The sequence below is a fragment of the Streptomyces sp. NPDC049954 genome, from assembly GCF_040656295.1.
In the GTDB taxonomy this organism is placed as follows: domain Bacteria; phylum Actinomycetota; class Actinomycetes; order Streptomycetales; family Streptomycetaceae; genus Streptomyces.
Window position 1 is genome coordinate 1 of record NZ_JBFALS010000003.1, and the last position, 114,847, is coordinate 114,847.

General features: G+C 73.1%; 96 protein-coding genes, 2 tRNA genes and 5 pseudogenes (1 of these 103 cut by a window edge). 37 read left to right on the plus strand and 66 right to left on the minus strand.

The features are described 5' to 3' along the window. Positions 1-93 precede the first annotated feature (93 nt). Positions 94-489, minus strand: a pseudogene (locus AB0J21_RS06525) (Uma2 family endonuclease); the annotation flags it as partial. Between the two features lie 196 nt (positions 490-685). On the opposite strand from AB0J21_RS06525, the gene AB0J21_RS06530 reads away from it, so the two are divergent. Beyond that, positions 686-2,815, plus strand: coding sequence for a thioredoxin domain-containing protein (locus tag AB0J21_RS06530; protein ID WP_363144726.1), 2,130 nt, complete (start codon positions 686-688; stop codon positions 2,813-2,815). Between the two features lie 1,014 nt (positions 2,816-3,829). Here AB0J21_RS06530 and AB0J21_RS06535 read toward each other — a convergent pair. From AB0J21_RS06535 to AB0J21_RS06545, 3 genes and pseudogenes are all read right to left on the minus strand, one after another. Further along, positions 3,830-4,381 (minus strand): annotated as a pseudogene (locus AB0J21_RS06535) (Mut7-C RNAse domain-containing protein); the annotation flags it as partial. A gap of 271 nt (positions 4,382-4,652) precedes the next feature. Further along, positions 4,653-5,273: a TetR family transcriptional regulator gene (locus AB0J21_RS06540; protein WP_363144727.1), complete on the minus strand. Its 621-nt coding sequence runs from the start codon at positions 5,271-5,273 to the stop codon at positions 4,653-4,655. A 633-nt stretch (positions 5,274-5,906) separates the two neighbouring features. Then, positions 5,907-6,620, minus strand: a complete 714-nt coding sequence (locus AB0J21_RS06545) for a hemolysin III family protein (protein WP_363144728.1) — start codon at positions 6,618-6,620, stop codon at positions 5,907-5,909. Positions 6,621-7,139: 519 nt separating this feature from the next. Here AB0J21_RS06545 and AB0J21_RS06550 point away from each other — a divergent pair. Next, positions 7,140-8,972, plus strand: a complete 1,833-nt coding sequence (locus AB0J21_RS06550) for a phosphoenolpyruvate carboxykinase (GTP) (protein WP_363144729.1) — start codon at positions 7,140-7,142, stop codon at positions 8,970-8,972. A gap of 114 nt (positions 8,973-9,086) precedes the next feature. Here the strand turns inward: AB0J21_RS06550 and AB0J21_RS06555 are convergent, their stop codons facing one another. The 3 genes from AB0J21_RS06555 to AB0J21_RS06565 all read right to left on the minus strand — a co-directional run bounded on the left by AB0J21_RS06555 (position 9,087) and on the right by AB0J21_RS06565 (position 13,116). Beyond that, positions 9,087-9,590 (minus strand): hypothetical protein, encoded by a 504-nt coding sequence (locus tag AB0J21_RS06555; protein WP_363144730.1) that lies wholly within the window; start codon positions 9,588-9,590, stop codon positions 9,087-9,089. Positions 9,591-9,712: 122 nt separating this feature from the next. Continuing rightward, positions 9,713-10,924, minus strand: a complete 1,212-nt coding sequence (locus AB0J21_RS06560; protein WP_363144731.1) for a pyridoxal phosphate-dependent aminotransferase — start codon at positions 10,922-10,924, stop codon at positions 9,713-9,715. Positions 10,925-11,298: 374 nt separating this feature from the next. After that, a complete protein-coding gene (locus AB0J21_RS06565) occupies positions 11,299-13,116 on the minus strand; it encodes a bifunctional diguanylate cyclase/phosphodiesterase (RefSeq protein ID WP_363145199.1) in 1,818 nt (605 codons plus the stop codon). An 819-nt stretch (positions 13,117-13,935) separates the two neighbouring features. Here AB0J21_RS06565 and AB0J21_RS06570 point away from each other — a divergent pair. After that, complete coding sequence (locus AB0J21_RS06570; protein WP_363145200.1) at positions 13,936-15,150, plus strand: M6 family metalloprotease domain-containing protein; 1,215 nt, start codon at positions 13,936-13,938, stop codon at positions 15,148-15,150. A 65-nt stretch (positions 15,151-15,215) separates the two neighbouring features. Here the strand turns inward: AB0J21_RS06570 and AB0J21_RS06575 are convergent. The 7 genes from AB0J21_RS06575 to AB0J21_RS06605 all read right to left on the minus strand — a co-directional run bounded on the left by AB0J21_RS06575 (position 15,216) and on the right by AB0J21_RS06605 (position 21,701). Further along, positions 15,216-15,289: transfer RNA gene (locus tag AB0J21_RS06575), tRNA-Lys, on the minus strand. Beyond that, a complete protein-coding gene (locus tag AB0J21_RS06580) occupies positions 15,280-15,825 on the minus strand; it encodes a hypothetical protein (RefSeq protein ID WP_363145201.1) in 546 nt (181 codons plus the stop codon). Before AB0J21_RS06580 ends, AB0J21_RS06575 begins: the two co-directional genes overlap by 10 nt. A gap of 284 nt (positions 15,826-16,109) precedes the next feature. Further along, positions 16,110-16,448, minus strand: coding sequence for a hypothetical protein (locus AB0J21_RS06585; RefSeq protein ID WP_363144732.1), 339 nt, complete (start codon positions 16,446-16,448; stop codon positions 16,110-16,112). A gap of 164 nt (positions 16,449-16,612) precedes the next feature. Next, on the minus strand, positions 16,613-17,983 hold the full coding sequence (locus AB0J21_RS06590) for an AAA domain-containing protein (protein ID WP_363144733.1): 1,371 nt from the start codon (positions 17,981-17,983) through the stop codon (positions 16,613-16,615). Next, positions 17,980-19,581 carry a hypothetical protein gene (locus AB0J21_RS06595; RefSeq protein WP_363144734.1) on the minus strand — a complete coding sequence of 534 codons (1,602 nt, stop codon included), beginning with the start codon at positions 19,579-19,581 and terminating at the stop codon, positions 17,980-17,982. Before AB0J21_RS06595 ends, AB0J21_RS06590 begins: the two co-directional genes overlap by 4 nt. Position 19,582: 1 nt before the next feature. Continuing rightward, entirely contained in the window at positions 19,583-20,731 is a 1,149-nt protein-coding gene (locus tag AB0J21_RS06600; RefSeq protein ID WP_363145202.1) for a hypothetical protein, read from the minus strand. After that, positions 20,685-21,701: a phosphatase PAP2 family protein gene (locus AB0J21_RS06605; protein WP_363144735.1), complete on the minus strand. Its 1,017-nt coding sequence runs from the start codon at positions 21,699-21,701 to the stop codon at positions 20,685-20,687. The genes AB0J21_RS06600 and AB0J21_RS06605 overlap by 47 nt, the downstream gene beginning before the upstream one ends. A 340-nt stretch (positions 21,702-22,041) precedes the next feature. Here AB0J21_RS06605 and AB0J21_RS06610 point away from each other — a divergent pair, with 340 nt between their 5' ends. After that, on the plus strand, positions 22,042-22,653 hold the full coding sequence (locus AB0J21_RS06610) for a histidine phosphatase family protein (protein WP_363144736.1): 612 nt from the start codon (positions 22,042-22,044) through the stop codon (positions 22,651-22,653). A gap of 307 nt (positions 22,654-22,960) precedes the next feature. Here the strand turns inward: AB0J21_RS06610 and AB0J21_RS06615 are convergent, their stop codons facing one another. Next, a complete protein-coding gene (locus tag AB0J21_RS06615) occupies positions 22,961-24,442 on the minus strand; it encodes a tetratricopeptide repeat protein (RefSeq protein ID WP_363144737.1) in 1,482 nt (493 codons plus the stop codon). Between the two features lie 265 nt (positions 24,443-24,707). On the opposite strand from AB0J21_RS06615, the gene AB0J21_RS06620 reads away from it, so the two are divergent. From AB0J21_RS06620 to AB0J21_RS06640, 5 genes are all read left to right on the plus strand, one after another. Next, a complete protein-coding gene (locus AB0J21_RS06620) occupies positions 24,708-25,226 on the plus strand; it encodes a hypothetical protein (protein ID WP_363144738.1) in 519 nt (172 codons plus the stop codon). A gap of 75 nt (positions 25,227-25,301) precedes the next feature. Beyond that, positions 25,302-26,153: a fused MFS/spermidine synthase gene (locus tag AB0J21_RS06625; protein ID WP_363144739.1), complete on the plus strand. Its 852-nt coding sequence runs from the start codon at positions 25,302-25,304 to the stop codon at positions 26,151-26,153. A 182-nt stretch (positions 26,154-26,335) separates the two neighbouring features. After that, positions 26,336-27,061 (plus strand): response regulator transcription factor, encoded by a 726-nt coding sequence (locus AB0J21_RS06630; RefSeq protein WP_363144740.1) that lies wholly within the window; start codon positions 26,336-26,338, stop codon positions 27,059-27,061. Positions 27,062-27,081: 20 nt separating this feature from the next. Then, positions 27,082-28,512, plus strand: coding sequence for a HAMP domain-containing sensor histidine kinase (locus tag AB0J21_RS06635; protein ID WP_363144741.1), 1,431 nt, complete (start codon positions 27,082-27,084; stop codon positions 28,510-28,512). Positions 28,513-29,313: 801 nt separating this feature from the next. After that, positions 29,314-30,366, plus strand: a complete 1,053-nt coding sequence (locus tag AB0J21_RS06640; RefSeq protein WP_363144742.1) for a LacI family DNA-binding transcriptional regulator — start codon at positions 29,314-29,316, stop codon at positions 30,364-30,366. A 56-nt stretch (positions 30,367-30,422) separates the two neighbouring features. On the opposite strand, the gene AB0J21_RS06645 is transcribed toward AB0J21_RS06640, so the two are convergent. Beyond that, positions 30,423-31,148 carry a hypothetical protein gene (locus AB0J21_RS06645; protein ID WP_363144743.1) on the minus strand — a complete coding sequence of 242 codons (726 nt, stop codon included), beginning with the start codon at positions 31,146-31,148 and terminating at the stop codon, positions 30,423-30,425. A gap of 72 nt (positions 31,149-31,220) precedes the next feature. Between AB0J21_RS06645 and AB0J21_RS06650 the strand changes: the two genes are divergently transcribed. Continuing rightward, a complete protein-coding gene (locus AB0J21_RS06650) occupies positions 31,221-31,757 on the plus strand; it encodes a MarR family winged helix-turn-helix transcriptional regulator (RefSeq protein WP_363144744.1) in 537 nt (178 codons plus the stop codon). A gap of 190 nt (positions 31,758-31,947) precedes the next feature. Here the strand turns inward: AB0J21_RS06650 and AB0J21_RS06655 are convergent, their stop codons facing one another. The 8 genes from AB0J21_RS06655 to AB0J21_RS06690 form a co-directional block, all read right to left on the minus strand. Continuing rightward, on the minus strand, positions 31,948-32,718 hold the full coding sequence (locus tag AB0J21_RS06655) for an SDR family oxidoreductase (protein ID WP_363144745.1): 771 nt from the start codon (positions 32,716-32,718) through the stop codon (positions 31,948-31,950). 63 nt (positions 32,719-32,781) lie between these two features. Further along, positions 32,782-33,432 (minus strand): endonuclease, encoded by a 651-nt coding sequence (locus AB0J21_RS06660; protein WP_363144746.1) that lies wholly within the window; start codon positions 33,430-33,432, stop codon positions 32,782-32,784. A 95-nt stretch (positions 33,433-33,527) separates the two neighbouring features. Beyond that, positions 33,528-34,163, minus strand: coding sequence for a DNA polymerase ligase N-terminal domain-containing protein (locus AB0J21_RS06665; protein WP_363144747.1), 636 nt, complete (start codon positions 34,161-34,163; stop codon positions 33,528-33,530). Positions 34,164-34,314: 151 nt separating this feature from the next. Continuing rightward, a complete protein-coding gene (locus tag AB0J21_RS06670) occupies positions 34,315-35,439 on the minus strand; it encodes a hypothetical protein (RefSeq protein ID WP_363144748.1) in 1,125 nt (374 codons plus the stop codon). A 4-nt stretch (positions 35,440-35,443) separates the two neighbouring features. Continuing rightward, positions 35,444-36,664: an FtsX-like permease family protein gene (locus tag AB0J21_RS06675; protein ID WP_363144749.1), complete on the minus strand. Its 1,221-nt coding sequence runs from the start codon at positions 36,662-36,664 to the stop codon at positions 35,444-35,446. Further along, positions 36,661-37,365 carry an ABC transporter ATP-binding protein gene (locus tag AB0J21_RS06680; RefSeq protein ID WP_363144750.1) on the minus strand — a complete coding sequence of 235 codons (705 nt, stop codon included), beginning with the start codon at positions 37,363-37,365 and terminating at the stop codon, positions 36,661-36,663. Before AB0J21_RS06680 ends, AB0J21_RS06675 begins: the two co-directional genes overlap by 4 nt. Before the next feature lie 38 nt (positions 37,366-37,403). Next, positions 37,404-39,002 carry a hypothetical protein gene (locus AB0J21_RS06685; protein WP_363144751.1) on the minus strand — a complete coding sequence of 533 codons (1,599 nt, stop codon included), beginning with the start codon at positions 39,000-39,002 and terminating at the stop codon, positions 37,404-37,406. Positions 39,003-39,107: 105 nt separating this feature from the next. Next, positions 39,108-39,611 carry a hypothetical protein gene (locus AB0J21_RS06690; RefSeq protein ID WP_363144752.1) on the minus strand — a complete coding sequence of 168 codons (504 nt, stop codon included), beginning with the start codon at positions 39,609-39,611 and terminating at the stop codon, positions 39,108-39,110. 339 nt (positions 39,612-39,950) lie between these two features. On the opposite strand from AB0J21_RS06690, the gene AB0J21_RS06695 reads away from it, so the two are divergent. After that, positions 39,951-40,766: an NAD-dependent protein deacetylase gene (locus AB0J21_RS06695; RefSeq protein WP_363145203.1), complete on the plus strand. Its 816-nt coding sequence runs from the start codon at positions 39,951-39,953 to the stop codon at positions 40,764-40,766. A 22-nt stretch (positions 40,767-40,788) separates the two neighbouring features. Here the strand turns inward: AB0J21_RS06695 and AB0J21_RS06700 are convergent, their stop codons facing one another. Together AB0J21_RS06700 and AB0J21_RS06705 are read right to left on the minus strand one after the other, a co-directional pair. Beyond that, positions 40,789-43,260 carry a sigma-70 family RNA polymerase sigma factor gene (locus tag AB0J21_RS06700; protein WP_363144753.1) on the minus strand — a complete coding sequence of 824 codons (2,472 nt, stop codon included), beginning with the start codon at positions 43,258-43,260 and terminating at the stop codon, positions 40,789-40,791. 472 nt (positions 43,261-43,732) lie between these two features. Beyond that, positions 43,733-43,921, minus strand: a pseudogene (locus AB0J21_RS06705) (LysR family transcriptional regulator); the annotation flags it as partial. 577 nt (positions 43,922-44,498) lie between these two features. Here AB0J21_RS06705 and AB0J21_RS06710 point away from each other — a divergent pair. Both AB0J21_RS06710 and AB0J21_RS06715 read left to right on the plus strand, forming a co-directional pair. Beyond that, positions 44,499-46,154, plus strand: coding sequence for a DUF1565 domain-containing protein (locus AB0J21_RS06710; protein ID WP_363144754.1), 1,656 nt, complete (start codon positions 44,499-44,501; stop codon positions 46,152-46,154). 86 nt (positions 46,155-46,240) lie between these two features. Next, positions 46,241-47,230 carry an NAD-dependent epimerase/dehydratase family protein gene (locus tag AB0J21_RS06715; protein WP_363144755.1) on the plus strand — a complete coding sequence of 330 codons (990 nt, stop codon included), beginning with the start codon at positions 46,241-46,243 and terminating at the stop codon, positions 47,228-47,230. 34 nt (positions 47,231-47,264) lie between these two features. Here the strand turns inward: AB0J21_RS06715 and AB0J21_RS06720 are convergent, their stop codons facing one another. Together AB0J21_RS06720 and AB0J21_RS06725 are read right to left on the minus strand one after the other, a co-directional pair. Further along, positions 47,265-48,371, minus strand: coding sequence for a HAMP domain-containing sensor histidine kinase (locus tag AB0J21_RS06720; protein ID WP_363144756.1), 1,107 nt, complete (start codon positions 48,369-48,371; stop codon positions 47,265-47,267). Positions 48,372-48,407: 36 nt separating this feature from the next. After that, a complete protein-coding gene (locus AB0J21_RS06725; protein WP_363144757.1) occupies positions 48,408-49,145 on the minus strand; it encodes a response regulator transcription factor in 738 nt (245 codons plus the stop codon). 115 nt (positions 49,146-49,260) lie between these two features. Between AB0J21_RS06725 and AB0J21_RS06730 the strand changes: the two genes are divergently transcribed. The 3 genes from AB0J21_RS06730 to AB0J21_RS06740 are packed head-to-tail and all read left to right on the plus strand — an operon-like array spanning position 49,261 to position 51,454. Beyond that, positions 49,261-50,061 carry a glycosyltransferase family 2 protein gene (locus tag AB0J21_RS06730; RefSeq protein WP_363144758.1) on the plus strand — a complete coding sequence of 267 codons (801 nt, stop codon included), beginning with the start codon at positions 49,261-49,263 and terminating at the stop codon, positions 50,059-50,061. Then, entirely contained in the window at positions 50,058-50,675 is a 618-nt protein-coding gene (locus AB0J21_RS06735) for a DUF2064 domain-containing protein (protein WP_363144759.1), read from the plus strand. Before AB0J21_RS06730 ends, AB0J21_RS06735 begins: the two co-directional genes overlap by 4 nt. Beyond that, entirely contained in the window at positions 50,672-51,454 is a 783-nt protein-coding gene (locus AB0J21_RS06740; protein ID WP_363144760.1) for a class I SAM-dependent methyltransferase, read from the plus strand. Before AB0J21_RS06735 ends, AB0J21_RS06740 begins: the two co-directional genes overlap by 4 nt. 343 nt (positions 51,455-51,797) lie before the next feature. On the opposite strand, the gene AB0J21_RS06745 is transcribed toward AB0J21_RS06740, so the two are convergent. Beyond that, a complete protein-coding gene (locus tag AB0J21_RS06745) occupies positions 51,798-53,039 on the minus strand; it encodes a molybdopterin-dependent oxidoreductase (RefSeq protein ID WP_363144761.1) in 1,242 nt (413 codons plus the stop codon). A gap of 217 nt (positions 53,040-53,256) precedes the next feature. Between AB0J21_RS06745 and AB0J21_RS06750 the strand changes: the two genes are divergently transcribed. Further along, positions 53,257-54,567: a hypothetical protein gene (locus AB0J21_RS06750; RefSeq protein ID WP_363145204.1), complete on the plus strand. Its 1,311-nt coding sequence runs from the start codon at positions 53,257-53,259 to the stop codon at positions 54,565-54,567. 4 nt (positions 54,568-54,571) lie between these two features. Here the strand turns inward: AB0J21_RS06750 and AB0J21_RS06755 are convergent. Next, positions 54,572-54,760: pseudogene (locus AB0J21_RS06755) on the minus strand (beta-galactosidase); the annotation flags it as partial. A gap of 26 nt (positions 54,761-54,786) precedes the next feature. Here AB0J21_RS06755 and AB0J21_RS06760 point away from each other — a divergent pair. Continuing rightward, the gene (locus AB0J21_RS06760; RefSeq protein WP_363144762.1) at positions 54,787-55,209 is read left to right on the plus strand and encodes a DUF5110 domain-containing protein; all 423 of its coding nucleotides are present in this window, start codon (positions 54,787-54,789) and stop codon (positions 55,207-55,209) included. A gap of 336 nt (positions 55,210-55,545) precedes the next feature. Here the strand turns inward: AB0J21_RS06760 and AB0J21_RS06765 are convergent, their stop codons facing one another. The 4 genes from AB0J21_RS06765 to AB0J21_RS06780 form a co-directional block, all read right to left on the minus strand. After that, on the minus strand, positions 55,546-56,016 hold the full coding sequence (locus AB0J21_RS06765; RefSeq protein WP_363144763.1) for a hypothetical protein: 471 nt from the start codon (positions 56,014-56,016) through the stop codon (positions 55,546-55,548). Between the two features lie 63 nt (positions 56,017-56,079). After that, positions 56,080-56,152: transfer RNA gene (locus AB0J21_RS06770), tRNA-His, on the minus strand. A 115-nt stretch (positions 56,153-56,267) separates the two neighbouring features. Next, complete coding sequence (orn, locus tag AB0J21_RS06775; RefSeq protein ID WP_363144764.1) at positions 56,268-56,870, minus strand: oligoribonuclease; 603 nt, start codon at positions 56,868-56,870, stop codon at positions 56,268-56,270. Between the two features lie 5 nt (positions 56,871-56,875). Next, positions 56,876-58,117: a helix-turn-helix domain-containing protein gene (locus AB0J21_RS06780; protein WP_363144765.1), complete on the minus strand. Its 1,242-nt coding sequence runs from the start codon at positions 58,115-58,117 to the stop codon at positions 56,876-56,878. A 1,254-nt stretch (positions 58,118-59,371) separates the two neighbouring features. Here AB0J21_RS06780 and AB0J21_RS06785 point away from each other — a divergent pair. Then, a complete protein-coding gene (locus AB0J21_RS06785; RefSeq protein WP_363144766.1) occupies positions 59,372-59,896 on the plus strand; it encodes a universal stress protein in 525 nt (174 codons plus the stop codon). A gap of 110 nt (positions 59,897-60,006) precedes the next feature. Here AB0J21_RS06785 and glmS read toward each other — a convergent pair whose 3' ends face one another. From glmS to AB0J21_RS06830, 9 genes are all read right to left on the minus strand, one after another. Beyond that, positions 60,007-61,830 (minus strand): glutamine--fructose-6-phosphate transaminase (isomerizing), encoded by a 1,824-nt coding sequence (gene glmS / locus AB0J21_RS06790; RefSeq protein WP_363144767.1) that lies wholly within the window; start codon positions 61,828-61,830, stop codon positions 60,007-60,009. A gap of 72 nt (positions 61,831-61,902) precedes the next feature. Beyond that, on the minus strand, positions 61,903-62,187 hold the full coding sequence (locus AB0J21_RS06795; protein WP_363144768.1) for a hypothetical protein: 285 nt from the start codon (positions 62,185-62,187) through the stop codon (positions 61,903-61,905). Positions 62,188-62,318: 131 nt separating this feature from the next. Beyond that, positions 62,319-63,188, minus strand: a complete 870-nt coding sequence (locus tag AB0J21_RS06800; RefSeq protein WP_363144769.1) for a DUF4429 domain-containing protein — start codon at positions 63,186-63,188, stop codon at positions 62,319-62,321. Positions 63,189-63,339: 151 nt separating this feature from the next. Next, positions 63,340-65,118: an IucA/IucC family siderophore biosynthesis protein gene (locus AB0J21_RS06805; protein ID WP_363144770.1), complete on the minus strand. Its 1,779-nt coding sequence runs from the start codon at positions 65,116-65,118 to the stop codon at positions 63,340-63,342. After that, on the minus strand, positions 65,115-65,690 hold the full coding sequence (locus tag AB0J21_RS06810) for a GNAT family N-acetyltransferase (protein ID WP_363144771.1): 576 nt from the start codon (positions 65,688-65,690) through the stop codon (positions 65,115-65,117). Before AB0J21_RS06810 ends, AB0J21_RS06805 begins: the two co-directional genes overlap by 4 nt. Then, a complete protein-coding gene (locus tag AB0J21_RS06815; protein WP_363145205.1) occupies positions 65,687-66,952 on the minus strand; it encodes a SidA/IucD/PvdA family monooxygenase in 1,266 nt (421 codons plus the stop codon). The genes AB0J21_RS06810 and AB0J21_RS06815 overlap by 4 nt, the downstream gene beginning before the upstream one ends. A 61-nt stretch (positions 66,953-67,013) precedes the next feature. Then, positions 67,014-68,468, minus strand: coding sequence for an aspartate aminotransferase family protein (locus tag AB0J21_RS06820; protein WP_363144772.1), 1,455 nt, complete (start codon positions 68,466-68,468; stop codon positions 67,014-67,016). A gap of 224 nt (positions 68,469-68,692) precedes the next feature. Next, positions 68,693-69,523: a siderophore-interacting protein gene (locus AB0J21_RS06825; RefSeq protein ID WP_363145207.1), complete on the minus strand. Its 831-nt coding sequence runs from the start codon at positions 69,521-69,523 to the stop codon at positions 68,693-68,695. Between the two features lie 295 nt (positions 69,524-69,818). Then, a complete protein-coding gene (locus AB0J21_RS06830; protein ID WP_363144773.1) occupies positions 69,819-70,184 on the minus strand; it encodes a hypothetical protein in 366 nt (121 codons plus the stop codon). A gap of 148 nt (positions 70,185-70,332) precedes the next feature. Here AB0J21_RS06830 and AB0J21_RS06835 point away from each other — a divergent pair, with 148 nt between their 5' ends. Next, positions 70,333-71,226, plus strand: a complete 894-nt coding sequence (locus AB0J21_RS06835; RefSeq protein WP_363144774.1) for a sugar phosphate nucleotidyltransferase — start codon at positions 70,333-70,335, stop codon at positions 71,224-71,226. 36 nt (positions 71,227-71,262) lie between these two features. Here AB0J21_RS06835 and AB0J21_RS06840 read toward each other — a convergent pair. The 5 genes and pseudogenes from AB0J21_RS06840 to AB0J21_RS06860 all read right to left on the minus strand — a co-directional run. Then, positions 71,263-71,511, minus strand: a pseudogene (locus AB0J21_RS06840) (helix-turn-helix transcriptional regulator); the annotation flags it as partial. A 336-nt stretch (positions 71,512-71,847) separates the two neighbouring features. Next, positions 71,848-73,020, minus strand: a complete 1,173-nt coding sequence (locus AB0J21_RS06845; RefSeq protein ID WP_363144775.1) for an acyl-CoA dehydrogenase family protein — start codon at positions 73,018-73,020, stop codon at positions 71,848-71,850. 29 nt (positions 73,021-73,049) lie between these two features. Next, on the minus strand, positions 73,050-73,994 hold the full coding sequence (locus tag AB0J21_RS06850; protein ID WP_363144776.1) for a hydroxymethylglutaryl-CoA lyase: 945 nt from the start codon (positions 73,992-73,994) through the stop codon (positions 73,050-73,052). Beyond that, positions 73,991-75,970 (minus strand): biotin carboxylase N-terminal domain-containing protein, encoded by a 1,980-nt coding sequence (locus AB0J21_RS06855; protein WP_363144777.1) that lies wholly within the window; start codon positions 75,968-75,970, stop codon positions 73,991-73,993. Before AB0J21_RS06855 ends, AB0J21_RS06850 begins: the two co-directional genes overlap by 4 nt. A 74-nt stretch (positions 75,971-76,044) precedes the next feature. Further along, on the minus strand, positions 76,045-77,715 hold the full coding sequence (locus tag AB0J21_RS06860; RefSeq protein ID WP_363144778.1) for a carboxyl transferase domain-containing protein: 1,671 nt from the start codon (positions 77,713-77,715) through the stop codon (positions 76,045-76,047). A 109-nt stretch (positions 77,716-77,824) separates the two neighbouring features. Between AB0J21_RS06860 and AB0J21_RS06865 the strand changes: the two genes are divergently transcribed. Continuing rightward, positions 77,825-78,415 carry a TetR/AcrR family transcriptional regulator gene (locus AB0J21_RS06865; protein WP_363144779.1) on the plus strand — a complete coding sequence of 197 codons (591 nt, stop codon included), beginning with the start codon at positions 77,825-77,827 and terminating at the stop codon, positions 78,413-78,415. Between the two features lie 52 nt (positions 78,416-78,467). Here AB0J21_RS06865 and AB0J21_RS06870 read toward each other — a convergent pair whose 3' ends face one another. After that, on the minus strand, positions 78,468-79,106 hold the full coding sequence (locus AB0J21_RS06870; RefSeq protein ID WP_363144780.1) for a nucleoside/nucleotide kinase family protein: 639 nt from the start codon (positions 79,104-79,106) through the stop codon (positions 78,468-78,470). A 22-nt stretch (positions 79,107-79,128) separates the two neighbouring features. After that, positions 79,129-79,692: a Uma2 family endonuclease gene (locus AB0J21_RS06875; RefSeq protein WP_363144781.1), complete on the minus strand. Its 564-nt coding sequence runs from the start codon at positions 79,690-79,692 to the stop codon at positions 79,129-79,131. A gap of 182 nt (positions 79,693-79,874) precedes the next feature. On the opposite strand from AB0J21_RS06875, the gene AB0J21_RS06880 reads away from it, so the two are divergent. From AB0J21_RS06880 to tesB, 3 genes are all read left to right on the plus strand, one after another. Then, positions 79,875-80,060 (plus strand): hypothetical protein, encoded by a 186-nt coding sequence (locus tag AB0J21_RS06880; RefSeq protein ID WP_363144782.1) that lies wholly within the window; start codon positions 79,875-79,877, stop codon positions 80,058-80,060. 187 nt (positions 80,061-80,247) lie between these two features. After that, positions 80,248-81,405, plus strand: a complete 1,158-nt coding sequence (locus AB0J21_RS06885) for an acyl-CoA dehydrogenase family protein (RefSeq protein ID WP_363144783.1) — start codon at positions 80,248-80,250, stop codon at positions 81,403-81,405. Between the two features lie 5 nt (positions 81,406-81,410). Beyond that, positions 81,411-82,289, plus strand: coding sequence for an acyl-CoA thioesterase II (tesB, locus tag AB0J21_RS06890; protein WP_363144784.1), 879 nt, complete (start codon positions 81,411-81,413; stop codon positions 82,287-82,289). 51 nt (positions 82,290-82,340) lie between these two features. Here the strand turns inward: tesB and AB0J21_RS06895 are convergent, their stop codons facing one another. After that, complete coding sequence (locus AB0J21_RS06895; RefSeq protein WP_363144785.1) at positions 82,341-82,889, minus strand: hypothetical protein; 549 nt, start codon at positions 82,887-82,889, stop codon at positions 82,341-82,343. After that, positions 82,886-83,980: a helix-turn-helix domain-containing protein gene (locus AB0J21_RS06900; protein WP_363144786.1), complete on the minus strand. Its 1,095-nt coding sequence runs from the start codon at positions 83,978-83,980 to the stop codon at positions 82,886-82,888. The genes AB0J21_RS06895 and AB0J21_RS06900 overlap by 4 nt, the downstream gene beginning before the upstream one ends. 177 nt (positions 83,981-84,157) lie before the next feature. Here AB0J21_RS06900 and AB0J21_RS06905 point away from each other — a divergent pair, with 177 nt between their 5' ends. Beyond that, on the plus strand, positions 84,158-85,219 hold the full coding sequence (locus AB0J21_RS06905; protein WP_363144787.1) for a cation diffusion facilitator family transporter: 1,062 nt from the start codon (positions 84,158-84,160) through the stop codon (positions 85,217-85,219). 52 nt (positions 85,220-85,271) lie between these two features. Here the strand turns inward: AB0J21_RS06905 and AB0J21_RS06910 are convergent, their stop codons facing one another. Then, the gene (locus tag AB0J21_RS06910; RefSeq protein ID WP_363144788.1) at positions 85,272-88,430 is read right to left on the minus strand and encodes a glycoside hydrolase family 2 TIM barrel-domain containing protein; all 3,159 of its coding nucleotides are present in this window, start codon (positions 88,428-88,430) and stop codon (positions 85,272-85,274) included. Between the two features lie 160 nt (positions 88,431-88,590). Then, positions 88,591-89,388 (minus strand): phosphatase, encoded by a 798-nt coding sequence (locus tag AB0J21_RS06915; RefSeq protein ID WP_363144789.1) that lies wholly within the window; start codon positions 89,386-89,388, stop codon positions 88,591-88,593. A 184-nt stretch (positions 89,389-89,572) separates the two neighbouring features. Between AB0J21_RS06915 and AB0J21_RS06920 the strand changes: the two genes are divergently transcribed. From AB0J21_RS06920 to AB0J21_RS06945, 6 genes are all read left to right on the plus strand, one after another. Continuing rightward, the gene (locus AB0J21_RS06920) at positions 89,573-90,826 is read left to right on the plus strand and encodes an ROK family protein (RefSeq protein WP_363144790.1); all 1,254 of its coding nucleotides are present in this window, start codon (positions 89,573-89,575) and stop codon (positions 90,824-90,826) included. Positions 90,827-91,047: 221 nt separating this feature from the next. Beyond that, positions 91,048-91,899, plus strand: coding sequence for an NAD(P)-dependent oxidoreductase (locus tag AB0J21_RS06925; RefSeq protein ID WP_363144791.1), 852 nt, complete (start codon positions 91,048-91,050; stop codon positions 91,897-91,899). A gap of 543 nt (positions 91,900-92,442) precedes the next feature. Beyond that, positions 92,443-93,471 carry an agmatinase gene (speB, locus tag AB0J21_RS06930; protein WP_363144792.1) on the plus strand — a complete coding sequence of 343 codons (1,029 nt, stop codon included), beginning with the start codon at positions 92,443-92,445 and terminating at the stop codon, positions 93,469-93,471. Beyond that, the gene (locus AB0J21_RS06935; RefSeq protein WP_363144793.1) at positions 93,468-95,144 is read left to right on the plus strand and encodes a thiamine pyrophosphate-binding protein; all 1,677 of its coding nucleotides are present in this window, start codon (positions 93,468-93,470) and stop codon (positions 95,142-95,144) included. The genes speB and AB0J21_RS06935 overlap by 4 nt, the downstream gene beginning before the upstream one ends. A 230-nt stretch (positions 95,145-95,374) precedes the next feature. After that, entirely contained in the window at positions 95,375-96,730 is a 1,356-nt protein-coding gene (locus AB0J21_RS06940; RefSeq protein ID WP_363144794.1) for a S53 family peptidase, read from the plus strand. Between the two features lie 344 nt (positions 96,731-97,074). Then, positions 97,075-100,890: an ABC transporter ATP-binding protein gene (locus AB0J21_RS06945; protein WP_363145208.1), complete on the plus strand. Its 3,816-nt coding sequence runs from the start codon at positions 97,075-97,077 to the stop codon at positions 100,888-100,890. Positions 100,891-100,953: 63 nt separating this feature from the next. Here the strand turns inward: AB0J21_RS06945 and AB0J21_RS06950 are convergent, their stop codons facing one another. Next, entirely contained in the window at positions 100,954-101,469 is a 516-nt protein-coding gene (locus AB0J21_RS06950; RefSeq protein ID WP_363144795.1) for a GNAT family N-acetyltransferase, read from the minus strand. 127 nt (positions 101,470-101,596) lie between these two features. On the opposite strand from AB0J21_RS06950, the gene AB0J21_RS06955 reads away from it, so the two are divergent. Continuing rightward, positions 101,597-102,331 carry a dienelactone hydrolase family protein gene (locus AB0J21_RS06955; RefSeq protein WP_363144796.1) on the plus strand — a complete coding sequence of 245 codons (735 nt, stop codon included), beginning with the start codon at positions 101,597-101,599 and terminating at the stop codon, positions 102,329-102,331. Between the two features lie 114 nt (positions 102,332-102,445). On the opposite strand, the gene AB0J21_RS06960 is transcribed toward AB0J21_RS06955, so the two are convergent. The 4 genes from AB0J21_RS06960 to AB0J21_RS06975 form a co-directional block, all read right to left on the minus strand. After that, the gene (locus tag AB0J21_RS06960) at positions 102,446-102,655 is read right to left on the minus strand and encodes a DUF397 domain-containing protein (protein WP_363144797.1); all 210 of its coding nucleotides are present in this window, start codon (positions 102,653-102,655) and stop codon (positions 102,446-102,448) included. 80 nt (positions 102,656-102,735) lie between these two features. After that, positions 102,736-102,945: a DUF397 domain-containing protein gene (locus AB0J21_RS06965; RefSeq protein ID WP_363144798.1), complete on the minus strand. Its 210-nt coding sequence runs from the start codon at positions 102,943-102,945 to the stop codon at positions 102,736-102,738. 84 nt (positions 102,946-103,029) lie between these two features. Then, the gene (locus tag AB0J21_RS06970; RefSeq protein WP_363144799.1) at positions 103,030-103,239 is read right to left on the minus strand and encodes a DUF397 domain-containing protein; all 210 of its coding nucleotides are present in this window, start codon (positions 103,237-103,239) and stop codon (positions 103,030-103,032) included. After that, a complete protein-coding gene (locus tag AB0J21_RS06975) occupies positions 103,236-104,066 on the minus strand; it encodes a helix-turn-helix transcriptional regulator (RefSeq protein ID WP_363144800.1) in 831 nt (276 codons plus the stop codon). The genes AB0J21_RS06970 and AB0J21_RS06975 overlap by 4 nt, the downstream gene beginning before the upstream one ends. A gap of 690 nt (positions 104,067-104,756) precedes the next feature. Between AB0J21_RS06975 and AB0J21_RS06980 the strand changes: the two genes are divergently transcribed. The 3 genes from AB0J21_RS06980 (at position 104,757) to AB0J21_RS06990 (ending at position 107,033) form a co-directional block, all read left to right on the plus strand. Then, entirely contained in the window at positions 104,757-105,158 is a 402-nt protein-coding gene (locus tag AB0J21_RS06980) for a hypothetical protein (protein WP_363144801.1), read from the plus strand. A 68-nt stretch (positions 105,159-105,226) separates the two neighbouring features. Continuing rightward, entirely contained in the window at positions 105,227-106,201 is a 975-nt protein-coding gene (locus AB0J21_RS06985) for a DMT family transporter (protein WP_363144802.1), read from the plus strand. Positions 106,202-106,286: 85 nt separating this feature from the next. After that, positions 106,287-107,033 carry a phosphotransferase gene (locus AB0J21_RS06990; RefSeq protein ID WP_363144803.1) on the plus strand — a complete coding sequence of 249 codons (747 nt, stop codon included), beginning with the start codon at positions 106,287-106,289 and terminating at the stop codon, positions 107,031-107,033. Between the two features lie 194 nt (positions 107,034-107,227). Here the strand turns inward: AB0J21_RS06990 and AB0J21_RS06995 are convergent, their stop codons facing one another. The 4 genes from AB0J21_RS06995 to AB0J21_RS07010 all read right to left on the minus strand — a co-directional run bounded on the left by AB0J21_RS06995 (position 107,228) and on the right by AB0J21_RS07010 (position 110,167). Continuing rightward, entirely contained in the window at positions 107,228-108,070 is an 843-nt protein-coding gene (locus AB0J21_RS06995; RefSeq protein WP_363144804.1) for a phosphotransferase, read from the minus strand. A 91-nt stretch (positions 108,071-108,161) separates the two neighbouring features. After that, on the minus strand, positions 108,162-108,656 hold the full coding sequence (locus tag AB0J21_RS07000) for a GNAT family N-acetyltransferase (RefSeq protein WP_363144805.1): 495 nt from the start codon (positions 108,654-108,656) through the stop codon (positions 108,162-108,164). 201 nt (positions 108,657-108,857) lie between these two features. Then, on the minus strand, positions 108,858-109,700 hold the full coding sequence (locus tag AB0J21_RS07005) for a DUF6461 domain-containing protein (protein WP_363144806.1): 843 nt from the start codon (positions 109,698-109,700) through the stop codon (positions 108,858-108,860). An 83-nt stretch (positions 109,701-109,783) separates the two neighbouring features. Further along, positions 109,784-110,167: a VOC family protein gene (locus AB0J21_RS07010; protein WP_363144807.1), complete on the minus strand. Its 384-nt coding sequence runs from the start codon at positions 110,165-110,167 to the stop codon at positions 109,784-109,786. 228 nt (positions 110,168-110,395) lie between these two features. Here AB0J21_RS07010 and AB0J21_RS07015 point away from each other — a divergent pair, with 228 nt between their 5' ends. Beyond that, positions 110,396-110,758 carry a hypothetical protein gene (locus AB0J21_RS07015; RefSeq protein ID WP_363144808.1) on the plus strand — a complete coding sequence of 121 codons (363 nt, stop codon included), beginning with the start codon at positions 110,396-110,398 and terminating at the stop codon, positions 110,756-110,758. 64 nt (positions 110,759-110,822) lie between these two features. Continuing rightward, positions 110,823-111,203: an ankyrin repeat domain-containing protein gene (locus AB0J21_RS07020; protein WP_363144809.1), complete on the plus strand. Its 381-nt coding sequence runs from the start codon at positions 110,823-110,825 to the stop codon at positions 111,201-111,203. Positions 111,204-111,580: 377 nt separating this feature from the next. Here the strand turns inward: AB0J21_RS07020 and AB0J21_RS07025 are convergent, their stop codons facing one another. The 3 genes from AB0J21_RS07025 to AB0J21_RS07035 all read right to left on the minus strand — a co-directional run. Beyond that, a complete protein-coding gene (locus AB0J21_RS07025; protein ID WP_363144810.1) occupies positions 111,581-112,957 on the minus strand; it encodes an IS1380 family transposase in 1,377 nt (458 codons plus the stop codon). 672 nt (positions 112,958-113,629) lie between these two features. Then, positions 113,630-114,469 carry a GNAT family N-acetyltransferase gene (locus AB0J21_RS07030; protein WP_363144811.1) on the minus strand — a complete coding sequence of 280 codons (840 nt, stop codon included), beginning with the start codon at positions 114,467-114,469 and terminating at the stop codon, positions 113,630-113,632. 245 nt (positions 114,470-114,714) lie between these two features. Next, positions 114,715-114,847 carry the end of a transposase gene (locus AB0J21_RS07035; protein ID WP_363144812.1) on the minus strand. Its footprint extends 155 nt past the window's final position, so only the last 133 of its 288 coding nucleotides appear in the window; the start codon falls outside the window, past its right edge; the stop codon is at positions 114,715-114,717.

Genomic DNA, 114,847 nt, shown 5'->3' on the forward strand with positions numbered 1-114,847 from the left:
CTCAACAAACCGGATCATCGCAGGTCACGGGGCACCTTTTGCATGCGATGACAGAACGTCACAGTTCCTGGAATTCATGGTGAAACGCCGAGGCTTGGCGTACTGGTCCACCTTCACGATCCGGTCGGTGGTCTCCGAGCCGGGCGACACCACCTCGACGACCAGCAGTACGTGCTCGGGGCGGGTGGGCGTGAGGTCGATGGTCTCCGACCGGTAGACGATGACGTCCGGACGGCGGTTGGTGAGGGGAACATCCTGCAGGCGGACGTCGAAGTCCGTGTCGGCGTTCCAGTCCGGGCCTGCGGCTGCGTCCAGGGCGTTGGCCAGGATGCGGGCCAGCCGGTTGTGGCGCTTGGAGGCGCTCGGGCCCACGACGACCATCCCGTCCACGATCTCGATGCCGGCGCACTGCTCCTCGGACCAGGAGTCGTACTGCTCCGCGCTGATCTGCGTACGCATCCACGCGGGCGCCACCATCTCGGCGGTCATGGTGTACCTCCTTCGAGAGGCCTCGGCAGGTCCGGCGCTGCTGCGCCAAGCCTACTGTTCCGAGGTGCCGGGCTGCCTGACTCGGAGGGGAAGGAGCCGCCCACCATGTCATGGCGCATAAGCGCAATTCGGCCAAGCGAGGCGGGCTCGTCAGTGTTTCACCGGTCGCGGAAGACGCTGTGAGAGGCTGGGGCGCATGAACCGGTTGGCTGGTGTGACCTCGCCTTACCTGCTTCAGCATGCCGACAATCCGGTCGACTGGTGGCCGTGGGGACCCGAGGCGTTCGAGGAAGCGAAACGGCGTGATGTACCCGTTCTGCTGTCGGTCGGCTACTCCGCGTGCCACTGGTGCCACGTCATGGCGCACGAGTCCTTCGAGGACGAGGCCACCGCCGCCGCCATGAACGCCGGATTCGTCAACATCAAGGTCGACCGCGAGGAACGGCCCGACGTCGACGCCGTCTACATGGAGGCCGTGCAGGCGGCCACCGGGCACGGCGGCTGGCCCATGACCGTCTTCCTCACCCCCGAGGCCGAACCCTTCTACTTCGGCACCTACTTCCCGCCCGAACCGCGGCACGGCTCGCCCGGCTTCCGGCAGGTCCTCGACGGAGTGCGCTCCGCGTGGAACGACCGACGCGACGAGGTCGACGACGTGGCCTCCCGCGTCACCGCCGACCTCGCCGAACGCCGCCTGAACGTCCCCGGGAACAGCACACTGCCCGGCGAGGACGTCCTCGGCGCCGCCCTCCTCGGGCTCACCCGCGACTACGACTCCACCCACGGCGGATTCGGCGCCGCCCCCAAGTTCCCGCCGTCCATGACCCTGGAGTTCCTGCTGCGCCACCACGCGCGCACCGGCTCCGAGGGCGCCCTCCAGATGGCCGTCGACACCGCCGAACACATGGCCCGCGGCGGCATCTACGACCAGCTCGGCGGAGGCTTCGCCCGCTACTCCGTCGACCGCGAATGGATCGTGCCGCACTTCGAGAAGATGCTGTACGACAACGCGCTCCTCACCCGCGCCTACACCCACCTGTGGCGCACCACCGGCTCCGCGCTCGCCCGCCGCGTCGCTCTGGAGACCGCCGACTTCATGGTCCGCGAACTGCGCACCCCCGAAGGCGGCTTCGCCTCCGCCCTCGACGCCGACAGCGACGACGGCACCGGCAAGAACGTCGAGGGCGCCTACTACGTGTGGACCCCCGCACAACTGCGCGCCGTCCTCGGCGAACAGGACGCCCGGCTCGCCGCCGCCCACTACGGAGTGACCGAGGAAGGAACCTTCGAGCACGGCAGCTCCGTACTGCGGCTCCCGGCCGGCGACCACCACGAGTACGGCGGCCCCGACCTGGAGGCCCTGGACCCGGACGGCCCCGGCCCCGACACACCCGGCACCGGTGACGACCGCAGGCGAGGCCCGCTCCTGGACGCCGAGAAGCTCCACTCCGTACGCTCCCGCCTCCTCGAAGCCCGCGCCGAACGCCCCGCCCCCGGACGGGACGACAAGGTCGTCGCTGCCTGGAACGGGCTCGCCGTCGCCGCGCTCGCCGAGACCGGAGCCGCCTTCGACCGGCCCGACCTCGTCCAGGCCGCCGTCGACGCCGCCGACCTCCTCGTCCGCCTCCACCTCGACCCGCACGCCCGGCTCACCCGCACCTCACGCGACGGACGCGGCGGCACCAACGCCGGAGTCCTGGAGGACTACGCGAACGTCGCCGAAGGCTTCCTCGCGCTGGCGTCCGTCACCGGGGAAGGCGTCTGGGTCGAGTTCGCCGGCTTCCTCCTCGACATCGTCCTCGACCAGTTCCGCGACGACTCCGGCGCCCTCTACGACACCGCCGCCGACGCCGAACGGCTCATCCGCCGCCCCCAGGACCCCACCGACAACGCCACCCCCTCGGGCTGGAACGCCGCCGCCGGAGCCCTCCTCTCCTATGCCGCGCACACCGGCTCGGACGCCCACCGCACCGCCGCCGAACAGGCCCTCGGCGTCGTCAGCGCACTCGGCCCCCGCGTACCCCGGTTCATCAGCCAGGGACTCGCCGTCGCCGAAGCCCTGCTGGCAGGCCCCTACGAGATCGCCGTCGTCGGCGACCGCGAGGACCCGCGCACCCGCGCCCTGCACCGTACGGCGCTGCTCGCCACGTCCCCCGGAGCGGTCGTCGCTGTCGGCGCCCCCGGCGAGGAGCCCGAGTTCCCGCTGCTCGCCGACCGCCCGCTCGTCGACGGCGCCCCGGCCGCGTATCTGTGCAAGGGCTTCGTGTGCGAACGCCCCGAGACCGACCCGGAGGCCGTCGCCGAACGCCTCGGCAGCCGAAGCTGAGACGGGCGGGTGGGGTGCCTGCCCGGGCGTGCACCCCTGTGCGGGGCCGGGGGGCACCACGTCCGGTGCCGGTCAGTCGCGGAGCCAGACGCGGAGATCGCCGAGCGGGTGGAAACCCGCCGCGAGCGCCCCGGCCAGCGCTTCGCCGGACTCGTAGCCGACAAGCGGGGAACCGGGAAACAGCAGGGCGGCGGCACCGACGACCGCTTCCAGCACCTGCGGCTCCTCGCCCTCCCGTACGGCGAAGAGATTCGACAGACCGATCGCACCCGCCGCCTCGTTGAGGACCGCCCCGCCACACAAGGAGCCGTCCTCGTCCCGCACCTCCAGGACCCGTACTGAAGGCTCGTCGAGCAGAGCGGCCCGAAACACGTCGACGGGCTCCTCGCTCCACACCCGCTGCCACCGCTCCAGGATTTCGGTCTCCCGCACGGCAACGGCCCGCAGACGAGGGGACGGGGACCGACGCTCGGCCTCCGGCAGGTGTATCCAGGTCGCCGAGAACAACTCGGAGAACCCGTACGGCGACAGGTCCAGGCACGCGTAACTGTCCTTGACCGTGGTTCCGGAGCCCGCGCCGTCGAGCAGGCGGGCGACCTCCTGCGCACGGGCGGCGTGGCTCAACGTCACCGCGTCCGGGTAGTACGGGGGAGTCGGACGCCCACTCCACCACACCCCGGAACCGAACGTGCCCGGCCCCTCATGGGTCGCGCACACAGTGGAACACCAGGCCGCATTGTTGAGGACGGCGGCGTCCAAGGGCGAAAGGGGAGGAGAGGGGGGAGAGGGAAGAGTCCCCGGGATGGTGGGGACTGGCGGCTGACTGGGGGAAGTCGACTGCTCGGGGCTGGACTTGGGTGGCATCGGGTCAGGGTGTACGCCGGGGGGCGGTTGGGCAAGCGGGTTTGGTGGGGGAGGGGTTCCCTGCCTAGTGCCGCTTGTCCTTCTGGGGCCCCCCTCCCCTCCCCTCCCCTCCCCCTCTCCGCCCCTGCCCCTGCCCCTGCCGCCTCTGCTTCCGTTGCAGGCCGTGCACCGGGTCCATGGGGCGAGGGCCGGGCGGAAGCGGTCGAGGACGTCGCGCAGTTGTTCCTCGGGGCGGTCGCTGTAGACGTAGGCCCCGGCCCACAGCTCCCGGCGGCGCAGCAGCCCACGGTCCCGGCTCAGCAGGACGCGGCGGTCGGCCGCGGAGCGGGCGGCGAGCGCGGGGTCGCCGATGTCCAGCGCCTCGTAGTCCGCGTCGACGCCGAGCAGGCGCAGGCGACGCGCCAGGGTGCCGAGATGGACGTCGAGGAGGAAACGCAGGGGAGCCCCGGGAACGGACTGCGGACGGTCCATCGGGCGGACCTCCACCGACTCCCCGGCCGCCGGTATGTGGGCGCGGCCGACCGGGCCGCCGTCCACGAGGAGGGCACCGACCTCGGTCAGCGGCAGGCCGAGGGACTCCACGACGTGGCCGAGGGTGGACGCCCCGTCCGTCGTGGCGGTGGTGGGGCCGTGGCGGCGGCCGGCGGGGACGAAGGTCTCCAGGCCGCGCCCGAATGCGATGACGATCTGCGGTCCGTTCACGCAGCCAGACTGGCATGGCGGGGCGACGGCTGCGCGGAGTTGTCCACAGGGGCGGGATGGTGGTCGTACAAGCAGTTCGGGCGGGCTTCGCGGGGGAGGTGCTGAGGGGGCGGAGGTCGTCCCCAGCGCCCCCGGGCAGCCCGCTCCCGTTCCCCCGCCCTTTCTCCTGTCCGTTCTTCCTCCCTCTCCCGTCAGAGCACGACGCCCCCGTCAGGGCGCGAACGCCTCCGTCAGGCCGCGAACGCCCCCCGTCAGAGTGCGAACGCCTCCGTCAGAGTGCGAAGCCGTTCGCGAAGGGGGAGAGGGCCCGGTCCACGAGGTCGGAGAGGTTGTCCTCGTGGTGGTGTTCGGCCCAGTACAGCGTGGTCTGGGACATCGCGCCGATCAGGCCCATCGCCACTGCCCTCACCTCCAGCTCCCCGGCGTCCCTTCCGGTGCGGGCGGCGATGACGCGGCACAGCATCGCGGTCGTCAGTGAGAAGCTCTCCAGCATCCTGGCGCGCAGCGCGGGCACCTCGTTCAGGAGGCGGGAGCGGACCCGTACCTCGTCGGCGTGGTTCTCGTACTGGTCGCGCAGCACGTGGTGCATCACCTGGCGCAGCGACTCGACCAGCGACTCGTCGGCGGGCCGGTTCGTCAGGGCGTCCTCCAGCAGCGGGTCGTACTCCTCCGTGAGGACGATGTCCTCCTTGGTCGGGAAGTACCGGAAGACTGTGCTGGGGGAGACCTCGGCCGCCTCAGCGATCTGCTCGACCGTCGTGCCCTCGTAGCCCTGAGCCGCGATCAGGCGGTAGGTCGCGGTCCGGATCGCCTGACGGGTCTTGATCTTCTTGCGTTCCCGAAGACCCAGGTGGGGAGTGGTTGCGGTCGCCGGGGACTGTACCGATTCCATGGCCTCATTGTCGGCCATCCCCGATGGGCGGGGCTATGCCCGGTGGCGTTCCGCGCCGTCCGCGACTGTGCCATCAGCTCGGCCGCCGTCCTTGTCGCAGCCGGTGCACGCCCCGCCGCCCCTTCTGTCCGCCTTGTCCGCCGCCCCGCCCGCCCTCTCCTGTCTGAAGGCAGTCGCTGGCAATTACTACTTTCAGTCAAATGTGGGGAGCCTTCTCCATTGTCCGAGACGTGTGTCACGCTGTGATGACGGTTGGTGAACCGAAAGTGATCACGGGATCGCGGAGGGCGCGAGGAGACGAGGAGGAGGCTCATGACGGGTGGTGCGCTGCGGGAAGGCGGGCGGACGACGCGTGCCAGGGCGGATGCGGAGGCGGGCGCCGAGGCATGTGCCAGGTGGGGAGGCCCCGGTTCCCGGGGTGGGGCGCGGTGGCGGGTGCTGCGGGAGGTGGTCGCGTTTCTCGCCGTCGCGGCCGCTGTCGTGCTGGGGTTCCTGGCCGGCGGGGCCTTCGTCGTGTTCGTCGTGGTGAGTGCCGGGGTGGCGGCCCTGACGTGGCGGGTGGCCGTGGCGTCGAGGCCGCCACGGCCACCGGGGGTGCGGCGGGCGCGGCCGCGCGCCCGGGGGTACTGGGGGTCAGGCGTGCTGGTAGGCCACCAGCGAGATGCCGACATAGTGCACGACGAAAGCCGCGAGCGTGAGGGAGTGGAAGACCTCGTGGAACCCGAACCACCGAGGTGAGGGGTTGGGGCGCTTGATGCCGTAGATGATCCCGCCCGCGCTGTAGAGCACGCCGCCCACGACCACGCACACCAGGACGGCGATCCCGCCGGTCCGCATGAAGTCCGGCAGGAAGAACACCGCGGCCCAGCCCATCGCGATGTAACAGGGCGTGTAGAGCCAGCGCGGCGCACCCACCCAGAACACTCGGAAGGCGATCCCCGCACCGGCCGCCGCCCAGATGCTCCACAGCAGCCACCGGCCCGTGCTGTCGGGCAGCAGCAGGAGCGTCAGCGGCGTGTACGTGCCCGCGATGATCAGGAAGATGTTGGCGTGGTCCAGCCGGCGCAGCACCGCGCCGGCCCGCGGCCCCCAGTCGCCCCGGTGGTAGAGGCCGCTCACGCCGAACAGCAGGCACGCGCTCAGCGTGTAGATCCCGCAGGCGACGCGGCCGCGACCGGAGTCGGCGAGGGCGGTCAGGACGAGACCCGCGACGACCACCGCCGGGAACATCCCGGCGTGCAGCCAGCCCCGCATTCTCGGTTTCACCACGGCGGGAAGGGCGATCTCGGCGGGCTCCCCCGAGGGGGCCGGGTGGTTCGGCGTCGCGTCGGACGCGGGCGCAGTCATATCGGCATCGTAAGCGAGGGCCTCGCCGTCTCCGAGGGTGCCCTGGAGGCGAAGGCGCGAGGCCGAGGTGCAAGGCGGAAGTGCGAGGCCGAGGTGCAAGGCGGAGGCGTGGCGGTCGCGGAGGGTGGGGGAGCGGTGGCGTCGGGCCCCGGTGTCGGGCCGGACGGGGTCGTGCCCTGCGTCACTCCGCTCAAATGTGAGGCCCCCTGGACAGATGGGCGAGAACGGCGCAGGATCATATGAGTGCGGTCGGCACCGGATGAGCGGCTACGAAGCATCCGGGTCGCAGCCCCCAAGGGGCACAACCCTCAGACCCCTCGCTTAGGAGCGATCGTGGCGCGCGACATCGCGGCTCCCCAGTACTCCGACCCGGACACCCCGCTTCCGACGGACACCCCGGCTTCGACAGGCACCCCCGCCTCTGCGGGTACCTCGGCCTCTGCGGGTACCTCGGCCTCTGCGGGTACCTCGGCCTCCGCGGGTACCTCGGCCTCCGCGGGTGCCTCGGGTTCTTCGGCGGTGGCCGCCCTCACCGTCGATCCCGGGCCCTCGCGTACCCGTCACCGGGCGCTCGTGGACTGGGTCGGCGAGATCGCCGCCCTCACCGAGCCCGAAGCGGTCGTCTGGTGCGACGGCTCCGAGGCCGAGTACGACCGGCTCAGCGCCGAGCTGGTCCACAAGGGCACCTTCAGGAAGCTCGACCCGACGCTGCGCCCGAACTCGTACTACGCGGCCTCCGACCCCTCGGACGTCGCCCGCGTCGAGGACCGGACCTTCATCTGCTCCGCCAAGGAGGAGGACGCGGGGCCCACCAACCACTGGCGCGACCCCGCCGGGATGCGTGAGGTCTTCCGTGGCAAGGAGGGGCGGGGCGGCGTCTTCCGCGGGTCGATGCGCGGCCGGACCCTCTACGTCGTCCCGTTCTGCATGGGGCCGCTGGGCTCCCCGCTGTCCGCGATCGGCGTCGAGCTGACCGACTCCGCCTACGTCGCCGTGTCCATGCGCACCATGACCCGCATGGGGCAGGACGTGCTGGACGAACTGGGCGAGGACGGGTTCTTCGTCAAGGCCGTGCACACCCTGGGCGCCCCGCTCCAGGAGGGCGAGGCCGACGTGCCGTGGCCCTGCAACCCCACGAAGTACATCTCGCACTTCCCCGAGGACCGCGAGATCTGGTCCTACGGCTCGGGCTACGGCGGCAACGCGCTGCTCGGCAAGAAGTGCTACGCGCTGCGCATCGCCTCCGTCATGGCCCGCGACGAGGGCTGGCTGGCCGAGCACATGCTCATCCTCAAGCTGACCCCGCCGCGCGGCGAGAGCAAGTACGTCGCCGCCGCCTTCCCGAGCGCCTGCGGGAAGACGAACCTCGCGATGCTGGAGCCCACCGTCAAGGGCTGGACCGTCGAGACCATCGGCGACGACATCGCCTGGATGCGGTTCGGTGCGGACGGCAGGCTGTACGCGATCAACCCGGAGGCCGGCTTCTTCGGCGTCGCACCCGGCACCGGCGAGCACACCAACGCCAACGCGATGAAGACGCTGTGGGGCAACGCCGTCTTCACCAACGTCGCGCTCACCGACGACGGCGACGTGTGGTGGGAGGGCATGACCGAGGAGCCCCCCGCCCACCTCACGGACTGGAAGGGCCAGGACTGGACGCCGGACTCCCCGACGCCCGCCGCGCACCCCAACGCGCGCTTCACCGTGCCCGCCGCCCAGTGCCCGATCATCGCGCCCGAGTGGGAGGACCCCCGGGGCGTGCCGATCTCGGCGATCCTCTTCGGCGGGCGCCGCGCCTCCGCCGTACCGCTGGTGACCGAGTCCTTCGACTGGAACCACGGCGTGTTCCTCGGCGCCAACGTCGCGAGCGAGAAGACCGCCGCCGCCGAGGGCAAGGTCGGCGAACTGCGCCGTGACCCCTTCGCGATGCTGCCCTTCTGCGGCTACAACATGGGCGACTACATGGGGCACTGGATCGACGTCGCCAAGGGCAGGGACCAAGCGGAACTGCCGAAGATCTACTACGTCAACTGGTTCCGCAAGGACGAGTCCGGCCGCTTCGTGTGGCCCGGCTTCGGCGAGAACAGCCGGGTCCTCAAATGGATCGTCGACCGGCTCGACGGCAGGGCCGAAGGCGTCGACAGCCCGATCGGCGTGCTGCCCGCCAAGGGCGCCCTCGACACCGAGGGCCTGGACCTGTCCGAGGCCGACCTCGACTACCTGCTCACCGTCGACAAGGACGTCTGGCGCGAGGAGGCCGCCCTCGTGCCCGAACACCTCAACACCTTCGGCGAACACACCCCGAAGGAACTGTGGGACGAGTACCGGGCGCTCGTACGACGTCTGGGCTGAGCCCCCAGGGCCCCCGGCTCCACCCCTCGGCAAAGACGGGTCCCCTCGTACAACGGCGTGCGAGGGGACCCGTCTCCCACGCGGCGGACCCACCGGTCACCGGTACGGGATCGCTCAGGCGGCGGCCAGCGCCGGACTGCCGCCCGACCCGGATGACACGGATGACACGGAGTGGCCGGCGGGGTCGGAGTGGCCGACTGCGCCGGTGCCGTCGGTCCGCGCGGCGTGCGCCTCCATCCGGCGGGCGGCCAGGATCGCCACCGTCGTGTCGGCGCGCGAGGCGGCCACGACCAGGGCCCGGCCCGCGAGCGCGTGCGCCCGGACGTGCAGGGCCGAGAGCGCCGGCTCGTGGATCGCGCGGACCACGGCCGCCGAACGCGCCGGGGCGTCCCCGCGCCGCAGCCTGGCGATGTGCCGGGCAAGCTCCCCGGCCGCCTCGTCCAGGTCCCCGGCACCGTCGTCGGGGGAGAGGGAACGCAGTTCGTCGGTCACCGCGAGCAGGGCGGCGAGATGGCCCGCGAGCTGGATGTCCAGCTCCTCCTCGCGTGAACGGTGCGGGAAGGAAGCCTGGTCACCGGCCGGAGAGTGCACCGACTTGCTGCGGATCGGTTCATACATGGGGGCCTCCAGGTGGTATCTGGGGGCCATCCTACCTTGGATCGTGTCTAAGTTAGAACGTGTCCAAAGTGGCGCCGTGGACTTTCCCGGTGCCGCGCGCCGTGGCACCGGGCGCGACCGGCTCAGGTCTGGCTGTAGCCGTCCAGGAAGTGCCCGATCCGGGTCACCGCCTCCGTCAGGTCCTGGACGTTCGGCAGCGTCACGATCCGGAAGTGGTCCGGGTCCGGCCAGTTGAAACCGGTGCCCTGCACGACCATGATCTTCTCCTTGCGGAGCAGGTCGAGGACCATCTCGCGGTCGTCCTTGATCTTGAAGACCTTCGGGTCCAGGCGCGGGAACAGGTACAGCGCGCCCTTCGGCTTGACGCAGCTCACCCCCGGAATCCGCGTCAGCAGCTCGTACGCGGTGTCGCGCTGCTCCAGCAGCCGGCCGCCCGGCAGGACGAGGTCGTTGATCGTCTGGCGCCCGGTGAGCGCCGCGACCACCCCGTGCTGCCCCGGCATGTTGGCGCACAACCGCATGTTCGCGAGGATCGTGAGCCCCTCCAGGTACGAGGTGGCGTGCGCGCGCGGACCGGAGACCACCATCCAGCCGACCCGGTAGCCCGCGACCCGGTACGCCTTCGACATGCCGTTGAAGGTGAGGGTCAGCAGATCCGGCGCCAGCGCGGCCGTCGGGGTGTGCGTCGCACCGTCGTACAGGATCTTGTCGTAGATCTCGTCGGAGCAGACGAGCAGGTTGTGGCGGCGCGCGATGTCGGTCAGGCCGCGCACCATCTCCTCGTCGTAGACGGCGCCCGTCGGGTTGTTCGGGTTGATGATGACGAGGGCCTTGGTGCGGTCGGTGACCCGGCGCTCCACGTCGGCGAGGTCCGGCATCCAGTCGGACTGCTCGTCACAGCGGTAGTGCACCGCCGTACCGCCCGCCAGCGAGACCGCCGCCGTCCACAGCGGGTAGTCCGGGGCCGGGACCAGCACCTCGTCGCCGTCGTCCAGCAGACCCTGCATCGCCATGACGATCAGCTCGGAGACGCCGTTGCCGATGAAGACGTTCTCGACGTCGGACTCCACGCCCAGCGTCTGGTAGTGCATCGTCACCGCGCGGCGCGCCGCCAGCAGGCCCTTCGCGTCGCCGTAGCCGTGCGCGGAGGACACGTTGCGGAGGATGTCCTCCAGGATCTCCGGCGGGCAGTCGAAGCCGAAGGAGGCCGGGTTGCCGGTGTTGAGCTTCAGGATGCGGTGACCCGCCGCCTCCAGCCGCATGGCCTCGTCGAGCACCGGGCCCCGGATCTCGTAACAGACATTGGCGAGCTTCGTCGACTGGATCACCTGCATGTCGGTCACCTTACGGCCGCGTTAACCGGGCTGCGAGGCGATTGCCCCGCACCCCCCGGACCGCCCCGGACCCGCTCGCCGGGTCACGGCTTCCTTTCCCACGCCGTCCCGCCCGCCCGGCGTGGCTTTACGGTGCCCAGCCCCCGGACCGGCTTGGAATGTGGCGGTCCGCTCCCCGCGCCCGCCCGGTCGCGTGAGTTCCGCCACCTGTGAGCACGGACACCCGGGAGCGGCGGGCCGAGGACCCGGGCGCGGGATACGGATTCGTCGCCCCGGGCGCCCGATGGTCCTCGACCTGGCACGGCGCACCGGTCCGGCCGGGGACGCGGAGCGCCGAGCGTTGAGCCCGCGCCCCGGCCTGACCCCTCCTCCGGTCACCCCGCAGCGCCCGGCCCCGTCCCGGCGGTCCCCTCCGGCTCCTCGTCCTCGGCCGTTCTGCTGCCCGGCCAGCCGGGGCAGCAGCCCGTCGTCTCCAGCAGGCCGCTGATGCGGTCCGGGGAGACCGGACGGGAGTACAGCCAGCCCTGTCCCGTGTCGCAGCCCATGCCGCGCAGCCGCTCCGCCTGTCCCCGCGTCTCCACGCACTCCGCCGTCACCGACAGGCCCAGCCGGTGCGCCAGCTCCACCAGCGCCTGCACGATCACCTCGTCGGCCCGGTGCGCCTCGCCGGGCGGGGCGTCCGTCTCCCCGGCCGCCTCGCCCCGTGTCTCGTACGGGAAGCCGCGCACGAACGATCCGTCGAGCTTGAGCACCGACACCGGGAGGCGGCTGAGGTACGACAGGTTCGAATAGCCCGTGCCGAAGTCGTCGATCGCGATCCGCACCCCCATGTCGCTCAGCTCCTGCAGGGCGCGCAGCGGCCTGCCCGTCTGCCCGACGACCGCCGACTCCGTCAGCTCCAGTTGCAGCAGCTCCGGGGACAGACCCGTCTCCTTCAGGACCGTCGCCACGTCCCCCACCAGGTCCGAGTCCCACAGCTGCCGCACCGCCACGTTGACGCTCACGAACACCGGCGGGCTCAACGGATGGTCCCGCTGCCACGCGCGCGCCTGCGCGCAGGCCGTACGCAACACCCAGCGGCCCAGCGGGACGATCGAGCCGTCCTGCTCCGCCAGCTCGATGAACCGGCCCGGAGCGAGCCGCCCGAACCGGGGATGACACCAGCGCACGAGCGCCTCGACGCCGTGCAGCGTGCCGTCCTTCAGGGCCACCAGCGGCTGGTACTCCAGCTCGAACTGCCCGTCCTCGACCGCCGGGCGCAGCGCCGAGGACAGCACCTGCCGGGTACGGCACCGCTCGGCGCGCTCCGCGTCGAACAGGGTCCAGCGGTCCCGGCCGTCGCTCTTCGACCAGCGCAGCGTCGCGGTCGCCGCCCGCATCAGGTCCGCCGGGCTCGTCTCGCACGCGTGCCGCTCCACGACCCCCACCGAGGCCGACAGGGACAGCCGCCGACCCGCCACCTCGAACGGCTCCCGCACCGCCCGCACCGCCGACTCGGCGAGCGCCGTCACCTGCTCCTGACCACGGCAGTCCTCGATCAGCAGGCCGAACTCGTCCCCGCCCAGACGCGCCACCAGCGGCACCGGGCCCGGCCCCGGGGCCGCCGCCCGCGCGCACCCCGTCAGCCGCTCCCCGACCATGCGCAGCAACCGGTCCCCGACCGGATGCCCGAAGGTCGCGTTGAGCGCCTCGAAACCGTCCAGACCCAGACAGCACAGACCGACCCGGCCCGAGTCGCCGCGCCGCCCACCCTCCTCCAGCGCCTGCGCGAGCCGCACCAGGAAGTGCGCCCGGCCGGTCAGCCGGGTCACCGGATCGTGCCGGTGGGCGTGGCGCAGCCGGGTCCGCAGCTCGTGGCGCAGGCTCACGTCGTGCACCGAGAGCAGCACCGTGTCCTCGCCCGCCATCCGGTCCACGGACACCTGCGCCCACACCACCCGGCCCGCCGGAAGCCGCAGCCGGCGCACACAGCGCAGGTGACTCCTGCGGCCCCGCAGCAGGTCCCGGTACCCGCGAGCCGAACGCGGATCGGCGGACAGCCCCGTCAGCTCCCCGGCCGCCCGCCCGGTCAGCCCCTCCGGGCCCACCGCGAACAGCTCACGCAGCGAGGCGTTCGCCGAGACGATCCGGCCCGCCGCGTCCACCACGGCCATCGGCAGGGGAGTGCTCGCGAACACGGCGCGGTAACCCACTCCAGGGACCGCTCCGGCCGCCTGTGGAGCGGCCGCCTGTGGAGCGGCCACCCCCGGAGCGGCCACCCCCGGAGCGTCACGCTCGGTGAGGCCGAGGCGGTGGCTGTCCGGGGCGCCGCCCGGGTCCGGCGGATGCGCGGCGAAGGTCGGCGGCAGGCCGGTGCCGTCTCCCCCCGGCAGGTCCGCGCCGGCCGCGACTGACGGTCCCTCGGACGTTCCGTTCACCGCTCGCTCCCGCCGTTCGCCAGGGTGTCCGTACTGGAAAGTGTGCCGATCATAGAGGCCGACCGGAGGGCCGTTCCAGTGATTCGGGGGCGTGTGGAGCGCACGGAACCCCAGGTCCGACCACCGATGTTCACTTGCCTCCCGGCCTTGTCCTTCGAGGACGTGAATGAGTCGTTCCCCGACCGAATGTGACGCTGCGTGAAAGGGGAGGGTTTCGCTCGCCCGCGTGCCCGCTCACTCGCCCGGGTCAGATAAACAGGGCATGAGTAAATAAACCTCCGCAAGGTGGTGGACGTGTTCCGCCCCTCGCGCCCGCACCTCCGCGTACCGCGCCAACTGCCCCCGGGGACCCGCCCCCGAGGCCGTCGGTGGTGGCGTCGCGCGCGGCCGGGACCGGTCCCGCGCGACCCCGGCCGGCGCCGCCCCGCCGCCTTCCCCGACCGCCTGCGCGACGGATTCACCGGCGCCCCGGACGACGTCGCCTCGCGCGCCCCCGCCGCACCACCCGGCCTCCCCCCGGGCCCGCCCGGTTTCGCCGGACCGCCCGCGCCCCGCGAGCCCGGGCCGTACCCGGGCGGGTCCGCGCGCCACCGGCTGTCCTGGCCCCGGCGCGCCGCGGCGGCCGTGACCGCGCTCGCCGCGCTGGCCGCCTGCTCGCTCGTCGCCGCCCCCGCCCTCGCCGACCTGCGCGCCGGACCCTGCGCCCTGCCCCGCACCGCCGCCCACCACTCCGAGGGCCTCAACACCTGGAACGGGTCCTACCCGAGGCCCGACGGGCGTCTCGACGCAGTCCTCGTCTACCTCTCGTTCCCCGGCACCGACCCCGCGACCAGCCCCCGGCAGCTCAGCGGCGACTACTTCCCCGCCACCAGCCGCTTCTACGACACCGCCTCCTACGGCCGCACCCGGCTCGTACCGCACGTGCGCCCCGACTGGGTCCGGATGCCGAAACCCGCCGCCGCCTACGCGATACAACGGGACTGGAACGGCGGACAGCGCTCCGCCTACCTGCGCGACGCCCTCGCCGCCGCCGACCCCGGCACCGACTTCGCGCGCTACGACCTCGTGTACTTCGTCGCCGACCCCGACGCGCCCGGCGTCAACTCCGACGCGACCAAGGTCGTCAACCTCGGCGAACCCCTGCACGCCGACGGCAGGGCCCTGCGCCGCATCGTCACCGTCTTCGAACAGCACCCGCCCGACCACAACGTCCTCGCCCACGAGACCGGACACGTCTTCGACCTGCCCGACCTCTACCGCCGCCCCGCCGACGGAAAGGGCGACTGGGACACCCACGTCGGGGACTGGGACCTCATGGGCAGCCAGTTCGCGCTCTCCCCCGACTTCCTCGGCTGGCACAAGTGGAAGCTCGGCTGGCTGCGCGACACCCAGGTGTCCTGCCTGCGCGGCACCGGCACCACCCGGCTCAGCCTCGCCCCGCTGTCCGCGCCCGCCGCCCCGCCCGGCGTCCGGGGCGCTCCCCGCCTCGCCGTCGTCCGCACCGGCCAGTACACCGCCCTCGCGATGGAGATCCGCACCGCCGCCGGGAACGACCGGACGACCTGCACCGAGGGACTGCTGCTGTACGAGGTGCACACCGACACGGCGTCCGCCGAGGGCCCCGTCAAGGTCCTGGACGCCCACCCCGGCAGCGGCGCCTGCGAGGGCACCTCCGTCCTGCCCGCCCTCGCGGACGCCCCCGTCGGCGTCGGGGAGACCTTCTCCGTACCGGGCCGGACGCTCCAGGTCGCCGTGGAGGGCACCGGGCCCGACGGGGAGTGGACCGTCCGCGTCACCCGCACCCCCTGACCCTGACCCGGACCCCGGGCATGCGGAAAGGCCCCCCGCTCGCGCGAGGGGCCTTTCCGTGTCGGTGCGCCGCCAGGGACTCGAACCCCGGACCCGCTGATTAAGAGTCAGCTGCTCTAACCAACTGAGCTAGCGGCGCCTGCTGACGTCGTAGACATTAGCACCCTGGTCGACGGGAGGAAAAATCGATATCCGCACCTCCGACCTGGCCGCCCGGGAGGCCGCCCACAGGAGCACCTCCGGGCCCGGCAGCCAGGGCGCCGCCGAGTCCGGGGCGACGAGCCAGCGCGTCTCCTGACCGGCGTCCGGGGACGGCTGCGCGGCGGGCAGCGTCACGACGTCCCCGGCGCCGTGGCACAGCAGCGGCGGTACGGCGTACCGGTGGCGGCCGCCCCATTCCTCCCAGCGCAGCAGCGAGAGCAACCGGTCCCCGGTACCGGGCGCCGCGAAGATCAGCACCCGGTCCCTGCGGACCACGAGCGGGCCGCAACCCGGCCCCTGGGCCCACAACCGGTCCACCACGCGGCGGCCGAACAGAGCCGGGGCGTTCACCAGGTCGAAGGCCGTGCCGCACGGCACGACGAGCGGTGAACCGGGCCGGTCGTCCCACCGCGCGAGGGTCTCCTGCGGACGCGCCGTCGCCGAGGCCAGCCACCGGGCCCCGGCCCGCGTCATCCGCCCCGCGTCGTCGCCGCCCGCCAGGGACGTCTCCCCGCCTCCCGGCACCACCTCGTCGGTGCGCCGGCCGGTCCTGCCGCTCATGGTGTCGAGATCCACGCTGCTCATACCCTCACGGTCCCCCCGCCCGCGGACGCGTTCCACGAACTTGGCGGAAACAGGGACAGAAAGGCGGGGCGAGGCGTACGGTGCGCGGTCACCCGGCATATGCCGGATGCGGACGGCCCCGGGCACCCGCGCGTACGGGGCTGTCGAGGCTGCCGCGCGCGGCTGGGCCGCGGCTATTTCTCGACCGCGCCGCGCAGCAGGTCGTGGCCGAACTCGATCATCTTCTTCGCGTAGTCCTCGGTCCACTCCGCGCGCTCCGCGATCGCCGCCGGGGTGAGCCGGTCGAAGCGGCGCGGGTCCGCGAGCTGGGCCGCCGCGAGCGCCTGGTACTCCAGCGAGCGGTCCGCCGCGGCGCGGAAGGCGTGGGTCAGCTCCGTCGCCCGGTCCAGCAGCAGACGCGGATCGTCGATGTCCTCCAGGTCGAAGAAGTGCTCGGGGTCGGCGGCCGCCGCCTTCGGCTCGAAGAGCAGCGGCGCGGGACGCGGCCGCGGCTGCCGTTCGGGCTCCGCCATGAGGGTCCTCCTGTCGTACGCGTACGGTTCGTGCGGTCCCGCGGGGGTCCGCTGGTCGTGTGTGCGGCCGGGCGGTGGACCACCCACCATTGTCCCCCGCACCGCAAGGACGAGCCTTGGCCCAAGGTCGGTGGCGCGGGGGGACGCGCCCGGTCCCCGTGCTGTCAGCAATCCAGGCCCACGCGATGTTCCGCGAGATGGGCCAGGACCGCGTGGTTGGCCTCCCAGCCGTCGGGGAAGCGCAGGGTGACGCCCAGCTGCACCGGCTCCGTCGACGGATGCTCGTCCAGCAGTTCGGCGACGCCCGCCCGGCACACCACGACGCACGCGTGCCGGTGCCGGGAGGCCAGGACGCACAGGCGGCCCGTCTCCAGATGGAAGGCCGTCGCGTCCGGGCGGCCCGACAGCGGGTGCAGGACCACCGTCACGTCGTACTCGCGGCCCTGGAGCCGGTTCGCCGTGTCGACCGTGACCTCGGTGATCCCGAGGCGCGACAGCGCCGCCCGGACCGCCGCCGCCTGGTCGCGGTGCGCCGTGCCCACCGCCACCCGCGCCGCCGTCACCGGCTGCGGACCGCCCTCCTCACCCGCCGAGGCCGCGACCCCGCCCCGGTCCAGCAGGCGCCGCACGACCTGCGCGACCGCCGCCACCGCCTCCGGGTCGGTACGCGGAGTGTGCCGGGCCGGCAGCTCCAGCAGCCCCCAGCCGGACAGCGCCGCCTCGTCCAGCACCCGGTCGTGCGCCGAACCGTCCCCCGCGACCCCGAAGCCCAGCGTCCGCTCCCCGGGCCCCGTACCGCTGCGGAACGGCGTGTACGGGTAGAAAGCCGCGCTCACCAGCGGGGCGGCCGAGGCCGGCAGCCGCCAGGACACCGGCAGCCGGTGCTGCGGCAGCCCCGGATTGTGCGCGAGCAGCGTCGCCACCGCGCTCGCCGAAGGGTCGTAGGACAGCCCCGCCCACTGCTCGGCGCCCACGATCGAGAACGGGTCCAGCTGCCCCGGGTCACCCACGAACAGCGCCCGCTCGAACAGCCCGGCCACCGCGAGCAGCGCGTCCGAACGCATCTGGTACGCCTCGTCCACGATCGCGTGCGGCCACGGCTCGACGTCCTTGACGTGCGCCCACTTCGCGGCCGTCGACACCACGACGGGCAGTTCCGCGAGGTCCCCGACCGCGCTCGACGTCCGCACCTGCTCCAGCGCGTCCAGCGCCGGGTCGTACGCGTCCTGGTCACTGCTGTGCAGCCGCCCCACCGGCAGGCCCGGGTCCTTCGCGGCGAGCCGCAGCACCAGGTCGTCGACCTGCGCGTTGGTCTGCGCCACGACCATCAGCCGCCGCCCGGCCGCAGCCAGCTCCAGGGCCGCCCGCACGACGAGCGTGGACTTGCCCGCGCCCGGCGGCGAGTCCACCACCACCCCGCGCTCCGTCCCGTGCAGGGTGTCCGCGAGGATCGCCTCCGTGGCCCGCGCGGCGAGCGCCGAGGGGTCGAAACCCCCGCCGGCCCCCGCCGCGGTCGCGGCGGTCGTCGTCGTCACAGCAGGTCCTCCTCGGTGACCGGGTCCGGCGGTTCCGGCAGCGGTACGTCCTGCGGACCGGACGGCGGGCCGCCGTGCGTCCACGGGGTGTCCTCCGCCTCCGGCAGCGCCGCCCCCGGCCGCTGGTCGTGCGCGAAGAGCGTGAAACACACCGTGGCGCCGACCTCCGGCACCGACCCCTCGGCGGGCTCCCTGCCCCGGCCCATCCGGTCCAGGACCCTCAGCACGAGCGCCCCCTCCTCGTCCGTCCGTACGTACTGCGCGGTCTGCGGCTTCCCGTCGAGCACCCGGAACACCTTCATGCGCTCGGCCACCTGCGGACGGTCATCGGTGCGCAGGGTGAGCAGCGGACGGGGGCTGGGCCGTCTGCTGTCCGTGTACGTCATCTCGACGCCCGTCACCTCGCCCACGAACGCCTCACCGGACAGCCGCCTGGCCGCCATGACCAGCGGGTCGTCCAGCGCCTCCTGGGCGTCCAGCCGGGCCTGCTCGCGTTCGCGCGCGGCCAGCTTGCGGGCGGCCGTCACCGCGTCGTCCCGGCGCGGCTGCGGCGGCTCACCGGCCGCGATCCGGTCCCGGTGCGCGGTGTACGACCAGCGGTCCCTCGTCCACCGCTCCTGCGCGTACCCGCCCTCCGGCAGCTCCCGCAGCAGGTCCAGGCCCCGCCACACCGCGTCCCAGGTGGGCCGGGTACGGCTGAGGACCAGCCCGCCGATCTCCCGCTCGGCGGCCGACAGGGCGCCCAGCAGGCGGTCCGCCTCCCCGCCCTCCTCGGCCCCCGCCAGCGCCGCGCGCGCCCGGTCCCAGCGCTCGATCGCCGGGGCGAGCAGCCGGTTGTCGAAGGCCGGGTCGGTCGCGGGACCGGCCGGTGGCAGCCGCAACTGGCCCTCCCCGTCCCGGTCCAGCTCCGCCGCGAGCGCCGCCTCCGCACCGCTCAGGCCCTCCGGCGGGTCCAGCCACGCGAGCAGCGCCCCGAGGTGCTGGTCCTCCAGATTGCTCTGCCCCGTCGCCCAGTGCCGCGACAGCAGCTCCGTCATGGGCAGCAGCAGCGCCGAACCCGGCACCCGCGAGCGCTCCCCGAAGTGCGTGAGCCACCGGCCCAGCAGCGGCACGTGCGGCGGCGCCGGATAGGGCGCCTCCGGGTCCTGCTCGGCCGTACGCCGGAACCGCATCGAACGCCCCAGCAGCCGCAGGAACTCCACGCCCGGCCGGCTCGGCACGATCAGCTGCGGGGCGTCCTTGCACAGCTCCGTCTCGACGGTGACCCGCTTGCCCGTCCCCGGATCGGTCTCCTTGCGCTCCACCGCCTCCACGTCGCCCGCGAACCCGTCGACGTACGGCAGGACCACCGAGGCCAGCGCGGACAGGAAGCCGAAGCGCAGCTCGCGGTCGCGGGGCTGCGGGACGAACAGCAGCCGGGGCTCCGCCCGGTCGCAGCCCACGAGCGCGCCCAGCGGGGCGCCCGCCTCACCGGCCGTGACGAGCGGCACCAGGACCAGCGGGCGCGGGGACAGACGCCGGTGGCGCACCGTGGTCAGCGCCTGGGCCCGCCCCGTGTGCACCGCCTCCAGCCGCGCGAGCGTCGAGATCAGCGACATCTCAGACCTCCCACCCCGGACCGGCCCCGGAAGCGGCGACGGCCCCCGCCAGGGCCTCCTCGCGCAGTTCCTGGGCCCGGCGCAGGGCGGCGACCGCCGGGTCGGCCGGGTCGCCCGCCTCCCCGTGGGCCGCCGCGAGCACGTCCGCGACCGTCGTCAGACCGCCCAGCTCGCCGCGCACCGTACGGCCGAGCGCCGTGACCGCCCCCGCCCCGCGCGCCCGCGACCGGCAGTGGAACGCCAGCTCGCAGGCCGACAGGCACTCCGGCGCGTACACCGCGGGAACCGCCTCCACCGCCGCCGTCAGCTCGTCGGCCGGAAGCTCCGTGTCGAAGGCCGTGCCCTCCGGCAGGGCGCCCGCGATGTCCTCGACGCGGGTGAGCCGGGACAGCTGCCTGCGGGTCACCGCGAGCTGCTTGCGCACATCCACGGCGGCCCCCGCCGGGAGGTTCGAGAAGTCCTTCGGGCACACCAGCAGCACCCGCTCCCGCACGCGCGGCGCCGGGTCCAGCCGCGCCGCGACCTCCTGGAGCGCCAGGACGTACACCGCCGACTGCCGGGCCGCCGCGCCCACCTTCGTGGGGTCCGCCGCCCCGTCGATCATCGGGAAGGACTTGATCTCGACCACCGCCCACGAACCGTCCGGGGCGACCACCACCGCGTCCGGCTCCAGGAAGGCGGGGGAGCCCGCGACGTCCAGCGCGAGCATCGGGTGGTCCAGCAGCGTCCAGCCGCCCTCGGCGACCGCCTCCCGCAACGCGAGCGCGGTCCGCGCCGCCCGCCCCTGCGGACCCGCGGCCGACAGATCGGGCACGCGCGCCAGTCCCGGCACCGGCTCCGGGCCACCGCCCAGCCGCTCGTGCGTCAGGCGCAGCAGCTCGGCGCCGCCGTCCGCCTTGACCCGGGCCTCGAAGGCGTTGCCGCGCATGAAGGCGAACTGGGACTGGCCCGCGTCCGAAGGGGCACCGAGCGCCCGGGCCAGCTCCGCCTTGTCGACGCCCGCCCCGTCGAGCAGGGCCCGCCGGTCGCAGCCCGGGTTCGCGGCGAGCGCGGCGAGCGCGCGGGCGTCCAGCGGCCGGGCCGGGACCTCCGGTCCGCGCAGCTCAGCGAGCCGCCGCCGGAGCCCCGTCCGGTCGCTCTGCCGGGGCAGGTCCGCGCCCCCGGTCGGCTCCTGGGGCGAGGGGGTGCTGCTGGGGTATTCGCTCACCCGCCGAAGTCTCGCATCCACCACCGACAACCGGTTCGCGCACCGCGACCGGGGACGCCCCAGGAACCTTCCCGGTGCCCGCAGAGGCGCCCTCCACCGGGGAGCGCGCCACGAGCACGCTGTGCTCCGCGGCGCCGCCAAGACGCACCCGTACACGCCCGGCCCAGCGCAGGACCGGACGGCTCAGCAGCGCGCCCGCGCCCATCACGGCCACCCCCGCGAGCGCGTCCAGCAGATAGTGGTTGGCGGTGCCCATCACCACGAGCGTCGTGACCAGGGGGTAGACGATCCCGGCCGCGCGGGCCCAGCGGCTGCGCCCGTGCCGCCACAGCATGACCCCGCACCACAGCGCCCAGCCCACGTGCAGACTCGGCATCGCCGCGTACTGGTTGGTCATCCCGCCCAGCCCCCGCGGGGCGCTCGCCTCGCCGCCCCACCAGCCGTACGAGCTGTAGTGCGCCATCGTGTCGACGAAGCCGTGCCCGGCGGCGAGCAGCCGGGGCGGACAGGTGGGCAGCAGCGTGAAGCCGATCAGCCCGATCATGGTCGAGGTCATGAGCCAGGTGCGGCCCGCCCGGTACACCGCCGTCCGGTAGCGGAACAGCCAGACCAGGACGGCCGGGGTGACGACGTAGTGCAGGGAGGCGTACCAGAAGTCGGCGGGAATCCCGAGCCAGGGCTCGCGGGTGAACAGCCGGTTCAGCGGGTGTTCGGCGTTGATCCGGAAGAACTTCTCCACCCGCAGGATCGCCAGCCCGTGGTCCACGGCCTGCGCGACGTCCCCGCGCGCGACCAGACGGCCCGCCGAGTACGCCCCGTACACGAGGAGCAGGAGAGGTATCTCCGTCCACCAGCGCAGCCGGGTCACCCCGGCCGGCCCCGTGTCGGCGACCGGTGCCTCGGTCCGCTGCATCCGATCGCACTCCCTATCCCTGGCCGGCGGCGGCCGACTGCGGCGCCCCACTTTACGACGTATGCGGTTGTCCGCCAGGGGCTGGTACCGGCGCCCGCACGACCTCGCACGTCACGCCCTCGCCTGCCCCGCTTCACGCCGTCTTCATCCCGGGGGCGGCGATTCATAGGACGCGACAGGACGCGCCGGGGTTGCCCCTGGGGCGGGAGGGACGAGCGGGGGCGGTGCGGGATGATGGGGTCCGCGTGCGGGGGCCCGGTTCGCGGGCCGCGCGCGCACCGGTAATCCGGCGCCTCCGGCCGCACGCCCGGCGGTGCCCGTACGACGAAAGGTCCCCCTCATGGTGCCGCGCGTCCTGCTCGCCCGTCACGGACAGACCGCGTGGTCCCTGTCCGGCCAGCACACCGGGCTCACCGATGTACCGCTGCTCGACGAGGGCCGGCAGGGCGCGAAGCTGCTCGGCGACCGGCTGCGCGCGCGGCCCTACGACGGGCTGCCCTCCGCCGTCGTCCGCACCAGCCCGCTCTCCCGCGCCGCCGAGACCTGCGAGCTGGCCGGTTTCGGCCCGCGCGCCGAGGCCTGGGACGCGCTGCGCGAATGGGACTACGGCGACTACGAGGGGCTGACCCCGGCCGAGATCCAGGAGCGCCGCCCCGGCTGGCACATCTGGCGTGACGGCGTGCCCGGCGGCGAGAGCGTCGGGGAACTCACCGCGCGGGCCGACTCCGTGGTGCGGCTGCTCAAGGAGACGGCCGAGGAGGAGGGCGCGGACACCGTGCTGCTCTTCGCGCACGGGCACATCCTGCGCGCGGTGGCCGCGCGCTGGCTGGAGCTCCCGCTCGACTTCGGGGCGCGCCTGCGGCTCAGCCCGGCCTCACTGTCGGTGCTGGACTGGGCGTACGGGAGGCCGGCTGTCGCGGCCTGGAACGAGACGGGTCATCTTTTTCCGTAGGGGTCCGTAGGGGTCCGTAGGGGTCCGTAGGGGACGGGGCCGGGCCGTGCCCGGATCGAGCCGATTGAGCGCGGCCTCGACGGTGTGGCCCCTTCCGCCCTCCGGGCGGTGTCCTCAATCGCCGGACGGGCTCAAGAGAGGGCGTGGTTCGGGGGAGCGGGTGGCTCGGGGAGCCGGACGGGCCAGGAACTCGGCCAGGAACCCGTCCGGGCCAGGAACCTGTCCGGGAACCCGCCCGGGCCAGGAACCCGGGCGAACTCAGAAGCCGACGCGGTGAAGCCGAGCGGTCAGGTGCAGGCGGCCGGGCTCACGTGGGGCGGCGCTGGGGCGGGCAGCGGTCCAGGAAGGCCGCGACGCCTTGTAGTTTGCGGTGGCGGGTCAGGGAGTGGCTGGTGCGGTTCAGCATCGCGCGGATGCGGGGGGAGCGGACCTCGCCGAGCAGGGTCAGCACCCTGCTGCCCGCCTCGGCCGCCTCCTCGGGCCGGCCCGCGCGGGTCAGGTCGTCCGCCAGCTCCGCCGTGTAGAGCGCGATGTTGCGGGTGAAGTCCGGGGTGCGGGAGGCGGCGACGGCCGCCGCGCGGCGGGCGTGCCGGGCCGCGCGCGACCAGTCGCCCAGCGCCGACCAGCACTGCGCCTCCAGGCCCTCCAGTTCGGCCTCGCCGTAGAAGGTCATCCACTCGGGGTCCGCGTCGCTGCCGCCCCTGCCGAACAGGGTGTGCGCTTCACCGAGGGCCCGTTCGCACGCGCCGCGGTCGCCCAGGCCCGCCCAGCCGCCCGCCTCGCGCAGCGAGAGCAGGGACAGCAGCCGGGTGGAGGACAGGTGGCGGGCCGCGCGCTGCGCGGCCTGCGCGGCGCGGATCGCCTCGCGCGGCCGGTCCACGTCGCGCGCGAGGAAGGCCGTGTTGCAGAAGGCGTGCGCCTCCAGCGCGGGATCGCCCGCCATCCGGGCGCCCGCGAGGGCCTCCGCGTAGTGCGAGCGGGCGTCGTCGAAGTGCCCGGAGTCGTGCGCCAGCCAGCCCACCGAGATGGACAGTTCGCCCGCCCCGGCCTGGAGCCGGTCGGTGGTGGACTGCCGGACGGCGCCCGTGTCGAGCAGTTCGTACGCGGTGCGCAGCGGGCCCGCCGCGCGCTGGTACAGCCCCTCGGCCCCGTGCCGGTCGTCCAGGACGCGGATCTGCCGCACCGCCTCCTCGACGGCCCGCGCCTCGCTCTCCCCGGGGTGGTGGCCGGGGCGCGGGGCCACTCCGGCGAAGGGATCGGGCAGTTCCCGGGGCGCGGGGGCGCCGGAGCGCTGCGCGGGCAGCGAGGCCGCCGCACCGGCCGGCGCGGCCAGGGACAGCACGCCGATGGAGGCGGCGGCGACCGAGGCGCCTGAGGTCATGAATGCGCGACGCCGCACGTCGCTCTCCTCGTCACTCTGATTCTCGTACCGCGGGTCGTCCGCGGGGTGCGCGGGGTGCGCGCCCACGACGGCCGCCCTCCGTCCCCGGACCGCCGAGCGCGGTGCGAAACCGAGGTCACTCAGGGTTCTGCCCGGGAACATGTGCAGGAACACCCGTTCGTAGGCGTAGTTGGGGCAGCGGATCTCTCCGGACTCCACGCGGCCGATGTAGCGCGCGTCGCACGAGACCCCCTCGCCGATCTCCCGCGCCGCCCGGCGTACCGAGGCCGCGAACTCGCCGGGGGAGAGCGTCCCCCGTAAGGCGCGGAAGGCCGCGTTGGGCCGGGGAGCCGTTCCGGAACTCCCCGGTGAGGCTGACGAAGGTGACAGTGGTGCCGACGACGCCATGGCCGAGCCCTCTCGTGCGGTTCGTGCGGGCCGGGCCGGCCGCTGCCCCGCGACCGGCCTGTTCCGACGGAGCAGAAAGGTACCCGTTGTGACGAGGCCAACACGCTGGGTTTCCGTACAAACCGGATATCTCACCCTTGATCTGCCATGAAACGCCATCCTTTGCGGCGGCGTGCCGCCGTAGCCCTTGACGAACTGGCGCGTTGAACGCGGTGGGGAGTGAGGAGCCGCCGGACGGCTCCGATTCGATCAAGGAGGGGTTCCCTTGTCGGAGTCCACGACAACGTCTACTTCGTCCACCGCCACCACCGCCACCGAAGCCAGGACCGCCACTGCCACCGCCACCACGAACGCCACCACGAACGCCGGTACGACCGTCACGGACGGTGAGGACGCCCCCTCGGGGCCCGAGCAGGGCGGGGCCGTCCCCTGGGACCTGGTGACCGTTCCCGCGCGGCACGGTCTGGAGGCCGTCGACATCCTGCGCCGCAGCGCGCCCTCGGTGGGCCCCGTGGTCCACGACGGCACCTGCGCGACCCTCGGCTTCCTCGTCCCGCAGGGCACCGCCGACGCGTGGGACGTGCCCGGCAGCGCCTGTACGGAGACGGCGGGCCGCGGCATCACGCTGCCGCGGCTCGACGCCGAGGGGAGCGGGACGGGCACCGGGCACAGCGCGTGGCTGCTGCCCCCCGGTGAGGGCGGCGAGGTCACCGACCCCGCCGTACTGCGCCGCGCCCTCGGCGAGGCGGCCCGCACCATCGAGGCGGTCGACCGCTGCCACTGAGGCCGTCGCCGGGTCGTGCCCGCGCGCGGCGGACGCGGGCGGCGCGCGTCCTCGGCCACTTCCTACAATGGGCGGGTGGCACGGAAGAAGAGCGCGGCGCCGGACGTCGCCGCACCGGTGGACGGCGGGCTCGCGGAACTGGTGCCCGACCGGGACCGGCCGCGCTCCTGGACGCTGACGCTGGACGGCGCCCCCCAGTCGCACGTGGACCTCGACGACCCGACGCGGCTCGACTTCGGCTACCAGCGCCGCATCGGCCACCTCATCGACCTGCTCGCGCCGGCCGGCAAACCGGTGCACGCCCTGCACCTGGGCGGCGGGGCCTTCACGCTGGCCCGGTACACGGCCGCGACCCGGCCCCGCTCGACCCAGCAGGTCGCCGAGGTGGACGCGGGGCTCGTCGCGTTCGTCCGCAGGGAGCTGCCGCTCGACCCGGGCGCCCGGATCAGGGTGCGCTCCCTCGACGCGCGCGCCGCGCTCGCCAAGGTGCCGGACGGCTGGGCCGACCTCGTGGTCACCGACGTCTTCGCGGGCGCCCGCACCCCCGCGCACCTCACCAGCACCGAGTTCCTGGACGAGGTGCGCCGGGTGCTCGCGCCGCAGGGGCGGTACGCCGCGAACCTCACAGACGGGCCGCCGCTGGCCTTCCTGCGCGGACAGGTCGCGACGGCCGCCGCCGTCTTCCCCGAACTCGCCCTCGCCGCCGACCCGGCCGTACTGCGCGGCAAACGCTTCGGCAACGCCGTCCTGTTCGCCTCCCTCCCACCGCTCCCGGTCGCCGAACTCACCCGGCGCATCGCCTCCGACCCGCACCCCGGCCGCGTCGAACACGGCCGGGGCCTGGCCGGCTTCACGGGCGGCGCGAAACCCGTACGGGACGCCGACGCGGTCGCCTCCCCGCCACCGCCCGCCTCCGCGTTCTCGTAGTCTCCCGCCGCTCCCGAGGCTCTCGGACCGGCCGGGGGCCGCGCCCCGCGCCCGCACCGCGGGAGCCCGCCGGGGCCCGCGCCCGCGCGCCCCGCGCTCCCGCCCCCTCGTCACGCGATCTCCCCAACCGCTCTCCGTATCGGCGGGGTCCGGGGCGGCGGGCATGGGCTACGGTGCCGGTCATGGCACGTGTGCTCGTCGTGGAGGACGACCCGTTCGTACGCTCCGCGCTGATCAGGCATCTGACGGACGCCGCGCACGCCGTGCGCAGTGTCGGCACCGCCCTGGAGGCGCTGCGCGAGGTGGCGCACCAGGGCTTCGACCTCGTGATCCTCGACCTCGGGCTGCCCGACCTCGACGGTGCGGAGGCGCTCAAGATGCTGCGCGGCCTCAGCGACGTACCCGTCATCGTGGCGACCGCCCGCGACGAGGAGAGCGAGATCGTCCGGCTGCTCAACGACGGTGCCGACGACTACCTCGTCAAACCCTTCTCCGCCCCGCACCTGTCCGCCCGGATGACCGCCGTCCTGCGCAGGTCCCGGCCCGGCACCACGGAGTTGCCGCACCTCATAGAGGTGGGCGGGCTGTGCATAGACCCGCAGCGGCGCAAGGCCGAACTCGACGGCGTACCGCTGGAGCTGACCCGCAGGGAGTTCGACCTGCTGACCTTCCTCGCGGGGCGCCCCGGGGTCGTCGTCCCGCGCAGGGAACTGCTCGCCGAGGTGTGGCAGCAGTCCTACGGCGACGACCAGACCATCGACGTCCACCTGTCCTGGCTGCGCCGCAAACTCGGGGAGAGCGCCGCGCGGCCGCGCTATCTGCACACCCTGCGCGGGGTCGGCGTGAAGCTGGAGGCGCCCGTGGCCCAGGCCGGGGCGGGCGGCGTACTGCCCGGCCCGACGGCCTGACCGAGGGGCGGACGTCCACGATGCGCTGGGCCCTGGTCAAGGTGTGCCTGCTCGCGACCACGCTGGTCGTCCTCGCCTTCGCCGTACCCCTCGGCCTCGTCGTCGAGCAGACGGCGCACGACCGGGCCGTCTCCCGGGCCGAACGGATGGCCGCCGCGATCGCCCCGACCCTCTCGGTGACCACCGAACGCGGGCCGCTGGAGCGGGCCATGGCGACGGTCGCCGAGGGCGGCCCGGACCGGCTCGCGGTGCACATCCCCGCCGGGGCCGGCGCCCCCGCGCAGGAGGCGGGACGGCAGCGGGCCGGCGACGGCGACATCGACACCGTGCGCCGCACCGGGCACACCACCTCGGTACCGGTGCCCGGGGGCCGCGCGCTGCTGCGGCCCGCCGCGCTGGGCACCGGGCAGATCGCCGTGATCGAGGTGTACGTGCCGCAGGGGGAGGCGGGGCGCGGGGTGACCGGCACCTGGCTGCTGCTGGGCGGGGTGGGGGTCCTGCTCGTCGTCGGGGCGGTCGCGGTCGCCGACCGGCTCGGGGTGCGCATGGTGCGCCCCGCCACACAACTCGCCGCCGCCGCACAGGAGCTGGGGGAGGGGCGGCTCGGGGTGCGGGTCGCGGAGCAGGGGCCGGCCGAACTGCGCATGGCCGCCGCCGCCTTCAACTCGATGGCCGACCGGGTCACCGGACTGCTCGCCGCCGAACGGGAACTCGCGGCCGACCTCTCGCACCGGCTGCGCACCCCGCTGACCGCCCTGCGGCTGAACGCGGCCTCGCTCGGCAACTCCCCGGCCGCCGAGCAGACCCGCAGCGCGGTCGAGCAACTGGAGCGCGAGGTGGACACGTTGATCCGCTCGGCGCGCTCCGCCCACACCGCCGGGAAGCGGCCGGACCGGGCGTGCTGCGACGTCGCCGAGGCCGTACGGGAGCGCATGGCCTTCTGGTCGGCGCTCGCCGAGGACGAGGGGCGCGCCGCCCGCGTCTCGGGCGTCGGCCGGGCGGTGTCCGTACCGGTGGCGCGCGGTGAACTGTCCGCCGTGCTCGACGCCCTGCTCGGCAACGTGTTCCGGCACACCGAGGAGGGCACGGCGTTCGCCGTCGACGTCGTCGAGGGCGCCGCGCACGACGCGGTGTTCGTGGTGGTGTCGGACGCGGGCCCCGGTATCGGCGACCCCGGGAAGGCGCTGCGGCGCGGCGGCGGGGCCGGGGCGCCGGGCTCCACGGGCCTGGGCCTGGACATCGCCCGCCGCCTCGCCGAGTCCACCGGCGGGGACCTGCGGATCGGCCGCTCGGCGCTGGGCGGCGCGGAGGTGCGGCTGCGGCTGCGGACCCGGGCCGGGGACGCGGGGGACACGGCCGCAGTGGGCGCCGCGAACGGGAGCGGCCACCGGGGCGGCGGGGCCGCGTCCTTCTTCAACTCTTCGACCCGGGTCGCTGATTCGGGACGTTGACGCGGGAGGTGACCCGGGACGTTGCCTCGTCAACGTGGTGCGACGCGGGGTGCGGACCCGGGGGCGTTGACTCGGGCCTTCGAGGGACGGCAAGGGCCCGGGGGTTCAGCGAGGGTTTTAACACGGGCCCACCGCCGGGTTAAGCGCACCTTAAGAGGCTGGGCCTCGCGCGCCCGCCGCACTAGCGTCGCCCTCGCTCCCCTCCCCCACGGGGAGCCCCCGCAGGCCCCCCGTCCGGGACCGTGCGGGACCCCACGAGGTTCCCCGCCGGGAACCCCACAGGGAACGCGCGCCCCGGCCGGCCCTCCCCCCACCCGGCCGGGGCGGGCCCCTGCCGTCAGGAGCGGGCGGCGCGCCATCCGGCCGCGCAGTCGCCGAAGATCCCGCGCAGGTGGTGGCCGATCCGCAGGTGGTCCTCGTCGTTCCGGCCTCGTCGTTCCGGCTTCGTCGTTCTGCTGGAGGCAGTCGGCGAAGTCCTTGCCGCGCGTGCGTTCCGCCTCGGCGAACAGGTCGCCTTCGACGTAGTCCCCGGCCCGCCGCGGATCGTCGGCGATCTTCCTGCGGAATGCGGACGCCTCCGAGGAGCAGGTCGAGGCGGATCAGCCGGCGGGAAGGGCGGGAGAACCGGACAGGTACGTAACAGGCGAAGCGGAGAAAACGGCAGCCGCCGGGGCGCTCGCCCGGCACGCGCGGGGCGTGGTGCCGGACGGCCCGCTGCCCGCATCGCGGAGGCGGGGGTGGTGTGCGCGGGGCGTGCGCGCACAATGGAGGCCGCGCGGGCCGGAGCAGCGGGGAGAGGTCATGGCACACACATCGCGGGGTCGCTCGGCGGGGCGGCCCACGCTGGAGGAGGTCGCCGCGCGGGCCGGCGTCGGGCGCGGCACCGTCTCGCGCGTCATCAACGGCTCCCCGAAGGTGAGCCCCCGCACCCGTGCCGCCGTCGAGGCCGCCGTGGCCGAACTCGGCTACGTACCGAACACCGCCGCCCGTGCCCTCGCCGCCAACCGTGCCGATGCCATCGCCCTCGTCGTGCCCGAACCCGAGACCAGGTTCTTCGCCGAGCCCTACTTCTCCGACATCGTGCACGGCATCGGCGCGAGCCTCGCGCAGACCCCGCTGCAACTCCTGCTCACCTTCGTGGGCGGCGAACGCGAACGCGGCCGGCTCGCCGGCTACCTCGGCGCGCACCGCGTGGACGGCGCCCTGCTGGTCTCCGTGCACGCCGACGACCCGCTCCCCGACCAGCTCGCGGAACTCGGCATCCCGGCCGTGATCAGCGGCCCCCGTTCGGCCGCCGAGACGCTGCCCTCCGTCGACTGCGACAACTACGGCGGGGCCCGCGCCGCCGTCGAGCACCTGCTCTCCCAGGGGCGGCGCCGCATCGCGCACATCACCGGAGAACTCGACGTGTACGGCGCCGAACGGCGGCTGGCCGGCTACCGCGAGGCGCTGGCCGACGCGGGCGCCCACCCCGCCCTGGTGGCCGACGGCGACTTCACCGAGGAGTCGGGGCGCCGGGCCATGGCCGAACTCCTGGAGCGGGAACCGCGCGTCGACGCCGTCTTCGCGGCCTCCGACGTCCTCGCGGCCGGCGCCCGGCAGGTCCTGCGCGCGGCCGGCCGGCGCACCCCCGAGGACGTCGCCCTCGTCGGCTTCGACGACTCCGCCATCGCCCGCCACCTCGACCCGCCGCTCACCAGCGTCCGCCAGCCCATCGTGGAGATGGGGCGCGCGATGACCGGTCTCCTGCTGAGCCGGATCGCCGGCCCCCGCCCCGCCCCGGGCCGCGCCCGCGCCGACCGGTGCGACGCCCTCGTCCTGCCGACGGAACTCGTGGTCCGCGAGTCGAGCTGAGGGCGGGGGCGTACGACGGCCCGGTGTGCCCTCCCGCCGCGAGGCGGGTGTGCGGTTCAGTCCTCCGAGGCGGGGCCGGTACGCCGCGGGCGCCGCTGCGGCAGCAGGAAGCCGGCCGCGATCAGCCAGGCCAGCCCGGTGAAGCGGGCGATCGGCAGCAGGACGGCCGCGCCGTCCAGCAGCAGCGTCAGCGTGGACAGTTCGGCCAGGGCCGCGATCACGAGCCCCGTCCAGGCGAGCGGCCGGGGCAGCAGTCCCGCGAGCAGCCCCGGCACGGCGACCCCGGCGAGCAGCAGGCCCAGCGGTACGACGTGGCCGGGGCCGCCCGTCAGGAACGCCAGGTACTGCACGGCCCGGACGACGCCCGGCTCCCCCAGCACCTCGGGCCGCGACAGGGACCACTGGAGCAGTCCGGACGTGAGCAGACCGCCCGCCGCGAGCAGCCCGCCCGCCAGGGCGATCGTCGCACCGGGCGCCCGGACCCCGAGCCGGTGCAGTCGCGCGGAGGCCGTCGCCGCGTAGAGCGCGAGCGGGACCGCCGAGGCGAACTGGAAGAGCCCGCCCGCCCGCGCCGCCCACGGATGCGCGCGAAAGTGGTCCAGACTCTCTGCGGCCTCCCCGAACGGCGAGGGGAACGGCGTCCCCTTCGCGATCAGCGCGCTCACCGCGAGGCCCAGGACCAGCAGCGCGGCGCTCACCACGGCCAGCGCCCCGAGATGAGGACCGCCCTGCGTCCCCGCCGACCGCTCCGCGTCGTGCTTCTCCCGCGTCGGGACTGTCATGACCCCCACCACCATTCGTAATAGTGAATGATTCACCCCTCTGAATCATTCTCGTTGGATTACGATAGCGTCATGCCAGGAGAGCCGCAACGCACCGAGATCCAGCCGCCGGGGCCCGAACCGGAGTGGTCCGCCGTCGAGGCCCGCTCGCCGCGCGGCGCCGCCTTCCTGCTCGCCCAGGTCGGCGCGTACGCCGCGCAGCGCTTCGCGGAGCGGGTGGGGGAGCTGGGCGTCAGCCCCTCGGACGTGGGTCTGCTGCGCCTCGTCGCGCGGCGTCCCGGGCTGAGCCAGCGGGAACTGGCGGGGGAGCTGGGCGTCGTGCCGAGCCGTGTCGTCACGCTCATCGACCAGCTGGACCGCGGGGGCCTGGTCGAACGCCGCCGCTCCGCACGGGACCGCCGCCACCACGAGCTGCACCTGTCACCGGCCGGCGAGGAACTGCTCGCCCGGATGCACGAGGTGGCCGCGGACCACGAGGACGCCCTGCTCACCGGCCTCGACACGGAGGAGCGCACGGCGCTGCGCGAACTGCTCGGCCGGATCGCCCGGGAACAGGACCTGGCGCCCGGCGTGCACCCGGGCTACCGGCAGGGCGGCGTACGGCGCTGACGGGGAGCGAAGGGACCGGGCGCCGTCACCGGCCCGGGCCGCGCTCCGCCCCTTGGGGTGGCACCGGGCCCGCGAACGGCGGGAGACACGGCGGCGCCCCCAGGCGCGGCGCCCCGGAGGACGCCGCCCCTGGGGGCGCGGTGCCCGGCACCCGAAGAGACAGGCGTGCCGGGAGCTGTGTCAGGCGGTTCTACCAGTCGATACGGCCGTAGCCGCCGTCGCCGTCGCCCTCGGTGGTCCAGAGGTGGCCCCACAGGATTCCGGAGGGGCCGTCCTCGGGCAGGGTGGCGAGGTACACGCTGGGCTCGGCCCCCTGGGCGGCCGTGCGGACACCGCGACCGCCGGTGAAGTCCGTGGCGGTCCAGCCCGGGTTGGCGCAGTTGACCTTGATCGGGGTGTCCCGCAGCTCCTTCGCGTACATGGCGGTGAGCATGTTGACCGCCGCCTTGGAGGACGGGTACTGCGCGGAGGGCGGCATCATCGAGCCGAGCGGGCTCTTGGTGCCCATCTGCGAGGAGATCGAACCGACCTCGCTGGACACGTTGACGATGCGCGCCGCCTCGGCCCGGCGCAGCAGCGGGAGCATCGCGTTGGTCACGGAGACCACGCCGAAGACGTTGATGTCGTAGATGGCCCGCATGTCCTCCAGCGAGGTCTCGCTCGGCAGGGACCTGCGGCGCGCGACGCTGGACGTCCCCGCGTTGTTGACCAGGATGTCCAGACGGCCGTACTCGGCGTCGATCCACGCCGCCGCCCGCGCGACGGACTCCTCGTCGGTCACGTCGAGCTGCACGAAACGGGCGTCGGCACCCTCCGCCCGCAGCGAGTTCTCGGCTTCCTTGCCGCGGGCCTCGTCCCGCGCGCCGATCAGGACGGTCACGTCCAGCGCGGCCAGCTGCCGCGCCGTCTCGTAACCGATCCCCTTGTTGGCCCCCGTGATCAGGGCGGTCTTCTTCGTCATGTCTTTCACGCTACGCCGCTCACCTGTGAGGCGGGGAAGCCGGTCGGGCCGAGCCGGCCGGGGTCAGCCCGCGTGCTCCAGCACGTCCTGCGCGACGTCCTTCTCCAGCGCGGCCCGGACGAGCGCCGCGGCGAACACGGCCGGACCCGCGTCCCCGGCGAGCCGCGCGAGACGGTCCGGGTCCTGCGGCAGGCCCAGCCGCTCCGCGCCCTGGAGCGCCTTGGCGTCGAAGCGGGGAGCCAGTTCTGGCCACACCGCCTGCGCCTCGCGCAGGAAGATGTCGACGCCCGCCGGGCCCATGCCGGGCGTCTCGCGCAGCCCGGAACGCAGCGCGCCCTCGTCGCCGTCCGCCTCCTCGCGCAGCCGCCGCAGGTCACCGCCGTGCGCGTCGAGCAGCCGCTCGGCACCGTCCCCGAGCTGGGTCGCGGTCCGCTCGTCGTACCGCCGGTAGTGGCCCTCGCCGAGCGCGTCGACCCGCTCCTGCCAGCTCGCGTCGGCCATGGCGCGCGGGCCGCGCATCCCGTCGTGGAACAGGGCCCGCGCGGCGGCCACCGCGACGGAGGCCCGGATCCGGGCGCTGAGCAGCGAACTGAGCACGAGCAACTGGTACAGCGGCTGCGGGGTGTCCTTGAGCCTGATCCCCGCGTCCTGGGCGTAGGTGCGGCCGTGCCGTTCGAGGAGAGTGGCGGCGACGGCGGACTGCGAAGCACTCACGTGCGGTCTCCCTTCGTGCGGATGTGTGCGGACAGGAGCTTCGTGCGGATGCGAGCTTCGTACGGATGCCCGCGGATGCGAGCGGTGGGGGCCGGTCAGGTCTGCTGGTCCTCGACCTGCCGCAGCGTGCGGCCGGTGCGGGCCGAGCGGGCCCGGTGCGGGTCGGGGGTGCCGTGCGGTTCGGGGCGGGCGGTGCGTCCCTTGTCCCTGGCCTTGATCAGCAGCCAGGCCTCCTCGCCGTCGGCGCCGGTACGGAACCGGGTCAGGGCGTACTCGCCGTGCAGCTTGTCGCCCTCCAGCCAGAAGGTGGCGTGCCCGCGCTCCAGGGCCTCGGCGAAGGGCAGCGGCCCGCCGTGCTTGTCGTGGCTCAGCGGCCGGTAGGTGCCCTGGTCCCACACGATGACGGTGCCCCCGCCGTACTCCCCGGCCGGGATGACCCCCTCGAAGGTCCGGTACTCCAGCGGATGGTCCTCGGTGGGCACGGCGAGCCGTTTGTCGCGCGGATCGCCGGACGGCCCCTTGGGCACCGCCCAGGACCTGAGCACCCCGTCGACCTCCAGCCGGAAGTCGAAGTGCATGCGCCGCGCGTCGTGGATCTGGACGACGAAACGCGCCGCGGGACCGGGCGCCCGGTCCCGGCCCGCAGGTTCGGCGGTGCGCGCGAAATCGCGTCGGCCGCGGTACACGGACAGCGGCCGCGCGTCCTTGTCCCCGTGCTGAGACTGCCCCATACGAGGCCCCTTCCCGGAGGGAACCGGTTCGCACCTTCACTGTGACGCGGATCGGGCGCGGGCGCGCGCGGGAAGGAACGAGCGCGGGGAAGCAAGGGGCGCGGGCAAGGAAGGGGCCGGACGTGTCACGGTGACACCGGGCCCCGGGCGCTCAGGAGGCGAGCAGCTCCCCGGGCAGAGCGATTTCCCTGGTCGCGCGGCGAGCGGGGTCGACGGCCACCGCACCCTCCTGCGACACGACGAGCCAGCCCGCGCCCGTGCGCCGGAGACCGTCCGCGTCGGTCAGCCCCGGCAGCCGCAGACGCGAGGTCTCCTTCCCCGAGTCCGCGTCGAGCAGGACGAGGTACTCCCGGCCCTGGTGGAACACCGCCACCGCGACCGAGCCGTCACGGTCCACGGCCAGCTGGTCGACGCGTCCGCCGTCCGCCTCGACGACCAGGGCCCCGCCCCTGCGCTCCGCCCGCAGCGTCCCCGGTCCGGTGGAGGTTCCCGTGGACGAGCCGGCGAGGACCGGGACTCCGTCGGCGCAGGCGAGCTGCTGGACCTGGAAGCCCTCCGGCACGGGCGAGGTCTCCCGGACGCGCCCGTCCACCAGGTCCACCGTGGCCACCGGGGCCCGGCCCCCGTCGTCGCCCGTGTCCCTGGTGACGCACAACCAGTCGGAGGCGGGATCGGAGGCGGCGAGCGCGATGGTGCCGGGCAGCCGGACCGTACGTTCGGTGGCCCAGTCCACGGGCTTCTCCACCAGGATCGTGCTGCCACGCCCCTTCCCGTCCCCGCCGCCCTCCGTCTCCCCTTGGCCTCCTCCGTCCGGCAGCCCGGGGACGACGGCGACCCTGCTGCGGCCCGGGAACAGTCCGTGGACCGCCGCGAGAGAGGCGCCCTGCGCGGCCACGGCCCGGTCCGCGCGGTCGAGCCGGTAGAGGCGGTCCGGCTTCCCGCCCGAGCGCGGGACCGCGATCATCCACCTGCCGTCCGCGAGCCGGACGATCTGCGGTGCGAGGGTGTCGTCGTCATCGGCCTGCGCGGGGACGACGACGAGCGGTTCCGCGGTGCCCCGGTCCGGGTTCACGCCGACCACGGTCAACTCGCCGCCCACCTTTGACAGGACGAAGGAACGGGCGCCCTTCCAGTCCGTGCCCAGCTCCACCCCGCCGGGCCCCGCCGTGCACCCGGCCAGGACCGGCACGGCCAGCAGCCCGAGCACCCCCGAGGACAGCACCCCGCCCCACCCGCGCCGGCCGCCCGGCGCGCGCCCCCTGCGGTACCCGCTCATCGGCTCACCAGTCCTTCATCGCATCGGTGGGAGAGAGCGCCGCCGCCCGCCGGGCCGGCAACAGCGCCCCCGCGACGACGACCAGCAACAGCGCGCCGACCAGGGCCAGGGCGGTTCCGGCGCCCGGGAGGGCGACGACCGGGCCGACATACGCGGCCGTATCGGCCCGGCCCCGCAGAACGGCGGTCGCCGCACCGCTGAGCGCGGCACCCAGCACCGTGCCGAGCAGCGCGGCCGTCGCACCGGCCAGTGCCGCCTCCAGGACGAGCAGCCCCAGTACCGACCGCGTACGGAAGCCGACGGCCTTCAGGATGCCGATCTCACGCACTCGCTGCCGCGCGAGCGCCCCGGTCACCGTGGCCGCGCCCGCGAAGGAGAGCAGCCCGAGGACCACGACCAGGACCCTGCCCACCGTCCGGACGAGTTCGAGGACCGAGGGCAGCGCGTCCAGCTCCTGGCGCAGGGTGGTGGCCGGATGACCGAGTCCCTGAATCCGGCGCTGTACGGAGGCCACCTGGTCCGAGGAGGTGGCGACCACCGTCAACTGGTCCCAGCCGACCGTGCGCAGGAAGCTCTCGGCGGGCATCCCGGCCTTGGCCGCGGCCCAGCGCAGTACGGTCGCGTCGTCGGCGTACGCGGCATCGGGGCCGTCCAACTGCCAGGCGGGGTCGTACAGTCCGACGACGCGGACGGTGTCGGAGACGCCGGTGCCCTGGCCCCGGGCCAGGTAGCGCGTGGTCTCGACGCCCACCCTCCGCCCCAGCTCGGACCGCAGGCTCTCCCCCTGGGCCCTGGCCGGGAGGACGATCTCGCCCGCGCGCAGCGGGAACAGGTGCGGGCGCACGGAGTCGAGGACGGGCGGGGACATCGCGGCCCGGTGGGTCGTCGCGTACAGCAGCACCCCGCTCACCCGATCGTCCTTCAGCCCGAAGGACACCTGCGCGCGGTGCTGGACCGCGGCCACCCCGGGCAGTGCCGCGAGCCTCTTCTCGGTGTTCGCGGTCAGTGGTCCGGTGCCGGACCGGTCGTCGTCGCCCTGATCGACCTTGACGCTCCGGTTGGCCCAGCTCTCCTGCACCTCCCGGTCGGTGGCCTCCTGCGCGTGGTCGGCGATGCCCGTGGACGCCAGGCACACCGCGACGGCGAGGGCCACCAGCACGACCAGGCCGTACAGGCGGCGGCGCAGGGCGATCACATTGGACGCGGCGAGTCGCAGCAGGCTCATACGGCGTCCGCCTCTCGGGGTGCGGGCGTCTGGGCGCCGGTCGTGTCGAGCCTTCCGTCGGCGAGATGCGAGACGGCGTCGGCCACCGAGGCGACGGCCCGGTCGTGCGTGACGATCACCACTGCCCTTCCCTCGTCGGCCAGTTCGCGGAAGAGCCCCAGGAGAAGTTGCTCGCTGTGTCCGTCGAGGCTGCCGGTCGGCTCGTCGGCGAGGACGACCCGCGGGTCGTTGACGAGCGCCCGGGCCAGCGCCACCCGCTGCTGCTCGCCGCCGGACAACTCGCCGGGACGGTGCTCCGCCCGCTCCGCGAGCCCCACCCGTTCCAGCAGCTCACGGCCGCGCCGCAGCGCGGCGCCGCGGCGCCGCGCCGAGGGCAGCACCACGTTGTCCAGCGCGGAGTGCTGCGGCAGCAGGTTGGACGACTGGAAGACGAACCCCAGCTCGTGCCGGCGCAGATCGGCGAGTCGGGCGTCCCGCAGCCCCGTCACGTCCTGGCCGTCGAGCAGGATCCGTCCGGAGCCGGGCGGGGTGAGCAGCCCGAGAACGTGCAGCAGGGTGCTCTTGCCCGAGCCGGAACGCCCCGTCAGCGCGCTGATCCGACCGGCGTGAACGTCGAGGCTGACCCCCGACAACACGTCGATTCTGCGTCCGCGCGAGAAATAGGACTTGTCCACGGCTTCCGCCCGAAGAGGTACGTTCACGCGCGTGCCTCCCGGGTCGGCTCTTCGCTGTCCACCTGTCACTTTCCTTCCGTCGCCGCTGGGGCGGCACTGGGGGGCAGGGCGCCGAGCGCGCCGCGCGTCTGCCGGTCCAGGGCCCACACCGCCCAGGTGGTCCGCAGATCACATCCGGGGTCCGGGCCGCCGGTCCGGTAGAGGTCGGGGGTGCCGGGACACCCCTTGTACGGGCCGACGCCTCGGCGCAGGGCTGATCGGAGGCCGTCTTCGAGGTCGCCGCCGAGTATCAGATGGGCCCGGACGACCTGCGCGTAGTCGTGGACGGAGGTGAACCGCGCCGGGTTCCTGGCCCACGGGGCGAGTGCCTTCGCGGTGACCCAGTCCGGGACGGCGTCCCCGTGGTGCGCGGAGCGCAGACCCACGACGAGAGCCGCGACGGCCGCCACCCGCGATGGGGTGTTCAGCCGCCACCGGCGGACGGTGGGCACCGGTACGGAGCCGCCCGCCTCCACGCACTCCATGACTCCGCGCTGCCACTGGGGGGCGTTGTCGACGGTCAGGGGTGTGGGGAGCAGGCGCCGGTCTTCGCATGCCGGGCTCGCCGTGGGGCGGCCGGGTGGTCCGGCAAGGCGGCGCAAGGCCGCGCGGGCGCGGTCCCCGTCGTCGTCCGGTCCGTGACCGGCGGACCGGGCCGTGTCGTCCAGCGCGAGCGTCAGCCTCCGGTCCCGCGTCGTCCAGCCGGCCAGCGAACGCAGTCGTTCGACCCACAGGGAGGCGTCCAGACTGCCGGAGTACGTGTCGGGATCACGCACCGTTCCGTTGCGGAGACGGTTGCCCTCCAGACGGCGGCGGGCAGCGTCGAGAGCGGGTTCCGCGGGTCCCGTGGACCGCAGGATGTGCACGGCGTAGAACAACTGCTCGTAGTCCAGGGTGCCCGCGTTGTGGCGCAGCACCTGGCGCCAGGCGGCCGTGTCCAGGACGGGGCGCTCGCCCGAGGACTCCCGCACCTGTACGTAGCCGTAGGTGTCGACGAGCCGGGCCGTGCGTTCGTCCGCGCTCAGGGAGGTGAAGCGCTCCATGGACGGCGCCCTCAGCCGCGCGAGATGTTCCGGTACGGGCTGCGACAGCAACCGCAGGGAGGTGGCCAGGGCCCCGGCCTCGGAGAGGTCCTCGGTGGAGTCCGCGAGTCGCCTCAACCGGCCGGCTGTCGCCGAGATCGCGTCGGCGGGCAGGTCTTCGAGGGCGCCCACCGCGTGGAGGACTTCGAGGGCCGCCCAGGTACTGCCGACGAGGGCGGCGGTGTCCCGGGTGTCGAGGTCGGGGTCCTGGTAGAGGCCGTCCTCACGGCGCAGCCCCCGTACGGCCTCCACGTCCGAGGGGCCGAGCACACGGCTCGCCCCGGCCCGCCGGAAGGCGATGAGCGAGTAGCGGCCCCACAGCGCCGACATGGCCACCGCTTCCTCGTGCAGGGCCGACTGCTCCTGATCATTGAGGGAGACCCGTGGTGCGGAACCGGTCTCCGCCAGCGCCGCGAGCGCGTAGGACTGGGCCTCGACACCGGCGGGTTCGTTCCTCAGAAAGGGGTGGTAGTAGAGGCCGTTCTGTGAGCTGACCAGGGCCTGGAAGTACTGCCCCGCTTCCGGGTCCGTCCGGCCGGACACGTGGTCACCGGACGCACAGGAGCCGAGTACTAACCAGAGGGGGATCACCGGCAGCAACCGGCGAAGGGATGTCACTTCGGAGTCCTTGTGTCCGGCCGTGCGCGCTCAGGCCGCCCCGGCGTAGGCGCACTTCGTGCTGAACCTGATCCTGCTGGTGATCTGAGCGGAACCGCAGCTCTTGGTGGACACGTACGTCGTCGTCTTGCTGGGACGCATCTGACCGCTGGTGTCGGAGATCCAGGTCCCGCTGTTCTTCCAGGTCACACGGCCGAGCGCCCTGTTGACCATCTTGAGCGTGGCCTCCGGGTTCTTCGAGATCGTGATGCTCACCCGGATTCCGTGGGCCTGAAGATCGGCGACGTTCTTGATCCACTGGGCCTTCCTCGGGGCGGTGCCCTGCATCTTCGTGGACGCCTTCCAGTCGCACGCGGTCACATAGGTGCCGCAGTGCCAGGCGTTCACCGACATCCTGTTCCCGCCCGGGATGTTCCAGGAGCCGGAATCGCTGGTGGCGTGCGCGTTCGGGCCGGCCCCGAGGAGACCGGCGCTCAGAGCGACCGCGCTCGCGGCGCCCGCGATGAGGCGGGTGCGAGCTGCTCGAATCTTCATGTTGTCCCCGTTTCCCCGTGGTGTCCCGCTGCCCGCGCAGAGCCCCGGACGGCTCCGGCGGAGGCGTCCGGCCAGTGGTGGCAGACCGGCGCGCGAAGTGGGCGCAACCTTCTCATAAAGTCGATCATGTGGGCAAAGCGGTTGAGTCGGGGTGGAATGGTCGAACGTGTGCCCGTGCAGGGGTGGTCCGTCGGGTCCGTCGGGGGGCGGTCCTCGGAGGGTTCCGGTGGGCAGGGGGGAGGGGCGGGGAGGCCGTAGCCTGGAGGCATGGCCTCGTTCTCCGCCGCGTTTCCCGACCCCGACGCCTCGGCCGTGCCCGAGGTCGAGGAGCTGGCCCGGATGCTGGAGGGGCGCGGGATCGTCGTCCTCAGTGGTGCCGGGCTGTCCACCGAGTCGGGCATCCCCGACTACCGCGGGGTCTCCGGGACGCTGCGGCACCACACCCCTATGACGTACGGGGAGTTCACGGGCTCCGAGGAGGGGCGCCGTCGCTACTGGGCGCGCAGTCACGCCGGGTGGCGGCGCATCGCGCGGGCCGAACCCAACGCGGGGCACCGCGCGGTCGAGGCGCTGCGCCGCTCCGGGCACGTGTCGGCGGTGATCACGCAGAACGTGGACGGGCTGCACCGGGCGGCCGGGACCCGGGAGGCCGTGGAACTGCACGGGGGCCTGAACCGGGTCGTGTGCCTGGACTGCGGGCGGATCACCGCGCGGGCGGAGCTGGACGTGCGGCTGCGCGGCCTCAACGGGGACTTCGCCGCCGCGGGGGAGGGACGGGTCAACCCGGACGGTGACGTGGAACTGCCCGAGGACGTCGTGCGCTCCTTCCGGATCGCGCCGTGCGCCGCCTGCGGCGGGGTGCTCAAGCCGGACGTGGTGTTCTTCGGCGAGAGCGTGCCCCGGCCCCGGGTCCAGCGCTGCGTCGACCTGGTCGACGCGGCACGCGGCCTGCTGGTCCTCGGCTCCTCGCTCAGCGTGATGTCCGGACTGCGTTTCGTCCGGCAGACGGCGAAGGCGGGCAGACCGGTGGCGATCGTGAACCAGGGCGCGACCCGCGGGGACGACCGGGCCGGTCTCCGTGTCGCGCTGCCTCTGGGGTCGGTCCTCCCGGCCCTCGTGGAGCGGCTCGGAGCCCGGCGGCCCGCCGAAGGGTGACGGCCCGCGCCGCCGCGCCCGGTCACCGGTGCTCGTACGCCCCCAGATCCGGGTGCCCGTCCCGCGGCAGACGGTCGGCGTCCAGGGCGGGGGCCTCCTCGGGGGCCTCGTCGGGGACGCCCCGGTCGATCGCGGCGCTGCCCGGCCGGAGGTGGAAGTCGCCCGCGCCCGGATCGGCGAAGAGCGGGTCGCCGCCCCGGTTGGTGCCACGGCCGGTGGCGGCCGAGTAGTCGCCCACGAGGAGGTTGCCGCTGAACCGGGACCGCCCGGACGGGGAGAAGTCGGCGGCCCGTTCACCGGGGGCGGCGGCCACGATGTTGCCGGTGACCGTGACGTCCCAGGCGTGGACCGCCGTCAGATCGCTGGTCAGCTCCGCGCTGCGCACGTTGTGGTACAGCGTGTTGTGGACGAGGTCGACCCGCCCGCTGCGGTAGACGACGGCGCCGCGCCCGCCGTTGTCGTAACTGACGTTGTCCTCGATCAGGGTGCGGCCCGTGTAGGACGCCTGACGGAGCGGGGCGCCGTGGAAGCCGGCGTTGTCGAAGGAGTCCACGATGATGCCGTTGCCGTCGGTGATCCGCGCGAAGTCCCCCGAGGCGCTCGGCACGAGGTTCTCGTTGTCGTAGGTCAGGTTGCCCTTGATCACCATCTTGTACGCGGTGGTGTTCCCGTCCGAGTTCCAGGCGCTGTTGAAGGAGATGCCGCTGCCGCCGAACGGGGACCAACGGGAGTTGTGGGCCGCGATGTTGTAGGCGACGGTGACGTAGTCCGCGAACTGGGCGCTGATCCCCACGAGCGGGCAGCGCGTCACGGTGTTGCCCCAGATCCGCACGTGGTGCGGGCGGCGGGGCGGCTGGGCCGTCCGCTGCTCGTCGGCGGCGATGCAGTTGCCGTTGAGGGCCTGGTCGTGCGTGTCACCGCTGCGGGCCCGCGCCCGCTGCGCCGCCGTCAGCTCCTCGCTGTTGCCGCGCACCGTGAACCCCGACACGGTCACGTACGAGGCGTGGACGTGGATGCCCTGCCAGCCCGAGGCCCGGATCAGCGGCCGGGTGCCGGGATAGGCGGCGTACGTGATCCAGTGGCCGGGCGTCCCGGAGGTGTCGATGCCCAGTACCGAGGACGCTCCGGGTGCGCTGTAGGTCCCGCCCACCACCAGTACGGTGTCGCCGGGCCGGGTCAGGCCCGCGGCGCGCTGAAGGGTGCGTACGGCGCTCGCGCGCGACAGCCCGTCCGCCCCGTCGTCCCCGGACGGCCCCACGTAGAGGTAGCGCCCGCCCTGTGTCGGCGGCATCTCCGTACCGGACCAGGACGGGCCTCCGCTGCCCGCGCCGACCCCGCCCGGCCGCAGCGGTGCCGGGGAGTGCGAGGGGGCGGAGGGCGGAGGAGCGGGAGTGGGGGACGTCCGCTTCGGCCGGGGCGGGCGGCTGCGGGTGGGCGTGGGTTCCCCGGAGGCCGGCGCCGCGGCCTGCGTGCGCGGGGCGGCGGCGACCGGTCGTGCGGGCCGCTGCTCGTCGCGATGGAAGACGGCCACGGCGAGACCCACCCCGGCGACCACCGTCAGACCGAGGACGGCGGCGACGAGGGAGGGCTTGGCCATGACGGCCTGCGCGAGAGGCCGGAGGTGTCCGGCCCCGCCGGGTACGGCACCCCCTGGCGACGCCACCGGACCTGCCGCCGCCGCGCCCCCGCCCGTCGAGGCGGTGAGGGCCGAGTGGCCCAGGTGGGCCGGGGGGACCAGGAGCGGGAAGGACGCCAGCAGCATCTCGGGCGCCACGAGCGCCTTCGCCGTGGAGCGGCACCGCGGGCAGTGGTCGATGTGCCGGGCGAACCGCTTGCGCCACAGGGCGGACCGCTCGCGCGGCCAGTCCCGCACCAGATCCGCCAGGGACGGGCACCCCGCGCCGCCGGCCGCCGCCCCGACGGCCTCCTCGATGTGCCGGGCCGTGTCCAGCCGGCTCCGCATCCGTTGCAGACGGACCCGCGTGTGGGCGGCCGACACCCCGAGCGCGGGGGCCAGATCGGCCCGCTCGATCGCTCCCGCCTGCACAAGCCACCACAGGTCGAGCAGCTCACGGTCCTTCGGCTCCAGCCATGCCGCCGCTCTCGTGAACGCCTGCCGCTGACGGCTGAGTTCCACCCGCTCCACGAGCCGGTCGTCACTCTCGCCCGCGACCTGTCCGGCACGCTCCACGCGGTCCACGTCGAGTTCGGTCAGCCAGGCGCGCTGCGTGCTCAACTGCGCCCCTCGGCGCCGCGTCTCGCGCAGGGCTATCGACAGCAGCCACGAGCTGAACCGCTCCGGTCTGCGCAGCCCGGGCAGCCCCCGGACCGCCCTGATCAGCGTCTCCTGCACCACGTCGTCGGCGTCGGCGGGCGGCAGACTGCGGGCCGCCACGTGGTACACCACCGGCAGGCTGGAGCGCAGCAGTTGATCGAGTGCGGCCTGGTCACCTCTCTGGGCCGCCCGCGTCAGCGCGTCGTCAACAAGGGGCACGGTCCGTCTCCTGCTGTTCGTGCGGCGGTCCGCTCGGGGTGCCGCAGGCTGTGGGGGGTGGGGGGGCGTACGTCCTGGTGTACGGGGGTGGGGGCTGTACAGGGGTGGGGGCGCCAGGCTACTTCCGGAGGGCGGGGGCGCCGCCGTGGGCGGCGACGCGGGTGAGGGCGGGGATGCCGCTGGGGTTCGGGTCCCCGCTGCGGGCCCCGCTCCGGGCCGGGGCCCCGCTCCCGTCCGTGACCCCGCTCCGGCTGGGCACGCCGGGTCGCGGGCCGCTTCCCGGAAGGCGGCCGGTCGTCCCGCCCGGCACCCTGCCCGTACCGCCCGGTGCCTTGGCCGTCCCGCCCGTCCCGCCAGGTCCGCCCGGCACCCTCCCCCCACCGTCCGGCGTCCTGCCCGGTCCGGCCAGGGCCGCGACGGCCGTGCGTACGCCGAGCCACTGGCGTTCGGTCTCGTCGACCCAGTGGGCCAGCGCGCGCCCGGCCGGACTGAGCGACACCCGGCGTGTGGTCCGCTCCAGGAGCCGGGCGCCCAGCGTCTTCTCCAGCCGCCGCACCCGCTGGGACACCGCGGGCTGCGCCACCCGCAGCCGCGCCGCCGCCCGCGTGAAGCTCAGTTCCTCGGCCACGGCGCGAAAGGCCGTCAGGTCGTCCCAGTTCATGGCGGCTCGCGGCCCGGACATCTCGGCCGCAGGGGGAAAAGGCATCGGTGACTCCTCCGGTCCGGCCGGCGTATTCCGGCCTCTCACCTGCACAGACCCGCGCGTGCACCACGGCGTAACAGAAATCCGCAGAAGTTGTTCACGCGATCTCGCGGGGGCTTCGGGGCGGCTTCGAGGGGTGCCCGGCGGCCGCGGACCCCGCTCCGCTGCGCGTGACCGTCATTGATCACAAGCCCGTCTGAATCAGAAGTACTGTGCACGTCCTCTTATAAGGCCAGGTCAGAGCGGTGGTCACAGGCAGGGGGCCGGGCATGAAGGCTGCCGCGGCGGGCTCCGGGGCTGCGACACCCGGCTTCCACTCCCCTCCACGGCGTTAGTGTCGCCGCGTTCCTCCCCCTCCCCCCTCCCTCTCCCTTCCCCCCCAGTCGGCCGGCCCTCCGTCCGGCCTGCCCGGACGGTCCCGCACCACGGCCCGCACCACTGGCCCACACCACTGGCCCGCACCACTGGCCCGGGCCACCCCGCACCGCAGGCCCTCGGCACCCCCCCACCCACGGCCTACCGAAAGGCACCCACCATGAACCGAACGCATCCGCTCCGCCCCTTCCTCGCCCTCGGCGTCCTCGCGGCGCCCCTGGGGCTGTTCGCGGCGGGCCCCGCCCAGGCCGCGTCCACCACGTACTACGTGAGCCCCTCGGGCTCCGACACGAACTCCGGCACCTCCGAGAGCGCCCCGCTGAAGACCCTCCAGAAGGCCGCCGACCGCACCAAGCCGGGCGACACCGTGTCGATCATGGGCGGTACGTACACCGAGTCGGCGCCCGGCCGCGACATCCTCGTCATCAAGCGCTCCGGAACCGCCGGCCAGCCGATCACCTACCGCGCGCACCCCGGCAGCAAGCCGGTCATCCACCCGGTGAACAGCTGGAACGGCGTCAACGTCGCCGGCGCCTCCCACATCGTCATCTCCGGGCTGGAGATCGCGGGCGACTCCTCGCGGATCAGCCTCGCCGACGCCGAGCGCAACGCCGGACGCGACGACCCGCGCTACAACACCAACTGCCTGAACATCCACCGGGACGGCGACAGCGGACCGGCCCCGCACGACGTACTCGTCACCGGCAACGAGGTGCACCACTGCCCGGGGGCCGGTATCTCCGCGATCGACGCCGACGAGGTGACGGTCGACCACAACAAGGTCCACGACACCTCCTGGTACACGCACTACGCCACGAGCGGCATCTCCTTCCTGCGCGCGCTGGACGCGAGCCCCGGCGACCCCCAGAAGTACAAGATGCGGATCACCGGGAACGTGGTGTACGGCAACGAGACCAAGGTCAAGTGGGGCAACTGCGGCTGCTATTCGGACGGCAACGGCATCATCGTCGACACCAACCAGAACAAGCCCGAGGGGACCGGCGCCGACTACCAGGGGCGCACCCTGGTCGCCAACAACGTCACCTTCGACAACGGCGGTTCCGGCATCCACAGCTTCAAGTCGCAGCACGTGGACATCGTCAACAACACGGCGTACTACAACTCCCGCTCCCCGCACCTGGATTACGGCAACATCTATGCCGCGTACAGCCGGGACGTGCGGCTGCTGAACAACGTCTCCTCCGTCCGTCCCGGCGAGCCCACCAACAGCAACGGCAAGAACGAGGACGTCACGTACGACTACAACGTCTACTTCGGCGGCAAGACGCCCGAGGTGAAGGGGCCGCACGACCTCGTCGCCGACCCGCGTCTGGTCCACCCCACGACCGACCCCGCCGCGGCCGACTTCCGCCCGGGCGCCAACTCCCCCGCCCTGGGAAGCGGCACGCCGTTCCCCGCCGTACCGCAGGACATCACCGGCCGCGACAGGGACTCGGCGCAGGGCTGGGACCGGGGCGCCTACGCGAAGGGCGCGACCGCTCAGGCCGGCACCCCGGGCGCCGGTTCCGCTCCGGCCGCGAGCGCCGCCCCCGGTGCGGCCGGCACGACCGGCGCGAAGCCGCAGGGCCGGCCCTCCGCGCAGGGGGAGACCGCCGCGCGGTCCGCGCAGGACGGAACGCCTTCACCCGCCACCCCCGCACCCGCCACCCCCGCACCCGGCGCCCACGACTCCCTGGCCTCCACCGGCTTCGACGCGGCCCCCGCCCTCACCGGGGTGGCCGCCCTCGCCGCGGGCGCCGGCCTGCTCCTGTGGCGCCGCCGCAAGCCCGGTGGCCACGCCCGCTCCGGTTCCTGAGCACCGGGCCGGCGGCCCCCTTACGGAACGGTGACGTGTGGTCCCCGCAGGCCGCTTCGCCGCCGTCGCGGCCCTAGCGTGGCGCCATGCGTGTACTGGTCACCGGCGGTGCCGGGTTCATCGGGTCCCATGTCGTCGAGGCCCTGACGGCTCGCGGGCACGAGGCCCTCGTGTTCGACGTGCGGCGCGAGCCGGGCGCCGACGTACGCGATCCGGAGGCGGTCGCGGCGGCCCTGGCCGGGGTGGACGCCGTCTGTCACCAGGCGGCCATGGTCGGCCTCGGGAACGGGGTCACCGACGCGGCCGAATACGTCTCCCGCAACGACCTGGGGACGGCCGTGCTGCTGTCGGCCATGGCCGGGGCGGGCGTGCGCAGGCTCGTCCTGGCCGGTTCGATGGTCGTCTACGGCGAGGGGCGCTACACGTGCCCGGAGCACGGGGTGGTGCGGCCGGGCCCCCGGGCGGCCGGCGACCTGGACGCCGGGCGGTTCGAGCCGCGGTGCCCTCGGTGCGGGGCCGAGGTGGTGCCCGGGCTGGTCGCGGAGGACGCGCCCGCCGATCCGCGCAACGTGTACGCCGCGACCAAGCTCGCCCAGGAGCACCTCGCCGCGGCCTGGGCGCGCAGCACGGACGGGACCGCGCTGTCGCTGCGCTACCACAACGTCTACGGACCGCGGATGCCCCGCGACACGCCGTACGCGGGCGTCGCCTCCTTCTTCCGGTCGGCGCTGGGGCGCGGCGAGGCACCCCGCGTCTACGAGGACGGGCGGCAGCGGCGGGACTTCGTCCACGTACGGGACGTGGCGGCGGCCAACGTGGCCGCGCTGGAGGCCGATCCGGCCGGCGGCACGCTGCGCGCGTACAACACGGGCTCCGGAACGCCCCGCACGGTAGGGGAGCTGGCGGAAGCCCTGGCCGGGGCGTGCGGCGGTCCGCAGCCCGTGGTGACCGGGGAGTACCGGCTGGGGGACGTCCGGCACATCACCGCCGACTCGGCGCGGCTGCGCGCGGAACTCGGGTGGAAGCCCGAGGTCTCCTTCGCCGACGGGATGCGGGAGTTCACGCGCGAGGGGTAGCGCGGGCGAGGGCCCGGAGAGGTCCCCGGCCCGGTCAGGGCGCCGTCGGCAGGGTGACCTCGAAGCGGCAGCCGCCCGGGATGTTGTGGACCGTCGCCCGGCCCCGGTGCGCCTCCACGATGCCCCGCACGATGGCGAGGCCGAGTCCCGCGCCCGCCGGGGGCGTCCGGGCGTGGGTGCCGCGCCAGCCGGTGTCGAAGACGCGCGGCAGGTCCTCCTCGGGGATGCCGCCGCAGCCGTCCGTCACGGACACGACGGCGCCCTCGGGGGTCCTTCGCGCGCCGACCGCGACCGTGCCGTCGGCCGGGGTGCGGCGGATCGCGTTGACCAGGAGGTTGCCCAGGACGCGGCTCATCTCCTTGCCGTCCACCTCGACCGGCACCGCCTCCAGATGGCCCCCGACCAGCCGCACCCCGTGTTCGCGCGCGAGCGGGTCCGCCCCGGCGAGGGCGTCGCCGACCAGGTCGTACAGGGAGATCCTGGCCGGGCTCAGCGGCAGCGCCCCGGCGTGGATGCGGGACAGCTCGAAGAGGTCGCCGACCATGCCGTTGAGCCGCTCGACCTCGGTGCGTATCTGCCGGAGATAACGGTCCGGTTCGGTGGCCACCCCGTCCTCCAGGGCCTCGGCCATGGCGCGCAGCCCGGCGAGGGGGGAGCGCAGGTCGTGCGAGATCCAGGCGACGAGTTCGCGCCGGGACGCCTCCAGGGCCCGTTCGCGTTCCCGGGAGGCGGCGAGCCTCGCGCTGGTGGCGGCCAGCTCCCGGCTCAGCTCGTCCAGTTCGGCGGTGGCCGGGGTGTGCGGCGCGGTGAAGTCGCCGTCACCGAACGAACGCGCGGCGAGCGTGAGTTCATGGCTGCGGGCGACGACCCAGCGGCCCAGCACGAGCGCGGTGGCGAGGGAGACGACGGCGGCCATCGCCACCACCGTGGTCACGACGGTCAGGTCGTGCGGGGACAGGAACATCGCCCAGGACACCGCGAGCGTACCGGCGAGCATCGCGACGACACCGACCGCGGAGACGACGGCGAGCGAGGCGGTGAGCGAACGGCGGCGCAGCAGACGCAGCGCGGCGGCCCCCACGAGACCGGTGGAGGCGGCCCCGAGGAAGGAGTACAGGGCGATGAGGAGGGTGTCGTGCACGGGTGGTCCGTTCTTCGGTGACGTCGTGGCGGGCCGTCAGCCACGCGGTGCGGGCGGCGTCGGCCCGAAGCGGTAGCCGACGCCCCAGACCGTGTGGATCAGGCGGGGACGGGCCGGGTCCTCCTCGACCTTGCCGCGCAGCCGGCGGATGTGGACGGTGACGGTCGACAGGTCGCCGAAGTCCCAGCCCCACACCTCGCGCATCAGCTCCTCGCGGCTGTACGCCCGGCCGGGGTGGCGCAGGAAGAAGGTGAGCAGGTCGAACTCCCGCAAGGTGAGCGCGAGTTCGGTGCCGTCGCGGCTGGCCCTGCGGGCGGCGGGATCGACGGCGAGGCCCTCGGCGCGCACCGGGCGGCGGTCCGTGTCCGGGTGGGTGCGGCGCAGCACCGACTCCACGCGCAGCACCAGTTCGCGGGGGCTGAAGGGCTTCGTGACGTAGTCGTCGGCGCCGACCTCCAGGCCGAGGATGCGGTCGTCCTCGTCGCCGCGCGCGGTGAGCATGATGACCGGGACGCGGTGCAGGGCGCCCATCCTGCGGCACACCTCAAGGCCGTCCATGCCGGGCAGCATCAGGTCCAGCACCACCAGGTCCGGGCGGTGCGCGGCGGCACGGGCGAGGGCCGTGGGGCCGTCCCCCGCGCGCTCGACGACGTGACCGGCCCGGTCGAGGTACCCCGCGACGACCTCGGCGACGGTCGGGTCGTCGTCGACGACCAGGATCCGGGCCGGCGTACCGGGGGCCGCCGCCCCGGTGGGCTCGTGTGACTCCTGCATGCCCCCCAGCGTGGCACCCCGGGGGCCGCGCACCCGGGGGCAGGGGCGTGGGAGACGGGGACGTCCGTGTTTCGTAAGGAACGAGAGTCCGGAATGCCCGTTCCTCGTTCCTAGGATGAAAGCCGTGACGAACCCACCACCGGCAGTCGACGTGATCCTGCCCTGCCTCGACGAGGCCGCAGCCCTGCCCTGGGTGCTCGAACGCGTACCGCCCGGGTGGCGCGCCCTCGTCGTCGACAACGGGTCCACCGACGGATCGGCCGCCCTCGCCCGCGACCTGGGCGCGCGGGTCGTGTCCGAGCCGCGACGCGGCTTCGGCGCCGCCTGCGCGGCCGGACTGCGGGCCGCGTCCGCCGACATCGTCTGCTTCTGCGACTGCGACGCCTCGCTCGACCCGTCCCTCCTGGTGCCCTTCGTCCGCGAAGTGCGCGCGGGGGAGAGCGACTTGGTACTCGGACGCCGCCGTCCCACCGCCTCGGGCGTCTGGCCCGCCCACGCCCGCGCCGGCAACCGCGTGCTCGCCCGCATGCTGCGCCGCAGGACCGGCCTCGCCCTGCACGACCTCGGCCCGCTGCGCGCCGCCCGCCGCGAGGCGCTGCTCGCACTGGACCTCACCGACCGGCGCAGCGGCTACCCCCTGGAGATGGTGGTGCGCGCGGCCGACGCCGGCTGGCGCGTCACCGAGCACGACGTGCCCTACCTCCCGCGCACCGGCGCGTCGAAGGTCACCGGGACCTGGCGCGGCACCTGGCACGCGGTACGGGACATGCGCCGGGTACTGGCCCGGCCGCCCGCCCGCGAGGCCGCGCCCGGGAACCCCGCCGCCGCGACGGAACCGGCACGCGTACCGGCACAGGACTCCGCACCTGCGCAGAACCCTGCGCAGGACCCCGCACCGGAAGGACGCACACGGTGACCACGCTCCTCGTCATCGCCAAGGAACCCCTCCCGGGCCGGGTCAAGACGCGGCTCACCCCGCCGTTCACCCCCGTGCAGGCGGCGCGACTGGCCGAGGCGGCCCTCGCGGACACCCTGCGCGCCGTGGCCGCCGCCCCGGCCACCCGGCGCGTCCTGGTCCTCGACGGGGCGCCCGGGCCGTGGCTGCCGCCCGGCTTCGACGTCGTACCGCAGTGCGCGGGCGGCCTGGACGAGCGGATCGCGGACGCCTTCGCCGGGTGCGCGGGACCTGCCCTGCTGATCGGCATGGACACCCCGCAGGTCACACCCGGACTGCTGAGCGTCGACTTCGCCGACTGCGACGCCTGGTTCGGCCCCGCCCCCGACGGCGGCTTCTGGGCGCTCGGCCTGGCCGCACCCGACCCGGGACTGGTGCGCGGCGTGCCCATGTCGACGCCCACGACGGGAGCCGCGCAGCGCGAACGGCTCGCCGGCGCCGGACTGCGGGTCCGCGAACTGCCGGCGCTGCGCGACGTCGACACCGAAGACGACGCGCGGGCCGTCGCCGCCCTGGCCCCCGGGAGCGACTTCGCCGCGTGCCTGGCCGAGTGTGCGGCGGTGGCCTGTCCATGAGCGCACCCGTCGCGACCGCCGCCGCGCCCTGGGCCACGGCCGACCCGTACGCCGTCGCCCTGCGCGCGAGCCGGGGCCCGCTCTTCCTGCGCCGCACCGACGGCTGGCTGCTGCCGCTGGAGGTGGAGCGCTGGTGCGCGCGGGCCGACGCCGTCGACCACGAGGTCCTCGACCGCTGCGAGGGCGCCGTCCTCGACGTCGGCTGCGGTCCCGGCCGCCTCGTGGCGGAACTGGCCGCGCGCGGCCACACCGTCCTCGGCGTCGACGTCAGCGAGGCCGCCGTCGACCGCACCGAACGCCTCGGCGGCCCCGCGTTGCGCCGCTCCGTCTTCGAACCGCTGCCCGGAGAGGGCCGCTGGAACAGCGTGCTGCTCATGGACGGCAACATCGGCATCGGCGGCGAACCACCGGCCCTCCTGGCGCGCGTGACCCAGCTCCTCGCGCCCGGCGGCCTGCTGCTCGCCGAGACCGCGCCGGTGGACGTGGACGAACGCGCCCACGTGCAGGTCGTCGACGCCACCGCCGCCCACGGCGGGCGCGTGGACAGCCACCCCTTCCCCTGGGCGCGGCTGGGCACCGAGGCCGTGCTGCGCTACGCGGACCGGGCGGGCCTCGTCCCCGTCGCTCAGTGGTCCTCGGGCGGACGCCGCTTCGCCGCGCTGCGCGCCCGCAGCGCGGACCGGGCCAGCAACAGCGCCGAACCACCGAAGAGCACAGCGGTCACCAGCAGCCAGCGCCCCAGGAAGCCGTCCGCCGACAGGCCGGTCGCCGAGCGGTAGCGCGCGGCGGCCGCCCCGCTGATCTGCGGGAACCACACGAGCAGCAGCAGGAGGGACAGCGCGGCCGGGACCCGTACGTACCCGGCCCACCGACGCCGCCCCACCGCCCCCGCCGCCCGCAGCAGCGCCCGGTCGGCGGCCGAGTAGAGCGGCAGCAGGACGAGATCGTGCAGCAGCGCCGCCCCCACGATCCACAGCGCCACCCCGAACCAGTCGCCGGAGAACAGCCGTACGCCCGCGTAGGCGGCGAGCGCGAACGAGGCGGCGAGCAGCAGGAGTTCGAGGGGACTGCCGAGCCGCGTCCGCCACGCCGCCGCCCTGCCCTCGCGCCCGCTCCCCATGGTCACAGCCTTCCGAAGGTCAGCCGGGCCACCCACTTGGTGTTCAGCACCCCGGGCGCGGCGGGCACGATGATCCGCGCCGGATAACCGTGGTCGGGGGACAGCTCCTCGCCGTTGACGTACAGGGCGAGCAGGGACCGCGGATCGGCGACCTGGTTGGCGCGCAGCGCGGCGTGCCGGAACGCGCCGTGGCGCTGGAGGGACTCGACGAACACGTCCGGCGCCTCGCCCGCGTGGCCGACGAGCGCCGCGAGGTCCCGCAGCCGCACCCCGCGCCAGTCCTGGTCGGACGTCGACCAGCCCTCCACGCAGGCGATGGGCAGCGCGGCACGGTGCGGCGTCATACGCTCCAGGTCGGCGCGGGCGAGCCGGACCGTCCCGCCGCGCCCGGAGACGGTCAGGCGCCAGGCGTCCTCGCCGGTCTCCGCCGCACGGACGCCCGCGTAGGCGGCGGTCTTGTTGATCTGGAAGCCGCCCGGACCGCCGGGTTCGGCGCCGCCGTGCGGAGCGAGCAGCGCCGTACGGCGCAGACCGTCGAAACCGCGCCCCGCTGTCGTGGCGAACAGCAGCAGCGAGCCGCCGCCGACGAACCACAGAGCCCCGCGCCGCGACACGGACGGCGGATCCGGCCGCGAGGCCACCAGCCCGCCCGCGTGCCGTGGACGCCGTGGGTTCCGCAGGGCGCGCACCTCGCGCACGGCGGTCGGCACCTTGAGCGCCGCGTGCGCGAGGAACGCGGCCATGAAGACCCAGGCCCCGTAGAAGTGCAGCGGGTAGAACGAGCCGGGGAAGACGTAGTCGAGCTGCACGTTGAGCACCCCCGTCGCGAACACGAACAGCCCACCGCCGACCAGGAGGAGCAGCGAGACACGTTCCAGCGCGTGGCTGAACGAGCGCAGCGGCGGCAGCGCGAACAGCCGGGGCACCACCGACCACAGCTTGGCCAGCAGCACCGGGATCAGGGTGATGCCGAAGGTGACGTGCACCCCCTGGCTGAGCCGGTACAGCCAGTACGGGTGCGTCGGCCAGTCGAAGAGCCACAGGCCCAGCAGGCCCTTGCCGGGGGTCTTGTCGTTCACCGGTGACAGGCCGGGGTTGTACGCGGCGTACGAGAGCAGCCCCGTCCCGAACAGCACGGTGACGCCGAGGAGCAGCACGAGACCGAGGACCGAGGTGAAGCGGGGCCCGCGCAAGGGACTGCGCCAGAAGTCCGCGGACGCGGGGGAGCGGAAGGGGACGCGCATGCCGCGACGGTAGGCCGGAACACCCCGCCCGCGGGGCCCGCGACCCATGACGAAACGCTGACGTCCGGCCCGTCCCTCCCCGCCCCGCGGCCCTTCCCGGCCTACCGTCTTCGCTGTGACCCGCACGAAGACCCCCACGAAGCCCGGCCCCGGGCCCCGCAGCACGCCGCCGGCCGGCACCCCCGCCCCCGCCGGGACCAAAGGCGGCCGCCGGGACCTGTACGCCGTCGGGGCGGTCGTCCTCCTCGTGGTGGCGGCCGCGTTCGTCGGCCGGCACATCGAGCAGACCCGCCACACGCTGCACGTCGGCTGGCCACCGCTGTACGCCAACTGGCTGCCCCACGTGGGGCCCGGCACCCCGCTCGCGCTCGCCGTCGCGGCGGCCACGGTGGCCTACGGCCCCACGCTCGCCACCACGCTGCGCTGGCGCACCCTCCTCACCGTGTCCTGGGCGACGGCCACCGCCTGGATCCTCGGCCTCGCGCTCGTCGACGGCGTGGACCGGGGGTTCGCCGGCCGTCTCACCACCCGGTACGAGTACCTCCGGGTCGTCGACCGCTTCCACGACATCCCGGCGACCCTGCAGGACTTCACGCGCCACATCCTCATCGACTCCCCGCAGCACTGGCCCCCGCACACCGCGGGACACCCGCCGGCCGCCCCGATCACCTTCGTCCTGCTCGACCGGATCGGCCTCGGCGGCGGCGGCTGGGCCGCGTGGTGGTGCGTCCTCGTCGGCGCGACCGGATGCCTCGCCGTCCTGGTCACCCTGCGGGCACTCGCCTCGGAGGAACTCGCGCGCCGGGCGGCCCCCTTCCTCGTCCTCGCACCGGCCGCGGTGTGGATGGGGGTCTCGGCCGACGCCTACTTCGCGGCCGTCGCCGCCTGGGCCGTGGCCCTCCTCGCCCTCGCGGTGACCGGCCGTCACCCGGCGTGGGCGGCGGCCTCAGGTCTGCTCTACGGCCTGACCTGCTACCTCTCGTACGGCCTGACGCTGTACGCCCTCATCGGGGCGGCGGTGCTGTTCCTCGGACGCCACCAGGTCCGGGCCCACCCGGCGCTCCTCGCCCTGCCCCTGCTCGCCGGCTTCGCCGTCGTCGTGACGGCCTTCACCTGGGCGGGCTTCAACTGGTGGGAGGCGTACCGCCTGCTGACCACCCGCTACTACCAGGGCGCGGGCGGCGTCCGCCCCTACAGCTACTGGGTGTGGGCCAACCTCGCCTGCACGGCCCTGGTCGTCGGCCCGGCCACGGTGGCGGGCCTGCGCCGCACACCCGCACTACTCCTGCGCCGGACACCCGCACACGCCCCCCGCCGCCACCTGGCCCTCCTCACCTCGACCGCCCTGCTCGCCCTCCTGCTCGCCGACCTGTCCGGCATGAGCAAGGCCGAAACGGAACGCATCTGGCTCCCCTTCGCCCTGTGGCTCCTGGCCACCGGCGCCCACCTGCCCCACCCCCGCGCCTGGCTCACCGCCCAGGCCCTGCTGGCACTCGCGGTCAACCATGCGCTGATCACGGGGTGGTGAAGGGCCCGGTGTCGGCGCCCCAGCCGCCGAACTCGCCCCACACCAGGTAGCCCATGCGGTCCGCGTGGTGGAGGAAGCGTTCCTCGAACACCTTCTGGTGGAGGCGGGCGCCGTTGAAGCCGGCGTCGAGGGAGAGCTGGATGTCGCGGACCAGCGCCGCGTCGTCAGGCGCGGTCATCAGCCCGTCCCACCCACTCCGTCACCACCGGCCTTCACTCGATGCCCGTGTTCGTCAAGGCGGGCGGCATCCTGCCCACCCGCTCCCACGATGTCACCGATTACGACCGCCGCCTGCTGACCGACGTCACCCTGTCCGTCGCCCCCGGCTCGTACCGCCTCTACGAGGACGACGGGACCACGACGAGCGAGTCCCGGTCCGCCACCACCACCGTCCGCTACGAGGAGAAGGGCGCCGCCCGCACCGTGTCGATCGCGGCCGCGCGCGGCTCCTTCCCCGGCCAGGTCCAGAAGCGCACGTGGACGCTCTCCCTCCCGGGCACCACCCACGCCCCCACCGAGGTCAGCGCGCACGGCGTACGGCTGTCACCGGACGCCTACCACTGGGACGCCGAGACGAGAGCCCTGACCGTCAAGCTCCCCCGCCACACCGTGCACGCCCCGATCACCGTGACCGCCCGGTAGGGCCATCCGGCCGACGAAGAAGGCCTCCACGCCCTCCATGGGGACAAGGGGCTGATGCCTCCCGCTCCTTCATCCCTTCATCGCGGCCTACGGGGCGACGGGCACCACTACGGATCCCGGACGCCGGAGCCGGATCTCGGGCCGCCGTGCGTCGGTCCGGACCGTGACACCGGGCTGACGACGCGGCCTCCGGTGCGGCTCTGTCCCAGGAGTGCCGGGGGCACGGTTGCGCAGCGCACAGGTCGACAGAAAGGCGTCGAAGAGGCGGTCCGCGGCCCCGTCCGCGCACACGGCTACGAGCCCCACCTCGCGCGCGCGGTGCGGTACGACGACGGCTCACCTCTGCTTGTGCGGAGGTGAGCCGCGTCGGAGCGGGCCGTGAGGGACGAGGTCGGTGCTCTCGGGCCCAGTCCTGAACGTCATCGGCTGTGAGGTTGCCGATGGTGGGCGGGCTCGTTGTCCGGCAGGACTGGTGTGGACGAACAGCGAGCGGTGGCGGTTCACCTCTCGCGAGCGGTCGTCCCGGGGCCGTTGGTCGATGCCGGTGAGACGCTCGACGTACCGCCGGGCCCAGACCGTGAGCGGCATGTGGTTCGGGGCCTCGTCAGGCTCCACGAAGCCCCGTCCGGGGGCCCAGCCGTGCGGCCACTGCTGGCCGTGCGCGTCCACCAGCTTCTTGAACGCGTCTGCCGAGCCCTCTTCCGCGAACCCTTCGGACTCCCAGGAGCCGCCGCGCCCGCCCCGGAGCCGGCGGATCCGAAAGCTCGGGGTGCCGCTCCTGCTGATCCGCTTGCTGATCGTCGCCATGGCCGGAACAGCAGAATGGCCCTTGGCCTGCGAAACCGCAGGTCAAGGGCCATTCCTTCAGAGGGTGAGTGACGGGACTTGAACCCGCGACTTCCTGGACCACAACCAGGTGCTCTACCAGCTGAGCTACACCCACCATGACCGGCGTCTTTCTGACCGGCCGAGAAAAAGTGTACAGGGTGATGAGGGGTGCTCGTGCACACCTTTTCCCGGGGGCGTGCGTGAACGGTTCTGCGGGGTGTTCGGTGAGGTCAGGACGGGGGCAGGGTGTGCTTGGCGGCGATCGCTCTGGCGGTGTCCGAGTCGGGGCCGGGGTGCGGGACGAAGACCGCCTCGCGGTAGTAGCGCAGCTCGGTGATCGACTCGCGGATGTCGGCGAGGGCGCGGTGGTTGCCCGCCTTCGCGGGGGCGTTGAAGTACGCCTTCGGGTACCAGCGGCGGGCCAGCTCCTTTACCGAGGAGACGTCCACGATGCGGTAGTGGAGGTAGCCCTCCAGCTCGGCCATGTCCCGGGCCAGGAAGTTGCGGTCGGTGCCGACCGTGTTCCCGCACAGCGGGGCCTTGCCCGGCTCCTTCACGTGCTCGCGTACGTACGCGAGCACCTGCTCCTCGGCCTCGGCCAGCGTCGTACCGCCCGCCAGTTCCGTGAGGAGGCCCGAGGCGGTGTGCATGTCGCGCACCACCTCGGGCATCGTCTCCAGCGCTTCGTCCGGCGGGCGGATCACGATGTCCACACCGTCACCGAGGATGTTCAGCTCGGAGTCGGTGACGAGTGCGGCCACCTCGATGAGTGCGTCCTTCGCCAACGAGAGGCCGGTCATCTCGCAGTCGATCCACACCATGCGGTCGTTCATATGTCCTACCCTACGGGGCGCTCCCGCTGACCCGGCAGCGCGCCGCGTCCCAGAGCTCCCGCGGACAGCGCCTCGGCCCGCTCCCGGTCCTCCGGATACGGGGACGGGACGCCCGGTCCCGCGGGGCCCGGCCGCCTGAGCTGGGCCGGCACCGAACCCGTCTCCCCGTTGCCCAGGGAGCCGGTCACGGACAGCGCGGGGCCCACCGGCTCGGCGGTCCGCTCCTGCTGCGGTCTGCGGGCCCGGTAGGCGGCCCGGTAGGCGGCGGGGGAGGAGCCGAGCTGGCGGCGGAAGTGCCCGCGCAACGCGACCGGCGACCGGAAACCGCAGCGGCCCGCGACCTCGTCCACCGAGTAGTCCGAGGTCTCCAGCAGACGCTGGGCCTGGAGCACCCGCTGGGTGATCAGCCACTGGAGCGGGGCGGAGCCCGTCAGTGAGCGGAACCTGCGGTCGAAGGTGCGGCGGCTCATGTAGGCGCGCGCGGCGAGCGTCTCCACGTCGAACTGCTCGTGGAGATGCTCCAGCGCCCAGGAGACGACCTCGGCCAGCGGGTCGGCCCCGATCTCCTCGGGTAAAGACCTGTCCAGGTAGCGCTCCTGGCCCCCACTTCTGCGCGGCGGCACCACGAGCCTGCGGGCCAGCGCGCCGGCCGCCTCGTTGCCGTGGTCCGAGCGGACGATGTGCAGGCACAGGTCGATGCCCGCCGCCGTACCCGCAGAGGTCAGGACGTCGCCGTCGTCGACGAACAGCTCGCGCGGGTCCACGTGGACCGAGGGGTAACGCTTCGCCAGCGTCGGGGCGTACATCCAGTGCGTGGTCGCGGGCCGCCCGTCGAGCAGCCCGGCGGCCGCCAGGACGAACGCGCCCGTGCACAGGCCGACGATGCGGGCGCCCTCCTCGTGGGCACGGCGCAGCGCGTCGAGTGCCTCCTCGGGGGGTGGCGCGGTGATCGAGCGCCACGCGGGGACCACGACCGTGCCGGCCCGCGCGACGGCCTCCAGGCCGTGCGGGGCGGTCAGTTCGAGTCCGCCGGTGGTGCGCAGCGGTCCGTCCTCACCGGCGCACACCAGGAGGCGGTAGCGCGGGACCCCCGCGTCCTGGCGGTCGATGCCGAACACGGACAGCGGTATGGAACTCTCGAAGATGGGGCCGCCGCTGAACAGCAGCACCGCGACGATCTCGCGGCGCCTGCGGCCGGCCAGTTTCCGAGCCGGGGCCTCCGGTGCGGCAATGGCGTCTTGGCTCATGGCGCTAAGCCCCCCTCGGTGGTCGTTGCACCCCGTTCTTGTCGGGCGTTTCGCTCCTGCACGTTTCCCCTCGGTCCTGCACGAGTCCCCCGCCGTACGACAGTCATGATCGAATCTACTGTGTCCCGTGATGCCGACGTGACCAGTTCGGCACCGCGCACTATGTCGACATGGCAACGTGGCGTAAACCATTCGATCACGAAGCGTTGCACTCCATCAGCCCGCTGGGAAGTGCGCCTTCGGCCGGTGGCCAATCCCCGTAGGGTGTGCGCGCGCCGCGCGCCCCTTTCCTTGCTGGTGGCACGGGGGTTGGGGAGGCTCGTACAGGGGGCAGGGGCAGGCCGCAGAAGTTGGCCGAAAAGATACGGGAGCGTGTGCGGGAATGCGTCATTCCTCCGGAGCGCGCACCCGGGCCTGAAGTGCGCCCGAGGTGCGCCCCTCTTCCGGCTCGCGCGCCCCACGCGTCGCGCGCGCCCCCTCTGCGCAGGCTACCTGCCGACCCGTCAGTAACCTTGCTGGGCAGATGTGCTGACGCTGTGCCATTCGAGCGGTGGGGGAGTGGGGGCGGCGGGGCGATGGCGTCGGGGAGGGTCCGGCGTACCTAGGGACCCTCGCTCCCGCCCCCGCGCGCCGCGAAGGGCGGAGCAGACGCCCTCCCGCCGCCGGAAAGGGTCCGGAGCGCGACGGGAGCGGGAGGGACGGGCCCCGGGCCGGCCGGGGCCCCCGCGGGGCCGAGGAGCGCCCCTTGCGGCCCCGGAGTCCGACGCGGCGAACGGCGCGCCGGGCGCGCGGGGCGGCCCGCGCGGTCGGGCCCGCGGCATCGACCGCCCGCCGCCGGTCCGTTCACCGGGGTGAGGCCCGGTGAAACCCGTTGCCGCCCCGGGGGGAACGCGGGGACGGGCGGGGCCGGTTCCGGGGAGTCCCGGGCGCACCGGCCCCACCTGCGCGCCCTGCCGTGCGGCCCGCGCCGCACCGCGTACCGCGACCGCTTCCGCGCCCCGGCCCGGGCACAGGCCACCGACCATTGCCAGACGGGCCCCGCCTCGTGCATGCTCCCTGGAACGCGCCGGGCCGAAGGGTCCGCGCACGGGCCGCAGAAGGAGTGACGCCGTACCCTGGGGGGTATGCGGTGGGGAAGACGATTCCCGGACAGCTCCACCGCCCGGTGAACCTCTCGCAGCCCCAGTTGTCCCGCCCCGTTCCTCCGACCCCTGCCGCTGACCCTCCCACGAGGACTATCTCGCCGAGACACCGATGGCCGGTCACGAATACTCCGAACCCGCGGACCGCAAACGGCAGGTCGCCGACTCCTCGGCCGACCCCCTGGCGGTGGAAGAAACCCGTCACTCCTGCGACCCGGCCTTCCGGCACGGCGTCGTCGTCGGCTTCGACGGATCGACGTCGAGTGAGCGGGCGCTCGCGTACGCCGTCGGCCTCGCGCTGCGCTCCGGCTCCGGGCTGATCATCGTGCACGTGGCCAACCGGCTGCCGACCACGGTGTGGGCCGGTTGCGAACCCCCCGTCTTCGTCGACGTCCCCGACCACCGCACCGAGGTCCTCGGCCTCGAACTGGCCTGCGCGGACTACCTGTGCGACGTGCCCTGGGTGCTCGTGGAGCGGGGCGGCGACATCTGCCACGAACTGGAGGAGGTCGGCAAGGAGTACGAGGCCGACGCGATCGTCGTGGGGACGACGCACGGCGTGGTAGGCCGCATCTTCGGCTCCGTCGCCGGCCGCCTCGCCCGCCGCGCCCGGCGCCCGGTCATCGTCATCCCGTGACCGCCCGCTCCCGTACGGCCGCCCGCTCCCGTACGGCCGCAGGCGCGCGCAGGGCCGGGGCACGGTCTCCGCCGTGTCCCGGCCCTGCGCCGGCTCGGTGCGAGCGGCGGCTACTCGACCGTCACCGACTTCGCCAGGTTGCGCGGCTTGTCGATGTCGCGGCCCATCGCGAGGGCCGTGTGGTAGGCGAAGAGCTGGAGCGGGATGCCCATGAGGATCGGGTCCAGCTCGTTCTCGTTCTTCGGTACGACGAGGGTGTGGTCGGCCTTCTCCTGGTGGCGGTGCGCGACGGCGAGGATACGGCCGGAACGGGCCTTGATCTCCTCCAGCGCGGCGCGGTTCTTCTCCAGCAGGTCGTCGTCGGGCACGATCGCGACGGTCGGCAGGGCCGGCTCGATCAGGGCGAGCGGCCCGTGCTTCAGCTCGGAGGCCGGGTACGCCTCCGCGTGCACGTAGCTGACCTCCTTGAGCTTGAGCGAGGCCTCCCGGGCCACCGGGTAGCCGCGCACCCTGCCGATGAACATCATCGAGTCGGCGCCCGCGTAGGCGGCGGCCAGGTCCTTGACCTCGGCCTCCCGGCCGAGGATCTCGGTGATCTGCTCCGGCAGCCGGCGCAGGCCCTCGATGATCCGGCGGCCGTCGGCCACCGACAGGTCCCGGATGCGGCCGAGGTGCAGGGCGAGCAGCGCGAAGGCGACCGTCGTGTTGGTGAAGCACTTCGTGGACACGACGCAGACCTCTGGGCCCGCGTGCACGTAGATGCCGCCGTCGGTCTCCCGGGCGATGGCCGAGCCCACCACGTTGACGACGCCCAGCACCCGGGCGCCCTTGCGCTTGAGCTCCTGCACGGCCGCGAGCACGTCGTAGGTCTCGCCGGACTGGGAGACGGCGACGTACAGCGTGTCGGGGTCGACGACCGGGTTGCGGTAGCGGAACTCGGAGGCCGGTTCGGCGTCGGCGGGGATGCGGGCGATCTCCTCGATCATCTGCGCGCCGATCTGGCCCGCGTGGTACGAGGTGCCGCAGCCGAGGATCTTGATGCGGCGGATCGTGCGGGCGTCGCGCGCGTCGAGGTTCAGCCCGTCGAGGCGCACCGTCGAGAACCGGTCGTCGATCCGGCCGCGCAGCACCCGGTCCACGGCGTCGGCCTGCTCGGAGATCTCCTTGTGCATGTACGTGTCGTGGCCGCCCATGTCGTACGACTCGGCCTCCCACTCCACGGTGGTCGGCGAGGGCGTCGTACGCGAGCCCTCCGTCGTGTACGTGCGGAAGTCGTCGGCGGTCAGGGTGGCCATCTCGCCGTCGTCGAGGGTCACGATCTGCCGCGTGTGGGTGACGAGCGCGGCGACGTCGGAGGCGACGAACATCTCCTTGTCACCGATGCCCAGGACCACCGGGGAGCCGTTGCGGGCGACCACGATCCGGTCGGGGAAGCCGGCGTGCAGGACGGCGATGCCGTAGGTGCCCTCGATCTGGGCGAGCGCGGAGCGCACCCGGCCCTCCAGGGTCTCCGCCTCGGCGCGCGCGATCAGGTGGGTCAGCACCTCGGTGTCGGTCTCGGAGGCGAAGACGACGCCGTCCGCGGTGAGCCGGGCGCGCAGTTCGTCGGCGTTGTCGATGATCCCGTTGTGGACCACGGCCACCTGCTCGGTGGGGTCGAGGTGCGGGTGCGCGTTGTGGTCGCTGGGGGCGCCGTGGGTGGCCCAGCGGGTGTGCGCGATGCCGGTGGTGCCGGTGAAGCGCTTGGGGACGCGGGCCTCCAGGTCGCGGACGCGGCCCTTGCCCTTGACCATCTTCAGGCCGGGGACCTTGGCCTTGGGGCTCGTGATGACGATGCCCGCCGAGTCGTAGCCCCGGTACTCCAGCCGCTGAAGTCCTTCCAGCAGCAGGGGAGCGACGTCCCGTCGCCCGATGTAACCGACAATTCCGCACATACCTGCTCTGCCCCTCCGGGTGGTGTGACCGGCCGGACGCCCCGCGTCCGGCCACCGGCCGCGCGCGGCGGCTCAGCCGTAGACGATCCGCCGCAGCTGCCGCAGGGACAGCTCGGGCGGGGCCACCGCTCTGCGCGGCAGCTCCTGCGTGATCCGCTCGAAGATGTCCGGGTTGGTCAGGCCCCTGGCCTGAAGCTCCCGGTGGCGGCGGCGGACCCAGTCCTCGGTCGTCTCGTCGAAGAACGCCAGGACGTCCATGACCACCCGGGAGGCCTCGCCCCTGCTGAGCGGGGTGCTCCGCGTCAGGTGGTCGAGCAGCTCGTCCAGGGGGTCCTGGTCCGTTCGGCGTTCGTGCACTCGTCGATATTCACGGGCTCATCTGAATTTCGCAAGAAATCTGCCCGATATCGGGCAAGCACATCATGATCGGCGTGCACGGAAGGGGCACGGCGGGGTCACAGCGGGAGCGCAGTGGGGTCATGGCGGGGTCACAGGCGTTTGAGGACCGCTTGTTTGGCCGCGCTGAACTCCTCGTCGGTGAGGACCCCCGAGCGGTGCAGTTCGCCCAGTTCCCGCAGCCGGCGCAGCAGCGGGTCCGTTCCGGCGCCGGAGTCCTTGCCGGGCGTGCCCGCCGCCTCGGCCACGGCCTCGCGCGGGGCGCCCGGATGCGGGAGGCGGGCCTGTACGGCGGCGCCCACCAGGGCCAGCGTCGCGTCCCTGCGGAAGCCCCACAGCTCCACGGCGTGCGGATCGTACTTCGCGGGCGGCGAGGGGGCGGCGCCGTGCACGGCGAAGCGCAGCCAGCCGTTCTCCATGCCGCTGGACGGCAGCCACTCGACGGACGCGATGTCGCGCAGCGCCAGCGTCCGCGCGCCGCCCGAGGACTTGACCTCCTCCGTCTTCCAGTTCCACTCCAGCCGTACCGTCTCCCCGTCGAAGGCCACGGAACCGTCCCCGGCCGCCGCGCTCACCGGCACCCTGGGGCCGGGCAGCAGGTAGCGCGTGCACGGGCTCTGCGGGACCTGGTCGAGGAGGAGGGCCTCGCGGACCGCGTCGACCACGTACTCGGCGACCCCACCGCGGTCAGCGTCCACCGTCAGCGCGTACGGGTCGGCGCCCTCCGGCAGCCGCTCGCCGGTGACCTGGAGCAGCGGGTCGGCGCCCTCCCGCAGGCGCAGCCGCAGCCGTCCCGCGCGGCGGCCCCGCTCGAAGGAGATCCCGGCCAGCGCCTCCAGCGGCACCCGCAGCTCGCCGAGGCCCCGGCGCAGCAGCCCCACGCTCCTGTCGTGGCCGGGGACGATCCGCAGGAGGTCCCCTTCGAGGGACCAGGTGCCGTCGCGCTGGATGATTTCCGCCATGGGGGGATTCTGGCACCGCCCCCGGCCCCCGCAGACCCCAACGACCGGCGCCGCGCCCCTGGTTCGGCCCCAGACGCACGGCGGCGCCCCCGGGAGGCTCTGGAGTCCCGGGGGCGCCGTCCACCTCCGCCCCTGACAGGGGCCGGCCGGTTCAGGGGGCGAAGGGGGCCAGCGGGTTGTCGAGTTCGCCGATCAGCTGGAGCGCGGCCGAGGGGTCGGTGAGGTCGACCATCTGCTGGTTGTTCCGCAGTTGGAGCCGGTTGAGGCAGGACAGCGCGAAGGTCGGCGCGAACAGGTCGTACCGGGCGAACTTCTCGGCCAGTTCGGGCGCGGACTCCTGGTAGTCGCGCACGCACCGGGCGACAGCACCCCAGAACGTCTCCTCGGACAGCCGGCCCTCGGTGACCAGGTTCGCGGAGAGGAAGCGCAGGAAGCAGTCGACGACATCGGTGAAGACCGACAGCGGTTTCTGGTCCTCGGGCACGTCCACCCGGACCCGCTCGACACCCGGCGGCAGCACCGCCGAGGGGTCCATGACCGCGATCTCCTCCGCGAGGTCCTTGAAGATCGCGCGGCGCACCTCGCCGTCCTCGATCACCAGGATCACGTTCTCGCCGTGCGGCATGAACACGAGGTCGTACGCGTAGAAGCAGTGCAGCAGCGGGGTGAGGTACGCGTGCAGGTAGGAGCGCAGCCACGCGGCCGGGGTCAGGCCCGACTCGTCGATCAGGGCGCCCGCGAAGGAGGCTCCGGAGCGGTCGACGTGGAGCAACGAGGCCATCGTCGCGAGGCGTTCGCCGCCGCGCAGCCGCTCGACGGGGCTCTCGCGCCACAGTGCGGCGAGCATCTTGCGGTACGGCGAGTAGCGGTCGGTCGCGGCCTCGAACTGGAGGTGCCGGTAGCCCACGGCGGCCTCCTCGCGCAGCACGCTCAGACCGGTCTCGCGCAGCACCGGATCGCCCTCGACGAGCTGGGCGAGCCAGTCGTTGATCGCCGGGGTCGCCTCCATGTACGCCGCCGAAAGGCCGCGCATGAAGCCCATGTTGAGCACCGAGAGCGCCGTCTTGACGTAGTGCTTCGTGGGCGCGCTGACGTTGAAGAAGGTGCGGATGGACTGCTGCGCGAGGTACTCGTCCCCGCCGGTGCCCAGCACCACGAGGTGCTCGCGGGCCACCTCGGAGGCGAAGGTCACCGACAGCTTGTTCCACCACTGCCAGGGGTGCACGGGCATGAGCAGGTAGTCGTCCGGGTCCAGGCCCCGCCCGGTGAGCACCGCCGCGAACCGCTCCAGCGTCGCATCGCCCAGCTCGGCGCGGAAGAAGGACTCGTACGTGATGCCCGCGCCGGCCGTGAACGCGGCCCGGTCCCTGCGCGCCGCGAGCCACACGAGGTGGACCGGGCTCGCCGTCTCCGGGGCGTACGACAGGTACTCGTGGACACCGAAGCCGATCCGCCCGTTGTTCGCGACGAAGCAGGGGTGGCCCTCGGTCATGCCGGTCTCGACGTCCTGAAAGCCGGAGCGCGCGAGTTCGGCGGAACTGACCTGCTTCTGCGCGTACTTGAAGCACAGGCCGGACACCGTGGAGGTGATCTCCTCCAGGTACACCGGCAGGATCTCCGCGCTCAGGCCCAGCGACTCGCGCAGCTCCACGCAGAAGTCCATGGCGTCGAGGGGGAGTTCGGCGCCCTCGCGGTGCCGGGTGATCGACTCGGCGGGGATCTGCCAGTGGTCCAGGGCCAGGCGCCGGGCGCGGAAGCGGTACTCGGTGCGGCCGTCGTCGCTGCGTACGAGGTAGGCGCCCGGCTCGTACTCCTCGGGGTGCAGCAGCCGTTCGTGGCCGAACTCGGCGAGCGCCTTGCGCACCACGTGCCGGTTGGCCTCGGCCCAGTGCTCGGGGGTCAGGTGGTCGACGGCGTCGGCGAGGCTCATCGGGCTCCTCCCGTGGCGGCGGCGAACTGCTCGCGGGTGCAGAAGCTGAGCAGCGCCTCCTTCTCCGGTTTGGTGATGCGGCGCGACTCCTCGAAACCGACGGCCTTGTTCAGCGCGTGCACGGCCGTGTTGCGCGCGTCGGGCTCCACGACGACACGGCGCACCGCGGGGTCGGAGAACAGGAACTCCATGACGGTGGTGATGACGGCGAGGGTGAACCCGTGCAGCGGCTGCCCGGCCGGGGCGGTCAGGAAGTGCATCCCGATGTCGCCGGGCTCCGGCTCGTACAGGCCGACGAGTTCGACGTGCGCCGGGTCGTAGCGCTCCACGAGGAAGGAGGGCTCGCCCTCCCGCAGGCCGAGGAAGGCGTCGTGGTGCTCGGCGGCGGCGATCGCGTGGTACTCGCGCTCCACCTCGGGCAGCGTCGCCCCGCCCATGAGCCAGAAGGAGGCCTTCGGGTGGGTGACCCAGCCGTGCAGCAGCTCCCCGTCGCTGTTGGGGTCCACGGGCCGCAGGGTGAACGCGCCGAGGGCGGGGTCGGCGCGGGTGAAGACGGGGGTGGGGGTGCTCATATCAGGGTGCCCTCCGGGGCGGCGAAATCCTGGAACGCGATGGACTTCTCGACCGGGTAGGGGGCGCGGCCGAGCAGCTCACCGATGATGTACGCGTTGCGGTACGCGCCCATGCCCAGGTCGGGCGAGGTGATGGAGTGGGTGTGCACCCCGGCGTTCTGGAGGAAGACACCGCCTCCGCTCATGTCGATGCTGTAGTTGCGTGCCACGTCGAAGCGGCCGTGCGTGTCCTTGCGCAGCCGGTCCTGGACGGGGGCGAGGAACTCGGGGACGCGGTAGCGGTACCCGGTCGCGAGGATCAGCCCCTCGGTGATCAGCTCGTAGTCCCGGCCCTGCTCCTCCTGGCGCAGCCCCAGCGTGTAGCGCCCGCTCTCCTCGTCGTACGAGGCCGAGTTGAGGGAGGTGTTGGTGAGCAGCCGGGTCGGCACCGGGCCCGCCACGTTCTTCTGGTAGAGCAGGTCGAAGATCTCGTTGACCAGGTCCCCGTCGATCCCCTTGAACAGCCCCTTCTGCTCGGTCTCCAGCCGGTAGCGGGTCTGTTCGGGCAGCGCGTGGAAGTAGTCGACGTACTCCGGGGAGGTCATCTCCAGCGTGAGCTTGGTGTACTCCAGCGGGAAGAACCGGGGGGAGCGGGTGACCCAGTTGAGCCGGTAGCCGTGGGTGTCGATCCCGGACAGCAGGTCCTGGTAGATCTCGGCGGCGCTCTGCCCGCTGCCGACGATCGTGAGGGACTCCTTGCTCAGCAGCTCCTCGCGGTGGTGCGTGTAACGGGAGTTGTGCAGGAAGTCCCCGCCCAGGCCCGCGCAGGCCTCCGGGACGTACGGGGGTGTGCCGGTGCCGAGGACGAGCCGCCGGGCGCGCGGGGTGTCGCCCCCGGCGGTGTGCACGGTGTACGTCTCGTCGGACTCGTCCCAGGTGACGCGGGTGACGGTCGTGCCGAAGCGGATGCTGCCGAGTTTCCCGGCCGCCCAGCGGCAGTAGTCGTTGTACTCGGCGCGCAGCGGATAGAAGTTCTCGCGGATGTAGAAGGCGTACAACCGCCCCGACTCTTTCAGGTAGTTGAGGAAGGAGTACGGGGAGGTCGGGTCGGCGAGGGTGACGAGGTCGGACAGGAAGGGGGTCTGGAGGTGGGCGCCGTCCAGGAACATCCCGGAGTGCCACTCGAAGTCGGGCTTCGACTCCAGGAAGAGGCCGTCGAGTTCGTCTATCGGCTCGGTCAGGCAGGCCAGGCCGAGGTTGAAGGGGCCGAGCCCGATGCCGATGAAGTCGTAGGGCTCGCCCGGGTCGCGTCGCGCGCGCGAGGGGAAGGGCCCGGTGGCGGTGTCAGGACGCGTGGACAAGGCTGTCTCCCAGGTACTGCTCGGCGTGGCCGGCGACGAGGTCGAGGACGGCGGCGATGTCGGCCACCGTGGTCTCGGGGTTGAGCAGGGTGAACTTCAGGTAGTGGCGTCCGCCGACGGTGGTCCCGGCGACGATGGCCTCCCCGGAGGCGAACAGGGCTTTGCGGGCGTACAGGTTGGCCCGGTCGATCCGGGCCGGATCGGCGACGGAGCCGGGGACGTAGCGGAACACCAGCGTCGAGAGCGTGGGCCGCACCACGACGTCGTACCGGGGGTCGGAGGCCATCAACGTCCATGCCTCGGCGGCCAGTTCGCACACCTCGTCGAAGAGCTGGCCGATGCCGTCGGCGCCCATCACGCGCAGCGTCATCCACAGTTTCAGCGCGTCGAAGCGGCGCGTGGTCTGGAGGGACTTGTCGACCTGGTTGGGGATGCGTTCCTCGACCGTGCGGCGCGGGTTGAGGTAGTCGGCGTAGTACGTCGCGTGCCGCAGGGTGGCCGCGTCGCGGACCAGGACGGCCGAGGAACTGACGGGCTGGAAGAAGGACTTGTGGTAGTCGACGGTGACCGAGTCGGCGCGCTCGATGCCGTCGATCAGGTGCCTGCGGGTGGGGGAGGCGAGCAGCCCGCAGCCGTACGCGGCGTCCACGTGCAGCCAGGTGCCGTGCCGGGCGCACAGTTCGGCGATCTCGGGCAGCGGGTCGATCGAGCCGAAGTCGGTGGTCCCGGCGGTCGCCACCACGGCCATCGGCACCAGCCCGTCGGCGACGCAGCGGTCGAGTTCGCGGGCGAGGGCCACGGTCTGCATGCGCTTGTCGCGGTCGCAGGGGACGGAGACCACGGCGTCCGGTTCCAGGCCGAGGAGTTTCGCCGACTTCTTGACGCTGAAGTGGCTGACCTCGGAGGCGAAGACGCGCAGGGCGCGGGGGTGGGCCTTGGCCTCCTCGCGGGCCAGCAGCAGCGCCTGGAGGTTGGACTGCGTACCGCCGCTGGTGAACACCCCGTCGGCGCCCGGGCCGAGGCCGATCCGCCCGGCGGTCCAGTCGATGAGCCGGCGCTCGATGAGCGTGCCGCCCGCGGACTGGTCCCACGTGTCGAGCGAGGAGTTGACGGCGGACAGGACGGCCTCGCCGAGCACCGCCGGGATGACCACCGGGCAGTTGAGGTGGGCGAGGTAGCGGGGGTGGTGGAAGTAGACGGCGTCGCGCAGGTACAGCGTCTCCAGCTCGTCGAGGGCGGCGGCGCTGTCGTGCAGCGGGCTGTCGAGGTCGACGGCGTCGATCCGGGGAGCGAGCTGGTCGGGGGTGGCACCCGTGAAGGGGCGGCGGGTCCCGGCGAGCCGTGCTGCCACGCGCTCGACACCTTCGGTGACGGAGCGGCGGTAGCCCTCCGCGTTCAGGTCGTTCAGGAGCTGGGACCTGGGCGCGAGAAGACTCATGGAAACGGTCCTCCTGGGTGAGGGGACGGAGCGGGGGGCTGGACTTAGGTAAGGCTAACCTAACATCGAGATCGCGGCGGCCCGTGCCGGGGGTCTGTCCGAAACCTGTCGCCCCGTCAGGTCCGCACCCGGGTGAAAGGGGGCGGAACGCCGCCCGAACTGGCCTTCGTGCCACCGGACATGACGAGAAGCCGCCGGTGCCCCGGCGGTCTCTCGCGGCTCTCCTAGTCGGTTTCCTGCCGCACCGCGCTCGCGCGCAACTGCTCCTCGCTCATCCCGCGTTTCCAGTACCCGGTGAAGGTGACGGAGCGCCGGTCGAGTCCGCGCTCGCGCACGAGGTGCCGGCGCAGGGCGCGCACGGTGCCGGACTCGCCCGCGATCCACGCGTACGGCGCGGTGCCGCGCAACCGGTGGGCGCGCAGCGCCGCGAGGCTGTCCGGGGTACCTGGGGTGGTGCGCGGCAGCCAGGTGACGCGGGCGTCGGCGGCCGTGGTGAGCGGGATGCGGCCGGCCTCGTCCCCGACCTCGATCCACACGTCGGCGGGCAGCCCGGGCGGCAGCGCCTCCAGGATCGCGGCGGCGGCCGGCAGGGCCGTCTCGTCGGCCCACAGGACGAGCGAGTCGGCCTCGGCCGGCGGCCGGAAGCGGACGGCGCTGTTGTCGCGGATCGCGGGTCCGAGGACCAGGACCCGGTCGCCCGCGACGGCCGAGGCCGCCCAGCGCGAAGCGGGGCCGCCGTCCCCGTGCAGCGCGAAGTCGATGTCGATCTCCGTCCCGCCCTCCGGGGTGACCCGCCGGCCGCGCAGGGTGTACGAGCGCATGACGGCCCGTACGTCCTCCGGCAGTTCGCGCCACGCCGCGAACCAGCCCTCGCCCGCCTCGGCCGGGACCACCGGCTCCCGCTGTCCGGGGTGCGGCAGGAAGAGGGACAGCGACTGGTCGCGGCCACCGGAGGCGAAACCCCCGACGGGCGCGCAGCCCGCGGGGACCGGCCCCGGCGGCGCCCCGAGACGGACCCGCAGGAGTGAGGGGCTCAGCCGCTCCGTACGGCGCACCGCGAAGGCGAAGAACCGGAACGGGACGGCCGGTCCGGCCCCGGGTCCACGATGCGGCGCACCGGTGGCGGGAGCGGCGGCCGGGCGGTGGACGGTCGTCGTGTCGACGGCGGTCAAGTGCGGACCTCCTGCGGGTGCGGTGCGCGGCGGACAGTCTCTCGCGAGGAACCGGTGACGGCCGGGAAGGTTAGCCTAACCTTAGATTCGCTCGTTGGGGAGAGGGCCCTCGCGCACACCAGTCCCCCCGGTCACCCGAGGGGGGCCGACTTCACGCCCGGGGGTGCCGGGGCGCCGCTCAGTCGCAGTCGTCGTCCACCGGCGTGAACGTGAGCTTCCCGCCCACCGGGGTGCCCTGCGCCTTGCGGTAGACGTCCCGCTTCACCTCGTACCAGACACGGTCCCTGGCGCGGTCGCCGCCCACGTCGTTCAGGGCGACGCACCACAGGTCCTTGTCGTGCGTGTGACAGCGCGTGGAGGAACTCTTCCGCGACGTCGACTTGCGGGACTTCTTCGAGCACGTCCGCTCGTGGTCCACGCTGTGCCGGACCTCGGCACGCTTCCCGCTCACCGCCTTCTTCCCGCCCCCGCACGCGGACAGCGGCAGGACCAGCAGGAGCGTGAGCGAGGCGGCGGTGACGGTGGTGCGGACGGTACGGCGCATGGTTCCCCCTGGAGGTGGCGCACGGAGTGGTTCTGCCGTACAGGTCACCCGGGCGGCCCCGGAAGGTTGCGTTCCGGTGGTGGACAAACGCCGACGGGCAAAGCGCGGCTGCGGCCCTCGTCCCGCTGTCGTTGGTAGGTTCCCCGCCATGATCCGTAGAGCTGTCGTGCCCGCCGCCGGGATCGGGTCCCGGATGCTTCCCCTCACCAAGGCCATGCCCAAGGAGATGCTGCCGGTCGGCGACCGGCCGGTGATCGAGCACACCGTCCGGGAGCTGATCGACTCGGGCGTCACCGACATCACCGTCGTCGTCTCCGGCGGCAAGGGCCTCGTGCACGACCACTTCCGCCCGGACCCGGTGCTCGTGGGCCGGCTGCGCGCCGAGGGGCACGGCGACTACGCGGACGCCGTCGAGGAGATCGGTGAGCTCTCCCGCAGCGGCCACCTCACCTACCTCGACCAGCAGGGCCCCTACGGCAACGGCACGCCCGTGCTCAACGCGGCCCGCCACCTCGGCGACGAGCCGCTGCTCGTGCTGTGGCCCGACGACGTGTTCGTGGCCGAGGTGCCGAGGGCGCGTCAGCTCGTCGAGGCGTACGACACGACCGGCGGCCCGATCGTGGCGCTCATGGCGATGGAACCGGAGGAGTCGCGCCGCTACGGCGTCCCCGTCGTGGAGGAGGACCTCGGGAACGGGCTCATGCGCATCGCGGGCCTAGTCGAGAAGCCCGCGCCCGAGGACGCGCCCTCCTCCTTCGCGGCGGTCGGCGGATACGTCGTGACGCCGCAGATCATCGAGGAACTCCAGGCCATGACCGACCGCTGGTACGAGCGGCCCGAGGGCGAGATCTACCTCACCGACGCCTTCCACACCTGCGCGGCGCGGCACTCCGTGCACGGCAAGGTCATCCACGGCCGCTGGTACGACACGGGCAACCCCTCGGCGTACCTCACCGCCCAGTTCGCCCACGCCCTGGCCGACCCCGCGTACGGCCCCGCCCTGCGCGAACTGGCGCGCCAGAGCGAGCACCGGCAGGTCTGAACGGGCCGGGCGGGGCGGCGGTGGGCCCGAGGGCGGTCAGGCGACGGTCGAGTGCCCGCCGGGCCCGTGACGGGCCGTGAACGCGAACGAGGACGAGTCGCCGTCGAGGCCGATGGCGAGGGACGCGTCCAGGGCCTTCGCCAGCCGGGTCAGCAGGGGCAGGGCGGGCAGCGAGTCACCGCCTTCGATCGCGGAGATCTGCGGCTGGTTCATCCCCGCCCGCCTGGCCACCTCGGCCTGCGACAGCCCGAGTGCGGTGCGTCGATCGTGAACCGCCTGCCCCAGGGCCGGCGCGCGCACCCCCGGGTCCGCCACTCGGCGTGCTTCTCTGCCTCGCTCCTTGTCGTCCTCGTCGTCCCTCGTGGTCCGGTCGTAGGGGTGTGAGGCGGGGGAGTGCTCCGCCGCACACACCTCCCGAGCCGTCCGGAGGAGGCAGCGTACGGGGGAGGTGGGCGCCACGCACAAGGCGTCCGGACGTCCGTGCGCCGGTGGCGCGCGTATGCCACCCTCGCCCCGAGAGGCCCCGAGAGGCCCCGAGAGGCCCCGAGAGGCCCCGAGAGGCCCCGAGAGGCCCCGAGAGGCCCCGAGAGGCCCCGAGAGGCCCCGAGGCCCCCGTGCCGGCTACGCCGCCGTCGGCAGCCCCAGTTCGCGGGCGATCAGTATGCGCTGGACCTCGCTCGTGCCCTCGCCGATCTCCAGGATCTTGGAGTCGCGCCACATGCGGGCCACCGGGTACTCGTTCATGAAGCCGTAGCCGCCGTGGATCTGGGTGGCCTCGCGGGCGTTGTCCACCGCGATCGTCGAGGAGTACAGCTTCGCGAGGGCCGCCTCCTTCTTGAAGGGCTCGCCCAGGGCCAGGCGGCTGGCCGCGTCGCGCCAGGCCAGGCGCGCGGTGTGCGCCTTCATCTCCATGTCGGCGATCTTGAACTGGACGGCCTGGTTCGCGCCGATCGGGCGGCCGAAGGCGTGCCGTTCCTTCGCGTACTTCACCGACTCGTCCACGCAGCCCTGCGCGAGCCCCGTCGCGAGCGCCGCGATGGCCACCCGGCCCTCGTCCAGGATGCGCAGGAACTGGGCGTAGCCCCGGCCCTGTTCGCCCAGCAGGTTCGCGGCGGGGACCCGTACGTCCTGGAAGGACAGCTCTCTCGTGTCGGAGGCGTTCCAGCCGACCTTCGAGTAGGGCGCGGCCACCGTGAACCCCGGCGTGCCCGAGGGCACGATGATCGCTGAGATGCGCGGGGCGCCGTCCTCCTTGCGCCCGGTGACGGCCGTGACGGTGACCAGGCCCGTGATGTCGGTGCCCGAGTTGGTGATGAAGCACTTCGAGCCGTTGATCACCCACTCGCCGCTCGCCTCGTCCAGGACGGCCGTCGTCCGGGTGCCGCCCGCGTCGGAGCCCGCGCCCGGCTCGGTCAGCCCGAAACCGCCCAGCACCTCGCCCGCGCACAGCTTCGGCAGCCACGCGCGCTTCTGCTCCTCGGTGCCGAACAGGTGGATCGGCATCGCGCCGAGCGAGACGCCCGCCTCCAGGGTGATGGCCACCGAGGAGTCGACGCGGGCCAGTTCCTCCAGCGCGATGCCGAGCGCGAGGTAGTCGCCGCCCATCCCGCCGTACTCCTCGGGGAAGGGCAGCCCGAACAGGCCCATCCGCCCCATCTCGCGGACGATCTCGTAGGGGAACTCGTGCCGTTCGTAGAAGTCCCCGATCTTCGGGGCGACGACCTCGTGCGCGAACTCCTCGACGGTGCGACGGAGTTCCTCGTGCTCGGCGGAGAGGCGGTGGTCCAGGGACATGCGGCGTGCTCCTTGGGGAGAGGGGACGATCAGGCGGGGCCGAGGGCGCGGACCGTGCGGGAGGGGGAGGGGCGGCCCAGGTGCTCGGCCATCCACCGGCTGGTCGAGACGAGTGCGTCGAGGTCCACGCCGGTCTCGATGCCGAGGCCCCGCAGCATCCACACCAGGTCCTCGGTCGCGAGGTTGCCGGTCGCGCTCCTCGCGAAGGGGCAGCCGCCCAGGCCGCCCGCCGAGGCGTCCACCGTCGTCACCCCGTGCTGGAGCGCGGCCAGCGTGTTGGACAGGGCCTGCCCGTACGTGTCGTGGAAGTGCACGCCGATCCGGCCGGTCGCCACGCCCGCCGTGTTGAGCGCGCTCAGCAGCGCCGTCACGTGGCCCGGGGTCGCGACGCCGATCGTGTCGCCGAGGCTCAGTTCGTCGCAGCCCATGCCGAGCAGGGCGCGCGCGACCCGCACCACCCGCTCCACCGGCACGGCGCCCTCCCACGGGTCCCCGAAGCACATCGACAGATAGCCCCGGACGTGGCAGCCCGCCCCCTTGGCCCGCTCCACGACGGGGGCGAAGACGGCCAGGGACTCGTCCACGGTGCGGTTCAGGTTGGCCTTCGCGAAGCTCTCCGTGGCGCTCGCGAAGACCGCGACCCGGTCGGCCCCGAGGGCCAGCGCCCGCTCCAGGCCCCGCGCGTTCGGCACCAGCACCGGCAGCCGCACCCCGGCCCCGGACAGGTCCGCGAGGCGCGGGAACAGCTCCTCGGCGTCGGCGAGTTGCGGGACCCACTCGGGGCGGACGAAGCTCGTCGCCTCGATGGTGTCGAGACCGGCAGCGGCCAGCCGGTGCGCGAACTCGGCCTTCACCCCGGTCGGCACCGTCGCCTTCTCGTTCTGCAACCCGTCGCGCGCGCCCACCTCGTGGATACGGATCCGGGCGGGCAGCCCGGGCGCGGGCACGGTCATGGGCAGGGCGACCGCGCTCATGCCGGGACCTCCTCGCCCACGGGGCTGACGGCCTCGGCCGGGGCGGTGACGACCGCGAGGACCTCGTCCATCGCGACCGTGCTGCCCGCGCGCACCGCCAGCTCGGTGAGCGTCCCCCCGTGCGGGGCGCTGATCACGTGCTCCATCTTCATCGCCTCCACCACCAGCAGGCTCTGACCCGCGCTCACCACGTCGCCGACCTGCGCCTTCACCACCGTGACCGTGCCGGGCATCGGCGCCGTCAGCGCCTCGGCGCCCGGCCCGCCGCCCGCCGCGCGCAGCGCCGCGAGCACCGGATCGTGGTCCCGTACCTCCCACGCGTCGCCGTCCCGGCCCAGCCACTGCCCGGCCCGGACGAAACGCACGCGGCGCCCGTCCACGGTCACCGTGACCTCGGTGTCGGTGACCTCGGCGTCCGCCGGGGCCTCGTACGTCACGGGCTCCTCGCCCGGGACGCGCAGGGGGACGAGGAGCGGTTTCGCGGGGCCGCCCAGGCGCCAGCCGTCCAGGGCCGCGAACGGGTCGGGCGGACCGGCCTCGGCCGGGACGAGCGCCGCCGCGCGGACGGCCGCCGCCGCGAGGTACACCGCCTCGGGCACCTCGTCCGGGATCAGCCCGGCCGCCTCGCTCTCCACGAGGCCCGTGTCGAGGTCCCCCGACACGACCCGGGGATGGGCCAGCAGCCGGCGCACGAAACCCGCGTTGGTCGGCACGCCCAGCGTCACCGTGCGGGCGAGCGCGGCCCGCAGCCGGCGCAGCGCCGTCTCCCGGTCCGGGCCGTACGCGACGACCTTCGACAGCATCGGGTCGTAGGCGCTGCCGACCTCGACGCCCTCGCTCAGCCCCGAGTCGGTGCGCAGCCCGTCCCCGTCCGGCTCGCGGAGCGCGAGCACGGTGCCGCCGGAGGGCAGGAACTGGACGGTCCCGTCCAGCACGGTCACCGTCTCGGCGCAGATCCTGGCCTCCACCGCGTGACCGGTCAGCGCGATCTCGTCCTGCGTGAAGGGCAGCCGCTCCCCGGCCGCGACCCGCACCTGCCACTCGACCAGGTCCAGGCCCGTGACCAGCTCCGTCACCGGGTGCTCGACCTGGAGACGGGTGTTCATCTCCATGAAGCAGTACCCGGACGGGTCGTCGCCCGGCACGATGAACTCGACCGTGCCCGCGCCCGTGTAGCCGCACGAGCGGGCCGCCTGCACGGCCGCCTCGCCCATCGCCGCGCGGGTCGCCGCGTCGAGCAGGACCGAGGGCGCCTCCTCGACGATCTTCTGGTGCCTGCGCTGGAGCGAGCACTCGCGTTCGCCGAGGTGCACGACGTTGCCGTGGCCGTCGGCGAGGACCTGGATCTCGATGTGCCGGGGCCGTTCGATCCAGCGTTCCACGAGCAGCGTGTCGTCCCCGAAGGAGGACCGCGCCTCCCGGCGCGCGGCGGCGATCTCCTCGGCCAGCCGCGCTGGTTCGTGGACCAGCCGCATGCCCTTGCCGCCGCCGCCCGCCGAGGGCTTCAGCAGTACGGGCATGCCGATCTCCCGGGCCGCTTCGGCGAGTTCGGCGTCGCTCAGGCCGCTGCCCGAGGAGCCGGGCACGACGGGGACGCCCGCCGCCCGCACCGTCTCCTTCGCGTGGATCTTGTCGCCCATCAGCTCGACGGCCCCGGCGGGCGGCCCGATGAACACGAGTCCGGCCTCGGCGCAGGCCCGCGCGAAGCCCGCGTTCTCCGCGAGGAAGCCGTAGCCGGGGTGCACGGCCTGCGCCCCGCTCGCCCGGGCCGCCGTGAGCAGCGCGGGAATCGACAGGTAGCTCTCGGCGGCCGCAGCCGGGCCGATCCGCACCGCCTCGTCCGCCTCCCGTACGTGCCGGGCACCCGCGTCCGCGTCGCTGTACACCGCGACCGAGCGGATCCCGAGGGAGCGCAGGGTGCGGATCACGCGGACCGCGATCTCCCCCCGGTTGGCGATCAGAACCGTGTCGAACATGGCACCTCTCTCGGACTTCGCGGTATGTGCGGTGGCTGGGCTGGGGCGCGGGTCGCGGGGCCTGCTGCGGCCGGTCACATGCGGAAGATCCCGAACCCCGCCTCGCCCTTCTGCGGCAGCGGGGCGTGCGCGCAGGCGCTCAGGGCCAGGCCCAGCACCCGCCGGGTCTCCAGCGGGTCGATCACGCCGTCGTCCCAGAGCCGGGCCGTCGCGTAGTAGGCGTTGCCCTGCTCCTCGTACTGGGCGCGGACCGGGGCGCGGAACGCCTCCTCGTCCCCGGCGGACCACTCCTCGCCGCGCGCCTCCAGCTGGTCGCGCTTGACGGTCGCGAGAACCGAGGCGGCCTGCTCGCCGCCCATCACGGAGATCTTGGCGTTGGGCCACATCCACAGGAAGCGGGGGCTGTAGGCCCGGCCGCACATCGAGTAGTTGCCCGCCCCGTAGGACCCGCCGATCACGACGGTCAGCTTCGGGACGCGGGTCGTGGCGACGGCCGTCACCATCTTCGCGCCGTGCTTGGCGATGCCGCCCGCCTCGTAGTCGCGGCCGACCATGAAGCCGGAGACGTTCTGGAGGAAGAGCAGCGGGATCCCGCGCTGGTCGCACAGCTCGACGAAGTGCGCGCCCTTCTGCGCGGACTCCGAGAACAGGATCCCGTTGTTCGCGACGACGCCGACCGGATGCCCCTGGACGTGCGCGAAACCGGTCACGAGGGTCTGCCCGTACTCGGACTTGAACTCGTGGAACCGCGAACCGTCCACGACCCGGGCGATCACCTCGCGCACGTCGTACGGGGTCCTGGAGTCGGCGGGCACCGCGCCGTACAGGCCGTACGGGTCCACCTTCGGCTCCTCGGGGGCGCGCACCGCCCACGGGGAGGCGCCGCGCCCCGGCAGGGTCGCGACGATGTCGCGCACGATGCGCAGCGCGTGCGCGTCGTCCTCGGCGAGGTGGTCGGTGACGCCCGAGACCCGCGAGTGGACCTCGCCGCCGCCCAGCTCCTCGGCCGTGACGACCTCGCCGGTCGCGGCCTTCACGAGCGGCGGACCGCCCAGGAAGATCGTGCCCTGACCGCGCACGATGACGGCCTCGTCGCTCATCGCCGGGACGTACGCCCCGCCCGCCGTGCACGAGCCCATCACGGAGGCGATCTGCGGGATCCCCGCCGCCGACATGCGCGCCTGGTTGTAGAAGATCCGCCCGAAGTGCTCGCGGTCGGGGAACACCTCGTCCTGCATCGGCAGGAAGGCGCCGCCCGAGTCCACCAGGTACACGCAGGGCAGCCGGTTCTCCAGCGCCACCTCCTGCGCGCGCAGGTGCTTCTTCACCGTCATCGGGTAGTAGGTGCCGCCCTTGACGGTCGCGTCGTTCGCGACGACCACGCACACCCGCCCCGAGACCCTGCCGATCCCGGCCACCACCCCGGCGGCCGGGGCGGCGCCCCCGTACAGGTCCTCGGCCGCGAGCGGGGCCAGCTCCAGGAAGGGCGAACCGGGGTCGAGCAGTCCGTCCACCCGGTCGCGCGGCAGCAGCTTCCCGCGCGCCACGTGCCGCTCCCTGGCCCGCTCCCCGCCGCCGAGCCGGGCCCGGGCCAGCCGGTCGCGCAGCTCCGCGACGAGCGCGGTGTGCGCCGCCTCGTTGGCCCGCCAGGTCTCCGAGGAGGGATCGGCGGCGGTGCCCAGCACGGGCGCCCGCCACTCGGCGCCCCCCGAGGGAGAGCGCTCTGCCGTCGTCTGTTCCGCCATGCGGTCGAGCCCCCTCGCTGGCCGGGCCGCGCCGCCCGGCGGTTAGTGAGCGTTAACGTATGGCGCTCAGGTTAACGAGCGCTAACGGCCTTGTCTACAATGGCTTTTCATGAGCACCAGGCCAGTGGGCGCCGACGCGCCGACGAGACGGGACCAGATCCTCCAGGAGGCGGCCCGCCTCTTCGCCGCGCGCGGCTTCCACGGGGTCGGCGTCGACGAGATAGGCGCCGCCGTGGGCATCAGCGGCCCCGGGCTCTACCGCCACTTCCCGGGCAAGGACGCGATGCTCGCCGAACTGCTGGTCGGCATCAGCGAACGCCTGCTCGCGGGCGGCCGGGCCCGCTTCGGCTCCACCGGGGGCCCGCCCGAAGCGGTCCTCGACTCCCTCATCGCCGGTCACATCGACTTCGCCCTGGACGACCGCTCCCTGATCGTCCTGCACGACCGCGAGCTCGACCGCCTGCGCCCGGAGGACCGCCGCCGCGTGCGCCGCCTCCAGCGCGAGTACGTCGAACTGTGGGTGGAGGCCCTGCGCAAGGCCCGCCCCGACACCGCCGAACCCACCGCCCGCGCGACCGTCCACGCCGTCTTCGGCCTGCTCAACTCGACCCCGCACCAGCCGGGCGGCGAGGCGATGGGCCGCGAGGCGATGGCGGCCCTGCTGCACCGGCTGGCGCGGGGGGCTTTCGGGACGGTGTGAGGGGCCGCCGTGTCCCTACGGTGGCGGTCCTGCATCCGTATGGCGGCGGGCCCTATGTGCGTACGAGGAGATCCGCCCGCCCCCGGTACCGCTCCACGAGCCGCGCGTTGGCCTCGTCCGAAGCGGCGACCCAGCGTTCGGCGTCCGCCGGGGACTTCCCGAACCGCACGTGGCGGGCCACGAGCCGCCGCACCCGGACCTCCGGCTCGGGCGCGAGGAACCACGCCTCGTCCAGCAGGCCCCGCACGCCGGCCCAGGGCCCCTCGTCCACGAGCAGGTAGTTGCCCTCGGTGACGACGAGCGGGACCTCGGCGGGGACGGCCACGGACCCGGCCACGGGCTCCTCCAGGGCGCGGTCGAAGGCGGGCGCGTACACCACCTCGCCCGGGACCGGCGCGCGCAGCCGCCGCAGCAGGGCCAGGTACCCGGCGGCGTCGAAGGTGTCGGGCGCGCCCTTCCGCCCGGCCCGCCCCAGCCGCTCCAGTTCGGCCTGCGCGAGATGGAACCCGTCCATCGGCACGAGCACCGCGTCCGCGCCCAGCCCCGCCACGAGCCGCTGCGCGAGCGTCGACTTCCCCGCCCCGGGCGCCCCGGCGATCCCCAGCACCCGCCGCCGCCCGGGAACGACGAGACGCCGGGCGCGGTCCACCAGGTGACCGGGGGAGGGGGAAGGGGAGGGGCGAGGGGGCATGCGCGGCATTGTGCCCGCCGGACTACTTGCGCGTCAGCACGGCCGGGTCCAGCTCCACGGGGTACGGAGCCGTGAGGCGGCTCGTCGCACCGGGGAGCGCGGTGGTCACTTCCCGGTAGCGCCCGCCCTCCAGTTCGTGGATCACGAGCAGGGGCGCGGGAGCGAGCTCCAGCCGCCAGAAGTGCGGAATGGCGGCTTCGGCGTAGAGGAACGGCTTGACCTTGCGGTCCATGGACCGGTTGCCGGGGGAGACCACGTCGACCACGAGCCGCACGGCCTCCGCGTCCAGGCTCACGGGGTCGTCGTCGGTGGCGGCGCTGTCCACGACGACGAGGTCGGGGACGGTGAGACCGGAGGGAAGGACGACGTTGACGGCCTCCAGGACCTCCACCGGGGCCCCGGCCGCCAGGGCGGCGGCGCGCAGGAGAGTGTGCAGGTGGTACGAGGCCCGCTGATGGCGGATTCCGGGCGCAGGTGACACGACGAGGGACTCCCACATGAGTTCGTAACGGTTCGCCCTGTCCTCGGGGAGAGCCAGAACGTCGGCGACCGTCCAGGGCCCGGTGTGGTCCATGGCGACACTCATCCCTGTACGCCTCCTCTTCCGGTCGGCGGCCTGCGCATGCCTCCGGCGGGTGTGGTCCCAGCGTACGAGGTCCTGGCTCGGTTCTCTGCTGAGAACCCGGCGCGGGCGATACCTCGTACGCAGGTGCGGCCCCCGCGCGTAGAGTCGGTCCCGGCCCGATTCACCACCCCCGGAGGTGCCCCATGACCGCTTTCATCCCGCTCGGGGAGCTGACGGCCGGTCCGCCGCCGGAGGCCGAGCCCGAGCCCGTGGGGATGGACCCCGTCGTGGACGGCGAGGACGAGCTGGACGAGGACGAGATGGCCGCGCTCATGGTGTCGACCCGGGCGCAGCGGCCGCGCGGCGGGGACGGGGCCTGCTCGGTGTGACGAGGGCGTCGTGCCCTCGCCGGGCGCACGCCCCCGGAGGGTCCGCGCGCCGCCGCCGTCCGCTCTGGACACCCGCAATACGTACGGGTAACTTCAAGGTGAGCGGGCGCTTAGTATGTCCCGGCGCCCCGCCTGTGCACGTACCGCGCGGACCGGCCCCGTCGGCCGCCGAAGGAGGGTGGCGTCAGTGCGCCGTACCGTTTACAACGAGGACCACGAGGCGTTCCGGGAGACCATCCGGGCCTTCATCGAGGGCGAGGTCGTCCCGGTCCACGAGGAGTGGCTGGCCGCCGGGCAGGCGCCGCGCGACTTCTACTACAAGCTCGGTGAGCTGGGCATCTTCGGCATCGAGGTGCCCGAGGAGTACGGCGGGGCCGGCGAGGAGTCCTTCAAGTTCCAGGCGATCCTGAGCGAGGAGACGGCGCGCGCGGGCGTGTCCTTCGGCGGTTCGGGCGTGCACGTCGCGCTGTGCCTGCCCTACCTCAAGGCGTACGCCACCGAGGACCAGAAGAAGCGCTGGCTGCCGGACTTCGTGGCGGGCCGCACCATGTTCGCCATCGCCATGACCGAGCCCGGCACCGGCTCCGACCTGGCCGGGATGAAGACGACGGCGAAGCTGTCCGAGGACGGCACGCACTACGTCCTCGACGGCGCGAAGACCTTCATCACCGGCGGGGTGCACGCCGACCGCGTCATCGTGTGCGCGCGCACCGCCCCGCCGAAGGAGGACGACCGCCGCTTCGGCATCTCGCTGCTGGTCGTGGACACCACGTCCGAGGGCTACGCGGTGGGCCGCAAGCTCGACAAGCTGGGCCTGCGGACCTCGGACACGGCCGAGCTGTCGTTCAGCGACGTCAAGGTCCCCGTCGAGGACCTGCTCGGCGAGGAGAACAAGGGCTTCTCCTACCTCGGCCAGAACCTCCCGCAGGAGCGCCTCGGCATCGCCGTCGGCGCCTACGCGCAGGCCGCCGCCGCCATCCGCTTCGCCCAGAGCTACGTGCAGGACCGCACGGTGTTCGGCAAGCCGGTCGCCGCGTTCCAGAACACCAAGTTCGAACTGGCCGCCTGCAAGGCCGAGGTCGACGCCGCCGAGGCCGTCGTGGACCGGGCCCTGGAGGCCCACGACCGCCGCGAGCTGACCGCCGCCGAGGCCGCGAGCGCCAAGCTGTTCTGCACCGAGGTCGCCGCCCGCGTCATCGACCGCTGCCTCCAGCTGCACGGCGGCTACGGCTACATGAACGAGTACCCGATCGCCCGCCTGTACGCCGACAACCGCGTCAACCGGATCTACGGCGGCACCAGCGAGGTCATGAAGATGATCATCGCCAAGAGCATGGGCCTCTGACCGCGGTGAGCGAAGCACTCGACGATCTCCTCGACCTGCTCGACCTGGAGCGGATCGAGGAGGACATCTTCCGGGGCCAGTCGCGGCCCGCCCTCGTGCCCCGCGTGTTCGGCGGGCAGGTCGCGGCGCAGGCGCTCGTCGCGGCCGGCCGCACCGTGCCCGCCGACCGGTTCGCGCACTCGCTGCACGCCTACTTCCTGGTCGCGGGCGACCCGGGCGCGCCGATCGTCTACACGGTCGACCGCATCCGGGACGGACGCTCGTTCACGACGCGGCGGGTCGTCGCGATCCAGCACGGCCAGCCGATCTTCCACCTGTCCGCCTCCTTCCAGACGTACGAGGAGGGGCTGGAGCACCAGGCGCCGATGCCGTCCGCACCGGAGCCCGAAACCCTGCCGACCGCCCAGGAGTTGCTGCCGCGCTACGGGGACGCGATCGGCTCCCCCGAGGTCGTGCGCAAACTGCTCCAGGCCCGGGAGGCCGTGGACCTGCGCTACGTCGACGCCCCGCCGTACGCGACGGCGGGACAGCCCCGAGAGCCCCGCTCCCAGGTGTGGTTCCGCACCAACGGCAAACTCGCCGACGACCCGCTGCTGCACGTGTGCCTGGCCACCTACGTGTCCGACATGACGCTGCTCGACTCGGTACTGCTCGCCCACGGGCGCGGCGGCTGGGTCGTGGGCGACGTCGTCGGCGCGAGCCTCGACCACGCGATGTGGTTCCACCGCCCCTTCCGCGCCGACGAATGGCTCCTGTACGACCAGGAGTCCCCCAGCTCCTCGGGCGGCCGGGGCCTGGGCCAGGCCAGGATCTACACCCAGGACGGACGGCTCGCGATCTCGGTGATCCAGGAGGGCGTGATCCGCGTCCCACGCGAACGCTGACGGGGGGCGGGGGCGTGCCCGAAGGGACTGTCCCGAAGGGTTCGGCCCCGTTCAGAAGGTGCCCTCGCGCTTGGCCCACTCGGCGAAGCCGCCCGGCTTGAAGGGCAGCCGGTACCCACTTCTGAGCAGGTCGTCGACCATCTCGGACACCAGGGTGACGGTGAGCTGATCGGTGCGGATCGCCTCGCACATCAGCCCCAGGCTGCCGCGCACCAGGACAGGTCGACCCCGGGCGGCTTCGACGGCCACCCGGTCGTCGACGACCGCCACGGTGCCCGGCGGCAGGCTCTCGGCCAGCGCCAGTACGCCGCATTCCCCGACGTTCCGTCCGTTGTCACCGACCAGGTGGCTCGCATAGTGGGCGAAGGCGCGTAACTGGGCCGGAGAGTCCAGGGTGACCGTCGTGATCCAGTCGGCGCCGAGCACGGCGTGCAGGTGGGGATGGCGGTCCACTCCCCTGCGTACCTCTTCCTCGACGACGTCGGGGATCAGTACGCGACAGCCCTTGAGCACGCTCTTGAGGACGCCGAGCCACTGTGCCTTCGCGAAGTGGCTCAGGGGACCGGTGTCCAGCACATAAGCCGTCCCGTCCTCGGTCACGACGTCACGTTCCAGATCTCCGACTCCTGCACAGGGGGGAGATCGGGGAGAGCGGCTTCGTCGAAGGTGCCGTGGAGCAGGGCCAGCGCCCGGTCGGCTGTGATCACCTCGCGGCGGTAGAGCTTCAGCACGGCCCGCGCGTACGTACGGGGCAGCGCGACCGGCGCGAGGTCCTGGCGGACGACGAGGTTCTTCTCCACGATGTCGGCCTGCTTCGTCTGGACGTGGCGGATGTCGTTGGCGCGGCTGCCGTCCGCCATGCCGAGCTCGACGAGCCTGCGCGCGAGCGTTGCCATGTCCACCCCGTAGTGGCTGGCCGCACGCACCGCGGCGTCGCGCCACGTCTCGCCGGGATCGGACAACCACGCGTTCCAGCACTCCCGCAGGCCCTCGGCGGGGACGAGCAGTGCCCGCGCGAACCGGTCCAGTCTCGCCTCGATGCCCTGGGCCTCGGCGGAGATGCGCCAGTCCAGGGAGAACTCGTCCGCGATGAGGTAGTGGCCGAGTTCGTGCGCGGCTGCCAGGCGGCGACGGCCCACCAGCCTGTGCCCGTTGACGACGGCGACCCCACCGCGTCTGAGCAGCACCGTACCGGCATCCGCGCCCTCTTTGAGGTCCACGGAGAAGATCAGCAGCCCGATGGCCGACACGATGTGTGAGAAGTCGTGAGCGGGCTGCCCCGGCGCCAGTCCGAGGAGCTCGCGCGCGCGGGTCGCCAGTTCCTCCGCTTCCTCTGGGGTGCCGGGGCACGGCAGGGGGTCCGGCTGTCGCGCGACCAGCTCCGGGCAGTGGCCGGTGACGAATTCGGTGTCGCGAGCGACGGATTCCAGCTTCGTGTCGATGGCCTGCCGTGCCACCCCTTCCTGCGCGCCCCGGTACGAGGCGAGAGCCGGCGGTGACTCCTCGACGAACCACTCCACCCGCCGCCCCAGCTCACGCGCGATGGCCACCAGCTCCACGGCGCTCACCCGGCGACTGCCCGACTCGATCTTCGCCAGCGCCGTCCGCTCCATGGCGGTGGCGGCCGCCAGCTGCGCCTGAGTGACGCCGTGCTCCGCCCTGGCCTCGGCGACGCGTGCCCCGATATCCATTGTGCGAATTTAGCACAGTGCACCCTTTCTGGTAACTGTCTGTGCGTGAACGTTGGCTCAGGGTGGGGACCGACTGGTTCAGTGGGCCGGTACGCGCGGTGTGCCGGCACGACACGGGCGGCCGACGTGGCGTGTCCAGCCGCTCCCGACTGCCGCCGCTCGGCATACTGCGCGCCTATGAGCAGCAGGCATGGCCCACCGGGACCTGTACCGGAGCAGCCCCGAGAACCGGTCGCCAAAGACGGGGTCGCCCCCGGCGGCAGCCCTGCCGGCGGCCGGACCGGCGACACCGGGGAAAGCACCTTCACCGTGCTCGTCGCGGCCGGGGCCAACCTCGGGATCGCCGCCGCCAAACTCGTCGCGGGGCTCATCAGCGGGTCCTCCGCGATGCTCTCCGAGGCCGCCCACTCGGTCGCCGACACCGTCACCGAACTCCTCCTGCTGCTCGCCCTCAGACGCAGCGTCCGGCCCGCCGACGAGGAACACCCGCTCGGCCACGGACACGAGCGCTACATCTGGGCGCTGCTCGCTTCGGTGGCGACCTTCGTCGGCGGTGCCGTCTTCTCGGTCTACGACGGGGTCCACACGCTGACCCACGGCGAGAAGATCGGCAACCCGGTCGTCTCGTACGTCGTGCTGGCCCTCGCCTTCCTGCTGGAGGGCTACTCGCTGCGCACCGGGCTGCGGCAGATGGCGGGCGAGGCGCGCGCCACCAGCGTCCCGTTCCGTCACCACCTGCGCTGGACGACCGACACGACGGTCAAGGCCGTCGTCCTGGAGGACTCCGCGGCGCTCGTCGGACTCGTCCTGGCCGCCGCCGGGCTGACCGCCTCCCACCTCGCGCAGGACGGCGTCTACGACGGGATCGCCTCGATCCTCATCGGCCTGCTGCTCGTGTGGGTCGCCTGGGTCCTCGGCCGCTCCAACGCCGAACTCCTGGTGGGCCGCCCGCTGCCCCCGCGGGTGCGGCAGGCCGTGCGCGAGGAACTGCTCGCCACCGCCCACGTCGAGGCCGTCCTCGAACTCGTCACCCTCGTGCAGGGCCCCGAGGAGGCCCTGGTCGCCGCGAAGATCGACTTCAAGGACGCCTCCACCGCCGCGCAGATCGAGTGGGCCTGCGAGAACGCCGAGAACCAGCTGCGGGAACGCTTCCCGCAGATCCGCCGCGTCTACCTCGACCCGACCCCGGGCGGCGGACAGCGCAGACGGGCGGGGCTCAGCCCGTGGGGGGACGCGTGAGCGTGGCCGGGCCCGTTCCGCGCGGGCCCCGGCCACGGGGAGAGGCCCGGTCTCAGGCGGGACGCAGCCGGTAGGCGTACGTGTAGGAGCGTCCCGCGTGCAGCAGGTACTGCTCCAGCGGTGGCGCGCCCCACGAGTCGTTGCCGCCGACCCCGGTCTGGCGGTGGTTGATCCCGAGGACCGTCTCCGCGCGGCGCCGGAGTTCGTAGGGGTGCTTCGGCCCGTCGAGGTCGAACGGGGAGTAGTGCAGCGCGCTCGTTTCCAGGAAGGGCTCGTCCCCGGAGGGATCGGCCAGCACCACGAGCCCGGCCCCGGACCGGTCCGTCAACGAGAAGCGGCGTACGCCGGTCATGTTGCCCATCTGCTCGGGCCGGACGTACGCGGCCTCCTGCCGGTCGACCGTCGACCGGTAGCGGCCGACGAAGGCGGCGGTGTGCCGGTCCCAGTAGTTCTCCTGCGGTCCCCGCCCGTACCAGTCGATCTGCTCGAAGCCCTCGGGCACGGTCAGCAGGGCGCCCACCAGCGGGAGGTCGGGCAGCCCCTCGGGCGCCTCCAGGGTGTGCCTGACGTCGATGCCCGCGTCGCCGCGGAAGGTGAAGACGGTGGTCCAGGTGGACGGCGCGGGGGACGTCGGGAGCGAGCAGACGACCCGGACGGTGACCTCGCCGCGGGAGGGCTGCTCGGCGCTCACGGACGTGACCTTCCGGTCGGTGCCCGCCTTCCGCCACGTGCGCAGCGAGTCCTGGGTGCCGCGCCCGATGTCGTTGTCGGTCGGCCCGCGCCAGAAGTTCGGGACGGGGCCGCCCGCCAGGAGGAGCCGCCCCTTCACCCGGTACGACTCCAGTGTTCCGGTCGTCCGGGAGAGCACCGCCTCGACGTCCCGCCCGCCGACCCGCAGGCTCCCCCCGGTCTCCTTCAGGGTGAGGGCGGGCAGGCGGGTGGGGTCCGGTTCGGCCGGAGCGTGGGCGTGCCAGTCGAGGGCGAGTTGCTCGGCGGCCACGGTGTGCCCGGCCTCGGCCCAGCGGGTCCTGGACTTGAGCACGAAGGAGACGTTCAGCCAGTACTCGGCGCCCGGCTCGGGGGAAGCGGGTGCGTCCACCGGCAGGCGGACGGTTTTCTCCGCGCCCGGCGCCACGTCGGGCGGCGCGAGGACTCCGTGCTGCGTCCGGTGGCCGTCGCGGGTCACCTCCCATCGCAGTTCGTACGCGTCGAGCCCGCTGAACAGGTGCTTGTTGCGTACCTTCACCGTTCCGGCCGCGAGGTCGGCCGCGGCGACCTCCACGGGCTGGTAGACCTTCTTCAGCTCCAGGAGGCCGGGATGGGGCGTGCGGTCCGCGTCCACCAGGCCGTTGCAGCAGAAGTTGGCGTCCGTGGGGTAGCCGGAGTGCCAGTCGCCGCCGTACGAGAGGTAGGTGTGCTTGGCGTCGCCGGGCACCGGCAGCCGGATCGCCTGGTCCACCCAGTCCCACACGAAGCCGCCGTGCAGGTTCGGGTAGCGCTCGAAGATGTCCCAGTACTCCTTGAGGTTGCCGTTGCTGTTGCCCATCGCGTGGGCGTACTCGCACAGGATGAACGGCGTCTGCTCGCCCGACTTGCCGTACGCCTCCACGTCCGCCGGCTTCGTGTACATCTCGCTGTGCATGTCGGCGACCGCGTTCATGCCCTCGTAGTGCACCGGGCGGGAGGAGTCACGCGCGCGCACCCAGTCGGCCATCGCCCGGAAGTCGGAGCCCTCGCCGGCCTCGTTGCCCAGGGACCACACGACGATGCTCGGGTGGTTCTTGTCGCGCTCCACCATCGAGCGGATCCGGTCCACGCACGCGTCGGTCCACTCGGGCAGCGAGGCGGGCACGGTGTCGCGGACGCCGTGGGTCTCCAGGTTCGTCTCGCCGACCACGTACAGGCCGTACTCGTCGCACAGTTCGAGCCAGCGCGGATGGTTCGGATAGTGCGAGGTGCGCACGGCGTTGATGTTGTGCTGTTTCATCAGCCGGATGTCCTCGACCATCCGCGCCTCGCCGACCGCCTGTCCGTGGTCCGGATCGGTCTCGTGGCGGTTGGTGCCGCGCAGCATGACCTGCTTGCCGTTCACCGTGAACCGGCCCGGCCCGCAGTCGACTTCGCGGAAGCCGGTCCTGGTCCGCTGGACGTCGACCACCTCGCCGGCGGCGTCGGTGAGCGTCACGACCAGGGTGTAGAGGTTCGGGTCCTCCGCCGACCAGAGCGCGGGCGAGCGGACGTCGGCCCGGAGCGTCACCTCGGCGTCCTCGGCGCCCGGGGTGACCTCGCCGCTGAGCGGACGGTCCAGGACGCGGCGCCCCCCGGAGTCGAACAGCAGCGCCTCCACGCGGTACCGGCCGGTCTCGCCGCCCCGGCCGCGTACGGTCGTGGTCACGGTCAGGACGGCGTCCCGGTACACGGCGTCCAGGGCGGTGCCCACGAACAGGTCCCGCACGTGGACGGGCGGGACCGAGTACAGGTAGACGTCGCGGAAGATGCCGGACAGATCGATCATGTCCTGGTCCTCCAGCCAGCTGCCGTCTGACCACCGGTACACCTCGACGGCCAGGCTGTTGGCGCCCGCCCGCAGGTACTCGGTGACGTCGAACTCGGCGGGGGTGTAGCTGTCCTCGCTGTAGCCGACGCGCTTGCCGTTGACCCAGACGAAGAACGCCGACTTGACGCCCTGGAAGGAGAGCAGGGTGCGTCGGCCCGACCAGCCGCGGGGCACCGTGAAATCGCGCCGGTAGGAGCCGACGGGATTGAACTCCCGGGGGAGCTGAGGCGGTTCCGGTTCCTCGTAGCCGACCCACGGATAGCGGATGTTGAGGTAGATCGGCTCCGGCCAGCCCTCGATCTCCCAGTTCGACGGGACCTTGATGTGGTCCCAGTCGCTGTCGTCGTAGTCGGGCTCCTCGAAGCCGGTGGGGCGTGCCTCGGGGTTCTTGGACCAGTGAAAGCGCCATTTCCCGTTGAGGGAACGGAAGTAGGGCGACTTCTCCAGGTCCCCGCGCACCGCGGCGGAGACGTTCGCGTACGGCACCAGCCGGGCCCGCGCGGCGTCCCGGTTCACCTGGAAGACCCGCGGTCTGGCGTCCCATTCGGGGCCGGCGGCGGCGAAGGCCCGCTTCTGTGTCGCGAAGACCGCCCAGCCCGCGAGAGCGGCGCCCGTGGAGAGGACGGAACGGCGATTCGGTCGGTATGCGCACATCGAGCGGCTCCGAACGGAAGGCGACAAGAACCATCAGCATCAGACGTGAAAGCACGCCCGCGCAAGGGTCCTGCGTCACCCGCTACGGCAGGAGGCGGACCGCGCGCGGCCGCCCCGCACGGTCCCGCCCCCTCATCCGGTGTGCCCCGGCCCCCGGCGCTCAGTACGCCCGGTCGGCCCCCGGCAGCCCCGCCGCGTTCAGCAGGTACGCGGTCATCGGCTCGTAGAAGCGCGGGTCCCTCACGTGGTCGTCCAGCGGGACCGTCACCTGCATCGTGCCCTCCAGTTCGCCCAGGAACAGGGCCGGGTCGTTGCAGTCCGCGTAGCCGATCGAGTCCAGGCCCCGCTGCCCGGCGCGGCCCGCCCAGCCGTGGTCGGCGACGACCAGGTCCGGCTGGGGCCGGCCCGCCCGGTCGAGGCCGTCCAGGATCGCGCTCATCGGCTCGGGGGAGTGGGTGTGCCACAGGGAGGCCCCGCGCTCGAACACGGCGACGTCGGCGAACTGCACGACGCAGCCCTCGTCGGCGTGCAGACCACCCGGGATGCGCACCACCTCGCAGCCCGCCTCCCGCATCGCCTGCGCCGTACGGCGGTGCAGGTCCAGCAGGGCACCGGGGTGGCCGGTCGCGAACAGGACCCGCTCCCCGCCCTCGGCCGCCTTCCGCAGACGGTCCGCCATGCGGTCCAGTCCGGCCACCGTCAGCTCGGGATCGATCGTGTCCTGGCCCTGACGGAACTCCGGGTCGTCGACGACCCCGCAGCGTTCGGCCATCACGGCCAGGACGTCCTGCTCGTCGCTCCAGCGGTCGCCCAGCTCCAGGCCCAGCCACCAGTTGCGGTCCCCGTTGGCCAGGTGACGGTAGTGCGCCAGGTTGTTCTCACGCGGCGTCGCCACCTCACCCGAGATGCGGGTCTCGATCAGGTGGTCGACCAGTTCGGCACGGCTCGGTATCGGCATGCCCCCATTGTGCCGTGAGGCCCTGCCACCGGCCCGGGTGCGCGGCGGATCGGGCGCGCGGTCTCCGCGTCCGTGGGCGCGGTCCGCATTCCCCGGTCGAAGTCCATCGTTTTGATTTAATGGTCCGGCACGTACCGGCGGCACGGTGGCCCGGAGCCGCGCCCCCCTCTTCCAGGAGCGGACCATGAAGAGTACGAGCGCCGGCGCGGAGCCTGCTGCGGGGCCGCCGAAGGGCGCGAACGCCGCGCCCGCGAGGGGGGCGATCCGGCGGGGCACCAATCTGCCGCGCCTCGGCGGCTTCAACGAGTCCGTCGTGCTGGACGCGATCCGCCGGCACCCGGAGGGGCTCAGTCGCGTCGAACTCGCGGGCGCCACCGGGCTGTCCGCGCAGACGATCACCAACATCACCCGCCGCCTCCTCGACCGCGGGATCGCCCGCGAATCCGGCAGGCGCAGCGTCGGCAGCGGCAAGCCCCGTACCCTGCTCCGGATCGTGTCCGGGGCGCGGTACGCGATCGGCGTGCACCTCGACCCGGCCGTCCTCACCTACGTCCTGCTCGACCTGCTCGGCACGGTCACGGCCCGCCGCCGCGAGCCCGCACCGTACGACGCGGGCCCCGAGCGGGTCGTGGCGGGGACAGCCCGGTCCGTGTCCGCGCTCCTGGCCGAGTCAGGGGTGGACCGCGACCGGGTGCTCGGCCTCGGGATCGCCGCTCCCGGGCCGGTGGACCTCGCCCGCGGGCTCGTCGTCGGACCGCCGGGTCTCCCCGGCTGGGGCACGGTCGCGCTGCGCGAGCGGCTCAGCGAGGCCACCGGTCTTCCGGTGCTGCTCGACAAGGACGTCATCGCCGCCGCCGTCGCGGAACACTGGACGGGAGCGACCACCGACAGTCGCGACTTCCTCTTCTGCTACCTCGGCACCGGCTCCGGCATGGGGCTGGTCGTGGACGACTCGGTGTTGCGCGGCTCCTCGGGCAACCTCGGTGAGACCGGCGGGCTCTGCGCCGCCTGCTCGACCCGCGCCCTGGTCGACGAGGCCGTCGAACTGGGTGCGCTCGACGACGGGTTCAGCACCACCGTCCCCCGGGACGCGCATCGCGGTATGCGGCGGCTCGCGGAACTCGTCGCCGAGGGCGAGCCCCGCGCCTGCGGCCTCGTGGACCGCTGGGGCGTACGGATCGGGCGCGGGGCCGGCGCGGTCGCCGACCTGCTCGACTCCGCCACCGTCGTCTTCGGCGGACCCGTGTGGCCGCTGCTCGGCGGCCGGCTGCTGCCCGCGATCGAGCCGGTGATCGCCGCCTCGCCGTTCGTCCGGCGCGCCCGCCCGGTCGCGGTCACCTCGTCGGCGATCGGGGAGGACGTGGCCGCGGTCGGTGCCGCCTGCCTCGTCCTCGACCAGGCGCTCTCCGCGCAGCCCAAGTCACTGCTGCTGGGCTGAGCCGTCGGTGACCGGAGCGGGTGTCGGTCTCGTGACCGGACGGCTCGTGACCAGATGGACGTGTGACCGGGCGACCTGTGGCCGGGCGCCTTGTGATCAGGTGGCCGTAACCAGATGAGACGGGAGCGTCAGAGATGAACCACGAAGAGCCGGGGCGTAGCGAGTCCGGCGGACGCGGAAGGCCTGGGGGCGCCCCCCTCGGCGGGCGAGACACCGTCCTCGTGACCGGCGCGTCCGGCGGGATCGGACGGTTCGTCGTGACCGCGCTGGCCGACGCCGGGTACCGCGTGGTGGGCGCCGACCGGGAACGCGGCGAGGCGGACGACGGCTGTGCGCGCTTCGTGACCGGGGACCTCGCCGACGCCGCCACCGTCACCACGTGCTTCACGGCCGCCGCCGAGGAGGCCGGGCCCTCGGGGCTCGCCGGGGTCGTGCACCTCGCGGCCTACCCGGCGCCCGGCCTCGTCGCCGAGGACGAGACGCTGCGGACCAACGTCCTGGCCGCGTACCTCGTGTTCCAGGAGGCGGGCCGGCGCGGGGTCCGCAGGATCGTCGCCGCGTCCAGCGCCTCGGCGGTGGGCCTCGCGTGGGCCGACCGCGAACTGCACCCGGCGTACGTGCCCGTGGACGAGGAACATCCCGACCTCACCGTCGACTCGTACGGACTGTCCAAGGTCATGACCGAGCAGGCCGCCGCCTTCACGACACGCCGCTGGGGCACCGACACCGTCCTGCTGCGCTTCCCGTTCGTCGGCGCGGGCGAGCGGCTGCGCGCCCGGCTCGACGAGGTGCACGCCGACCCGGGGAGCAACAGCAAGGAACTGTGGGGCTGGCTGCACACCGAGGACGCGGCGGGCTCCGTGCTCGCGGCGCTCACCGCCAGGCTGAGCGGCCACCACGTCGTCAACGTGTGCGCCCCGGACAGCGCCGCCCTCGAACCGAGCCTCGACCTGCTGGCCGCGTACCACCCGGACACCGAGGTGCGCGAGGGCTTCGGCGGACACGACACCTTCTTCGACACGCGACGCAGCCCGGAACTGCTGGGGTTCGTCCCGCGCCACACCTGGCGCTGAGCGCGGAGGGCGGGGCGCCGCGTCCGTGCGTGGACGCGGGGCGCGTGGACGCGGGGCGGGGCGGGGCGTGGACGTGGCGGCGGCCCGTGGGGACGCGGCGGGGGCGGGCCACCAGCGGCCCCGTGGGGTGGGCCCGGTGCGGTGGATCGCGGACCGCGCGCAAGCCGAGCTGCGGCCCGCTGCCGAGCGGCCGAGCGGCCGAGTGCGAGCACAGGGAGGAGCCCGGCCCGCCCCGCCGTCGGCGGCTCCGCCGGGGACGGCTCTGTCCCCGTGACCTGAGTGAACCCGCGTCCCCCGTCACTTCGTGACCTGGGCTCACCGCCCCTGCGTCCGCCGCTGCCTTCTGGCGCCGTTCCCGCGTTCCCGCGTTCCCGCGTCCGGCCGCCCCCCGCCCCGGTGTCCGTCGCCCGCCCCCGCCACCTGCGCGAACCTCGCCCGTGCCGACCGCGCGGCCCCCCGGCTACAGTCGGGGGCGCGCCACCCGTTCCGAGGGCGATCCCCCCGGCCACCTGCGGCGCTTCCGACACGGCGAAGGCATCCACCATGAGCGAGCAGCAGCACTCCGGGTCCCAGTCCCAGGCCACGGCCCCGGCAGACGGGCGGCCCACCCCGCGCGGACCCGTCGACTCCTCCCGTATCCCGCGCTACGCGGGCCCCGCGACCTTCGCGCGGCTGCCCCGGCTCGACGAGGTCGGGCAGGCCGAGGTCGCCGTCGTCGGCGTCCCCTTCGACACCGGCGTCTCCTACCGGCCCGGCGCCCGCTTCGGCGGCAACGCCGTCCGCGAGGCGTCCCGGCTGCTGCGCCCCTACAACCCGGCGCAGGACGCCTCCCCGTTCGCGCTCGCCCAGGTCGCCGACGCGGGCGACATCGCGGTCAACCCGTTCGACATCGGCGAGGCCGTCGAGACGATCGAGGGCGCGGCCGGCGAACTGCTCTCCACCGGGGCCCGCCTCATGACGCTCGGCGGGGACCACACCATCGCCCTGCCCCTGCTGCGGGCCGTCGCCGAACGGCACGGACCGGTCGCGCTGCTCCACTTCGACGCGCACCTCGACACGTGGGACACCTACTTCGGCGCCGCCTACACGCACGGCACCCCGTTCCGCCGCGCCGTCGAGGAAGGCATCCTCGACACCTCCGCGCTCTCCCACGTCGGCACCCGGGGCCCGCTCTACGGCAAGCAGGACCTGACCGACGACGCGAAGATGGGCTTCGGCATCGTGACCTCCGCCGACGTCATGCGGCGCGGCGTCGACGAGGTCGTCGACCAGCTGCGTCAGCGCATCGGCGACCGCCCGCTGTACGTCTCCGTCGACATCGACGTCCTCGACCCCGCGCACGCCCCCGGCACCGGCACCCCCGAGGCCGGCGGGCTCACCTCCCGCGAACTGCTGGAGATCCTGCGCGGGCTCTCCTCCTGCCGGCTGGTCTCCGCCGACGTCGTGGAGGTCGCCCCCGCCTACGACCACGCCGAGATCACCGCCGTGGCCGCCTCCCACACCGCGTACGAACTCACGACGATCATGTCCCGCCAGATCGCCGAAGCCCGGAAGGACCCCGCGAACCAGTGACCCACGACCACGACCTGGAACTGCGCCCCACCGACGAGCAGACCCGGGCCGCGCTCGATCCGCCCGCCGGACGCACCGGCGGCGACCTCGTCGTCGAGACGCTGCGCGGGCTCGGCGCGACGACCGTCTTCGGACTGCCCGGGCAGCACGCCCTCGGCCTGTTCGACGCGGTACGCCGCTCCGCGCTCGGCTACGTCGGACTGCGCGTCGAGAACAACGCGGGCTTCGCCGCCGACGGGTACGGGCGGGTCACCGGCGAGGCCGCGCCGCTCCTGCTGTCCACCGGGCCCGGCGCGCTCACCTCGCTCGCCGCGCTCCAGGAGGCCGCCGCCGGCAGCTCCCCGGTGCTCGCGATCAGCAGCCAGGTCCCGGTCGCCGGGCTCGGCGGGGGCCGCCACGGCTACCTGCACGAACTGCGCGACCAGGAAGCCTCGTTCCGGGGCGTCGTGAAGTCCACCCACACCGTGCGCACCGCCTCCCAGATCCCCTCCGCGATCGCGGCGGCCTGGGAGTCGGCGCTCACCGTCCCGCACGGCCCCGTCTGGGTCGAGATCCCGCAGGACGTCCTCACCGCCGAAACGGTCCTGCCCGAGGTCAACGCGCCCGACGCCTTCCCGCCCGACCTCGTGCCGCGCCCCGAGCTGACCGCGCTCGCCGCGCACTGGCTCGCGCACGCCGAGCGGCCCGCCGTCCTCGCCGGGGGCGGCGTCGTACGCGCCGACGCGGCCGGGAAACTGCTCGCGCTCGCCGAACACCTCGACCTGCCCGTCGTCACGACGTACGGCGGCAAGGGCGCCTTCCCCTGGGAGCACCCGCTCTCCGGGCAGTCCTGGATCGAGGACCGGCACACCACCGAGTTCCTGGAGGACGCCGACGTCCTGCTCGTCGTCGGCTCCGGGCTCGGCGAACTCTCCTCGAACTACCACAGCTTCGCGCCGCGCGGCCGGATCGTGCAGATCGAGGCCGACCTCGGGAAACTGGAGTCCAACCACCCGGGCCTCGGCATCCACGCCGACGCCCGCCTCGCGCTGACCGCCCTCCTGGAGACCGCCCCGCCGCGCAGCGAACCGGGGGCGCCCGAGCGCGTCGCCGACCTCCTCGGCAAGGTCAGGGCCCGCATCGACGCGCAGGACCTGACCCTGGAACAGGACCTGCTCGCCTCGATCCGGGCGGCGCTGCCCGACGAGGCGCCGAGCTTCTGGGACATGACGATCCTGTCGTACTGGGCCTGGGCCGCCTTCGACGCCCGCCGCCCCGGCACGATGCACTCGGCGCAGGGCTCCGGCGGGCTCGGCTACGCCTTCCCCGCCGCGCTCGGCGCCGCGAGCGCCGACCCGGCCCGCCCCGTCCTCGCCGTCTCCGGGGACGGCGGCGCGATGTACTCGCTCGCCGAACTCGCGACCGCCAGGCAGTACGGACTGCCGGTGACCTGGCTCATCGTGGACGACGGCGGCTACGGCATCCTGCGCGAGTACATGACCGGCGCGTTCGGCGAGACGACCGGCACGGAACTCGCCCGCCCCGACTTCCCGGCCCTCGCCGCCTCCTTCGGCGTCCCCGCGACCCTGACCAGCCCCGAGCGGCTGCGCGCCGACCTCGCCGAGGCACTCGCCGCCCCCGGCCCCTCGGTCGTCGTCCTCCCGGCCGTACCGAGGATGTTCAAGGAGAGCTGACGGCGCGCACGGGCAGCTGAGGGAGCGGGGCCGCGAGGGGAGTCGGCGGGAGGGGCCGGGCACGGCTCCCGGCCCCCGGGGGTTCACCCGGACGGCCCTGGCCCGCTGGCCGCGCCCGGGGTGCCGGGACAGCGTGGGAGCCGTCCCTGCCACACCCCTCGTACCCCGTCCGCAGGGCGCGCAGCGCGTGTGCCCCGCCGGCCGGCGGTCAGGACCTGGAGGACCGTCCCGTGCCTCACCGCGCCCGTACCGTCCGTGCCGTCCTCGCGTGGGTGACGGGTTCCGTGCTGCTGGCGACCGGCTGCCAGACCGTCGCCGGTTCCCAGGCCGCGCAGCAGGCGGCGACCGCGACCGCGATGCCCACCCCCACGACGACCGCGACCGGCCCGGTCCGCCGGCTGTGCACGCGGGCGACCCGGACCGGCTGCTACACCTTCGACCAGCTGCGGCAGGTGTACGGCGCCAAGGCGCTCGACGCCAAAGGCACCGACGGCGAGGGCACGACGGTCGCCGCGCTCAACGTCGTCGGCTCCCCGCACCTCGCCGAGGACCTGAAGACCTTCAGCTCCGCGATGCGGCTGCCCGCCCCGGACCTGACCGTCGTACGCCAGTCCCCGGGCGAGGGCAGACGGGCCGCCGCCTTCGACTGGAGCGACGAGACCATGGTCGCCATGGCCCGCGAGGCCACCATGGACGTCCAGGCCCTGCACGCCATGGCCCCCAAGGCTGACCTGCGCTTCTACCAGGTCGACCTGGAGCAGGCGGACGCGGCGAAGGGCATCACCCCGCGCGCCATGGACCTCATCGCGCGGGCCGTCCGCAAGGCCGTCGCCGAGAACAAGGCCGACGTCCTCTCGCTCAGCTTCGTCTTCCCGGAGACCGGCGACCAGAGCGCGCACGTCGCCCGCATCTACCGCGATCTGCGCCCGGTGTTCGACGAGGCCGCTTCGAAGGGCATCACCGTCGTCGCCGCGACCGGGGACGAGGGAGCCGCCCCCGGCGCCGCCGAGGCCGCGAAGGCCGGACGGCCACCGGTCCGCACCGTGTCCTGGCCCGCGAGCGACCCCGGCGTGACGGCCGTCGGCGGCACCCGGCTCACCCTGGACGACAAGGGACGGCGCCACAGCCCCGACACCGTGTGGAACGACAAGGGCGGCGCCACCGGCGGCGGCACCTCGGTCCTCGCGGCCCGCCCCGACTACCAGGACGGCGTGAAGAGGGTGACGGGGGAGCACCGGGGCGTGCCCGACGTGTCCCTCACCGCCTCGGCGACCGGCTCCACGATGATCTGGTTCACCCACGACCGCACGTCCTCCTGGACCCCCATGCTCGGCACAAGCCTCTCCGCACCCCTCTTCGCCGGCCTCACCGCACTCGCCGCGCAACAGGCCGACAAGCGACTGGGCCCGGTCAACGCGACCCTGTACGGCGCGATCCAGGCCGCCGACCGCGCCGGGCTCGTCGACGTCGTGAACGGCATCAACGGCGAGGCCGGCTACCGCGCCGAACCCGGCTACGACCTCGCGAGCGGCCTGGGCACGGTGGACGCCACCCGCCTGGTCCCGGTACTGGCCCAGGGACAGTGACCTGTCAACCAGCAGCGCCCCAACAACCAGCCCCTCCGGCGCCTGGCTAACCAGCCCCTCCGGCGCCTTGCCTACCAGCCCCTCCGGCGCTTGAGGAGCGGGGCCCGGGGCGGAGCCCCGAGTCGTCCCGCCCGGCCCGGCGGCACAGGAACAGCGCCCCAACACCCAGCCCCTCCGGCGCTTGAGGAGCGGGGCCCGGGGCGGAGCCCCGAGTCAGTTCCCTCGGGCCGGCGGAGCCACCCGGCGGAGCCCGAACGTAACGGCGGGATGAAATCCGCACGTGAACGCGTTCCCCCTCCGGCGACACGGATCAACAGGAGGCACGCGTGGCGGCGGGAAAACCTATCGGTACGGAACACGGCTCGGCAGACGGCAGGACCCCGCCCCCCGACCCCCGGCAGGGCCCCGGCTGGGCCCGGCGGCTCGCCGGCTACGCCTGGCGGTACAAGAGGGACGTCGTCATCTCCCTCGGCGCCTCCCTCGCGGGCATGGCCGTCATGGCCCTCGTCCCGCTCATCACCAAGATCATCATCGATGACGTGATCGGTGACGGCAGCCGCCCCATGGGCACCTGGGCCGGCGTCCTCGTCGGCGCCGCCGTCGTCGTCTACGTCACCGCCTACCTGCGCCGCTTCTACGGCGGCCGGCTCGCGCTCGACGTCCAGTACGACCTGCGCAGCGAGATGTACGCCAGCATCACCCGGCTCGACGGCCGCCGCCAGGACGAACTGTCCACGGGCCAGGTCGTGGGCCGCGCGACCAGCGACCTCCAGCTGATCCAGGGCCTGCTGTTCATGCTGCCCATGACGATCGGCAACGTCCTGCTGTTCGTGATGTCCCTGGTCATCATGGCGACGCTGTCGCTCCCGCTGACCCTCGTCGCCCTCGCCGTCGCCCCCGCCCTCTACTTCATCGCCCGCCGCTCCCGCACCAAGCTGCACCCCGCGACCTGGTACGCGCAGGCGCAGGCCGCCGCCGTCGCCTCCGTCGTGGACGGCGCCGTCTCCGGGGTCCGTGTCGTCAAGGGCTTCGGGCAGGAGGAGCAGGAGACGGGGAAGCTGCGCGAGGTCGGCCGCCGGCTGTTCGCGGGCCGGCTGCGCACCATCCGCCTCAACGCCAGGTACACCCCGGCGCTCCAGGCCGTTCCCGCGCTCGGCCAGGTCGCGATGCTCGCGCTCGGCGGCTGGCTCGCCGTACGCGGTCACATCACGCTCGGCACCTTCGTCGCCTTCTCCTCCTACCTCGCGCAGCTCGTCGGCCCCGTGCGCATGCTCGCCGTCGTCCTCACCGTGGGCCAGCAGGCCCGCGCGGGCGTCGAGCGCGTCCTCGAACTCATCGACACCGAGCCCTCCCTCCAGGACGGCACGAAGGAACTGCCCGCCGACGCGCCCGCCACCGTCGAGTTCGACGACGTCGGCTTCGCGTACGAGGAGGGCCGCCCGGTCCTCGACGGCTTCTCGCTGGAGATCAGCCCCGGCGAGACCGTCGCCGTCGTCGGCTCCTCCGGCAGCGGCAAGTCCACCGTGTCGCTCCTGTTGCCCCGCTTCTACGACGTGTCCCACGGGGCCGTCCTGGTCGGCGGCCACGACGTGCGCGAACTGACGCAGTCCTCGCTGCGCTCCGCGATCGGCCTGGTCCCCGAGGACTCCTTCCTGTTCTCCGACACGATCGGCGCGAACATCGCGTACGGCGTGCCCGGCGCCACCCGGGAGCAGATCGAGACGGCCGCCCGCGCCGCCCAGGCCGACCGCTTCATCCGCGAACTGCCCGAGGGCTACGACACGACCGTCGGCGAACACGGACTGACCCTGTCCGGCGGACAGCGCCAGCGCGTCGCCCTGGCCCGCGCGATCCTCGCCGACCCGCGCCTGCTCGTCCTGGACGACGCGACCTCCGCCGTCGACGCCCGCGTCGAGCACGAGATCCACGAGGCGCTGCGCGGCGTCATGGCGGGCCGCACGACCCTGCTCATCGCGCACCGCCGCTCGACCCTCGGCCTCGCCGACCGCATCGCCGTCCTCGACAAGGGCCGGCTCGCCGCCGTCGGCACGTACGAGGAGCTGGAGGCGGGCTCCCCGCTGTTCCGCCGCCTGCTGACCGACCCCGACGAACTGGGCGCCGTCTCACCGGGCCACCCGCTCCCCGCCGACCTGCCCGAGGACGAGTCGGTCCGCGCCGAACTCGACGCCGAGTACGACGCGGAACGCGGCATCACCCCGCAGCTGTGGACCGGCGACCGCACCCCGCGCGACACCGCCCTCACCGGGATGCCCGCGACACCCGAACTGCTCGCCCAGGTCGAGGCGCTGCCCCCGGCCGAGGACCTGCCCGGGATCGACGAGGCGCGCGCCGTCGCGGGCGAGGACTCCTACGGGCTGCGCCGGCTGCTGCGCGGCTTCGGCAAACCGCTGCTGCTGAGCCTCCTGCTGGTCGCCCTCGACGCGGGCCTCGCCCTCGCCCTGCCGGTCCTCATCCGGCACGGCATCGACGACGGCGTCAACCGGCTCGCGCTCGGCGCCGTGTGGACGGCGGCGGGCCTCGGCCTGGCCGCCGTACTCGTGCAGTGGGCCGCGCAGATCGGCGAGAACCGCATGATGGGCCGCACCGGCGAACGCATGCTGTACTCGCTGCGCCTGAAGATCTTCGCGCACCTCCAGCGGCTCGGCCTCGACTACTACGAGCGCGAACTGACCGGCCGCATCATGACCCGTATGACGACGGACGTCGACGCCCTGTCCTCGTTCCTCCAGACCGGACTGGTCACCGCCTTCGTATCCGTCGTCACCTTCTTCGGCATCATGGCCGCGCTGCTCGTCATCGACGTGGAACTCGCCCTCGTCGTCTTCGCGACGCTGCCCGTCCTGATCCTCGGCACCGTCTTCTTCCGGCGCCGCAGCGTCAAGGCGTACAAGCTGGCCCGCGACCGCATCTCGGTCGTCAACTCCAACCTTCAGGAGATGGTCGCGGGCCTGCGCATCGTCCAGGCGTTCCGCCGCGAGGACACCGGCTACGAGACCTTCCAGAGGGACGCCCGCGCCTACCGCAACGCCCGCATCCGGGGCCAGTGGCTCATCTCGGTCTACTTCCCCTTCGTCCAGCTCCTGTCCACGGTCGCGACCGCGCTGGTCCTGATCGTCGGCTCGCACCGCATCGACGCGGGCACGCTGACGACGGGAGCACTGGTCGCCTACCTCCTCTACATCGACCTGTTCTTCTCGCCCGTCCAGCAGCTGTCGCAGGTCTTCGACGGCTACCAGCAGGCGACCGTCTCGCTGGGCCGCGTCCAGGAACTCCTGGTCGAGCCCACCTCCACGGCGAACGCGGAGCGGCCCGAACCGGTCGGCGAGCTGCGCGGCGAACTCGCCTTCGAGCACGTCGCCTTCGCGTACGGCGAGGAGACCGCGCTGCACGACGTCGACCTGCGCATCCCGGCCGGGCAGACCGTCGCCTTCGTCGGCGAGACGGGAGCGGGCAAGTCCACGCTCGTCAAGCTCGTCGCCCGCTTCTACGACCCGACCTCGGGCGCCGTCACGGTCGACGGCCGCGACCTGCGCGACCTGGACCTGGCCGGGTACCGCCACCAACTGGGCGTCGTCCCGCAGGAGTCGTACCTGTTCGCGGGCACGATACGGGACGCCATCGCGTACGGCAGGCCCGAGGCGAGCGACGCCGAGGTCGAGGCGGCGGCCCGCGCGGTCGGCGCGCACGACATGATCGCGACCCTGGACGGCGGCTACCTCCACGAGGTCACCGAACGCGGCCGCAACCTCTCGGCCGGACAGCGCCAGCTCATCGCCCTGGCCCGCGCCGAACTCGTCGACCCCCGCGTCCTGTTGCTCGACGAGGCCACGGCCGCGCTCGACCTCGCGAGCGAGGCGCAGGTCACCCAGGCCACGGAACGCGTCGCGGGCCGCCGCACCACCCTCGTCGTCGCCCACCGCCTCACCACGGCGGCCCGCGCCGACCGCGTCGTCGTCATGGACCACGGCCGCGTCGCCGAGGACGGCACCCACGACGAACTCCTCGCCCTCGACGGCACGTACGCCCGCCTGTGGCGCACGTTCATCGGGGAGAGCGAGCCGGTGGACCTGGTCAAGCCGAGTGCCCCCGGCGACCCGGGTGACCCGAGCGACCCGGAGGAGCCGGTGGCCGTGGGGTGAGATGAGGCGGGCGAGGGCGGGCCGGGCGGGGGCGGGTCGGCGGGGCGGGTCAGGGCGCCGGGGTCACAGCTCCCTGCGCAGCAGAACGCACATCGTCTCGTAGCGGCGGACCGACCCGTCCGGCCCCTCCTCGTCCCAGGCGTCCGGCTCCCGCCCGTACGCGACATAGCCCAGCCGCTCGTACAGGGCCCGGGCCCGGGGGTTGTCCTCCTCCACGGCCAGCTCGGCGGTGCGCAACCCGCGCTCCCGGACACGCTGTTCGGCGGCGCGCACGAGCAGCGTCCCCAGGCCCCGGGACTGCAACGCCGGGAGCACGGCGAGCTGCCACAGCGTCCCGGCCCCCTCGGACACCTGGTAGTCGACACCGCCGATCGCCACCGGCAGGCCGACAGGAGTGCACACGGCCAGATAGTCCACCTCACCGGCGGCGGCCCGCACCAACTCCCGCTCCACATGGCGCAGATGGGTGGCGGAGCCGGACCAGCCGCACGCGGGCAGATCCTGGGGCCGCAGATCGCGCACGGTGACAGGCAGGATGACGGTGGCGTCGGTACGGCTGCTGCTCTCGTGAGTCGTCACACCCGAAGCATGCCGCCCGCGCCCCGGGCACGACAACGCGTTTCTGGGCGACTTGGCGGGCGGGCCACATTCCGCCCCTGGTGAAGACCGGCCCACCCGGGCAGGCGCGTCACTACAGTCCGGTCGCATGACGACGACGGTCACCACGCGCACAGTCACCTACCCGGCCGACGGTCTGACGATGACCGGCCACCTCGCACTCCCCACCGGTACCGGTCGCCGCCCCGCGGTCCTGATCGGGCCCGAGGGGATGGGGCTCAGCGACATCGAACGCCGCCGGGCCGACGCCCTGGCCGAACTGGGGTACGTGGCGCTGGCCTTCGACCTCCACGGCGGGCGCTATCTGGACGACCCGGAGGAGATGCGGCACCGCTGCCTGCCGCTGCTCGCCGCCCCCGGCCGGATGCGGGACATCGGCCACGCCGCCCTCGACGTCCTGCTCGCCGCCCCACGGACCGACCCCGGCCGGATCGCCGCCATCGGCTACGGCACCGGGGGCGCGATCGCGCTGGAACTCGGGCGCGCGGGAGTCGCACTGCGCGCGATCGGCACGGTCAACGGCCTGACCACGGGCCGACCGGGCGAGGCGGCCGGCATCCCCTGCCCGGTGTGGGCCGGAGTCGGATCGGAGGACCCGATCATGTCCGCCGCACAACGTGACGCCTACGCGGCCGAGATGCAGGCCGGGGGCGTCGACTGGCGCCTCACGATCTACGGCGGCGCCCTGCACGCCTTCCACCACCCCCCGGTCGACCACGCCACACCCCCCGGCGTCGGCCACCACCCGCAGCACGCGCGACGCGCCTGGCACGACATCCTCGCCCTGCTCGCCGAGTGCCTGCCGGTGGCGGGGGCCGGGTGATCCGGAACGCCGTCGTGACACGACAAAGGGCAGCACGACGAGGAGCCTGAGAACCGACGCGCGGCCCCACCGTGTGCTTCACGGTGGGGCCGCGCGCCGTGGCGTGCGGGACGCTCAGACGGTGCCGCGCCCCGCGCCCTTGACCCGTGCGACGAACCCGGCGAACGCGGTGGCGCCCACGGTGAGGACGGGACCCCTCTGGTCCTTGGAGTCGCGGACGGGAACGACTCCGTGGGAGGTGATCAGGTCGGTGGTGATCTCCACGCAGCTACCGCCGTTGGAGCTGTAGGAGGACTTGAACCAGCGGAGGGATTCTGTTGTCACGCGACGCCCTTTCCTGGTCGCTTGAGCATGGACACGCACTGATCCTGGAGTGGTACGCCTGTAGGGCGACAGTGTGGCGGTCAGACGCTCCGGGGATGCGTGTTCTTGACTCCCGCGACGAACCCGGCGAACGCCGTGGCGCCCACGGTGAGGACGGGACCGCTCAGGACCTTGGAGTCGCGGACGGGGACCACTCCGTGGGAGGCGATCAGGGCGGGGGTGACCTCGACGCACTGGCCACCGTTGGCGCTGTAGGAGGACTTGAACCAGTGGAGGGATTGGGTTGTCACGAAGTGCCCTTTCTCAGCCGCTTGATCGTGGAAGTGCGCTGATCCTGGAAGGTCCTACGCCTCCGGTGCCGGTTCGTACGGCGGTCAGGCGGTCTGCGGGTGGGTGTCCTTGACGCCCGTGACGAAGCCGGCGAACGCGGATGCGCCGACGGTCATGACGGGGCCGCTCAGGACCTTGGAGTCGCGGACGGGGACCACCCCGTGGGAGGTGATCAGGTCGGCGGTGACCTCTACGCACTGACCGCCGTTGGCGCTGTAGGAGGACTTGAACCAGTGGAGGGATTGGGTTGTCACGAGGTGCCCTTTCGTACCCGGTTGATCATGGCCACGGACTCAGCCTGGGAAAGCGCTTCGGCCTGTAGCTGATGGTAGGCCGTGAGGAGCGGACCGACGAACCGCATATCGCGCTCCAGGTGTCCCGAGTGGGCGGACTCCGCATAGGCGACCTGGGAGCGATCAGGCGTGGTGAGTAGCGTGACAGGTGTGTAGAACGAGCGGCGCTCGCCCAGTTCGTACGGAGCGATCTGCACAACAGTGTTGGGCATCTCCGCGATCTCCCCGAGCCGGTCCAGTTGCTCGGCCCAGACCTTCGGTCCACCGACGAGTTGCCTGATGCAGCTCTCGTCCAGCAGCACGTAGATCTGCGGGGCCGGTGTCCGTTCCAGGGATGCCTGTCGTTTCGCCAGCAGAGTCAGCCGTTCCTCCTCCTGCTGCTGAGTGATCGCGCCCCGCCGTACGGCGCCCGTAGTGATGGCGGCGGCGTACTCCGGGGTCTGGAGCAGGCCCGGAACGACGCCCATCTCGAAGAGCCGGATCTCTGTCGCCCGCCCCTCGTGCACGACGAACTCCGGAAACCCGTCGAGTATCGCGCTGTTCCGAGTCGCCGCCCCCTGCCGGGTCATCGCGTCTCCGGTCCCGAGCGCCTTGTCAACACTTTCCGTGAACCTGGCGGTTGGAGTTCGCGCACCAGTTTCGACGCCCGAGATGTGCGAGGCGGAGTAGCCGGTGTGGTCGGACAGGTCGTCCTGGGTCCAGCCCCGTTCCTCTCTCAGCCTGCGCAGACGCTCACCGAAGGCGGCGCGCGGCCCCTCGTCCGGGTTCAGTTGCTTGCGGTTCGACACCCTCTGACCAACTTTCCTTCAGGCGCGCGGAGGTTGAAGTCGTCCTGATGGCCCATCAGTCTAGGCCCTCCCAGTAGTGGAATGACTACGGAGAGGAGTTGCCCGTGCCTGCGAAGAGCGGTCTTCCGAGTGAGCGAGCGGCGGCGGGAGGCGACGCGGACCCCGGCGCCACCGCCGAGTGCCGGACGTGTGCGGGGTTCGAACTCGCCCGGGCCGCCGCCGAAGCCGAGCGCGACTACAGCAGGGCGACGGACTGCCGGGTGTTGCTGCGACGCCATCAGCAGACGCCGGACTGTGTACGGGGTGCGTCGTGACCACCCCGGTGTCAGGGGCCGGGCCCGAACCCCGGCGTCGTGCGGCGTCCACGCCCCAACCCGGCTGGAGGCGAACGGAGTTCAACCCCATGCGCTTCCCGCCGTGCGAGTGCCCGCGCTGCCGGGCGGGCGAAGGTCGCGGGGACGACGCCGTGGTGCTGAAGCGGCTTCCAGGACGGGACACCGAGGAGGGCGAGCCGCGGCGTCCGCCGGAACGGCCGGAGTGACGACGCCCCCGTAGGCCCTTCCTGTCGACGGGGGTCTACGGGGGCGGCAAGGGGACGGCCGTCCTCCGTCGCAACCGCCGCCCCACCCGCCCGCGTCCCCCACCTCGTACATCCGTACGGTGGTGGGGGATGTGAAGGAAGGTGCGGGAGTGACAAGAAGTGGTGACCGGGGAAGGGCGGGAGCGCGCACCCTGACCGCCGTCCTCGCCCTGGGCACACTCCTGGTCCTGATGATGCTCACGCCCGCCACGGCGACCGCCGCGACCGGTCACTGCCGGGGGCACCTCGTCCGCACTCTGCGCTTCTCGACGGGCACCCTGACCGTCCACCGTTCCGGCCCCTACGTGTGCGCCCAGACGCAGGCGCGCAGCACCCGCACCCGCACCACGATGTCCGTGACCGTCCAGGCCCGGGGCAGCCGCCGGGTCGGCAGGAAGGCCCGTTACACGGCCCGCACCCCACCCGTCACCGTCCACGCGGGAGGCCGCTCGATCCGGGTGAGCGGGGGAGTGGGCCGGGGCTCGGCGCACAGCGGCTGGTTCGAGGGCTGAGACACCGGCGGACCGGTGCGGCGCCTCTCTTGTACTGTCCCGGTGTCCCACGCCGAGGAGGCCGACCCATGGACGTCACCACTGCCCGCGCGGGCCGACCGGTCGACCTGCCCGTCCTGCTGGTCGCGGTGGTCTGGGGCTCCAGCTACCTGGCGGCCAAGGGGGTCACCACCGCGCACACGGTCGTGGCGGTCCTGGTCCTGCGTTTCGCCGTGGCGCTCCCCGTCCTGGTGCTCACCGGGTGGCGGCGCCTGCGCGCACTGAGCGCCGTACAGGTGCGCGGGGCGCTGCGCCTCGGCCTGATCCTCTCCGTGATCTTCCTGCTGGAGACGTACGGGGTCGTGCACACCTCGGCGACCAACGCGGGCCTGATCATCAGCCTCACCATGGTGTTCACGCCGCTCGCCGAGAGCCGGCTGAGCGGCACCCGGCTGCCCGCCCCCTTCCTCGCGGCCGCCGCGCTCTCGGTGCTCGGCGTCGCGCTGCTGACGCAGGGAGCCGGGTTCACCAGCCCCTCGGCGGGCGATCTGCTCATGCTGGGGGCGGCGCTCGCCCGCACCGCGCACGTCCTGGTCATGGCGCGTTCCCGGTCGGTGCGCGGGGCGGACGCGCTGTCGCTGACGACGCTCCAACTCGGCGGCGCGGTCGCCGTGTTCTGCGTCCTGTCGGCCGTCCCGGGCACGGGTGCCTCCCCTTGGGCGACGGCCTCCGGCTTCGGCGCGGGGGACTGGCTCGGGCTCCTCTACCTCTCCGCGTTCTGCACGCTGTTCGCGTTCTTCGTGCAGATGTGGGCGGTCCGCCGTACCTCCCCCTCCCGCGTCAGCCTGCTCCTGGGCACCGAACCGCTGTGGGCGGCGGTCATCGGCATCGCGGCGGCCGGCGACCGCCCGGGCTGGTTCGGCCTCGCGGGAGCCCTCCTGGTCCTCGTCGGCACGGCGTGGGGACGGACGGTGACGGGACGGCCGGTCCGGGAACACCCCGAGGAGCAGGTGAGCGCCCCGGCCCCCGCTCCGGCCGCCGACGCCGCGGCACGGGCGGAGTAGGGCCTGCCACGAGGGGGACGGACGGTGAGGGAAACCGCGATAAACCCGGCGACGTCGGCGCTCACCCCCGGGATACTGGTCTCCCATGGATGAGGTAAAAGTCGTCGTCGCCCACTCCGAGCGCGCGACCCTGCGCGTCGGCGACGTGTTCCTGAAGGTGGACGCCGATCAGGCGCGTGTCGACGTCGAGGTCGAGGCGATGGGCCTGGCGCCGGTCCCGACCCCGGAAGTCCTGTGGCGCAAGCCGCCCGTGCTCGCGATCGCCGCAGTCCCGGGGACGACGCTCGGGCGCCTCGGCGGGCCGTCGACCGGGTCACCGGCGGCGTGGGCCGCGGCGGGCGCCGCCATCCGCGAGCTGCACGACGCGCCGCTGCCACCCCGTCCCGGCCGCGCCGGCCGCGGCATCGGCGCGCTGGCGGCGGAACTCGACCACGAGTGCGAGCTGCTCGTGACGAACGGCGTCCTGCCCGCCGGCCTGGTCACCCGCAACCGCCGGGTCGCCGAGGCCGCGCTGCGACCATGGACTCCGGCGTTCACGCACGGCGACCTGCAGATCGCGCACGTCTTCGTCGACGGCGACGAGGTCACCGGCATCATCGACTGGTCCGAGGCGGGCCAGGGCGATCCCCTGTACGACCTCGCCACCTTCACGCTCGGACACGAGGAACACCTCGACGACGTCATCGCCGGCTACGGCACCGCCGTTGACCTCGACGTGATCCACGCGTGGTGGTCACTGCGGAGCCTGCTGGCGGTCCGCTGGCTGACCGAGCACGGCTTCGACCCGTCCGCGCCGGGCTGCGAGGTCGACGTGCTGAGATCCCGGATGTGAGGTGGCGCGAGCCCACGCCGACGGCGGCTCAGGAGGTGCCCGACGCCCGCACTCGTTCCCGCCGATCGCGTCGACCCCTCGACCGCGTCGGCCCCTCGACCGCTGTGCCGCCCGCGCCGCGCCGCACCGCGCTGTGCCGGGACGTGGCGCATGGCGCGGCGGGTCCGGCACGCACGGATGCTTCCGCCTCCGGTTCAACCCCGTCGGCACCGATCGAGTGCGGCACGCAGACGGTGGAGACCTTCCGCTCTCCAGTGGTCGCGGTCGGGCATCTGGTCGCTTCGACGCCAGCGCCAGGCCGAGAACAACGCCCAGTTCAGGGCACGGCACTGGTGAACCAGGCCGTGGTCAGCCCCCGCGTAGTACTTCGCCACGTCCTCGGGCGCGTGGGCGAGGTCGAACTCGACCGGCCCACGGCAACAGGTGGCGAGGTCCACGAGAAGCGGCCCCTTCCTCGTGTTGAGGAGGTTGCCCGGATGCGGCTCGCCGTGCAACAGCTGCTCATCGGCCTGTTCGGCGCCGATCGCGGTGCTCAGTCCACGGAGTGTGCCGCTGAGAAGTTCCCGGTCGGGATCGGCCAACTCGGGAGACGTGTCCCGGTCGTTCACCTCTCCCAGTGCCACGGCGGCTCGATCGGTGAAGTGCGGCGCGGCCACCTCGATCTGCCGCAGGGCGGCGTGATGCCGCACGAGCGCGTCCGCGTAGTCCCCCGGCGCGATCTCCGTCCCCACGGGTTCGTAGTAGGTCCAGAGCGAGATCGCCAACCCGTCACGCACGTGGACGCGGGACTCGGTCCGAGGGTCGAGCGCACCCACCGGAGCGTCGACGTCGGAGAGACGGCGGGCAAGCTCCACTTCGAAACGGGAAGCGGCCAGATGCCCCAGAGGCGCGACCCGGGCCAGGACACCGCAGGGGATCAGGCGCAGCGCGACACGGTCCGAGTTGTGCACGACTACTACCTCGTCGACCTGAAGGCCGAGTTCCACAGTGGTCGCCCGTGCCGCCTCCACCGCGCGGCGCAGTTCCCGTGACTTCATACGTCTCTCCTCAATGAGCACGCGCACGGCTCCGGCTCCGGCTCGCGTGGCAGGTCCGGCGGTAGCCCCGACCCACGAGCAGGATCAAGGTCTACGGCCGGAGGTCGCACTGGTACCAAGTACCTGACCTGCCGCCGAGATCGGCTGGGGCGGCAGGGCCGACCGGGACGAACCCGGCCTTGGCCAAGACCTTCTGGGACGCGGCGTTGTCGTGGGAGGCGGCCGCCCGCAGAGTGAGCAGGCCGTGCGACGCCGACGCCGTCCGGCACAGTTCCCGGACGGTCGCGGTCGCCACGCCCCGGCCGGCGACCCGCTCCGCGACCCGGTAGCCGAGTCCGGCAGTGCCGTCCTCCATGTCGTACAGGTTGAACCTGCCGAAAACCGAGCCGTCCTCGGCGAGGAGCACGTAGAAGGCGCAGACACCGGCCTCCTGCTCTGCCAGCAAGGCGTCGTACCGGTCGGTGAACTGGTCGAAGAAGTCGTCGCCGCGATCGGAGACCGAGGCAGCGAAGTAGGAGCGGTTCGCCAGCTCGAAGGCCATCACCGCCGGGGCGTGGTCGGCACGCAGTCGCATCAGCTCGGGCATCGCCCGACCCTACCCGGACCGTGCGGGGAGACCACCGGTGAGGGACGCATGAGGCGAGGAAACCTGACGGGAACCCGGCGGACGCCCACTGCGGTGCCCCTCCTGCTTCGTGCTTCGGGTGAGGCGGGGCCCTATGCACTGAAGCGCCGAGCGGCGGGTGCCGGGACGAGGGGGCCGGGGCGCCCTCCCCGCTCCCGCTCGCTACTCCTCACCTGTCCCGGGCGCTGAACGATCCTCGGTCGGCACCTCGCCGAAGGTGATCACGACCGGCGCGTTCGCCTCCGCCCGTGCACGGGCCGAAGCCGCCGCGATCTCCTCGTAGGTCCATTCCCGGTACAGGCGCTCCCCGTGGGCGTCGGTGATGTCGATGACCACGCTGGTCCACTCCTCGGCGGGCTCCTCGGGGACGAGTCCCAGCTCGTACGTGGCGTCCTGGAGGAGGGATTCGGTGACGCGTACGCCGGTGAGTCTCTCGGCCAGAGCGAGGACCGCCGCCTTCTCGTCGACGTCCGGGGCGCTCTCGTCGTACTCTCCCCCGGCGGTCAGCGGGAAGCCGACTTCCCGCAGCAGGGGCACCAGTTCGTCGGGGGAGTGGCCCTCGCGCGACGAGGAGCCCTCGAACGTCGTACGCAGCTCACCGTCCTCGAACCAGTGGAAGAGGTCGATGGGCTTGCCGCCGTTGGTCGAGTGCGCCACGACCCGGCCGCCCTTCGACAGCGTCTCCACGCACGGCGCGGTGATCCCCAGGCCACCGTCGATGCCGAGGACGAGTGTCCAGTCGCCGTTCTCGCCCGGAGCGATGAAGGCGCCCGCGACGTAGGACTCGTCCCAGGAGTCGTCCACCTCGTCGCGGTGAGCGTCGTCCGCCTCGATCAGCCCGGCCGTTCCCTCCCCGGTACCGTGCGGCTCCGCCTTCATCGCGCGCAGCACCTCTCGCGGGGACCACCCCCGTATCAGTGTCAGCGTGTACCCGCTGTCCTGCATGAGGCGGAAGAGCGGTGAGGTGCCGATCCAGGCGTAGTCGTGCGCGGTCACCGAGTTCATACGGTGCAGTGTGCCCGGCGCCTCTGACAACGCCGGTGCGAGCCGGTTTCTGACGCCGTTCGTTCCGCAGCGGGGCGGCCTGCCTAACTCCCGCTGGGCGCCTGACTCAGGTCGACCACGCAGAAGATGTTGTCGTCCGGGTCGGCGAGGACGACGAAGTCGGGGTTCTCCGGATAGGAGTCCCAGTCGACCGCCTTCGCGCCGAGGGCGATGAGGCGGTCGACCTCCGCCGCCTGCTCGCTCGTCGTCCCGGTGAAGAGGTCGAGGTGGACGCGGGGGTGGGACTCCGCCGGGGATTCGCTGACCATCAGGCCGAGCGCGCGACCCGAGCCGTCGGCGTGGTGCAGGGTCTGCCAGGTGTCGCTGCTCCACTCCGGGGCGGCCACCAGGTTCAGGGCCGACGTCCAGAAGGCGGCGGCGCGGTCGAGGTCCGTGACGCCGAGGACGGTGATGCCGAGTTTCAGCACGAGGTGTTCCCAAGTCGGTGAGGAGGTCCTGTCGTTCGCAGCACGTTACGTCAACGGCTTCCGTCAGCGTGTTCCCCCTCTGGTCCGTTGATACCCGACTGTTGAACGAGCGGTTTTGTTATTTCACTGCCCCAAGTCAGGGTGAGGGTTGCAATATCGGCAAGTCGGATCAAAGGAAGATTACCTCGGGTGTTTCATGTAGTTCATTACGGCATATTCTGTGGACGTGTGGCCGCATTGAGAGCAATGGACCGGCCGTCGGAGTATCAGCAGAAAGCGGGGAAACTCATGAAAAAGGCCCTTGGCTGGCTTGCTGTCGTGGTGATTTTCAGTCTGCCGCTGTCGGGCACGGCACACGCCGAATCCGCGTTGCCGGCCAAGCCGAAGGCCTGGCACGCCACGGCCAGTTGCGAGGTAGAGGAGATCGGAAAGAAGGACCACGGGAAGCGGCACGTCAAGAAGAGCGCCACCGGTCGCAGCGCCGGTGAGGCGAAGAAGGCGGCTCAGCGCAAGGCGCAGGACGAAGTGAGCAGAAGGTACGGGAAGGGATTCCGTCTGCATCACTGCACCTTCCGAACTGTGCGCAAGTAGACGGTGAAGGCCCGGACGGACTGTGAATAACCGAGAAAAGAAGAAGCTCCCGAGGTGGCTCTCTGTGGCTGCCGAAGAGGGACGAGTTGGCAGGCTCAAGAAACTGCTGGCTCTCGGGGCAGACCCAAACCAGCGCTACGACGGGATCACTCCCCTGTTTTTGGCGTCGGTCCAGGGGGAGCTGCGCTGCGTCGCTCTGCTGCTGGAGGCGGGGGCCGCCCCGAACGAGGAATCGGGCGGCTGGCGCGACGGCTTGCCGCTGGCGGCAGCCGCCGGCAAGGCCGACCTCCCGATGACCGAACTCCTCCTTCGGTACGGCGCAGACCCCCTTCTGCCCGAGAGTGGCGGTCTCTCCGCTCTGGACTGGGCGAGGAGCTGGGAGGAAAGGGTCGAGGAGCACCGGGCGGTGGAGGAAGTGCTCATGGCGACTCTTCCATCTGAGTGACGGTGGGGTCGGCGAACAACCGGCCCCATTCGTCTCGGCGCTCTTCAGGTGCGCTCGGTCAGCCCCAGTTCCCTGCGACAGGTAGCGATGTCGAGTACGGCCGCTGATTGTTCCGGGGGCTCAGGCTCATGCGGCTCGACATGACTCATTCCGAGCGGCGGCTTCGATGGGCCAACGTATCAACTTGACGTCTTTGCTCAAGAATTTCTCCCCTAGCCTCGATCTTTCGTGACGGCTCGTCAGGTCAACTGGTGGGCCGTTTCGGTTTGTTGTGCCAGTTGCGGGCAGACGGACGACCCGGCTGTCGCGTCGGGTGGGCGCCGGGTTCCACGGCTCCGGTCATGGTGGTGCTGCTGGTCGGGACGGGAACGTGCTGGTCAGCCAGGGTTCGGGAGGGCGTCGAGCCGTGCGATCGCGCCCGTGATGATGTCGGTCCAGGGCCAGTGCCGGGCGAATCTCAAGTGGCGACGCCGGCCGGTGGTGACGAACTGGGCGGCGGCGGAGAACAGGCGGAGCCGCAGCCGGCTGGGCTCCCAGAGCCGCGCCTTCCCGGTCAGAGCAAGCATCGGCATCCAGGCCAGCAGGTCGAGTGCGAGCTGGACGATCTCCAGCCAGATCTGGTTCTGTGCGGCATCGTGCAGGGGGAGGTTGCGCAGGCCGGTGGCGCGGGCGTTTCGGATGCGGTCCTCGGCGCGGGCGCGTCGGCGGTGGCGTAGTTCCAGGGTCTCGATCTTCTCGCCGGTGGTGTTGGTGGCAAACGCGGTGAGCCGCAGCCCGTCGGCGTCGGTAAACCTCAACTGGGCTCCGGGGTACGGGCGTTCCTTGCGGACGATCAGCCGCATCCCCTTCGGCCAGCCGCCGAGCACGTCACCGTCGAGCTCGGCGACCCAGGCACCCTCACGGATGGCTCCGCCGGGCTCGACGGCCACCGTCCAGGCGGAGGCGGGAATCCGCAGGACGGCCTGGTGGATGGCGTCGGTGATGGTCATCCCGACCGAGTAGGACAGCCACCGGCCGCGTTGGGCGAGCCAGGCCACGAACTCATGGGTGCCGCCACCGGAGTCGGTGCGGATCAGTGTCCGGCGTCCGCGACGGTACTTCTTCGGCAGCTGAGCCAGGGCCAGTTGGGCGGTCGCCATGTGATCGGCGGCGGTGTTACTGCCCGCGTTACCGGGCCGCAGCAGAGCCGCGACCGGCTCCCCGCTGCCACCCGGTCCGTGGTCGACGAAGGCCATCAGCGGGTGGTGCCCGAAGGTCTTCTTCCAGGTCGCGGTGGCGTCCTGTTTCTCGGAGTGCGCCAACACGAGCACCCCGTCGATGTCCACGATGACCTGCCCGGCCACGTTCGGGGCCGCTGACCCGGCCAACTTCCACACGTGGTCGCGGACTTGTGCTCGCGCGGTGCGGATCGCAGTCAGGGCCTTCGGCCCGGCCGAGGCGAGGGCATCGATCAGGCGGGAGACGGTGGGATCCGAGGCCACCGCACCGAACACGGCCGGCTCGGCCCGCAGCATGCCCACATCGGCCAGGCAGTCACCACCGAGCGCGACCGCCAGGGCCACATCCAGCAGAACCTTCCCCGGATCGTGCACCGCCCGCGCCTTGCGCCACGGCGTCAGCGCCGCCGATATCGCATGTTCCAGCCCGGACTTGCGGACCGTCTCGACCAGCAGGACACCGCCGGCCTGCGAGACCACGGCGCGGCCACCGCCCCCGACGCGGGCGCGTGGGTAGGAACCGATACGCTTCTTCACCTGGGAAGTGCCTCCGACGGTGGCGGGAACAAGGGCCTCAACAATCCTCATTCTCGCTGGTCAGAGGCACTTTTCGTATGCCCGACCACCCATCGGACAGCCCGCTTCATGAAAGCGCGAGGCTAGCAAACAGGCAGTCTTGCTTTTGCCTTGGGCTTGAGAGATGTGCGTTCAGGAGGATGACGTGTCAACGCGACCTCCGGCGGTAGGAACAGCCTGAGCGCAATCTCAATGACGCAGTTGCGGAGCAGGACGCCAGGGCGGTGGTACCCGCCGCCCTGGCTGCCCAATGTCGTCGTGAGGTCACCTACTGTGTGGGGGCGAGCTGCTGCTTCTCACTGTCGCTTCGCGTATCTGGACGGCATGTTCCGGCTTCGCACTCCTCGGCCGGCGTTCGGCCCGCTGCCGTAGCCCGGCCCAGGCGAGGCACGCCGCAGCGGCTGTACACGCCGCAGCGATGCCGACAGCCAACTGGTAACCGTGCAGAAAGGAGTCTGCAGCCGACTGCTCGAAGCGGGCTCCGAGTTCGTGCACGGGACAAGGCCCCTCCTCCCCGCCGCCGAAGCTGACGCAGCGCCGCATGACCTGGGCTTGCGGTATCCACCCCGGGTAAAGGCATCGGTGTTTGCGCGGCTGGTCACAGCAGCCGGGGGCCGGCCGGAAGCGGGCCCCTTATGGATAGATGACCTGGACGCTCTCCGCTACGGGTGAAAAGCCCAACGCTTGATATAGCGAGTTGCTGGCGGGGTTGGTGGCGTCGGTGAAGAGTACGACCGTGTCTACCCCGGTGGCCAGGGCATGTTGCACCGCAACCGTGACGGCTGCGCCGCCGAAGCCTTGTTTCCGGATGCCCGGTGGTGTGTAGACCGGTGTGATCCTGACGCAACCACCTGCTGGAACGGATGCACCGGCCAGCGCAACTGGCCGTTTGTCAGCCACCCACAGGAAGAGACCTCCACATGCGATCCGATAGTCGACTGCTGTACCAATGTCTCCCGATGCCGTACCTGTCTCCTCGGCGAAGCACCGGAACCAGTCGACTAGCAGATCCCGGTCGGCAGCGGTGGCAGGTCGTCCGCTGCCAGCGGGGCAACGTTTAGGGCGGATGAGTCGCCCAAGCTGGTGCAGCTTCTGCTGCATCTCGCTGGCCCTGGACGTCCTGATCAGTTGTTCCCAACGGGATGTGAACTCTTCGACTGCCGATCGCGGGCCCTGGACAGAGCTGACAGAGTTCCCAGCTTCGGCGAGCCGAACGGCAAGCTCGCGCGCAGCGCTCGGCGGCATGGATCCCAGGAGGAGCGAATCGCCTGCGGCATAGCAAAAGCTTCCTGCCACGGACCCGTCCACGGCAGACCACCACCCCGCGGTCTGCGGTGGGCGGTTGATCGGTGGCGTCATCATGAATCGTTCCATGACGCTGAGGATCAGCGTGTGTCCGCCTGGATCTGATAACCACAACTCCCTAGCCCACCGGTCGGTTTCTGCGGGATTGTCGCCAATCGTCCAGGGCATTGGTGCTCCTTGTGAATTTCGGCCTAAGTACACCGATGTTGATTCGTCAACCTGCCAGACGGTCAGGCCGTCTCCCGGATTCAGCACGCCGGCGCGAGGATGTCCACAAAGGACTGAAGGGGCAGGGGGCGTCCACTCTGCAGAGCAGCGTCCGTGTGCGGACGGTCTCGTCGTCACTGACCAGCACGATATCGCCACTAAGTTGGCCGGTGCCCGTCCTGCCACTGGCCAGCGGAGACGAGCGTTCAACGACCCCCCGGAGCTGGGCGGCAGTGGACCGCGGTCGCGTCGTCGGCCGGGCCGAGCCGCGTCCAGGATCGCGGTCCAGGACGTGGCACCCGGCTCCAGCACGGCCACGAAAAGGAGTAGGGCGAGCCC

Coding starts and splice junctions, on each gene's coding strand:
- AB0J21_RS06530 (WP_363144726.1), top strand. CDS start 686: ATGAACCGGTTGGCTGGTGTGACCTCGCCTTACCTGCTTCAGCATGCC.
- AB0J21_RS06540 (WP_363144727.1), bottom strand. CDS start 5,273: ATGGAATCGGTACAGTCCCCGGCGACCGCAACCACTCCCCACCTGGGT.
- AB0J21_RS06545 (WP_363144728.1), bottom strand. CDS start 6,620: ATGACTGCGCCCGCGTCCGACGCGACGCCGAACCACCCGGCCCCCTCG.
- AB0J21_RS06555 (WP_363144730.1), bottom strand. CDS start 9,590: ATGTATGAACCGATCCGCAGCAAGTCGGTGCACTCTCCGGCCGGTGAC.
- AB0J21_RS06560 (WP_363144731.1), bottom strand. CDS start 10,924: ATGCAGGTGATCCAGTCGACGAAGCTCGCCAATGTCTGTTACGAGATC.
- AB0J21_RS06580 (WP_363145201.1), bottom strand. CDS start 15,825: ATGACGCGGGCCGGGGCCCGGTGGCTGGCCTCGGCGACGGCGCGTCCG.
- AB0J21_RS06585 (WP_363144732.1), bottom strand. CDS start 16,448: ATGGCGGAGCCCGAACGGCAGCCGCGGCCGCGTCCCGCGCCGCTGCTC.
- AB0J21_RS06595 (WP_363144734.1), bottom strand. CDS start 19,581: ATGTCGCTGATCTCGACGCTCGCGCGGCTGGAGGCGGTGCACACGGGG.
- AB0J21_RS06605 (WP_363144735.1), bottom strand. CDS start 21,701: ATGCAGCGGACCGAGGCACCGGTCGCCGACACGGGGCCGGCCGGGGTG.
- AB0J21_RS06610 (WP_363144736.1), top strand. CDS start 22,042: ATGGTGCCGCGCGTCCTGCTCGCCCGTCACGGACAGACCGCGTGGTCC.
- AB0J21_RS06615 (WP_363144737.1), bottom strand. CDS start 24,442: ATGGCGTCGTCGGCACCACTGTCACCTTCGTCAGCCTCACCGGGGAGT.
- AB0J21_RS06630 (WP_363144740.1), top strand. CDS start 26,336: ATGGCACGTGTGCTCGTCGTGGAGGACGACCCGTTCGTACGCTCCGCG.
- AB0J21_RS06635 (WP_363144741.1), top strand. CDS start 27,082: ATGCGCTGGGCCCTGGTCAAGGTGTGCCTGCTCGCGACCACGCTGGTC.
- AB0J21_RS06640 (WP_363144742.1), top strand. CDS start 29,314: ATGGCACACACATCGCGGGGTCGCTCGGCGGGGCGGCCCACGCTGGAG.
- AB0J21_RS06645 (WP_363144743.1), bottom strand. CDS start 31,148: ATGACAGTCCCGACGCGGGAGAAGCACGACGCGGAGCGGTCGGCGGGG.
- AB0J21_RS06650 (WP_363144744.1), top strand. CDS start 31,221: ATGCCAGGAGAGCCGCAACGCACCGAGATCCAGCCGCCGGGGCCCGAA.
- AB0J21_RS06655 (WP_363144745.1), bottom strand. CDS start 32,718: ATGACGAAGAAGACCGCCCTGATCACGGGGGCCAACAAGGGGATCGGT.
- AB0J21_RS06665 (WP_363144747.1), bottom strand. CDS start 34,163: ATGGGGCAGTCTCAGCACGGGGACAAGGACGCGCGGCCGCTGTCCGTG.
- AB0J21_RS06670 (WP_363144748.1), bottom strand. CDS start 35,439: ATGAGCGGGTACCGCAGGGGGCGCGCGCCGGGCGGCCGGCGCGGGTGG.
- AB0J21_RS06675 (WP_363144749.1), bottom strand. CDS start 36,664: ATGAGCCTGCTGCGACTCGCCGCGTCCAATGTGATCGCCCTGCGCCGC.
- AB0J21_RS06690 (WP_363144752.1), bottom strand. CDS start 39,611: ATGAAGATTCGAGCAGCTCGCACCCGCCTCATCGCGGGCGCCGCGAGC.
- AB0J21_RS06695 (WP_363145203.1), top strand. CDS start 39,951: ATGCTGGAGGGGCGCGGGATCGTCGTCCTCAGTGGTGCCGGGCTGTCC.
- AB0J21_RS06710 (WP_363144754.1), top strand. CDS start 44,499: ATGAACCGAACGCATCCGCTCCGCCCCTTCCTCGCCCTCGGCGTCCTC.
- AB0J21_RS06715 (WP_363144755.1), top strand. CDS start 46,241: ATGCGTGTACTGGTCACCGGCGGTGCCGGGTTCATCGGGTCCCATGTC.
- AB0J21_RS06725 (WP_363144757.1), bottom strand. CDS start 49,145: ATGCAGGAGTCACACGAGCCCACCGGGGCGGCGGCCCCCGGTACGCCG.
- AB0J21_RS06730 (WP_363144758.1), top strand. CDS start 49,261: ATGAAAGCCGTGACGAACCCACCACCGGCAGTCGACGTGATCCTGCCC.
- AB0J21_RS06740 (WP_363144760.1), top strand. CDS start 50,672: ATGAGCGCACCCGTCGCGACCGCCGCCGCGCCCTGGGCCACGGCCGAC.
- AB0J21_RS06745 (WP_363144761.1), bottom strand. CDS start 53,039: ATGCGCGTCCCCTTCCGCTCCCCCGCGTCCGCGGACTTCTGGCGCAGT.
- AB0J21_RS06760 (WP_363144762.1), top strand. CDS start 54,787: ATGCCCGTGTTCGTCAAGGCGGGCGGCATCCTGCCCACCCGCTCCCAC.
- AB0J21_RS06765 (WP_363144763.1), bottom strand. CDS start 56,016: ATGGCGACGATCAGCAAGCGGATCAGCAGGAGCGGCACCCCGAGCTTT.
- orn (WP_363144764.1), bottom strand. CDS start 56,870: ATGAACGACCGCATGGTGTGGATCGACTGCGAGATGACCGGCCTCTCG.
- AB0J21_RS06780 (WP_363144765.1), bottom strand. CDS start 58,117: ATGAGCCAAGACGCCATTGCCGCACCGGAGGCCCCGGCTCGGAAACTG.
- AB0J21_RS06785 (WP_363144766.1), top strand. CDS start 59,372: ATGGCCGGTCACGAATACTCCGAACCCGCGGACCGCAAACGGCAGGTC.
- glmS (WP_363144767.1), bottom strand. CDS start 61,830: ATGTGCGGAATTGTCGGTTACATCGGGCGACGGGACGTCGCTCCCCTG.
- AB0J21_RS06800 (WP_363144769.1), bottom strand. CDS start 63,188: ATGGCGGAAATCATCCAGCGCGACGGCACCTGGTCCCTCGAAGGGGAC.
- AB0J21_RS06805 (WP_363144770.1), bottom strand. CDS start 65,118: ATGAGCCTCGCCGACGCCGTCGACCACCTGACCCCCGAGCACTGGGCC.
- AB0J21_RS06810 (WP_363144771.1), bottom strand. CDS start 65,690: ATGAGCACCCCCACCCCCGTCTTCACCCGCGCCGACCCCGCCCTCGGC.
- AB0J21_RS06820 (WP_363144772.1), bottom strand. CDS start 68,468: ATGAGTCTTCTCGCGCCCAGGTCCCAGCTCCTGAACGACCTGAACGCG.
- AB0J21_RS06830 (WP_363144773.1), bottom strand. CDS start 70,184: ATGCGCCGTACCGTCCGCACCACCGTCACCGCCGCCTCGCTCACGCTC.
- AB0J21_RS06835 (WP_363144774.1), top strand. CDS start 70,333: ATGATCCGTAGAGCTGTCGTGCCCGCCGCCGGGATCGGGTCCCGGATG.
- AB0J21_RS06845 (WP_363144775.1), bottom strand. CDS start 73,020: ATGTCCCTGGACCACCGCCTCTCCGCCGAGCACGAGGAACTCCGTCGC.
- AB0J21_RS06850 (WP_363144776.1), bottom strand. CDS start 73,994: ATGAGCGCGGTCGCCCTGCCCATGACCGTGCCCGCGCCCGGGCTGCCC.
- AB0J21_RS06855 (WP_363144777.1), bottom strand. CDS start 75,970: ATGTTCGACACGGTTCTGATCGCCAACCGGGGGGAGATCGCGGTCCGC.
- AB0J21_RS06860 (WP_363144778.1), bottom strand. CDS start 77,715: ATGGCGGAACAGACGACGGCAGAGCGCTCTCCCTCGGGGGGCGCCGAG.
- AB0J21_RS06865 (WP_363144779.1), top strand. CDS start 77,825: ATGAGCACCAGGCCAGTGGGCGCCGACGCGCCGACGAGACGGGACCAG.
- AB0J21_RS06870 (WP_363144780.1), bottom strand. CDS start 79,106: ATGCCCCCTCGCCCCTCCCCTTCCCCCTCCCCCGGTCACCTGGTGGAC.
- AB0J21_RS06875 (WP_363144781.1), bottom strand. CDS start 79,692: ATGAGTGTCGCCATGGACCACACCGGGCCCTGGACGGTCGCCGACGTT.
- AB0J21_RS06880 (WP_363144782.1), top strand. CDS start 79,875: ATGACCGCTTTCATCCCGCTCGGGGAGCTGACGGCCGGTCCGCCGCCG.
- AB0J21_RS06900 (WP_363144786.1), bottom strand. CDS start 83,980: ATGGATATCGGGGCACGCGTCGCCGAGGCCAGGGCGGAGCACGGCGTC.
- AB0J21_RS06905 (WP_363144787.1), top strand. CDS start 84,158: ATGAGCAGCAGGCATGGCCCACCGGGACCTGTACCGGAGCAGCCCCGA.
- AB0J21_RS06910 (WP_363144788.1), bottom strand. CDS start 88,430: ATGTGCGCATACCGACCGAATCGCCGTTCCGTCCTCTCCACGGGCGCC.
- AB0J21_RS06915 (WP_363144789.1), bottom strand. CDS start 89,388: ATGCCGATACCGAGCCGTGCCGAACTGGTCGACCACCTGATCGAGACC.
- AB0J21_RS06920 (WP_363144790.1), top strand. CDS start 89,573: ATGAAGAGTACGAGCGCCGGCGCGGAGCCTGCTGCGGGGCCGCCGAAG.
- speB (WP_363144792.1), top strand. CDS start 92,443: ATGAGCGAGCAGCAGCACTCCGGGTCCCAGTCCCAGGCCACGGCCCCG.
- AB0J21_RS06955 (WP_363144796.1), top strand. CDS start 101,597: ATGACGACGACGGTCACCACGCGCACAGTCACCTACCCGGCCGACGGT.
- AB0J21_RS06985 (WP_363144802.1), top strand. CDS start 105,227: ATGGACGTCACCACTGCCCGCGCGGGCCGACCGGTCGACCTGCCCGTC.
- AB0J21_RS06990 (WP_363144803.1), top strand. CDS start 106,287: ATGGATGAGGTAAAAGTCGTCGTCGCCCACTCCGAGCGCGCGACCCTG.
- AB0J21_RS06995 (WP_363144804.1), bottom strand. CDS start 108,070: ATGAAGTCACGGGAACTGCGCCGCGCGGTGGAGGCGGCACGGGCGACC.
- AB0J21_RS07000 (WP_363144805.1), bottom strand. CDS start 108,656: ATGCCCGAGCTGATGCGACTGCGTGCCGACCACGCCCCGGCGGTGATG.
- AB0J21_RS07005 (WP_363144806.1), bottom strand. CDS start 109,700: ATGAACTCGGTGACCGCGCACGACTACGCCTGGATCGGCACCTCACCG.
- AB0J21_RS07030 (WP_363144811.1), bottom strand. CDS start 114,469: ATGCCCTGGACGATTGGCGACAATCCCGCAGAAACCGACCGGTGGGCT.